Here is a 115343-nt window from a genome sequence, read left to right on the forward strand (position 1 = left end):
TGATTGACTTTTTTGCACAAGCACTGCTGGCTAATTCTAATAATTATCTGTCTCGGCCATCACTGCTTCCTAAATATTAGACCTGAATCCTTACTAGAAAACAAAGATTTAGTTTAAGGTTTAATCTGATTGCTGCTCTCTATAATTATGAGCTTTGTCTCCCCAAAATCAAATTTTCCTGAGCGACTTTTGCAAGAGGTCTACTGAAGACAAAGCTAAGTTTACAGGTTTTTTGGTCTTAACCGAACCGTATTGGGCGACTATGTATCTCACTTTCTGCCCTGCTAGCAACTCTCAACAGGTGATACTAGCAGTTGACTTGAAAAAGCGCTCATAGTAACGTTCTTGCATGAATGGAGCGTCATAGAAAGCGGAAAAGTGTTATTTTTTGTTTACTGCATTAAATGCTTACCATGAAAATTTAATATATATGTAATGCATCCATCCACTTCCTTGCGTCAAGGTGGTGAAGTTTCAGCCGGAATTGCAGGGATATTGTTTGGAGAAGAGCGATGAAGGTGCGTACTGTTTCTGTACTCTATGCGACCGCGGCTTTGTTGATTTTTCCCGCTCCTGCTCGGTCTGCGATCGAAAAGGTTGTTGGAGGTGGTAGTGTTCATCAGGGTGAAACACGCCGTATTACTGTGATCGGAGATGGGATCGATTTTGCGACTTCGGTCGCTTCCTCGGATGCGCGGATTGGTGTCAGGCTTCTCAGTAAGAAAGGACTTGGACAGGGCAGAGCAAAAGGGCAAATTGTACTGGAAGTTGCTGTGCCTCTCAATGCCCCTAAAGATCAGAACTTTAACCTGACGGTTAAAATCGCCCCAAACCTTTATTACTCTAAGGGAGGTTCTGAAACGGTTCGGCTGAATGTGCAGGAATATCCCAACAGTTCATGGAGACCTTTCTTTCATTTTGCTCCCTCATGGGGATGGATGAATGATCCGAACGGTCTTGTCTATGTAAACGGGACGTACCATCTCTACTATCAGGCAATTCCGTTCTCTCGGGATCTTAATGGCCAAATTAACTGGGGACATGCAGTTAGCACCGATCTGGTTCACTGGTCTGGGCGCAGAGACGCGATGTTCAGTCCGTCAATGGATCTCCTTCCCAGTAGCGACGATCAAAATCAAGTCTGGTCTCCTTTCTCGGGGTCTGCGGTGACTGTAAGTGGTGAGGCAGCAAGACAGTTCCCCTGCGACTGCTCAAACCTTTGTGTTGCTTCTATATTCACCAAGAACACTTCTATTATCTCACTCCAGGATCAGTGGCTTGCGGCTAGCTGCAATGGGGGCGAGTCCTTTAAAGCACCGGAGAGTGTGTTGCCTAACTTGACACCTCCTAAGCCAGATTTTCGAGATCCGAAGGTATTCCCCTATAAGGGGCGCTGGATTATGGTGTTAGCGGTTGGAAATAAAGCCGAGCTTTATGAGTCTGCGAATCTGAGACAATGGAACCTCCTATCCTCTATCCCGCTCTACAGCAGCCTCACCACTTTAGGTCCTTTCGTCGAAACCCCAGATTTGTTTGAGTTACCGATCAGCAATTCGGGGACGAACCAGACCAAGTGGATACTGACCTACAGCGAAGGTTTCCTTCCGCCCGTGGCCTGCCAGGGTCTTCGAGACAGTACCGGTATGCCGCTCACTGACCCCAAACTCAAAAAGGACTGTGAAAAGTCCCGAAAATTTACCTCACGTAGCTTCTATATCGTCGGCGAATTTGATGGGAAGCAGTTCAAGCAGGAGTCACAGCCTCGACCTATAGATTTTGGCTCAGATTTTTATGCGCCTCAAACCTGGTCTGGCACTCCAGGACGACGCATCCTGGCTGGCTGGCAAAATAATTGGCATTACGCCCACCAAACTCCAACAACGCCGTGGCGAGGACAATTGAGCATTCCGCGAGACTTGGGGTTGATGAGAGATTCTGGCACCTATTGGCTGACTCAAACTCCGGTTCAAGAACTAGCGCTTCTGAGAAATTCTGCGCTTGGGCGTGTGACTCGGTTGCGGGATAAACCCTTGACTAACAAGACGCCAGAGGAGCTGAAGAATTTTCGTTCCACTGCATTCGATGCTGACCTAGCAATTGATGTTGCTGGTTTGCCCAAAGTCAACTCCCAAATCAAGATTCATCTGCGATCGGGTAATACAGGGCAAGGAATGGTGTTGGCATGGCGACGTACTGGTGCCGACAAGGGAGAGTTATCACTAACGCGCTCTGCTTCTGAAGCCGGTGGATCGACTTCAGAATTAAAACAACAAGAGTCTGGGTTTATCGGTAAATGGTTGTCTATCTCTCTTCCTTTTGCAGCATCTACAATTGAGCGACTCGTATCAAACTTCAGGAATGCCCAACCCAATGAAAGCTCGCAGATCACTCAAATGCCTGTTGTGACACGTGACACCAATAATAACCTCTTAAAACTTCGGATTCTCGTGGATCGAAGTTCGGTAGAAGTGTTTGCGGGCGATGGACGCGTAGTGTTAAGCAGTTTATTCTTTCCTAATTCAGCCAATAAAGAGTTCAAGCTGTATGCAACAGGGGGAAATGCAAAGATAGTGAGCTTGGTTATATACCCGTTCAGTGATGACTGATGATTTCAGATAACGACTGCAAACTAATCAACCATCAGTGTGTAGACGCTTCCTCGGCTTGTCGCCAGACATCGCCTTATTGATGTTCTAGGCGACTATATATCTCACTCCCTGCCCTGCTGTCAACTCTCAACAGGTGATGCTAGCAGTTGACTTGAAAAAGCGATTTAGCGATTTAATGAAGTAGTCGTAGTTTGATTAATGCGTTCTGCCTTGGTTTTCAATGTTTGGTTCATCGCTTCAAACCCTTGACGAACGTCGATATTTAATCGACGAGCCAGCAGAGGTACTAGTAAGCCCTGGAAAGATGCTTGCTGAATGAAGCGGACGCGTAGGCGTAGCCCGTCGTAGACATCGCTTCCTAGCGGTTCAATAATAAAACTGTGTTCACCGTAAAATAACCCTGGTATCAAAAAGTGCCCTAACCAGCGCAATTTACGATTAGGTTCTACCGTAATCACAGTAGGTCGAAAGCTCATAATATCTGTACCCGGAGGCTGAAAGTGAACGGTTAGCTGTGCCCCTTCACTCAGCGAACCACTAATTTGACGAATAAATAGATTCCAATGTGGAAAACTGGCAAAATCAGTGAGTAAGTTCCATACCTGCTTCTCCGATGCCTGAATTTCGATTTCAGTGTAGATTTTCATGGGTATGAGTTGATAAAAAAACCAGCATTAAAACGGTTATTCCTGCTAAAAATAACCCCATATATTCTAGTCCTAGTAATCGACTAACCCAAAAATTACGGGTGAAGGCAGGCAGATAAAGGAGGGGGAGCAGGGGGAGAAAATAACTTGATTTTCCTACCATAAAATAAACCCTGCAAAGTCTCTTTGGTGGACTACGAGGAAACTAGATTGTTTCTTGTAAAGCATAATGAATACTATTCGTAGAAAACTCAAGTTTGAACAGCAAAATTCTGGCGGTTGGTAGACAGTTGTGAAAGAACTACTGACGTTGAACAACCAGGACGGAACATGGAGCGTGATGAAAGACGTGATTGCTCACACTTCCTGCTAAAAGTTCGGCAAATCCTTTAAGTCCTCTACGACCAAGCACAATCAAATCTGCTCCCCAACTCCGGGCTAAATGACAGATGTTAGTCCCAGGCTCTCCTGTTTGATAACTGTATTCTGCCATAATGCCTAGTATTTTCGCTTTCTGATAGTACAACTGGAGTAAACTTTGTGCCTGTTGTGTTTCTATTTCCAGGTCTACTAAGTTCACAGTGAGTTGACTAGAAGCTGCTAGCTCAATGCTGTAACCAATCATTAACTGAGCAGCATCTCTTTGGGCTAACTCCAGTGCTTTTATAAACACTGTTGCAGTCGCAGGTGAATCATCGACCGCCACCAAAATCTTCTTAAAGCTCATATCCAGCTCCAATAATCAATTACTTCATTCACATTTGTTGTCTTTTAGCTTGAAGGACAAATGTGATTTAAAAGTGAAATTAAGTCGGATAAACGATTTATTCACTTTTCGTTCACATTCATCAGCAATCCTGGAAAAGAAGCAGACAAACGAAACTAACCCAACTGAGGTTTAAAACGAATACCCGAACTAATACGGTTCATGCTCACACTATCAAACTATAGTTTTTTACTATTTGGAGATTAATAAAGCTTCGTTTTAAACTTACTGATTTTGATAGGAGATGTTGTGATGAATTTCAATCCAGTTAAAAATGCAATCGGTATCATTTCTAGCCGTCAGGCTGCAACACAGGTGCTTGATGAACTCAGAGCGATTGACTTTCCCATGCATAAAATTTCTGTGTTCACTTTAGACTCTGAAGACGAAAAGTTGCACGAGGATGCTAATGCGGGTAAACATCCCATAACTCCGATCGAAGGTGCTAAAGCAGGCGCAATTACAGGAGGAACAACCGGGGGCTTCCTGGCACTAACAGCCGGACTTGGCGTATTAGTTATTCCCGGTTTTGGGCCAGCATTAGCGGTTGAATCTGTGGTGAGTACAATGCTGGCGGGTGGAGCGAGTGCGATTTTTGGCAGTGTTTATGGTGCATTTCAAGGTTGGTTTGCTCCCGAAAGGCAACCTAGACTCTGTGAGCCAACCACCTGCCAAGAAAAATTTTTGGTGAAGGTTGAGGGAACAACAGATGAAATCTGGCAAGCAGAATCGATTCTCAGTTATTGGGGTGTGCAGGAATGGCATATTTATGAATTTAACAAAAGATTCTCGTAAGAACACCAATTTGAAAAAAGAAAAGTACAGATTCAAACAGAGAAATCCATATAAATCTGATGAATCTTAATTACGAATTACGAATTAGTTTTTGGAGACTGAGATGACAGCAGATACGATCGCTACAAATACTTTTGCCCAGACAACAAAAGATTTACTCAACTATGAATGGCATACTCTGGGTGAACAAAAGGTTGTGCAAACCTTAGCCAGCCATCCGGAAGCAGGTTTGACCCATGAAGAAGCTAGCAAACGACACCAGCAGATGGGTGCAAATCAACTGACTGGTAAAGGTGGAAAAAGTCCTTGGCTACGATTTTTAGAGCAATTTAATCAACCACTACTATATATTTTGCTGACGGCGGGAGTGGTGACGCTGCTGCTGCGAGATTGGATAGATGCGGGAGTAATTTTTGGTGTCACCCTAATTAACGTCATCATTGGCTACATTCAAGAATCTAAAGCAGAAGGTGCGATCGCTGCTCTATCCAAAGCCGTCACTACCGAAGCAACTGTGATTCGCAATGGTCAAAAAACTCGTTTGGCTTCTACTGAACTTGTTCTGGGTGATTTGGTATTGCTGGCATCTGGGGATAAAGTACCTGCCGATCTGCGGCTATTAAGTGTGCGTGGGTTGCAAGTTGACGAGTCTGCCTTAACAGGCGAATCCGTTCCGGTTGAGAAAGCAACGGCATCGCTGGCTGTCGAAACACCGTTAGCCGAACGAAGCAATATGGTGTACGCAGGAAGTTTCGTCAGTTTTGGACAGGCAGAAGGGATTGTAGTGGCGATCGCAGATGCCACTGAAACCGGTCGCATCTCGCAGTTAATTGAAAGCAGCACAAATTTGAAAACACCGCTGACACGAAATATTGACAAGTTTAGCAAAAGCTTGTTGTATGTCATTTTAGGTTTGGCTGCCCTGACATTTGCAGTCGGATTAGGACAGGGCGAATCTTGGATTGATGTTTTTAAAGCGAGTGTAGCTTTGGTAGTCAGCGCGATTCCAGAAGGATTGCCTGCAATTGTCACCGTCACTTTAGCGATCGGAGTTTCCCGGATGGCACGACGTAAGGCGATTATTCGCAAGCTACCCGCAGTGGAAACTTTGGGAAGTACCACTGTTATTTGCTCTGACAAAACTGGGACGTTAACTGAAAATCAGATGACGGTTCAAAAGATTTATGCAGGTGGGCAACATTACACCGTTAGCGGTATTGGTTATGCCCCAGACGGTGAAATCCTGATGAATCAACAGCCTGTTGATTTCAATGCAGATGGACATGTTGCTCTTTGGGAATCCCTGGAAGCAGGATTGCTCTGCAATGATTCTCACATCGAATGGGGAGATGGACAGTGGGACTTAGTAGGAACCCCAACCGAGGGAGCATTAATTCCGGCTGCCAATAAAGCGGGATTGATGCAAGCGAATCTAGAGCAAGAATTGCGTAGAATAGACACCATTCCCTTTGAGTCTCAATTCCAGTACATGGCGACTTTGCATGAATTAGATGCAAAGCGATCGCTGAATGTGATTTATCTCAAAGGTTCTGTAGAGGCAATTCTCCAACGATGCGATCGCATGTTCGATGCTCAAGGACAACTCGCTCGTCTCAATCCTGCCGCAGTGGAACAGGAAGTTGCTGATATGGCAAACCAAGGGTTACGAGTGCTAGCCTTTGCCAGCAAAGAAGTTGCCACTAAGCGATCCTTGGATCGTAATGATATTGATCGAGGACTGGTATTTCTAGGACTTCAGGGCATAATCGATCCGCCCCGTGAGGAAGCGATCGCCGCAGTAAAAGCCTGTCAATCTGCCGGGATTCAGGTGAAGATGATCACTGGGGATCATGCACTTACAGCAGCTGCGATCGCCCGCCAAATGGGAATTTGCTCCACTGAAGAACAGGTTTTCACCGGACAGCAATTAGCTCAGATGGATGAAAAAGAATTCACCCAAGCGGCTGAACAAGGTATGGTATTTGCGCGAGTTGCGCCAGAACAAAAATTGCATCTAGTGAAAGCGTTGCAGTCTCAGGGTGAAATTGTTGCCATGACTGGAGATGGTGTCAATGATGCTCCCGCTCTCAAACAAGCAGATATTGGTGTAGCGATGGGCATAGCCGGGGCAGAGGTTGCCAAAGAATCGGCGGATATGCTTCTAACTGACGATAACTTTGCCTCAATAGAAGCGGCTGTGGAGGAAGGACGTGGTGTTTACCGCAACTTGCGAAAAGCGATCGCCTTCTTGCTGCCGATCAACGTGGGAGAATCCATGACAATTTTGATTGCCATTCTCCTGGCCACCGTGCTTCCCATCTTACCAATCCAAATTCTCTGGCTCAACATGGTCAGTTCAATAGCATTGATTGCTCCCCTTGCCTTTGAGCCAAAATCTGGACAGGTGATGCAACAACCACCGCGCAACCCCAGAGAAAGGCTTTTATCGGGTGGGTTACTCCAACGCATCATAGCGATTTCCGTCTTCAATTGGCTGGTAATTTTTGGGATGTTTCAATGGATACTTCAAACTACAGGCAATGAACCATTGGCGCGAACGATGGCAATTAATGGGTTGGTTGCAGCAGAAGTCTTTTACCTGTTAAGTATTAGCCAGTTTTTACCATCTCTATTCGTGAGAATCCAAGGTAAACGCACACCTGTAGCCTATGCACCTGCGATCGGAATTGTGGCTGTGGTGATTTTACAATGTCTGTTCAGTCAGTGGAGCATGATGAATCAAGTGTTTGACACCACACCTTTAACATTTATCCAAGCTCTCATTTGCATGGGTGTAGGTTTGCCAGTGGTGTTCATCGCTCTCATCTTGCAGCGTTTCGATCCGCTCAACTAGGGATATAGGACTTTTTTAGTAGTTTCATGCAATGCCAGATGATTACGTTAGAGCTACACCCAAATTAATTAAAAACTCCATCGGTACATTTTGCTGGGTATGATATTTAATCTGCAAGCATTTACCTAGTAATAACCAGCTATGACCCAGAACTACCGCATTACTCTACTCCCCGGCGATGGCATTGGCCCTGAAATTATGGCAGTGGCGGTAGATGTGCTAAAAGTCGTAGGGAAGCAATTTGATCTGAAGTTTGAATTCCAAGAAGCCCTCATCGGTGGTGCAGCAATTGATGCCACAGGGGAACCCCTACCATCTGCCACTCTCGATACTTGCCGTAACAGTGATGCTGTGTTACTTGCTGCGATTGGTGGTTACAAGTGGGATTCCCTGCCATCCAATTTACGCCCAGAAGCAGGTTTGTTAGGACTACGTGCCGGGTTAGGATTATTTGCCAATTTGCGCCCAGCGAAAATTTTGCCCCAGCTAATCGACGCTTCGACCTTGAAACGCGAAATTGTAGAAGGCGTGGATATTATGGTGGTGCGTGAACTCACTGGTGGGATTTACTTCGGTAAACCTAAAGGTATTTTTGCTACAGAAACCGGTGAAAAACGTGGTGTAAATACAATGGTTTACACCGAATCGGAAATTGAACGTATTGGGCGGGTGGCGTTTGAAGCGGCAAAAAAACGTGGTGGGAAACTTTGTTCGGTGGATAAGGCGAACGTATTAGAAGTATCTCAACTGTGGCGCGATCGCATCACCCAACTTTCCCAAGAATATCCAGATATCGAACTCTCTCATTTATATGTAGATAATGCTGCTATGCAGTTAGTACGCGCTCCCAAGCAGTTCGACACTATCGTTACAGGCAATTTGTTTGGTGATATTCTCTCTGATGCTGCTGCCATGCTCACAGGTAGTATAGGGATGTTACCCTCAGCTAGTTTGGGCGCTTCTGGGGCTGGTGTATTTGAACCCGTTCATGGTTCCGCCCCAGATATTGCCGGACTTGATAAGGCAAATCCTCTAGCACAGGTTTTGAGTGCGGCGATGATGTTACGCTACGGTTTAGACCAACCAGAAGCGGCAGATCGTATCGAACAAGCCGTATTGCAAGTTTTAGAGCAGGGCGATCGCACAGGGGATATAATTTCTCCAGGCAAAAATCTCCTGGGTTGCCGCGCTATGGGAGACTCACTCATCAAAGCTATCGAACAAAAATAATTTTATAGAGCAACTTGGGCAATTTGGCAACCTTTGCTATAAGTTTCGGGTAGACTAAAGGGAAATCTAGCAATCAAATAACAGTCGATAGTGTACGCATTACGACAAGGTCAAGTAAATTTTACCGCCCCAAAGAACCAATCGCCTTTGATTGATCCTGCTGTAATCAGAGCTGCTGGGCAGATATACTATATTCACTGTGAAGTTCATCCCGAAATAGCTGGGCAACCTTCCGGTGTAGCAATTAATCGTGTGACTCATCGAGGTAAGGTTATTTTTACTAACCAACCAGTCCTTTTACCTCAAGAGTGTTTTGTGCCCTTAAGTCAAATTGAATCGCACATGTATTAGTCATTGCTCATTAGTCATTGGTCATTGGTCATTTGTTATTAGTTATTGACAAAGGACAAATGACAAAGCACAAATGACACAGGACAAATGACAAAGGACAAATGACTGTATGGACATTTTGTTCGCCATCCCGGCGAGTGTAATGGTCTTTGCTTTAGGTGCATCTATTGGTAGTTTTCTCAATGTTATTGTTTATCGCCTACCTGCTGGGTTGTCAATTCTTTGGCCGCCTTCTCGTTGTCCTAAATGCTTAAACCAGCTAAAAGCTTACGACAATGTACCAGTGTTCGGCTGGATTTCCTTAAGAGGGCGGTGTCGATATTGCAAAAGCAAAATTTCTGTCCGTTATCCCGTGGTAGAAGGGGTAACGGGCATAATTTTTTTACTAATTTTTTTGGTCTTTCAAGTTTCGACTTTAACAATAGGCTATTGGGCTTTTTGCAGTTGGTTATTGGCGCTATCACTCATCGACTTAGATACAATGACCCTACCCAATCCACTTACTCAGTCGGGTTTAGTGGTGGGGATTTTGTTTCAAATGGTAGTTGGTTTTCTACCAGAGGGTAGTTTTGTGGCATTGGTAAATCACCTGATAATGGCGATAGTTGGTGCAGTATTAGGCTTATGGCTGTTTGATGCGATCGCCCTATTGAGTTCAATTGCCTTTGGTAAAACTGCAATGGGTGCAGGTGACGCCAAGTTAGCAGCCATGATGGGAGTCTGGTTAGGCTGGAAATATTTGCTCTTGGCTAGTTTTATTGCCTGTGCGCTGGGAGCATTAATTGGTATCGGTGTTTTGATTATGCAGCGATCGCGACAAAAATTAGGACAAAAGATACCTTTTGGCCCTTTTCTGGCTTTAGGATCTGTGATTACCCTGTTTAGCGGCGAAGCCATTTTGTCTAGCTACCTGCGGTTATTTTTTCCAGCCTCTTGAATTGGAGTAGCGAGCAGGCAAGACAAGGGGACAAGGAGGACAAGTCTCTCCCTTGTCTCTTCTCCATTCCCAATGCACAATGCCCAGTGCCCTATACCCATACCCAATGCCCTTTCATAAGAAATATTTATAATTCGTGACTGTAACCAACATTACCCCATCTACCTTTCACATTTTGATAATATTCAGCTTGTGACTTGTATTACCCTCTTAACGACGATTAACCGTTGGCAAGCGCAACTAGTACAACAGATGCTGATTGTTCAGAACCTAGCAATACGAATAATTGATTTGGGTGGGAGGGGGAGAGCATCTTATTTGGAGGTTGGTATTCTCATGGTTTTGTCACTACGTCCATATAATTAAGTCTGCTGAAAAAAAGAGCAAGAGACTTGTATTGGTATAAGTATTTTCGTTAAGCTGGCAACCAAAGACGAAAATTAAGGTCTGAATTGCTTAAAAACGTAGTTTAACGATGTAGCCATTAGTCTTAATAAAGAAAAATGACTAATGACTAAGGACAACCCAATACGGTTTGACATGTTTTCGACCTCATACCCACTTAAAATAAAATAAAAAATGGCTAACAACGAAGAATCACGCGGTTTAAAGTCTCTATTTGATTGGTTTGCAAATCGACGAAAATCAGGATCTACCAGCCTCGAACGCCAAGAGCGTGAAATTGCTGATGGTCTATGGAATAAATGTTCTAAGTGTGGTGTATTGACATACACAAAAGACCTGAAAGCCAATCAGATGGTTTGTGTAGAATGTGGTCATCACAATCGGGTAGACAGTGATGAGCGCATCCGTCAATTGATAGATAACAATACCTGGAAACCGCTGGACGAGCATTTGCGTCCAACCGATCCGCTGGAATTTCGCGATCGCAAACTCTACAGTGATCGCTTGCGGGAAACACAAGATAAAATTGGCTTAATAGACGCGGTTAGAACTGGTTTAGGTCAAATCAATGGTTTGCCCATTGCCCTTGGAGTTATGGACTTCCGCTTCATGGGTGGTAGTATGGGTTCGGTCGTGGGAGAAAGACTCACCCGGATGATTGAGCAAGCCACTCAACGACGCTATCCTGTAGTTATCATCTGTACCTCCGGTGGCGCGAGAATGCAAGAAGGTATGCTCTCTTTGATGCAGATGGCAAAAATCTCCGCAGCCTTACAGCGCCATAAAGACGCCCGACTATTATATATTCCTGTTTTGACCAATCCGACAACGGGCGGTGTTACCGCTAGTTTTGCAATGTTGGGCGATATAATTTTGGCAGAACCCAAAGCAACCATTGGTTTTGCTGGTCGGCGAGTGATTGAGCAAACCCTGCGGGAAAAACTACCCGAAAATTTCCAGACTGCTGAAGATTTGCTCCAGCACGGTTTTGTTGATGATATCGTACCCCGTACCCAATTAAAGAACACCCTAGTCCAGCTGATTGCCCTACACCAGCCTGTATTAACAACACCTCACATGGTGTTGTGGGAAACAATGTCCTTGACTTCTACCGCCGCAGAATAAAGCATTGGGCATTGGGCATTGGGCATTGGGCATTGGGCATTGGGCATTGGGCATTGGGCATTGGGCATTGGGCAGAGGGGAAAACTCTTCTCCCTGCTCCCCTGCTTCTTTCCCACTCCCTGTCCCTCTCATCCTCTGCCTGGCTCTTGGAGAAACATGAGTGGAACAAGGGCTACTAGTCGGAATAGACTAGAGAGGACAAACAAGCTTAGTAAACCTCCAGACTGGGCAAATTGGACGATGAAACTGCCTATAGTTGTGCCCAAAGCACCACTTACTCCAGCAACGGCAGCTGCGATCGCAAAATAGATAGACTGATTTTTAGTTGGTGCGATCGCGAATTGTATATTGTTGTTGCACAAGTCAATTGCCGCCCAAGTCCCTCCAGTCAAGATGTGTAACAGTGGCAACCACAGCCAGATGTCAAGGCGATTAACACTAATCCCTAGCCACAGCAATGGTGTAGCTGCAACCAAAATCCCAATACAGATGAGGATGGGACGATTGCCTATCTTGTCTGCTAATTTTCCCCACAAGATAAGCATCAGCAAAGTCGCCCCCGCCTGAAGGCTGTTGTAGATAGTCACATAGCTCACATCCAAATCCAGCGTGTCGAGCATATAGAGGTTAAAAAAAGGACTGCTGAGGTTAACAGCAAGCGTCCAAAAGCTGAAATACAGCAGAAATACCAAAAAGTTAGAGTTTTTCCAGATGCTGTTAGTTGACTGGTCTTGTGGTGGATGAATTGATTGAAGCACTTCAGAAGATTCATCTTTTGCAACCTCTGATTGAATCTCACTTGTTTGTGATGACTTGCCATAATAAGTGTTTTGCGATTGCGGATTCATATCCACCTGGAAAGACTGACACCCCAATCCCACAATCCCAAAGACAATGCTTATCAGTAGAACTATCCCATAACCTTGTAAAGTTCCCCCATACCAATGTGATACAACTAGACCAGCCATTGGTACGCAAACCAAATTAGTTAGACTAGCAGCACTATTGCGTGTCCCAAAATACCTGCCTCGTAATCGCCGGGGAACTATCATTGCCACCCAACTTAGCCACGATGCAGTTCCTAGTCCTCCCAAAAGATTGCTGAATAGAACAATCAAGAGTGTCAATATGACTAACTGGTGAGCATCAATCACTCCCAAGCTGGCACTTACAATACCAATTACTAAAATCAGCCATAGCAGCCGACCAATTCCGTGTGTCCGAAGCGAATATTGAAAGCGGCTGGTGCTACGTTCAGACAAGTAAGCACCCAACGGCTGAATGAGATTGACCAACATGGGAATAGAAGACAGCATCCCAAATACCACTGAACTAGCACCCAACTCCACTAATAAATTGCTGAGTAAAATCCCGCCAGTTCCAAGAGAGTAAACCGATGCTAAGACAGAATCCGCAGTAGAGGCTTTCAAACTAGTGCGAATAGTATCCTTGGAAATTCGAGAGTTTGAAGAGATTGCTGTTGGTGGTGAGGCAATTTGGGTAAATTCCAGAGTCAATGGCACAGTTGTTTCAATCTGAACAGAATCCATAAACATAGATTATGGGTGAAGTATCCTCGGATAAATCAGGTTGCACAGGAACTCAGTATGCTTTAATTAGCATTGCTGATAATTTTTCGTTATTTTAGCTTGCAATTTTCAACCAAAATTTCAAATAAGTAAAATATCATTCCTTAATAACACAAGGTATAAGCCAGGAAAGAGAATATTATTTGTTTGTGAACAATAAAGGATTATTTAATTTTTTGGCATTGGTGATGGCGATCGCGATCGCTATTATTGCTTGTCATAGCCTACAATTGCCAAGCAAGCCGTTAGCATCTACCGCAGTCACCATCAAACTTAGTGGTTGGGGAGGCTCTCCTGTTGAGCAAAAACTCTTGAGACAAGTACTGCAAGACTTTGAGGCACAACATCCAACTATTAAGGTCAAATATGAGGTAATTTCCGACCAATACATGGATGTAATCAAAACTCGTTTAGTTGGGGAAGCTGCGCCCGATGTTTTTTATCTAGATGCGCTGGAAGCTCCTTTCTTAATGAGTCAAAATGTCCTAGAACCGTTAGAAAGTTACATTACCCCCGAATTTGACCTAACGGATTTTGAAGATACCCTACTCGACAGTTTCAAATACCAAAATCAGATTTACGGTCTTCCCAAAGACTATTCCACCCTTGCCCTGTTTTATAACAAAAAAGCCTTCGCCGCCGCCGGCTTGAGTAATCCGCCAGCGACTTGGGATGAATTACGTAACTACTCGCAACAATTGACAGGCAAACTTAACAAATATGGCTTTGGGGAAATTCCAGAATTAGCGCGTCAAGCTTATAAAATTAAAGCCTTTGGTGGACAACTTGTTGATCAAAATGGTTATGCTACTTTTGCCAGTGAGTCAGGTTTACAGGGTTTAGAGTTGGTAATAAACCAGTACCAAAAAGACCGCTCATCTGCCCAAAAATCTGATGTGGGGACAAACTCAGGTAGTGAAATGTTTGGTCAGAGTAAAGTGGCAATGGTGATTGAAGGTAACTGGGCAATTCCCTATTTAACTGAAACCTTTCCCCAAGTAGAGTTTGCTACTGCACCAGTACCTATGATTAATGATAAAAAAGGCACAATGGTGTTTACAGTTGCCTATGTGATGAACAAGCAAGCACAGCACAAAGCCGAAGCTTGGGAGTTGATTTCCTATCTCACTGGTAAAGAAGGGATGCAGAAGTGGACAGGAAAAGGATTTGCTTTACCAACACGTAAATCAGTTGCAAAGAATTTGGGCTACGACCAAGACCCATTGCGATCGCCATTAGTGGCGGGAGTCGATTATGCTACACCGTGGCAGGTAGGTAAGTATCCAGGGGCGATCGTGAATAATTTTGATAACCAGTTTGTCAGCGCCTTATTGGGACAACAACCATTAAAGCAAGCGATGCTAAAGGCACAGAATCAAGCTAATCAGCAAATTAGGGCGATGGAGTAACTGAAGGGTATTTACTGCCAACTATACTTAAATACTAGTTATCAAGTTTGAGAGCGCAATTTATTTATAAATAAACCAACTATTATCTTTATAATTATAATAAGTCAATTTAAACTGATTCATGGCAGCAACGTATTGAGATAGCATCAGTACTACATCACTATTCTGAGGAACATCATCCTCATCAATTAAATCAAGATAGTCAAAAGATGCCTCTGATGCGAGTATTTTACGACAGCTTTGTAGAAGTCGGTTAACAATTTTCATTTTACTCTTATTGAGTACAGCCTCTGGCTTTTTCTTGCTCAGTTCTTGGAACTCTGATTACATAGCACGTAATAAAGGAATTATGATTTCGTACAGATCAATATTTTCACTACTTGTCTGCTTTTGAGATTTTGGATTCATAAATATTTCATTTACTTCTTAATCGTTTTGGGCAAATTGTTCTAATATAATAAACTTTGCCTAATTCATCTCCAGTTTCATCTCTTTCAGCATCTACTAACCAATGCCAGTATCCACTCTGCATCTTTACATTATCTGCACGCAGCTTTTCAAAACATTGTAAATATTGTGAAATAATTAACACTACATCCCTGTATTGTGGTATATCATCTGTATCAAACTCTGAAAATTCTTCAAAAGGTCGATAGTTTTGACTAAGTAATTCATTTGAGTTATTAAGCAATTTATTAATAAAGTTGAGTTTAAATTCATTTACGGCATCATTGGGAGATTTCTTAGACAATACAGAAAGTTCGTCATAAATACTCTGAAGTTGTACTGATAGTTTTTCAAATTTGTCAACATCTTTACGGTTCATATATTCTTGCTTTCATGAAGGACAAGCTCGACGAAATTCCACATACTTTTTTTTGAGAACATCAATTGGTGAGCGCTGTTTACTCTCAAAAACATTAACCATTAACGAGATATCCTCATCTGTAAGCGTAATGATACATCGCCTTTGTCCAGACCATAAATCAATAGTATTGCTGAACATTGCTTTTGAGAGAGGGTTTCTTGTCACGATAACACCAAACTTACCAAGACCAGAATCAAGATATCTATTAAGTTGGTTAATGTGTTCACGCTCGATTGACTTGACGTTCTTTAACTCAAAAACAAGCTGTCTATTGCCATAGTCTTGATGAATCTCTTGAAGAAAACCAATTGACCTATTATTGTAAAAAATGAGGTCTCGAATAAGTCTTCCAGATTCTGTACGACTTTGTTCTGCTGCAAACTCAAGGTCTGGATACAAAAGCGATGCAAGAAGTTGACAGATATAATTTTCGTATTTAATGTCTGCTTCATTCGTCTTTCCTGTTGGTAGCTTTTGTATTTCACCTAATTTCCGTTTAGCGGACAAGACGGGAATCTGTTTAAAGAGCGGATCGTTTTTACAGTCGTCCTGAGTTCGCTCTTTTACCTTGATATATTCCTGAACAATGCCATAATTCTCTCTATTGAAGTTTAGAACCTTAACACGTTCTTCTGGTTCACCAGGATTAAAGATTTCATCACGAGGACAGTAATCCTTAAAGTAGTCTTCAAAGTTGATCCAAGGAGAAAATTTTAGCCATCTTTTAGGAACAAATATTAAAGGCTCTTTAGTTTTAGGATTCACAGGTAATGTAATTTCCTGATCTACGACAAATGAGTTTTTACGGTAATCATAAATTCCAGGAACAAGAGCTTTCTCAATTGGTATTCCTAGTTGTTCGCATTGTTGCATTGTAAAATCTATCAAAAATGATTTAATAAAGTTACAACAAATATCACTGATCCGATCTTTCGCAATTCCATCTACATAAAACTGGATTTCTTCAAAGTGAACAAATCCGTATTTTCCATATTCAGGAATTTTCTGAAATAGAGAGATAATTTCATCTGCTTTATTACGGCTAATTTTTATACCTTTTCGGTTTTTTGACAGTCCAAGTCCAATCTCTTGGCATTCAGATGCAAAAATGAGGATGTCACGAGCCTGATCTATTTTGCCTTTCTGAACAAGAAAGTTTAGGTTATTAAAGGAATTAATTATAGAGGTATGAAGTGATTGGTCTTGTTGTGAGGGAGACTTCCATAAAAGAAAAGGGTCAACGTAAAGGGGAATATCTTCATCTAGAAATGCTATGGCAAAATCTAGCTGTGCTTGGGTTGCTGAAATACCGTGGTAATCAATTATTCTTGGGTGGATGATCCCCATTTGCTATTTTTGTCTACGTATAGTCGACTATTATAATGTCAAATAATTTTTGTGCCATGTCTAATACTTCTGCCCTCGAAGGCTTTATCTCGTTTCATGGTCATCAGGTATGGTATCGCGTTGTCAAACCAGACCAAGAACGATTCTAAAAAGCTACCGCTGCTGTGTCTTCACGGAGGACCAGGAGTCCCCCACGACTACTTAGAACCTTTGGAAGCGATCGCCACAACCGGACGCAGGGTGATTTTTTACGATCAATTAGGGTGTGGTAATAGCGATCGCCCCACAGACCCCAACTTATATTCCATAGATTTATTCAAAGAAGAACTCTTCGCCGTCCGCAGTGCCTTAAATTTAGACCAAATTCATCTTTTTGGGCAATCATGGGGCGGTTGTTTAGCCTTGGAACATGCTCTTTCTCAACCGACTGGGTTAGTCAGTCTCGTTCTAGGTAACACGCCTTCTAGCATTCGACAATTTGTCACTGAAGCTTATAGCCTGATGAATGAGCTACCAATCGAAGTACAAGAGGTCATTCGTAAACACGAAGCCGATAGTACTACTCAAGACCCCGAATACAAACAGGCAATGGAAGTATTCAATCATTCTTTTCTTTGCCGACTAGACCCTTGGCCCAGCAGCTTAACTAGAGCCTACAGTAAAGTTGGTACAGAGTTTCGGGGTACAGGCAAAATCATCGACTGGAATATTGAAGACCGCCTCGGTGAAATTATCGTACCTACACTGCTGCTATCAGGTCGTTACGATGAGGTTACGCCTACTTGTGTTGAAACAGTTCACCAGGGTATTTCTGGCTCTGAGTGGGTACTGTTTGAAAACAGTTCACATATGCCTCATCTCGAAGAGACGGAACGATTCTTGCAAGTCTTGAGCGAATTTTTGAATCGTGTCGAAACAGCCCTGTAAAGGTGAGATTGTAAGTTGAGTCTCATATTCCTTGAACCTAAGTCTTCATTTATTCTCGAATTCTCGAAGTTCCGAGTTCTGAGCACGAAGTTCCGATATTGTAAACATTCAAGCATCCATAATAAGAATTAAAGCGTTTATGAATACTTTAATGTTTGCCACTAATGTTGTTGTCTAGCAGTTCTCTTTCGCTTTGTAAACGAACCAACGCCTAATCCACCAAACGCTACTACTGCCCCCATGATGGTTGTTGGTTCTGGAACTTCTTGGGGAACTTCGATAGAGCCGCTGACTAGAGCCAGACCATTCAAGGTAGTAGTTGATCCTAAATTAACAATGTCCTCTTCGGAGAACAATAGTGTGCTTATACCATTTTTGAATATGCCCTTACCACCAGTAATATTCACGATGCCAGAACCTTTCGCTGTCAGATTATCAAAATTAACTGAAGCACTGGCATCACTAGTTCCAAATAACTTGTTATCACCGTCGCCAAACACGATGTAGCCTAATGGGAAACCTTGGACACCAAATACTTCTGGATTATTGTTAAAAGTGAGATTTCCCTTGTCATCAATCACGGAGTATGTCAAACCTTTGTATAATCCTAAATCATAGGGAGCATCATCACTCAAACCAACCTCAAATACCTGCGAAACGTTGCCTGAAATAGGCGTAATATTGACTGTTGTCCGATAATTACCAATAAATGGATAAATGGTCTTTGCTGTTGCTCTGCTTACATTTTAGCAAAGACTAACTGAGGTCAAAACTAGTGGAACAATCCACATTCTGAGTGAATGAAGCATCATTTAAAATCTCCATTTTTAAAAAGTACCTATTTTCATAGGGAGTTTACAATACCTAAGAAGCAGTTACAATGAATAATCCTTTGATAAAATTGGCATTTTTTTATCAGATGATATAGAGAAACCTCCTCTAAAGATAAAAATTCCACTCCGGTGCATAGCCCAAAAAGATAACAAGAGCTAAGTTAAGCAATTTTTTCAACAATTTTCTAACCTTTTCCCTAAGCAGAATAATCTTTTCCTTACAAAATGAGGATTGAATGCTTTTGTGACAGGAGTACGATAAATAATCATGCACGACCCATCGCTACAGTCGGGTTAGTGCAGGATTAAGCGGAGGTTCAGTAGTGTTTGAAATCAACAGGCGGCGGAGTAACTCCAGATGGAACATCACCGAAGACTTGGCTGGGTATATGTTCATGATGCCCACCATTCTAGTTTTGGGAACTTTTGTAGTCTTACCTATTCTCTACGCCGTTTTTCTTTCCTTGCAAAAAGTTCAACTTCTTGGCGGTATTGAGTACGAGTTCATCGGGTTTCGGAATTTCACGCGATTAGCTGAAGATGAAAGAGTTTGGATTGCTTTGAGAAACACAGCCGAATATGTAGCTATTGTTGTGCCAACTCAAACTATCCTGGCTTTAATTCTGGCAGTAACTCTGAATTCTACGATTCACGGTAAAAACTGGTGGCGCATCCTCTATTTTTTGCCGACAGTCACTTCTTCAGCAGTGCTGACACTTATCTTTATGTGGATTTATAACACTGATGGGCTACTAAACGATTTTCTCGCCTTTGTGGGGCTACCTACTTATAACTGGTTGGGCGATCCAGCAGTTGCGCTCAAAGGAATTATGATCATGAACATTTGGTCAACCGCGCCGTTTTTTATGGTGATTTATCTGGCGGCGTTGCAAGATATACCCCAAACACTTTACGAGGCCGCGGAACTTGATGGCGCAAATGGATGGCAGCAATTTATCCACATTACTCTTCCCTTGCTTAAGCCTGTAACCTTCTTTGTGGCGACAGTGGGGGTAATTGGCACTTTTCAACTTTTTGACCAGTCTTACATCTTCTCTGGCGGTACTGGCGGGCCAAACAACGCTACCTTAACTGTGGTGCTGTTGATTTATCAAGCTGTATTTCGGAATTTACAAATGGGATATGCAGCTGCGATCGCATTTTTGTTAACAGCAGTGATCATTGCCATCACTTTGATTCAGCGGCGACTTTTCGGAGGCGAACGAATTTGACTAACACCTCTGGCTTATCCTGGCTCAAAGCCCTGTTGTACATCTTGCTGACACTTTATGCCATCATTACCCTAATTCCCTTTCTCTGGGCACTTTCAGCATCATTTAAGCCACTAACAGAGATTGTCAGTGGTGAACCCAACTTTCTCCCCAAGAATTTTACTCTCGATAACTACAGGCAAATCTTTCTCCAAGAACCGCTATTTTGGCGCTGGTTGTTCAACAGTGTAGCGATCGCCGTCAGCGTTACGCTTTTAAACTTGTTGTTAAATTCAATGGCTGGTTATGCCTTGGCAAGACTGCGCTTTGTGGGCAAGCACTTTTGGTTCTTCCTAATTTTGGCAGTACTAGCAGTACCGACGCAAATCACCCTGATTCCCACATTTTTGATTTTGAAAGCGATCGGCTGGCTGAATTCTTATCAAGGTATGATTGTACCTAGCATGGTTAATGCCACTTTTATCTTCATGATGCGGCAATTTCTCGTTAATTTTCCTAAAGAACTACAAGAAGCAGCGCAACTAGATGGCTTAAATACCTTTGGAATTTTTCGACATATTGTCTTACCTTTGGCAAAACCAGCACTAGCAGCACAGGCAGTTTTTGTGTTCATGGGGAGTTGGAATAATTTTTTACTGCCTATAGTTATCCTATTTGACCCAGAAATGTTTACCCTTCCTTTGGGGCTGAATACCTTCAAAGGTCAATACATCAGCTATTGGAATTACATTATGGCGGCTTCTATGGTCTTTACCCTGCCAGCTTTAGGCATTTATGCCTTTTTTAATCGTTACTTTATTCAAAGCGTCACCTTTACCGGGGGAAAAGGTTAATAGGTATTGGGGCATTGGGCATTGGGCGTTAATTATTCTCCTTTGCTCTCTCTGTTCCCCATGCTCGATTCCTTAGACCCCAGAACCCATTCCCCATGCCCTATGCCCCATGCCCCATTCCCTAAACAGTATTTTGGGCAACAAATTGCACTCCTAACGTGATATTGGTATTACAGCGACTCAATCTCTATCTATCAGTAAACAAGCATTATGGGTTTTGCAGACCTATCGATCGCAGAGATAGCAGCCGACTACAGCATTCCTGTAGAACAAGTGTTTTCTCTGTGCAACCAACTGGGAATCGCCTACAAACACCAAAAGACCCGTTTGGCGTTAGAAGATGCAAAGGCAATTATTTCCCAAATATCCTCTGAAATACGCCCCGAAGGTACTAACGACTTGGTGGGTGATCACTAAGTCCCCTGAAGGGTTATCTCAGAACTTTAGCTAATAACTGATAGCTAATGATAAAAAACAATGAGTCATTAGCAATTAGCAGCTTGGAGATTGAGAATCGCGTTCTTAGCTGTGTTGAGCGTCAAAATTTTTAAGGGGAAACATGTTTATAAGACTAATTGGCGTTGTTGTGGCTACTGTTTTACTCTCGTTTCAGTTGATTGTCGGTAGCGCGACAGCAGTGGAACTAGACGAAGCTACCCGAACAGTGCCATTAAATGCTCAGGATGATACCGTTGTACTCAGCCTTAAACAAGTCAAAGAAGGCAAACGCTTATTTAATTACGCTTGCGCCCAATGTCATGCTGGTGGAGTTACCAAGACAAACCAAAATGTGGGACTCACTCCAGAGGACTTGGCCCTAGCAACACCTAACCGTAACAACATTGAAGGTTTAGTAGATTACCTGAAAAATCCCACTACTTACGACGGGGAAGAAGAGATTTCCGAAATACACCCCAGTCTCAAAAGCGCAGATATTTTCACAGCAGTGCGAAATCTGACGGATGATGACTTGGAGGCGATTGCCGGTCATATTCTCTTACAACCCAAAATCGTTGGTACTAAGTGGGGAGGCGGAAAAATCTATTACTAAATCCCGGAACTGAGTCATTGGGAATAGGGCATTGGGCATTGGAAATAGGGCATTGGGAAGAATTTAGTCCCCATTCCCCATTCCCCATTCCCCATTCCCCATTCCATATTTCCTATTCCCCATTTACTGCTGATTGGACGGCTTTTTGCAATAAATTACTCTCCATTCTTAAAAAAAAAATAGATATATGACAGATTGTCATACTTTGGCGTTGATTTTATTTAAAATGAGAAAGGGAAAAAAATTGTTTGTTAGGAGAGAGCTATGAAATTAATTTCGGCAAGCTGGCGACGCCTTAGTTTAGCTGTGTTGACAATCCTTTTAGTTGTTAGCAGCTTTGCTGTTTTTACTCCCAGTGCTTCAGCTGAAACCTACAAGGTGAAATTGGGTAGCGATAAAGGAATGCTGGCATTTGAACCTAAAAAGTTGACAATTAAACCAGGTGACACTATTGAATGGGTAAACAATAAAGTTCCTCCCCATAATGTTGTGTTTGATGCTGCCAAAAACCCCACTAAGAGCGCCGATTTAGCTAAATCTCTGTCTCACAAGAAGTTGCTCATGAGTCCTGGTCAAAAGGAAACAACCACCTTTGCAGCAGACGCACCTGCTGGTGACTACACCTTCTACTGTGAACCTCACCGTGGTGCTGGCATGGTTGGTACAATTACTGTCCAAGGCTAGAAACACTATCGTTTCACACAAGAGATTACTCAGTGAAATTAGCTCATAGCAACACGCCACACTCCTAGAGTGACGCACAAAATACACAAATGGCGGTAACTAGTCCTATCCTTACCTAAGACGCTAAACAATTTGTAGCGATAAAGGAGTGAACTCGTTACCGCCAATTTTGATCAAATTTGACTTAATTAGGGATTAATCGCGTTTATACTCTTGCTGGAGGCTTGTTGCGAGGAAATTTTGTTGAGAATACTTTTATTAATTCTACTGTCGGCGATCGCCCTATTCAAATTTACATTCATTAGTCCAGCACTAGCTGCCGAAACATCCAACGGTGCTAAAATTTTCGAGGCTAACTGCGCTTCTTGCCATATAGGTGGCGGTAACATCCTTATCAGCCAGAAAACCTTGAAAAAGGAAGCATTGTCAAAGTACCTAGAAAATTACAATCAAGACTCAATCCAGGCGATTATCCACCAAGTGCAAAATGGTAAAAATGCCATGCCTGCTTTTAAAAGCAAGTTAAGTTCTGAGGAGATTTTAGAGGTAGCTGATTACGTTTTTCAAAATGCAGAACAAGGCTGGTAAAGTAGCTATACCGTCTAGTTTTTGTGGGGTGGGCGGTTTTACCTATCTTTAGTTACTGGCGAGCTAGACGCTCACCCCACAAAATAGGAGAATTTATTTATTGGAAATCCCTCAGTGCATTTCCTTCTTAGAACCTTTTAACGAACTTCTAAGTTAAATATTATGGATGACGAAGTAGCGATCGCTAATTCGTCAACTACTAAAAAGAATATTTTAAACCCAAAACCATGATGTAGAGACGCAATTTATCGCGTCTTGAAAAACCAATTATCTACACCAATAACCCTTAACCCAAGCGGATTGTATTTTAAACAGGACTTATGCAAACAATAGTCGAAAAGAATGATTTTCAGGTAAGGACAATAACCTGCGGGTACTCCAGTTGAAAACTTGTAGAGTAGCCGCTTCTTTATCAGACGCTGCGAATGCGTCTAGATAAATTACCCCTACCTGAATCCAAAATAATCAGCGGGTGATTATTTTTCTGGATTAGACTTTTGTCTGTTTTCCTTGACTTCGCGCAACCGTTCTACTAATTTTTTATCCGATTCGGCAGCGGATGTAGACTGGCCCTGATTGATTTTCGGCAACAATAACGGTTCAGAAGTAGTCGCTGCCGATGAAGGCGTAGGCTGCTTATTTTTAATTTGCAGTTCAGATAATGGTTTGGGAGTAGCTGCTGGTGCAGTTAATGGTTTAAAAGTAGTTGCTGGTGAGGACGTCGGTGGGTTATTTCTGATTTGTAAATTAGGTAATGGTTTAAAAGTAGTTGCTGGTGAGGGGGTAATCTGATTGTTATTGATTCCCGGTGCAGATAATGACGAGGGCTTTTGCTCTTGATTAATTCCAGTAAGATTGCTCGTACTGTTTTGGAAACGTAAATTGAATGGATAGGAACTAATCTGTTTATCTCCCTTAGGGGATTGCTTGTTGAAGTATTGCCTTGCTTTTAATTGCAATTCCGGGGAAATTAACTTGTCTTGAAATTTTATATCTAAGACCTTACCATCAGGATCTACAACCAATACACCCAAAACAGCACCTTCAAGATTTGACTTATTCGTGGATAATGTTTGGCGGATGACTGGTTTTTGTTCAGCGTTGGGGTATTGTTGCTGGACTTCCTTTCTCAGGTTGGCGTAGGAGTCTAGCTGTGCAATTGCCTGTTGAGTTCCCTTAGTCGATAAATCGGGTGTTTGTAGCGTGCTTCCCCTAGTTCCAATTAAAGTACCCCCATTCGTTGGAGCTTGTTTTAGAGAATTTATCAGCGGGTTTTGAGCAATGGCAGACGACGCATTCGGAATTGGTTGCGTCATTGCCTGAATTGGCACAGAAGTCGTATTTCCCTGTGCTGTTTCAACGGGTGTACTGTCAGATAAGATTGAAGGCTGGGCATTCCGCAGAAGATCAGCAGGTATTTGCTGCGACTGCAATTCTGGCAACCTATTTACAGCTAGCGGCTTAGGTGGCTCGTATTTGGCGACGCTCTCATTCACATTCACCCGAGGAACTGCTCGAGAGAATCTGGCGCTGGTATTAAATTTAGAACTATCAAATTTAGACGCGTCAAACCGCAGATTATCACTAGGAATCATCCGCAAAGACTGCCTTGTAGGCAAGGAAGAGACTCGATAGTTATTTGATGATGCCGGTAGCGGAGGTAATACCAGCTGACCGGATGGTGATGGCGCTAATGGGGTTAATCCAGTTTGGGCGCTAAAGTTCGGAGCAGCAAGAGGGGCAACTGGAGGTAATTGTTGTAAACCAATTTGGGGTGTGCTTTGCGGCAAACGGCTTTGGTCTGCTTGGCTCAATTCCAAAAGTCCGACTGTTTTGGATGATGCTGTTTCTTTGGGCTTGTTAGACTCCATCGGCATCAATGGTACGATCATCGCGATCGCACCGTGGATACCAAGGGAGGCTATAGCTGCTATCCCAATTGGCTGGCTTAAAATTTCTGGTATATTTTTCAGCAGGGAGACGTAAGACATAGCTGTTATCGTTCACTCACTCAGTTGCAGTTTACTAGCGATTTTCTCTTTCCGACATTGCAATATCTTGTAAGAGATGCTGTTCCTCATAAGGAAATAATAACTTCCTCAGTTGGCAATCAAAACGCCAAAATTGCCATTTATTTATTTAAGTTTTTAATTAATCTAATGACGCTGTATCATATCTTCAAAATTCGAGCTTGCTAAAGAGATATTTGAAAAATTACTACTTTTGATTTTCTCTTGTTATGACGCACACAATTAAAATTAATATCTGGGAGTTTTATAAAGTTTAAGTAAACGCACAAGTTTGAATACATCAAAACATCTGCCAAAGTTGCCTTGTTTTTTCTACTGTTTTTCAGTCAACTACACTTTTGTAACAGATGACACACGTGCTTATCTAGGATTGACCCTTATTTGAAAATACTACCACATCAGTAGCTCCTCAAACTGTTGTAAATTGTACAATTTTATTGACATCCTACCCCTAAATCCCACCAAAGCTATTGGTTTTTTCTCAAAGGAGTGAGTCAGACGATCGCAATTCTAATTCCTGAATATGACTACTTCTTCGTCAAAAAAGTTCAAACCCTCAATCTTGCATCCAAAATTTAAAATGCCGTTACCGACAGTTATTTTGCCTGGATATCTAGAAAGTGCGATCGCTTATCGCCAACTAGAACAATCCCTACAAAACTTAGATTTTCCCACAGTTACAGTTCCACTGCGGCGGCGTGACTGGCTCCCCACTTTGGGAGTAAGACCCGTAACACTGATTCTGCAACAACTCGATCGCACGATCAAGCATATATTACATCAACATAATGCTACTCAAATTAACTTAATTGGTCACTCAGCCGGAGGTTGGATATCCCGCATTTACATGGGAGAAAAGCCCTATTTAGCACGCGGTAATGTCAAACCATTTCTCTGGGAAGGGCATCCCTTGGTTGCTACTTTCATCACCTTGGGTACACCCCATATTAGCCAAGAACGCTGGACACGCTCCAATCTAGATTTTGTCACCAATAACTACCCAGGAGCTTTTTACAAAAACGTTCGTTACGTTTGTGTGGCTGGCAAAACTATCTTTGGGAAAAGGCGGCCTGGTAGTTGGTTAGCTTACAGTAGTTACCAATTAACTTGTGGTAAGGGTAACACTTGGGGAGATGGCATTACACCCATTGAAGCTGCTCATTTGGAGGGAGCGGAAAATCTAGTAATTGAAGGTGTCAAGCATTCTCCCAGAAGTCCTGGAATTTGGTATGGCTCACCAGAACCCTTAAAAGCTTGGGTGCAATATTTGATTTAAAAAACTTTATTTTTATCTAATAAATGTAATATTTATTAATATTTATTAGCTAAAATCGTAATAAGAATAAATATTTAGTTAAGAACAGGAGGGGTGAGCCATGCAAAGCACCCAGTTCGATAAGATTTTGCGACGAATAGCAACGATATTATCAGTCGTGATTTTGACTCTGTGTTTAATTTATATCTCTACCGGAGTTTTGCTGTCTTTTTACTATGAACCAACAGCAGGCGGAGCTTATAACTCATTGAAGATGATTAATACACAACTGCCATACGGCTGGTTGTTTTGGAGAGCGCATGATATTGCTGGTAATGCGGTAATTGCGATCGCTCTCATTCAAATTGTGGTGATGTTTTTAGGTCGGCAATTTCGCAAGAGTTGGCTGGCTGCTTGGATTAGTGTGATTTTGTTAACCCTAAGTGCGATTGGGCTGGATTGGACAGCGATGATTTTAGATTGGACTCAGGAAGGGTACTGGCGTTTTAGCATTGAGCTAGGAACCATTGAAGCCATTCCTTTCATTGGTGGGCAACTGCGCGAAATCCTGACTGGTGGTGGAGCCATTAACACAATTACCGTCGAACACCTTTACACAATACACAGTTATCTGATTTCGGTAGCGACGCTAATTCTCGCCATAGTACATTTGTCTGCTTTACTCTGGCAGGAATGGCAAATGTATCAAGAAGCGCCAAAACTAGAAAGCGAATTTATTCCTTCCCAAGGCTAATAAAGAGTCAAAAAACAGGAAAAGGGGCAGTTCTTGCAGGGTGCAGTGGGGAAAACCCCATAAATAAATTTAGGGGCTTGATTTTGGACGGATTATTTCTTGTGGCTATGCATCTCGAAATAAATATTTAACATTAAGCATAAATAAATTTATTTGTTCTGGAACCCTCTATTGCTGGGAAATTACAACATCTTCTCCCCTGCCCCCTCTGCCCCATCCCCCTCATCCCCCAGAAGCCTCACTAGTAGAAAGTTGAGATAATTGGGCGAAGGATAGGTCTTCAACCTCTGGTAACTTTTCTAGAGAGAGGGGAGTGGATTGGGTGGCACCAGATAAGCGTTTTAAAAGGCTAGGTCTGGGGTCATGCAGCAGATAAATAATCCGATCGCCAATTTCCCAATCTTGGTTAGCTGGCACTACCTGTAAGCGTTCTGCTCGTTCTACCAATAGCGGTATCAACACCCCAGTCCGAATCTTTTCTTGGATGCGATCGCATTGAGTCGAAAACTCCAAGTCATCTAGCGTAGTTGTCCCCAACTTCACTCGCCCATCATTCAAATATTCATTCCAAGTTTTAATCGCTAAGTCTGGAATAAAAGCTTGATTAACTTTATTACTAGCCGAGGTAGTCGCTTGCGGATCGCGGGGAAAAACAGCTAAGACGCGCGGGGGTTTAAACTCCTCAGCTGCTCGTTGAGCCAAAACAAAATTCACCTCCCCATTACTTGTCATAGCCAAAAAAGTACCCATAGAGGCAAGTCCTGCCTCTTCCAAAACGGCAGCATCCAGCGCACTGCTGGCAATAACCCGGAGATTTTGCGCCTCGGCTTGCACAAGACATTCGGGGTCAGTATCAATCATCACCACGTTTTCTCCCCGTTCTTGAAAGAAACGAGCAATCAAAAGACTCAAGGGATTACAACCCACAATCACTGCCCCAGTTACATCCTTGGAGGTGATTTGCAGCCATTTAGCAACCCAGCCAGCTGTTAGCCCTTGGCAAACAACAGTCATGATAATTGTCAGGAAAACTAAAGCTTTGATCGAATCACCGCCGTTAATGCCGCGCTGTGTCAACGAAATCGCAAAAAAAGAAGCTACAGAGGCAGCAACAATTCCTCTCGGAGCAACCCAGCTTAAAAATAGTTTCTGTCGCCAGTTTAGGTCACTGTTCCAGGTACACAAGAGGATATTAATCGGGCGAACGACAAACATTAGTACCAAAACGGTGAATAAACTACCCCAACCCAAAGCAAATACACTCGCAATGGATAGGTCAGCAGCTAATAAGATAAATAGCACCGAGACACTGAGAATTGTTAGCTGTCCCTTAAAGCTGCGTAAAAGACGTTCTTCCGGGACTGAGGAGTTAGCAAAGACTGCTCCTGCAACTACTGTTGTCATTACTCCCGATTCACTGCGGATCATCTGCGATAAGGTAAACAAGCTCCAAAGTATCGCCAACACCACTAAGTTTTTTAGCTCAAATGACAGAAAACTGGCGCGTTTAAAAATCAAACTCATCAGATAACCGCCAGCACCACCAATTGCTGCTCCAACACCCAAGCGTATAAGTAAACCGACGATCGCATTGATCGGGCCAGCATCGCCGTTCAAAATCGTATCAAGGACAACGAAGGCGAGGATAGCCCCTACAGGGTCAATTAAAACCCCTTCTCCCTCCAAAAGTGTTGCCACTTGTCGATCTACATTGATTTGTTTGAGCAATGGCCCAACGACGGTTGGGCCTGTCACCACGACTATGGAAGCATAGAGAAAAGCTATGTTCCAGGGAAATTCACCCAGCCAGTGAGCAGCCATACTCCCGCCAAGCAGGGTGATTAACGTTCCTTGAGTGACCAGCAATTGTAGGCTGACTGAAACTCTACCTAACTCACGCAGATCCAAGTTAAGTCCGCCTTCAAACAAAATGATTGCCGTTGCTAAGGCGACTATAACTTCCAGTCCAGTGCCTAGCACGTGGGGATGCAATAGCCCTATGCCATCGGAGCCAAACAAAATGCCCAACAGCAATAACAAGACGATGCTGGGTACACGAAGGTATGCAGCCAGCACTTGGGCGCTAATGCCTGCAAAGACAGCGATCGCCATCTGTATGGTGATTTCAAAAGATGCTTCCATGTTGTAGATTTTGAGCGATTTATTTCAAAATCTCTTATAAAAAACCGTAGATATTAACTCTACAAAGTACAACATCATACCCTTTGTTCCTTACTGTCTTCAGCGTTTTTTAGATATATGTATGTGTATACCCCGATAATTCCCAGCGCCCAATGCTGACGCCCCCTGCGGCTCACCACAGAAGCATCTAAGGACTTTTTTATCTGTCTCCATATCTTTGTATCCTCTTCAAGCTTTTGTTTCCATCCAGTTTAGCTGCCAGAAACTTTTTTTGGCAAAACCTGTTGACAACGGTAAGGAAATTGGTTAACTTATAAAAGGTCTGAGTCCGATGCCCCCATCGTCTAGAGGCCTAGGACACCTCCCTTTCACGGAGGTAACGGGGATTCGAATTCCCCTGGGGGTACTTAAAAACAATAAAAAGCAAAAGCTTTTTTGTTTGAAATCTAGCAATAAAAGCCATCATCCGGGAATGCACCTGAATGATGGTTTAATTGTTGTTATGCATACGGTTCTTTGCTGGCTAGTTCTTCTACACGTTGGTGAATAGCCAAAAGATTTAACCGCAAATCTTTGCTCAGGCGATTTTCAATAATTCCTACTGGCATAGTGAGTTTAGGCCAAACTTGAATTGTGTAGGACAGATTTGTTCCTAGATACTCACCGAAAGAATAAGGCTCTAAGCACCAACTACCAGAAAAGCCTTTAAAATCCCCCTCTACCATGCAGAAATTAATTGCTTTAGGGAAGCATTCTTCCAAATCTAGAACTACCCGCGCACAAAAGTTGAAATTCAGTAAGCGTTGGGAGCCTACTTGCTCCAGTCGAATTCCACCATTGGGATGCTCGATTAGACAACTCTTGGCGAGGTTGGGGATGAAGTCAGGTAAGGCTTCGTAATTTGTCAGAACCTTCCAGATTTGCTCCACTGGGTGGGGAATTTGGACTTTAGCACTGATTTGCCGCTGTCGCTCTGCTATTTTCTCAATTTGAACTTCTACCTTAGCAGGCAAATCCCTTTCTAGGTTGGTGTCATCAGCAAAAGACTGCAAATCAGGGTTCTCTGTTGTGTTCTGTTTTTTAGTCACTTTCAGAATTATGGTTTGCTTTCGTCAGAAAATTGGGGCAGAGTCAAGGTAAAGCAAATTTCGCTCTGTTCAGAATCCGAAATTGGGAGACTTTCAACAGCGATCGCTCCATTCAGATGCTGCACTAAAGACTTGACTAAAGCAAGTCCCAAGCCAGTCCCTGGAGTCCAACGCCCTTTTCCACGACGGAACTTATCAAAGATGTAGGTCGCTTCTTCTTCAGAGATGGCACGTCCTGTATTCGTCACCTTCATGATAACTTGATCGATTTGTTGATCGACTCGGTGAGCAGCTTCAAGGCGAACTATTGTATCAGACTCTGAGTATTTACAGGCATTAGTTAATAATTCTTGCAGGATGCGGTCAAAGCTCTCCAGTTCAGTTTGCAGTTTGAGCGATTCCTTCGGCAAATTTACAGAAATCTTTAATCCTTTTTCGCCAAGTTTTTTCTCAAAAGATGCTGCTATATCCTGAATTCTAGTATTTAAATCTATAGATTCTAATTGCGGGGCTTCGTGAGGCGACTCTAGCTTTTGGAGGGTCAACAAGTCATTAATCAAGTTAATTTCCTTTGAACATTCCTGCTCAAGAATATCCAGATATCTACCCTGACGCTCTGGCGCTATTCCTGGCAAACGCAAGTTTTTTATTGACATCAGCATATTTGTCAAAGGGTAGCGTAGGCGATCGCTCATGTTACTCAAAAATTCATCTTTGAGTTCATTAAGTTTTCGCAGCTGCTCGACATACTGCCGTGTTCTTTCATGCAATTTTGCCTGGAGTTCCAGACTACTCTGGAGTTTTGCCGTCCGCTCATCTACCAAAGTTTGCACTTGGCGCAATGTCTGTGACTGAATTATGGCGTTACTCAATTGAGCGCAAACCATTTCCACAAGATTTAATTCTGCTGGTTGCCAATTGCGAATCACAGCTTGCTGTAGCACCAAGAATCCTAAAATTTTACCTTGACTCTCCAAGGGCACTAAAAGTACCGCAGGCAATTCTTCTATTGCAAATAATGGAGCAGCTGTCAAGGTCTCGTTTTGGTCTGTATAGTCATCGAAGATTACTGGTTTTCCAGAATCCATGAAGGCATGCTGGCATAAACCACAGTCAGAAACCAAGAAAGACTGAGCTAAAATATCTAGTTTACTAGTGCCGGAATTTTGTGTTTCTCTAGCCCATTGGGCGATCACACTAGCTTTCGCTTTGGGAATTTGTTTTTTAACTTGAGTCCTAAATAGTGGATCTGTATATTTAAGTAATACGAGCAAACCCCGATCTGCCTGTAGAGATTCGGCAGTCGAGGCGATAACTAACTGGAGCATTTGATTTAGCTCCAAGTTGCTACGACTCAATATGGTTAATTGCTTGATCAAGCTTTGATGTTGCTTGCTTTTTTGCAGGGACTGCTCTTGATGAGTAATTTGTTGAGCTTGTGCCACTCCAGAAAAAGCGATCGCGCAAGCCGACTCCACTTCTTTGAGCAATTGTTTTTCTGATTCACTCCATTCATAAGGTTGGAATTTAATCAGATTAATCACTCCATTATTATTGCCACCAAACCGAGTGGGAATTGCCAAAACCGCTTTTATCGGTAGTGGTAAATATTGACACCCAATTACCAGACTATTCTGAATGATCGAAATGTCTTCAATAGTCAATGGTTGGGCAGCACATTGCAGCACTGGCGAGTGCATAAGCAACTGTTCCATCGAAAACATTTCTTCTGGGTGTGGCAACCCTAGATATTCATCAGCACACCAATTAGTAGTAGTTGCTTCCTCGGATGAAACATCCGCCACTGAAACCAAGCAGCAGCAATCTACTTGAAAAGCAACTCCTAGCAATTGGGCAATCTCTTGCAGCATCAAAGCCGTAGCCGAGCTACTAGCAATGATTTGGTTAATTTTTTGTACCAATTCGTGGGCAGGTTCTTCCTGATGCTGCATCAGCTTGACTTGGTAAGGTTGTAGTCGATCTATGTCATCTATGTAATGTGGCGGCGATGATAAAGGCTTTTTCATTTTTGGCACGCCCTCGGATAATAACCCCATTGTTCTTGCACCCAACCTCTTGGCATATTCTTCACTGTTAGTTGTGTTGCTACACCCTGATAATTGACAAATTTTTTGTGAATACTTTCTCTCACCTGTTATAGCCCTTTTCTATCTCAGATGGCCAAATTTCCACTGCATCAAGCAAATTGCTACATTGGTACATAAGTAATAGAATACTTAAGATATCCTATAAATGCTTAAGTTAACTTACTTTTTAATTGCTCTATCTTGAAATAATTCACTAACTTTATCTTGTCTGTAAGTATACACAAACCGTAATTTCTCTGGAATTACAGCAAAATTTCCCTTTTGAGCGCGTAAAATTACGTAACTTACTTTATAAATTTTTATTACATTTATTGAAAAAATTAGTAGGTTTAACAAGCTACTCCTTAATCTCCGTAACTCTCAGTAAAATATCAATAAAAGTAAAGGAGGAGGTTGCTCTTGCGGTGTAGGCTTCTCTCCTCTACGATAGGCTGCGCCAACGAGTCAGACCTACACTGATAGCGTAACTGTGGTAGCGAGTTCGTGAGCGTCTTGCTCTCAACCTGTGGCAGAAATTTGGAGTAGAGCTTAAATTTAAATAAATTCTTGCTCATCAGAGGTTACGGCAGTTCTGGCTAAATTTTGAATGCAGCCCAGTTATTAGTAAAAATAACTAGGCTGCATTCGTCTGAATATAAAACTAAACCACATCTATTTTCAGAACTATATTTTTTAAAGTAGTAAGAGCATTTTGTACTCCCTGCTGGTAGTGGCGGGCTTTTCGGCCCGCCCTACTCCAGGTTTCAAAATGGACGAAGTTTATCCAGCCAAGCTCTCGACACTCAGAGGAACCATATCGCCATTCCTCGTTAGTCCTAACAACATCGGTTGTTGGGGTTGAATTAGTTGACCTGTAAGTACACAGCGTTCTTCTTGCTGAGCTGTGGCAGCTATGCTAGCTCGAATGTCGGATCGCGAAAATCGAGGCTTCCACTCACCTGATTTTTGCTGGACATAATTCCAAAGGATATCTCGGATCAGAGCTTGATATCCCTGATTCCCAGCTATTTCTTTGAGCTTATCTTTGAGTTCCCGCTCTAGGCGAATGCTGGTAACTTCCATATCGGTGGTTGGGGTGCGAGCGATCGTATGCATCAGTTTTTCTCCTTAGAGGTATAGACAGGATAGTAATACAAGTGTAGTATGTTTAAAGGAATGTTCAATAGGTGAAATTTTCTGTGAAATCCATTTACCCCATCTCTACTTCAATTTTGTGCGCTACCAATTGCCGAACCAATTGGGAATCAGCTGCTATGGAAGTGGAGTATTTATTTATGGGCGATGGTAGCCGAAATCATGGGCAAATCACAGAAGGTAATGATGATTATAAGTATGTAGCCATTAGTGTACTAATTGCAAAACCACAACTAGATCAAAAAAGCGGGGGGTACAGGCAAAGGAATCCTGTACCGATATGAGACCAGAAAATTTTCCGGTCAATTCTAACCCCCGCTTCACCGAAAACTTGAAGCGGGGGTTTTTTTATAAGGAGTTAAGCTGTGACGATATCTTCCATGCGCGGCGCGAACGCAATGCAAGTGTTAGAGCAATCTGTGGTGGTGTTTTCTCAAAATTACTTGCCACTATGTCGGGTCAATATCAAGCGGGCGATTGTGCTGTTAGTAACCAACAAGGCGCAACCGCTGGGTTTTACCACAGAAAGCGGATGGCAAGTTCATTCACCCAGTTTGGTAATTGATGTGCCAAAACATATTCGTTTGACAATCACTTCTAATGAGCGGATGTGGAAAGTTCCGCCAGTCAATCGGCGGGAAGTATTGCGACGAGATCATCACAGTTGCCAATATTGCGGCAGCGGCAAACATCTAACGCTAGATCATGTGATGCCGCGTTCTAAAGGCGGTTCTCACACTTGGGATAACGTAGTCGCAGCTTGTGAAAGATGTAACTCCCGTAAAGGCGATCGCACCCTGTTTGAAGCTGGTATGCAACTGCGTACCAAACCAAAAGCGCCGATCCACCCCGCGGTTTCTTTTGCTGAACAGTTTTGGATAGATATGCAAGCAAACCTGGAATAACAGGAGAGCATAAGGAATGCTGAAATTAACTTACACTGAAAGCAGTTTTGATTTGGAATGTGTCACTCTGTCGCTAGAAGAATGGGTAGCGCAACGAGTGATTTTAGCCCTGCGAGTTGGGCAAGGTTTGTGCATTGAACCCACTACCGCTTCCTTTTTGCTTCCTGTTGATTTGCCAGGAGTAGAAGTACTTAGGGCTGAGGTAAAAAGAGATGACAGAGAAATCATTGCCCTCTGTGCGTGTGATGCCGAATATATGGAAGTCACCCTACGGGGTTCTTGGCTATCAATTAGTTCTAAGGATTCTGTCGGTGTGTTTGTCACTACTATGAGCGATCGCGCTGAGTTCTTTTTGCACAAACTTTGGCAGGAAGCTCAATCTTGTCCTTCTGTGATGAGTGAATAAACGAAATAGTTGGGTGAGGAGAATTTCTCACCCTTTATTGCGCCATTTTTAGTAGTTCAGGAATTGTCACAAATCGGTAGCCTTGCTGTTTGAGTCCGCTGATGATTTGTGGCAAAGCTTCTATAGTTCTGTGGCGATCGCCACCACCATCATGCATTAAAACAATAGAACCAGGTTTCGCGCCTTTCAGGACATTATTTACAAATGCCTGTGGTTTGGCATGAGGATCGGTATCAGCGGAAGTTAGTGACCACATAATGACAGCATCTTTCTGGCTTTTGGCGTAAGCGGCTAGTCCGTTATTTAAAAAGCCTCCAGGAGGACGAAATAGAGCAGTTTTGACTCCTGTAGTTTTGTATATCAGATCGGCTGTGCAATCAATTTCACTCTTGGCTGTGGCTTCATCCATTCGCCGATACCAATGATGCCAAGTATGGTTGCCAATGGCGTGTCCTTCAGCTACTTCACGCTTGGCTAGGTCAGGATTTGCTTGTAAAGCTTGTCCTACCCAAAAGAATGTCGCCTTAACATCATTTTGCTCCAGGATATCCAACATTTCTAGGGTTGTCTTTGGCCAAGGTCCATCATCAATGCTGAGAGCAATAACCTTTTCGTTGTTGCTGGGTTGCACCTTATAAACAGTTTTTCCCTGAAATTTATCTGGGACTGTAAAGGTAGGGTTTTCTACTTTGGCTGATGGCGGTAATTGGGCATTAATTTGGCCTTTTCCTGGATCTGGAACTTGTGCAGTATGGATTTTGCTTATTGGCTGGTTCAACCCCGATTGTGGGGAGATGCCTGGAGCAATACTACAAGCTGTAATACTAAAGGCGATCGTGACAATACTAATTATCTGTTGTCGCTTGAGGTAGTTGTCTGTCACTTCAGGCTTTTAAAGATCCACCCAATCATAAGCTGTAGTTTAACTTTTCAAAGGGTTTAGCAAGCTCAAATATAAGTGTAGAAGCTTTTCTAGACAATTTCAAAAAATTTTTCTGAAACCCCTTGACACCTTTTGTAGTATTTTGTAGTATATTTGTAGTGAGACGAAAGACAAAGCTTCTCAAGAGTCAAATTTATGTTCTACATACAACTAAAGGACAGGCGTTGGAATAAACCAGAGTCCCCAGCCAACAAAGCTGCTTTTACTTGCAAACCATCGGCAGTAGAGGCAACAAACGAAAAAAGTTCTAAGTTTGCACTCATTAAAACCACTGAATACATCCGTAATACACAACAGGCTTGCTACCTAGAACTTCGGTTGTTTTCCTAACAGTTTCTAACAGTAAAAAGTAAATTTTCTGAACCTTGAAAACTAAATAATAAATGGGCAAGTTCACCAACAAAATCTGTGCCTAAAAACCTAAAAGTTTAGGCACAGATTCAAAAAAATCGGGGTGTAGCTCAATTGGCTAGAGCGTTCCGTTGTCTGCGGAAATGTTGCGGGTTCAAGTCCCGTCACCCTGGTTGTAGTCCTGTAGGCGAATAGTTTAAGCCGTCAGCCTCTCAAGCTGAAGATTGCGAGTGCGAAGCTCGTCGGGACTCCCAAATGGCTGAGTAGCCAAGTGGTCGAAGGCGTCGGTCTGCAAAACCGACATCGTGAGTTCAAATCTCACCTCAGCCTTTGGTGCGATCGCAGTGTAGCTTAACCAGCAAAGCCCCAGGTTCATACCCTGGTATATGCGGGTGCAAATCCCGCCACTGCCACCAAATGCAGGGATGGTGTAACGGTAACACCTCGTGACTCCAAATCCGATGTTCTAGGTTCAAATCCTAGTCCCTGTGTCAGACAATTTTAGATTTTTTAGATTAATAAATTTAATCTAAAATCTAAAATTCGGTCAATTATGCCCTCGTGGACGAATGGTTAAGTCAGTGCTCTTTCAAAGCACAGATGCGAGTTCAATTCTCGTCGAGGGAATAATTATGGGTCGGTGGCCGAGTCTGGTTGAAGGCGACAGTCTGTAAAACTGTTCTTTTTTGCACGCAGGTTCAAATCCTGCTCGACCCATTATGGAGAGGTGGCTGAGTGGCTAAAAGCGTCCTCCTGCTAAGAGGAAACGGGTAGTTAATACCCGTCGCAGGTTCAAATCCTGTTCTCTCCGTTTTGAGAGTGTGGTGTAACTGGATAACATCTCAGTTTACGAAACTGAGGACTTGAGGGTTCAAATCCCTCCGCTCTCGTTACATAATCTCTTCTTTTATCCCCCGGTAGCTCAGTTGGTAGTTAGCGCCTGTTTGAAAAACAGGAGGTCGTCGGTTCGATTCCGACCTGGGGGGCTTCGTTGCCTCATAGCTCAATGGTAGAGCAAGCGGCTGTTAACCGCGCGGTTGTAGGTTCGAGTCCTACTGAGGCAGCCATTCATTGCCGGGTGGACGAATTGGTAAGTCGCATCGCTCTGAACGATGAGGTTGCAGGTTCAAACCCTGCCCTGGCAATAAAGCCCTGTGGTGTAATTGGCAACATAGCGCCCTTTGAAGGCGAAGATTCCAGGTACCCTTCGGGAAGCAAGCTACGAGTCCTGGTGGGGCTGTCAAACTTTGCTCTTGTAGCCCAACTGGAAGAGGCTGCCGTCTCAAAAACGGTAAGTTGTGGGTTCAATTCCCACCAAGAGTACCAAAACTTGCTCCTGTAGCCCAATTGGAAGAGGTAGCAGACTTAAAATCTGTTTCGTTGTGGGTTCGACTCCCACCAGGAGTACCAATACCAATTCGTAATTAAGAAAGTCTGATTTCATCTGGGTTTCCTGGTTTGAATTTGTTGCCGGATTTTAGAGAATTGGTACAAGCTCTCGTGGCGGAATGGAAGACGCACGCTTACCGAGGATCTAGTTTTTTGCAGGTTCAAATCCTGTCGGGAGTACCAAAATATCTGGGTGTGGCGCAGATGGGAGCGCAGGAGTTTTGGGAACTCCAGGTCGCAGGTACCCTGCGGGAAGCCGCTAGGGCGTCTACAATCCCTGCCACTCAGACTTTGCCCTTGTAGCCCAACAGGAAGAGGCGCTTCGCTTAGAACGAAGAGGTTGCTGGTTCAAATCCAGTCAGGGGTATTGGTGATTATGCGGGGATGGAGCAACGGTGGCTCGTGGGCCTGCATAACCTGAACATCGGCAGGTTTAACTCCTGCCCCCGTCACCAAAATTAGTGCTGGTGTAGCTCAATTGGCAGAGCAACTGATTTGTAATCAGTAGGTTGCAGGTTCAATTCCTGTTACCAGCTTGATGCGGGTGTGATGTAACGGTAGCTTGAGACGTTTCCACCGTCTTCGTGTGAGTACCCTTCCCTTCGGGACGCTCCGCGAACGGGAAGCAAGCTACAAATCTCGCCATCCGCTCTGAACTTGCGGGTGTGATGTAATCGGTAGCATCTGAGTGCGCCATACTCAGTGCGTGGGTTCAAGTCCTTCCACTCGCTTGCGTAGTCTTGTAGCTTCAACAGTAGAGCAAGTGCTTTACAAGCAAGAGGTTGCAGGTTCAAATCCTGCCAGGACTACCAAATATTGGGAGTGTAGCTCAATGGAATAGAGCTTCGAGCTTCTACCTCGAAAGTTGTGGGTTCGAGTCCTACCACTCCCGCCTATGGGTCTGTAGCTTAATTGGTAAAGCATCTAACTGGCTGTTAGAAGGTTGTCGGTTCGATTCCGACCAGTATCCACCAAATATGGGGTCATAGCTCAAATGGATAGAGCGCCTGCCTTGCAAGCAGGAGGTTATGGGTTCAATTCCCATTGATTCCACTGATGGTGTCTGAAGCCAAAGTGGTCGAGGCGCTGGTTTGTGGAACCAGTCATAGCGGGTTCAAGTCCCGTCAGACACCCCTGAATGGAAGATGCCGCTGAATGGACGGCAACTGGTCTTGAAAACCAGGGTATGGGCAACTGTAGGGGTTCGATTCCTCCATCTTCCACTTATCCACTTGAAGCCGAAAAGCGAGGCGCTGTGCTGATAACACAGAAATAGGAGGGGCAGTACCTCCCTGGTGGATTTATATCTAGTGTTGGTGTTAACAACGTTTGCGATGTAAGTATACGATCGCACTTGCTCATTTCTTTTTCAATATTAACTAGGGTGGTTGGCATATCGGCTGTGCAGCGGGCTTTTAACTCGCAGAAATAGGTTCGACCCCTATACCACCCACTAAACAATTAAAAATTTTAAATTTAAAATTTAAAATTAAGAAATGCAATCTTAGCTAGACTTTTGGCAATTGCTAATATACAACTTGAATGCACGTTGGGTTATGAATAGCAACTAGCGATCGCTAGTTGAGCATGTTGCAATAATACATCTTTATCCAAAGTATGTATGGGATATTGCGGTGTTACTGCCAGTAGTTTCTCAATTCTTTCTCTAGCTGCCTCCACTACTGCTTCATCTAAGCTACCGTTACTGAGCGAATCAGCAAAATCTTCAGCAATCCGATAAGTTCTTTCAATAGATGATGAATTAATATTACGCGACACAAGAAACAGGTCGCAGCCTGCATTAAATGACCGCGCCACAGTACCAGCTTTCATAAACATATCTGAGATAGCTTTCATATCCAAATCATCAGATACAACCACTCCCTCAAAGCCAAGTTCCTCTCTAAGTATGGTTTTGAGGATAGTCTGGGAAAGCGTTCCTGGCACATCAGGATCTATCTTGGGAAATAAGATATGGACAGTCATCATCAAAGGAATCTGTACTTCGATTAAAGCTCTGAAGGGTATAAGTTCTCGAAGTCGCAGGTCTTCTAGAGTAAAATTCAGTATTGGTAGCTCAATGTGAGAGTCCTTGCTGGTGTCTCCATGTCCGGGAAAGTGTTTGGCGCATCCCAAAATTCCTGAATCTCGAAGTCCAAAGTAATAGTCACGCGCACCTTGAGTAGCAGTTTCGGAAGTGTTACCAAAGGCGCGAGGCCCAATCACGGGGTTGTCGGGATGGGAAAAAATATCGGCTACTGGTGCCCAAGATAAATTGATTCCCAATGATTTTAGTTCTACAGCTGTGGCTTTTGCTACTTCATAAGCGTGTGATCGCAGCAATAAGGCATGAGGAAAGCGGGTAATTGGCGGTGGTGTACGAATTACACGACCTCCTTCATGATCGAGAGTCATGAACATAGAATCACGTTCAGTATATTCTCGTATCTGTTTGTTTAAATCCTTGAAGCTTTCCAGCCAAACCTGATATGGGGTGCCATCCAAAAAGTTCTTGACGAAAAATATCACCCCAATCGGTTTCAATTCATTGAGTGCGCGTTTATCGTCATCACTTAATGTAGTTCCGGAAATACCTAAAATCAGGTGATGTCCAAAGCGCTTTAGCTCCTGCGATACACCCATAATCTTTTACCTATAAGTTGTGCGGTAAACAACTGGGTTGTTCAACCTAGAGGACATAGACTTTTATCCTACACCCTTATGGGAAGCGGAAAGTTTTCCAAGTAGTCTTTAAGCAATACTCCAGATATTTCCTCAGAGCAAATACACGAATTAGCAAATAAATCAACTACTTTAAGACCACATTTGTGATTACCCTATTTTCAGTCAAAGGAAATACTTTTGTTTGCCTAAATTTCTTCTATGTAAAGATAAATGAAATGCTCGCTCAAACCTATTGCCAACAATGGTACTAACAATTTGTTCGGGTAGGTGCGCTTAGGTAAAATTCCCTTTGGCAAAAGTTTTTTGGGGAAGCGATCGCACAAGAACTGCCAAATGTAACGGATTGCAACGTATAATGAGAACGATAAAACGGTTAAGAAATATTGAAGAGCAGTAGGGTTACATGCGAGTAGCGATCGCGGGAGCGGGACTAGCAGGACTTTCCTGCGCGAAATATCTTACAGACGCAGGTCACACACCCATTGTCTTGGAACGTCGAGACGTTCTAGGCGGTAAAGTGGCCGCGTGGAAAGATGCTGATGGAGACTGGTACGAAACAGGTTTGCACATCTTCTTTGGTGCATATCCAAATATGTTGCAGTTATTCAAAGAACTGGATATTGAAGATCGATTGCAGTGGAAAGAACACACAATGATCTTCAACCAGCCGGATGCACCAGGTACTTATAGTCGCTTTGATTTCCCAGATTTGCCGGCACCGATTAATGGTATAGTGGCAATTCTGCGAAACAACGACATGCTGACATGGCCAGAAAAAATCCGCTTTGGCATCGGGTTATTGCCGGTCATGATTCAGGGGCAAAAGTACGTTGAAGAAATGGACAAATATTCCTGGACAGATTGGCTACGTAAACACAACATTCCAGAACGGGTCAATAAAGAAGTTTTTATTGCCATGGCCAAGTCGCTGAACTTCATCGACCCAGATGAAATTTCAGCAACCATTCTTTTAACAGCCCTCAATCGTTTCCTCCAGGAAAAAAACGGCTCAAAAATGGCCTTTCTGGATGGTTCGCCAACAGAACGATTGTGTCAACCCATAGTAGATTACATCACCGAACGCGGTGGAGAAGTCCGCTTGAATGCCCCTTTAAAAGAGATTTTGCTAAACGCCGATGGTAGCGTCAAAGGATACTTGATTCGGGGGTTGAATGGGGATGAAGATGAAGTTTTCACGGCGGATTTGTATGTATCTGCTATGCCGGTTGACCCTCTAAAGGTAATCTTGCCAGCACCTTGGAAGCAAATAGAGTTTTTTCAAAAGCTAGAAGGGTTGGAAGGCGTGCCTGTGATTAACGTGCATTTGTGGTTTGATCGTAAACTTACGCAAATTGATCACTTGCTATTCTCGCGATCGCCCCTCCTAAGCGTTTATGCTGATATGAGCAATACCTGCCGTGAATACGCCAACCCCGAACGCTCGATGCTGGAATTAGTTCTAGCCCCGGCAAAAGATTGGATTGCCAAATCTGATGAGGAGATTGTGGCTGCAACTATTGCCGAGTTAGAAAAACTCTTCCCCGACCACTTTGGGGGAGACAATCCAGCAACATTGCTGAAATCTCATGTGGTGAAAACGCCCCGTTCAGTTTACAAAGCGACCCCTGGTCGTCAACAGTACCGTCCCTCGCAAACAACCCCCATTAGTAACTTCTATCTCAGCGGGGATTACACCATGCAACGCTACTTAGCAAGTATGGAAGGTGCCGTACTTTCTGGTAAGCTGACAGCGCAGGCGATTTCTGAGGCCCTCCCGGTAGCAAATTCCTCAAACCTGCAAACGCTCACCCGACCGCCCGCAACGAATGCTGCAACTGCCTGATTCCCCGCCGCGCATGAAAACGCTGGTCTCTGTAGACGAGTCATACAAACTTTGTCGGCATCTCACAGCAAAGTATGCCAAGACTTTTTACCTGGGTACTTTGCTTATGAGTCCGGTAAAACGTCAATCTATTTGGTCAATTTACGCTTGGTGTCGCCGTACAGATGAATTGGTGGATGGCCCCGCATCTGCTATTACCACGCCAGAAACCCTAGACCTATGGGAACAGCAGCTGGAATCGATTTTTGCGGGACGCCCATTAGAAAATTACGATGTAGCTTTAGTTGATACCCTCCAGCGCTTTCCGATGGACATTCAACCATTTCGGGATATGATTGCCGGTCAGCGCATGGACTTATATCGCAGTCGTTATGAAACCTTTGAGGAGTTATACCTCTACTGTTACCGTGTTGCTGGCACTGTTGGCTTAATGTCAACATCAGTTATGGGTGTGGATAACACCATATATGCAGCACCGTGGCGGCAAAACATCCAACCTTATGTTCCCACAGAAGAAGCGATCGCTCTGGGAATTGCCAATCAACTCACCAACATCCTGCGGGATGTGGGAGAAGATGCCAAACGGGGACGAATCTACATTCCCCTTGAGGACTTGGCAAAATTCAATTATACCGAGCAAGACTTCTTCAATGGTGTGGTAGACGAGCGTTGGCGGGCTTTGATGCGCTTTCAAATTGACCGCGCCCGCCAATTCTATACCATATCCGATCGGGGAATTACTTATTTAGCAGCAGATGCTCGTTGGCCCGTATGGGCAGCATCAATGTTGTACGGTCAAATTTTGGAGGTGATTGAACGCAACGATTACGATGTATTCAGTCAGCGGGCTTTCGTTCCCCAGTGGAAAAAGTTACGCACCTTGCCCATAGCTTGGATGCGATCACAAGTCCTTTAAAAAATTAGTCATTTGTCCCTAGTCCTTAATCCTCAGTGTTTTATAAATAACCAATGACAAATGACAAATGACCAATGACTATTGACTCTTACCAACAAGTCTGCTAACATCGATATTTGTGAGTCAGGAGAGGTGGCTGAGTGGTCGAAAGCGGCAGATTGCTAATCTGTTGTACGGCAGGCAACTCCGTACCGAGGGTTCGAATCCCTCCCTCTCCGTTTTTCAGCCTTTAATACACGGAGTATATTCTGTGTACAAAAAGAAATACTAATATCGGGGTAAATACTTCTACTCCCAAAGATGGATGATATGATTTATCCTTTGGAGCCTTGATAAGATCCAGCTAAGTTATAAATCTAGTTTGGATCTTCTTTTTAGGCTGCTAAATATTTTGAGGAGTGAGAGTAATTTATGAAAAAAATTAGCACCGCCTTAGCCTTCAGTATAGCTACCCTAGCAACTGGATTTCTGGTTGGGGCTTGTGGTGATAACACTACCCCCAACGGTACAGCTAACAACGGAAGTACTGCTACCCCAGCGGCAAACTCAACTACTACAAGCAGTGCTAAAGGACTAAAAATTGGTTCACTGCTACCAACAACAGGTGACTTGGCTTCTGTAGGACAGCAGATGCTAGGTTCCGTCCCTTTACTGGTCGATACAGTCAACGCTTGCGGTGGGGTGAATGGCGAACCTGTTACCTTGGTGCAAGTAGACGACCAAACCGACCCAAGAGCTGGAGCTGCCGGTATGACCAAACTAGCAACTTTAGATAAAGTAGCAGGTGTAGTTGGTTCCTTTGCCAGTAGCGTTTCTAGTGCAGCAGTCTCCATTGCCACACCAAATAAAGTCATGCTGGTTTCCCCTGGTAGTACAAGTCCTGTATTTACCGAAAAGGCTCAAAAAGGCGACTATAAAGGCTTTTGGGCACGTACAGCTCCCCCCGATACATACCAAGCACTAGCTTTAGCCCAACTTGCCAGAAAAAAAGGTTTCAAGCGAGTTTCTACAGTTGTGATTAATAATGACTATGGCGTAGGGTTTGAAAAAGCATTCGTGCAAACTTTTGAAAAATTGGGTGGAACCATAGTTAATAAAGATAAGCCTGTCCGTTACGACCCGAAAGCCCAAACATTTGATACAGAAGCGGCTGCTGCTTTTGCTGGTAAGCCAGATGCAGTCCTGGCTGTACTCTATGCGGAAACTGGTAGTCTGTTCTTGAAAGCCGCCTATCAGCAAGGTGTGGCGAAGGGAGTACAGATTCTGCTGACAGATGGGGTAAAATCACCGACTTTTCCCGAACAAGTTGGCAAAGGCGGTGATGGTAAATATATTTTAACAGGAGCGATCGGTACAGTACCGGGTTCCGATGGTAAAGCATTAGAAGCTTTCAACAAGCTGTGGAAGGATAAAAAGGGTGGGGCGCCAGGGGAATACGCTCCTCAAACTTGGGATGCAGCTGCTTTATTGACATTGGCGGCGCAAGCTGCTAAAGAAAATACAGGCGTTGGTATAGCCAGCAAAATTCGGGAAGTTGCTGATGGGCCTGGCACAGAAGTTACTGATGTCTGCGAGGGACTGAAGTTACTTAAAGATGGTAAAAAGATTAACTACCAAGGGGCTAGCGGCAACGTAGATGTCGATGCTAATGGCGATGTCGTTGGTGTATACGATGTTTGGACAGTAGGAGATGATGGCACAATCAAAGTGATTGACAAAGTTACTCCTAAATAAAAACTAAGGAGTTATGAGTTATGAATTTAATCTTAATAACTCCTAACTCCTAATTCTTAAAGCCCACTGAAGTTGTAACCAACTCCTAACAATAAGCCCACATCAGTTTGATCGAAAAATCCGGCATTTATAGCAGCCGTTGCTGTAAATTGAGAAGTTAAAGGCACATCAATGCCAGCAGATGCCAAAAAGGCAAATTGCGAATCATCACCAGTTTTATAAGCTGCACCCAATCCGATGTAAGGTGCGATCGCTAATGGTTCGCTAAAAGCATCTGCTGATTTGAAGGTAAAATCATAGGTGATTGGAAGTAAAATTGTGGTGTTATCCCCAAGTACTGCTGAGGGTCGCACTGATATAGAATTTGTCAGTCCGATTTTGCTAACTACCGCAAAGTTACCGTCGCCCAAAGACGTGTTACCACCACTCAAACCAATATTAGCAGCGATCCCAAGATAGCTACTACCACCACTTGTAGTTCTACCTAAATCAATATCCGATTGCGCCACTTTGGTAGCAGATGGTTGAGCAGTGGCTTTAGAAGTCGGTTGTACAAATTCAGAGGTAAGCGTCGCAGATGAAGTTGCCACTGTGCCTGGAACGGGTGTCGGTGTTACACTGGCGTTTTCTTGTATCACAGTGTTGGGCAACTGCTCTACCTTAGTTAAATTTGTGACTGTAAAAGTCTTAGTTATTTCTGTAGAAAGATTTTGGCTTTCAGTGTCTATTTCTGGATTAAACTCGTTGGGAGACGCTACGGTTGCGGAAGGTTCAGTTAATGGCTGACTACTCACCTTGTCTACTGTCTGGGCGCTTGCAGATAAACCGCTACTCAGGAATGCAAGAGCAGCTAAACTTGGCAACCAAAAAACACCTTTACGAAGAAAAATAGTATTCACATTCACTCCTAAAACAATGTTGCCACGAGAAATAAAGGTTTTTGTTGATTTAGTCAACAAGTTCGGGCAATACTCAAAATTTAACATCAAAAAATCGGTTTGACATCAAGCACTTTACTTGATTTCTCTAGTTAATATTTACTAGCAAAAAACTAAATACTATGGCAATCTTGAATTATTCGTGAGAAACAAGACCCCCTGACAACTTTTACGAATTTGGGAATCTGTGGGTTGCAATTTTCACGAATTAAATAGAATTGCTATATATTTATTTTGAATATCCTGAATTTGACAGATGACAAATAGTCTCTTTGCCTAAAATTAAGATAGTGTATTTTAAGGAGGCGATCGCAATTGCGACCTCTCTGATGAAGGGAAGAAGTTTTTTAGCATAGCTGCCTTACCACCAAAGGCAGTTAGATTGTGAAGTGATATTACAAAGCTTGCAAAAATATTTAGAAATTGCCTACAAGACAAACATAGTTCTAACGTAGAACCTATTAGGAGAGACTTGAGGCAAATGTGATGAGCGAAAATAATATTCAAAAGTATCGGTTTGTCTGTACCCTGACTTTCGGTGATATCTACGGTCAAATAATTGTTTGGTTGATTACAATTACCCTAAGTTTGGCATCAGCTTTGGCGCTAATGGGTGCCAAACGGCCCGTGTACGCTTTAGCAACAGCGGGTCTGGTCGTTTTGCTATCGCTACCTTTCTTGTTGTTTGCGTTTGTCACTACCTTGTTAAATCATGTTGAAGTTAGTCCTGTAGGACCAGAAACCAAAATGGAACCCATACCAGGTAATGTGTCTCAGCAACAACCTGTACAAGCAACTAGCTAAAGAGTTAGGAGTTATGAGTTATGAGTTATGAGTCACTCTATCTGTGCCATAACTCTTCGTTTTAACTTTTCACTCCTAATTTCAAAATTTGTCATAACGTCCCTGTCTAAAAACAGGGAATTTTTTTGTAGAGATGCGACTGTTATAACTCACTAGCTGATTAATCACGTCTCTACAATAGAACAGCAGTGGTTTGCAATCAGGGGGCTAATTATGCTGGAACACGATGTGATTATTGTCGGGGGTGGATTGGCGGGATGTCGCGCTGCTGTAGAAATCGCCCGCACTGACCCTAGTTTAAATATTGCTGTGGTTGCCAAAACCCACCCAATTCGTTCTCACTCGGTTGCGGCTCAAGGTGGTATGGCTGCATCGCTGAAAAATGTTGATTCCGAAGATAGTTGGGAAGCACATGCTTTTGATACTGTCAAGGGTTCTGATTACTTGGCAGACCAAGATGCTGTAGCAATTCTCGCCCAAGAAGCGCCAGATGTGGTGATTGACTTGGAACATCTCGGCGTTTTGTTCTCTCGCTTACCCGATGGACGCATTGCCCAAAGGGCTTTTGGCGGACATTCCCACAACCGCACTTGTTACGCTGCTGATAAGACCGGTCACGCGATTTTGCACGAATTGGTTAACAATTTGCGGCGTTATGGGGTGCAAGTTTACGAAGAGTGGTACGTGATGCGTCTTATTTTAGAAGAAAATGAGGCGAAGGGTGTGGTAATGTTCCATCTTTTGGATGGACGTATTGAGGTGGTACGCGCTAAGGCGGTGATGTTTGCCACCGGGGGTTATGGTCGCGTTTATAACACCACCTCTAATGATTACGCTTCTTCAGGTGATGGTTTGGCAATGACTGCGATCGCAGGTTTGCCCCTGGAAGATATGGAATTTGTCCAATTTCATCCCACTGGTTTATATCCGGTAGGGGTGCTGATTTCGGAAGCAGTGCGGGGTGAAGGGGCGTATCTGATTAATAGTGAAGGCGATCGCTTTATGGCTAACTATGCACCCAGTCGTATGGAACTGGCTCCTCGTGATATTACCTCACGAGCGATCGCTTACGAAATTCGCGCCGGACGTGGTATTCATCTTGATGGCAGTGCTGGCGGCCCCTTTGTCTATCTGGATCTACGCCATCTGGGCAAAGAAAAAATTATGAGTCGCGTTCCCTTCTGCTGGGAAGAAGCCCATCGCCTAGTAGGTGTTGACGCGGTAACTCAACCGATGCCAGTCCGCCCGACAAATCACTATTGTATGGGTGGTATCCCAGTTAACATCGATGGTCAAGTCCGTAGTAGTGGCGATGGTTTAGTTGATGGTTTCTTTGCTGCGGGTGAAACATCTTGTGTTTCCGTACATGGTGCAAATCGCTTGGGGAGTAATTCACTGCTGGAATGCGTGGTTTATGGTAAGAGAACTGGGGCTGCGATCGCCAAATTTGTGCAAAAACGTAAGTTACCCTCTGCAGATGAGCAACGGTATCTAACAGAAGCCCAGCAACAAATTCAAGCTTTGTTAGAACAACCAGGACAGTACCGTATTAACAAAGTCCGTGAAGCTTTTCAGGATTGTATGACTGAGTACTGTGGTGTTTTCCGCACTGAGGCATTAATGACTGAAGGTTTGCAAAAACTAGAAGAAATACAACAAAAATACCCTCAAATTTATTTAGATGACAAAGGTAGTTGCTGGAATACAGAACTTGTGGAAGCCTTAGAATTGCGAAGTTTGATGGTAGTAGGGCAGACCATTTTGGCATCAGCCCTAAATCGCCAAGAAAGTCGTGGCGCTCATTTTCGCGAAGATTATTCCCAGCGAGATGATGCTAACTTTCTCAAACACACAATGGCTTACTATTCACCAGCCGGAATTGAGATTCAATATCGACCGGTGGCGATTACTATGTTTGAACCAAAAGAACGGAAGTATTAAACTTTAGCTAAGGGTGAAATAAAGAATTTCATCCTTTATAACTTTATTATTTTCAGTCAATTTGACAGAGTGTTTGACAATCGTACAAAGAACATGTACTTTGGAGCATTCCACAAAAGTTGACTTTTGATAACAGGTTATGCAATATGGGAAACGATCTAAAGCTTTCTAATAATCGCAAAAATGCAATTGCTACTTCTATACATCAAACAGTTCAAGCATTTTCCGATAGACTTCCTTGTAAAGTTAATGGTCTGTGCCTATACTATGCAGGTCTTGGTATGGACGTTTGTACATTTGTATATCAGAAGGTAAGTAAAGATGAAACTCTTTATTACTCGCTTCAAGGAGGCAGTATTTCTGTAAGAGTAGCATCTGATCCTGAAGACGCAAACAGAGGGGTAAATTTTGGGGCAATCAATCCATCTTTTAATACTGGAAGTTACCATTGTTGGATTGTTGGTTTGTGTAGAGAAAACCAAGTAGTCACCCCTTTTGAGTTTATCGATTTCACTAGTAAGCATTACAAATCAAATTCTCTAGAGCAAGGACATAACTGGGAAAGGACTGATATTGGTGATTATCTATGGCTAGACCAAGATGATATGGAGAAGTATGGAGTCTCAGTTAATTGTAATGAAAATATAACTCAACAAGCTATAAAAGCGTGGTCAAATATTAGCTTTAATCATGCAATGCTTTGTCAGGCAATAAAAAACTATAAATCAATAATTGGAAGTTGCGTCTAACCTAACTTTGAGTCTATAATTTTCTAATTATTATATGTGGGTGGCTGGTGTCTATGCCTTCCAAAGGTCGTGGGTATTACGGTTTTTCTAGAGGTACTTAAGGATGTTTCAACAGTGCAGGATTGGGCCTTGTTCTTCATGAACATTAAGGAGGATCTTATGATTGCACCTGTTGTCTATGTGATAGTCGGTTCATGCGGAGTAGCGTTACTGCGGAGATCGAACGGCGATTTACTCTAAAGTGTACTGTGAGCATCGTGATGTCTGAAAGAGGTTCTTTACCTTCTTACCCTGAGTGGCGCTATGGGGGTTCAATTCCCCCACTCCGCATTCTTGTAGTCTACAGAGTCGGTAGATTAACTCAAGCAACAGCGAAATCTAACCTTATCAGCCTTGGTATTTGTGTCGCACTGCACCCTTTCTGATAAGCTACGGTTGGTGTGTTTCCAGGAATTTTTTACTTGCCAGCACAGAAACAATCGGATACAGCGATATTCCTTTGCCAGTTACTTTCTAATCTGTACCAGTCCATCCAAGTTTTCCGCTACGACCAAAAGTTGAAAACGCTTTATATTCAAGCTGGTTTAAACGATGAGATTGCAGTCATAATTGATCAAGATGGGAATTGGAAATTTGTTCTATGATGCAGAACCTCAACCAAATGACCAATACTGAATTAAAACAGTATATTTCAAAACATAGAAATGAGGAAGAAGCGTTTCGGGCTGCATTGCAAGTTTTGATGAGTCGTTGTGACTCTGCTACACAACACCCTTATCCTTTCGATCTTGACAATCCTGAGAAAGAGGTAGAAGCCCTTTTAAAAGAGAAAATCAATCGAGCTAAGTGATTTCTATGGCTTATAGTTTAAATTGAGGCTTAGTACAGCTTTGCGTAAGTTTGTAGCGAATTAGACAAAGAAAAATTATTGAAGTTAGGGTGAGCAACAGAAACTATCCTTAAGCATTCAAGATATAAATTGTATCAGCAAAAAAGCTACAGAGTTCTACGATCGCACCTACAGAATGTCGGATTTAGCAGTAAGTGCGAAGAGATTTTCTGTATGCCGTAAAATTCTTACTATAAAAACAAAATTTTTATTTAAAATATGAGCGATTCACAAACTTGGTATCTTGTCAAGCGTTCTGCTGGAAACTGTGAAATTATCCCCAGCGACCAAGTTGGCGACGATAATTTAGAAATTATAGAACAGTGGGGACCTTTTAATTCGCAAGAAGAAGCGATCGCTCGGCGTGTTGGACTGATTAGGGCTGGAAAGTGCCAACCAGTTTAAGTTAGGAGTTAGAAGTTGACAGTGACGGTCTTTATTCCTAACTCCTCACGATTCACTCTTAACTTTATTCCTAACTCTTCATTTTTCTGCTGTAGGTGTACCCTTAACAGCAATTTTTTTACCTATCACTTCCACCGCTTTAGCAAATTGAGGGTCTGCTAGGGTAGCGAGTTTGTCACGTTCATGGAGCCACAATTCCTCCATCTGCTTTTTGGTCAAATCCACCTTCACATCTGGCGAAATGCCTTTGTGATTGATATCTGTACCATTGGGCGTGTAGTAATGAGCAATTGTCACCGCTAATCCGGAACCATCTTCCAGGGGACGCACCGATTGCACTAGTCCCTTACCAAAGGTTTGAGTACCGACCAAAGTAGCACGCTTATTATCCTGCAAAGCCCCTGAGAGGATTTCACTAGCACTAGCTGAACCTTTATCTACCAATACCACCAATGGTTTAGTTGTTAAAGCTTTTCCGTTTGCCTCTTCTTTTTCTGCCTCTCCTTGGCGTTCAACGGTGGAGACAATCTTACCTTTATCTATCCACATCCGGGCAATATCCACACTGGAGAAAAGTAAGCCGCCTGGATTACCACGCAGATCGAGAATATATCCAGCTACCTTTTTGCTTTCTAAATCTTTGATGGCAATTTGCATTTCTTTACCAGCATTGGCGCTGAACTGGTTCAAGCGGATGTAACCAAGATTTCCTGCTGGGGTTTTCTTTTCAGAAAACTTAACTGGATGGATTTCAATTCGCGCCCGTGTAATGTCAAACTGTTTTGTCTTACCGTCGCGCCCAATTGTCAAGCTGACTTGCGATCCTGCTTCACCCCTAATCAAGGATACTGCCTGATTAGTATCCATACCCTTAGTATCTTTGCCGTCAATTTTGAGGATGATATCTTTTGCCAAAACACCAGCTTTAAAGGCTGGTGTATCTTCGATTGGCGCAATTACAACCAATTGCTTGGTTTTTTCATCCTGACTAATCGTGATCCCAATCCCGATTAATTCTCCAGAGGTATCGACCTGCATATTCTTGAATTCCGATGGGTCCATAAACCGGGTGTAGGGGTCTTCTAGCTTTTTCAGCATTTCCCGAATGGACTTATACGCATCCTGCGGATTACTGTAGGACTTGCTCAAGTATTCCTTACGAACAGCCTGCCAATCTACCTGATTAAAAGTACCGTCTACATATTGGCGCTGAACAATTTGCCAAACTTCATCTACTAATTCTTTAGGACTTGCTTTAAATAAAGCCTGACCTCGCGAGTGAATGCCAAGGCTAGTAACAGCGATCGTGGAGAGTGTAACTGCCGTAGCACCCAAAACAAGCCTACTTTTTGTAATCACCATAATGACAGCTGCGTCAGAGGGAAAATTTATAGTCAGTATGCTCAATCTAACACAGGCTACCACTGTACAGACCGAGTATGTATTCTTAATTTAAACAAAATACTTGACAATCAGGCGACCTTGGTGGTTAAAACATACAAAGTTTTTGGGAATGGGGCATTGGGCATTGGGCATTGGGCATGGGGCATTGAGCATTGGTTATTCTCCTTGTCTCCATCATCTTCCCTTGCTTCCTCTGCCCTTCTGCTCCTCTGCTCCTCTGCTCCCTTTATGGATCTACCCAGCGTTCATCTGCCTTAATGAGGGTAATTAATTCCTCTACACCTTTATCTTCAGGGACTTTTTTAATTTCTTCTCGACCACGATACAAAGAAATATAACCAGGTGTTTTGCCAACGTAGCCATAGTCAGCATCTGCCATTTCTCCGGGACCATTGACAATACAACCCATAACCGCAATGTCTAGTCCAGTTAAGTGTTTAGTGGCTTCCCGAACTTTGTGCAGCACTTCCTCTAGGTTAAATAAAGTGCGTCCACAGGAAGGACAAGCGACGTATTCCACCATCGTTTTTCGCAATCCCAAAGCTTGGAGAATGCTGTAGCAGACGGGAATTTCTTTTTCTGGTGCTTCTGTAAGGGAGACACGAATTGTATCGCCAATGCCATCAGCAAGTAAGGTAGCAATACCAGCCGTAGATTTAATTCGCCCGTATTCGCCATCACCGGCTTCCGTAACCCCTAAATGTAACGGGTAGTCCATACCCAGTTCATCCATGCGCTTGGCGATGAGGCGATAGGCGGCTACCATCACCGGGACTCGTGAGGCTTTCATGGAAATTACCAAGTTGCGGAAATCCAAAGATTCACAAATGCGGATGAATTCTATAGCAGATTCCACCATTCCTTCGGGGGTGTCACCGTAAGTAAATAGCATTCTCTCTGCGAGGGAACCGTGATTTACCCCAATTCGCATCGATTTACCTTGATCACGCAAAGAAACTACTAGAGGTTCTAAGGTTTCGCGGATTTTATCACCAATTTCGTCAAATTCGGTTTTAGTATATTCAGTTCGATTGATGTTTGGCTTTTCAAACACATACAAGCCCGGATTAATCCGTACTTTCTCTATATGCTTGGCTACTTCCACGGCGATCTTCAGCCCGTTGTGATGGACATCAGCCACAACTGGCACGTCTTGGTAAGTTTTTATTAATTTTTGTTTAATTTCCCCTAAAGCTTTAGCATGAGCCATACTCGGCACTGTGACGCGGACAATTTCGCAGCCAATTTCGTGCAGACGACGAATAGCAGCTACGGAACCATCAATATCAAGAGTGTCTTCGTTAATCATTGACTGCACCACAACGGGGTAGCCCCCGCCAACGGTGACATTACCAACCTTTACAGGGCGGGTTTTACGCCGCTTGATAGTTGTATCAGAGGTGGCTTGAGGTAATGTGATGCTTGAAGTGTCTACTGTGGGCAGAGTTTGCATAACCTGATTAGGTAAATTTTCTGTAGCTCAAATATCAGATTTAATAAATCTCTGTTTCCCAGATTGCCACAGCTAGCGCTTTTTTGGACGATTAGGTAGAAAAAAAATGGAAAATAATACAGGCAAAGAAATCAAGAGCAATTGAGGAGTTTTACTCATTTGTAAAGATATATTACTGAAAATCTTTTTAAGTGAGTAGCTTGAGTAGCGATCGCGCAGGGTTCAGCAGGAAAACTTAAGGAAGCGATCGCTTTATCGCTGAGTTATAAATACTACCAATACCATCGTAATTCTATGACCTAACCTGCAATAATTTAACTATAAATTATCATTCTTTATACTACCATCAGGCATGATTGTATTGTAAAAAATAGCACCCTCAAGGTTTGTATCTTTCAAGTCTGCTTGTTCAAGATTGGCGTAACTGAGATTAGCTTGCTGTAAATTAGCGTTTTTTAAAGAAGTATTCTTCAAGTTAGCATTGCTTAGATTAGCACCAATTAGATTAGCATTATTAAGATTGCGACCTCTCAAGTTTATATTGCTTAGGTCAAAGTTCTGTAGGTCAAAACCTCTTAGATTACATTGAGACTTTGATAAATCTGCACCAGCACCAATGTAGGTTGCTTTAGTTAAATCAATTTCAAGTGAAAAAATTGTCTTTGAACTGTAAATAGCCCTAGACAATTTCGCACTATTCAAGTTTGCACCAGTCAAGTTAGCACCAATGATATTGGCATATTCTAAGTTGGCATAACTCAGGTTTGCATGACTCAAATCAGCACCACTCAAGTCTTGGTATTCCAGCCATGCTTTAGTTAAGTTGGCATTGCTCAAATTGACGCCAGGAGCAATGAAGTATGCTTGAGAAAGTTGTTCAATATCAGCAGGTAAATCTGGATCTGTATAGAGAGCATTTTTTAGGATAGTACCACTAAGATTTGCTCCAACTAAAAGAGTACCAATTAAGTTTGCATAACTTAAGTCAGCATTTGTGAGGTCAACACTACTTAAATCCATACCCCTCAGATCGGCATACTGTAAATTGGCACTACTCAAATTGACATTTTTTAATTCAAAATAATAATTATGACTTAGGTCAATACGGCTTAAATTAGCTCGACTCAAGTTGGAGTTTATCAACTCACCATCCGCTAGCGTAGCCTGTCTTAGATCGGCATCACTCAGGTTAACATTGCTCCCACCATTTATCTCTGATGCTCCTTGTAAGTTGGCACGACTTAAATTAGTATTGCTCAGTTCGGCACCATCTAATTCAGCACCATACAAATTAGCATTACTCAGATTGGCATAGCTTAGATTGGTATAACTTAGATCGGCTTGATGCAAATTAGTGCTTTGAAGGTTAGCATCACTAAGGTTAGCATGACTGATATTAGCTCTACTTAGATTTGCACTGCTCAAGTCAATTCCATAGAGATTAGCACGACTAAGGTCAACTCCTGAAAAGTCTCTTTCACCTGCGTCATAGCGTCTCAGTAATTCATCTCGATTCATAAGAGCGATCGCTAAATTTATGTTTTTATAATACAAACATACTATGAAATAAGGAATATTCGGAGCGATCGCCCTTACCACAAGCTAAATTAGACTTATCACCAAATTCTTTGACGCTTATGCTAGAAAAAACATCTACATTCCAGAAAGCCATAGAAGCAGTAGAAGCATTAGATCCAGAAGCTCAGGCTATTCTTCTAGATATTATCCAAAAGCGCCTCAAACAACAGCGACGGGATGACTTATTAAAAGAAGTTGCGCAAGCAGAGAGTGATTATGCTCAAGGTAATGTCCGGCGTGGTTCAGTTGCAGATTTGATGGCGGAGTTAGACGAGTGAAAAATTTGGTTTGGAGTCCTACTTTTATTCGTGCTTTTAAGCGTCTAGTCAAGAAAAATCCTGAGTTACGTTCTCAAATTGAACAAGTATTACAACAAATAGCTGAAGACCCATTTCAAGTCAGTTTACGTAGTCACAAGCTAAAAGGTGATTCATCGGGTAGATATTCATGTTCAATTGATTATCAAAATCGAATTTTATTTAAATTTGTTACAAATCCTGATTCAGGAGAAGAAATTTTGTTGCTAACTTTAGGTTCTCACGATGACGTTTACTGAATTCACCATTATTTTTAACTAAGGCAAGCCTAACAATTAGAAAATAAGTGCAGATTTTAGATGAACACCCAAATAATAACCCAACTACCCATTCCCCCACATTTTAATCCCGATAAAGTCGGCGAAGTCTGGCGCGTATCTTACCAAGAACGTGCTGCTGAAGCTGAAATCTGGGCAAAACAACACGATATCAACCCAGCATCTTTAGATAAAACTCGTATTTGCCTACTGTTAATTGATGTCCAAAACACCTTCTGCATCCCCGGCTTTGAATTATTTGTAGGTGGAAAATCCGGGAATGCGGCGGTGGATGATAACGTCAGATTATCTGAGTTTATCTATCGAAACTTGGGAATAATCACGAAAATTGTACCAACTTTAGATACTCACACAGCAACGCAAATCTTCCATCCGATTTTTTGGGTGAACACTGCCGGAGAACATCCGACTCCAGCAGCAACTAGCATCACACCAGCAGATATTAAACAAGGTATCTGGAAAGTTAACCCAGCAGTTGCGAACAGTGTTACTAATGGGGATTATGAATTATTAGAAAAACACGCTTACCATTATCTTAAAAAACTCAGTCAAGACGGTAAATATCCCCTGACTGTTTGGCCTTATCATTCTATGTTGGGCGGTATTGGTCATGCTCTAGTTTCATCGGTAGAGGAAGCTATATTTTTCTACGGCATTGCACGTCAGAGTCAAACGCAATTTGAAATTAAAGGTGAAAATCCTTTAACAGAAAACTATTCCATCTTACGTCCAGAGGTGTTAGAAGATTTTGAACAACGTCCACTTGCTCAAAAGAATACGCAGCTGATTAAACAACTTTTAGAATATGATGCAGTAATTATTGGTGGTCAAGCTAAAAGTCACTGTGTCGCTTGGACAATTGACGATTTATTAACAGAAATTAAACAGGTAGATGCTACCCTGGCGAAAAAAATCTATCTGCTAGAAGATTGCACTTCCCCCGTTGTTGTCCCCGATATTGTGGACTATACAGAACAGGCAGATGCAGCATTTACAAAGTTTGCAGAAGCAGGAATGCACATCGTAAAATCTAGCGAAAATATAGCATCCTTTTTTTAACGCAAAGGATCGCAAAGGTTCCGCAGAGGAACACAGAGATTTACTCCGCGATCCTACCCTGCGGGAAGGCGAAGCGCCTATGCGTTTCTCTTTGCGTCCCTCTGCGTTTAAAAACATACTCATTTCTTCAAATAACCCTTAGGATCTTCCGCTACCCAACCCAGAGATGAGCTAGAACGCACTTCAAAATGGAGATGCGGTTGAGTGGATGTTGGTTTTCCACTAGTGCCTACTGTTCCTAATAAGTCTCCTTTTTTCACTTGTTGACCGACAGTAACTTTGATACTGTCAAGCTGGGCGTAGCGGCTTTGAAGTCCGCCACTGTGGTTAATAATGACCAACTTGCCATAAGAACCTTGATTGCTGGCAAAGGCTACAGTTCCAGGTGCGATCGCTTGCACATTAGTACCAACTGGTGCTAATAAGTCAACACCACTATGGAAGAAAACTTCACTTGTCGCCGGATTTATTTGCCAGCCGTAAGCTAATCCTACAGTTGCCACTTGTGCTAAGGGATATCCAGACAAAGATGCACGGTTTGGTGTACCTGCATCAGTAGGTAAAGGGGACTTAGTTACAACACCATTAGGCGACCAATTTACCCCCGGAACAAACACGATTCTGGGGTTTTGTTGACAGCCATTCACCTCAAAAAGGCTATCAGCACGAACTTTGTATTGTGCCGCCACTTGTCGCCAAGTTTGACCGCGAGGCACTTCGACTACAATCCCATTGTAGGGAGGAATTTGAAGCACACTACCAACGGCGGCAGCTGCACCGTTCTGCAAAGTTGGATTCATGCCGATAATAGTTGTCGGAATGAGATTGTAGCGCTGCGCTATGCTCTCCAAAGTTTCGCCACGAACAACTTTATGGCGTTGGAAGCGAGATAGGGCTGGAGTTGAGCAACCACCCACAGCAGCATTAACACTGTTTGAGTATGGCAGTATGCTTACTAGGCCCAAGGCGCTAACTAAGCTACAGAGAAACAGTTGACGAAAGGGTAGAGTCATGTATACAGGTCAAGAGCGCATTAACTTTAGATTTTAGATGGGAAAAGTGGGGAGTGGGGAGATGAGGAGCAGGGGAGCAGAAGGGAAGTTGGAGTAAGTCTTCCCCTCCGCCTCTTCTCTTGTGCCCAATGCCCAATACCCAATTCTTCGTAAATTGATCTGTCCACTTGCCGTTCGCTTGACTACACTTAGAAATTAGCAACTGCATTGCTGTTCTTGAGCAAAACAATTATGAAGTTATCCTTAAAGCAACTGGCGGTTTATGTGTTTTTACTGGTAATTGGCGGTGGTGCAGGTTTGTTTGGCAGTCGCTATCTCCTGCCACAAAATCGCTCGTTCCAACAGTTAAAAAATGTAACAATGGCTTCGCCTCCAGAATCCATAGTTCCGAATTCTCCTAACGGAGCTATTGGGCCTACTGGTGGCGATAACGTGAATTTTATTGCGACAGCAGTGCAAAAAGTTGGCCCGGCTGTAGTACGAATTAATGCCACTCGCAAAGTAGCCAATCCCATCTCTGACGCCTTGAAAAATCCCCTCTTGCGGCGATTCTTTGGAGAGGATGACCAACCAATTCCTCAAGAACGCATTGAACGCGGTACAGGATCGGGATTTATTTTGAGCGAAGATGGGGAATTACTTACCAACGCTCATGTAGTGGCAGATACAGATACAGTACAAGTTACCCTTAAGGATGGTCGGAGTCTAGAGGGGAAGGTGGTAGGAGTTGATCCTGTGACAGATGTGGCGGTGGTAAAAATAAAAGCGAATGATTTGCCGACAGTAAAACTGGGCAATTCGCAAAACCTGATCCCAGGACAATGGGCGATCGCTATTGGCAATCCTCTAGGTTTAGATAATACTGTTACTATCGGCATCATCAGCGCTACCGATCGCACTAGCACTCAAGTTGGTGTCCCAGATAAGCGAGTCAGTTTTATCCAAACTGATGCCGCAATTAACCCTGGTAATTCTGGTGGCCCCTTATTAAACGCCCAAGGGGAAGTGATTGGTATTAACACTGCCATTCGCGCTGATGCTCAAGGACTTGGTTTCGCTATCCCCATTGAAACCGCCGCCCGCATCGCTAATGAACTTTTTACTAAAGGGCGTGTGGAACATCCTTTCTTGGGTATTGAAATGGCGGACCTTTCTCCCATCAGAAAACAGCAGATTAATCAAGAAAATCAACTCAACATTCAGCAGGATGCTGGAATTGTGATTAAAGGAGTCACAGATGATTCCCCAGCCAAGCGTGGAGGACTGCTTCCTGGAGACGTGATTCAAAAAGTTAACGGTAAACCAGTCAAAACTTCAGCCCAAGTTCAGAGGCTGGTAGAGTCTAGCAAAGTTGGAGACATAATAGCGATCGAAGTCAACCGCAGCGGTAAAGCTCAAACCTTCAAAGTCCAATCAGGAGTTTATCCTGAAAAGAAGTAGTCAAAATAATTCGTAATTCCTAGAGAGCGTCATTCCGAATTACGAATTAGTAATTAATTATTTGGTCAATAGTTCCAGAATGTTTGACTACTGACTATTAATTATTGGCCATTAGACAAATGCTCTAACTGCATTCTTTGTTCCATCTGGCGCAGAAAATACCCTGTCATCATGGCTGATGCTAGAAGCCCAGCTAAGTTCTCCCGATCTGTTGTGATTTGCACGTTGAAATTTTCTGCGGGGAGCATTCCCACTAGCCCTTGGACATTTTGCGAGATGATTTGTTTAATTTCGGGACTGGCGGACTGAGCAACCCTAGCTAAAACATCAGGAGACTGATGCTGTAGATATTTGAGTAACTGATTAGGGTATTCCTCAGAGTGGTCGGAAAGAAGTTGATTAGGGTGTTCCTCAGAGTTGTCGTTCAAAAAGTCAGGATTAAACACCATTGGCAGTTTTATTTAGCTTAATTGCTAACTCTACTCTAAACCATAGTACAAGGCTAGCGCATTCACCACGAGTATAAGTCAAAAGGAAGGAAGTGGGATTAGGGGAGAGATGACAGATGACAGGTTATAGGGAATAATCTGCACGCTGTAACCTTTACCCTATTGCCTTCTTTACTCCCCACTCGCCACTGCCTTTAGTTCTAGTTCTAGTTCTAATTGTTCTTCTTTTTGACTGGTAGAAAGTATTTGCGGGAGTTGTTCGATTTGAAAATACTGATGGAATTTTGGGGTTACTTGGAGTGAGTAGGAGCGAGAATCGCTGTCTCGGCGCTTGCGGATGAAACCAAGTTCGACGAGTTCTGGAACGTGTTGATATACTCCCGAACCGCGCAGGTTAATCAGGTCGCTCTGAAGTATGGGACTATTAAGAGCGATCGCGGCCAAAGTCCGCAATGCACCTACACCCAATTCTACTGGTATCATCGTTTGCACCAAATCATGAAAGTCAGACCGTAGTTGCAAACTGTAACCATCTGGGGTTTCTATTACCTCTAGGGCGCTATCTCGGTGGGCATAGTTGTCCATGAGTTCAATTATGCCTTCTTTGACAGTAGCGCGATCGCACGCGGCATACTCGGCGATTTCGCCGAGCGACAAGGGTTTACCCTTTAAATAGAGAATTGCTTCTATCTTCGTCGCTGTGGCTGTAATCATTTAGTCATTAATCGTTAGTCATTGGTTATTAGTCATTGGTCATTAGTACATGACAACTAACAATCAACAAGTGTGTGGCATTATATCGTAAATTGTCAAAGTATTTTTTTAAACTTTCAAATTTGGCATTGGGATTAGGGTGAGGTAACAAGTGATAGGGAATAATCTATACCCTATAATCTGTACCCTATTCCCTTCTTCACTCCCCCGCTCCCTCAAAAGCCTCTACTTGTGAGAATAAATTCTGCGATCGCTAAATCTTGTGGAGTGGTCACTTTTAAATTTGTCTCCTCTCCCTCGACAATTCGGACTTCGATGCCGCACTTTTCAAATAAGGCGGCGTCGTCTGTTACTTCCCAACCTTGACGGACTCCTTCAGCATGGCACTGTTTCAACAACTTGACATCAAATCCTTGGGGAGTTTGTGCCGCCCATAGTTGTCGTCGGTCGGGTGTCTCTTGAATTATGCCTTGTTCATCAACAACTTTGATGGTGTCTTTGACGGGTATACCAGCAATTAAACCGGAACAGTGGCGAATGGCCTCGGCACAAGAGTTAAATAAATCTGGTGTGGCCAGGCATCTAGCACCATCGTGAATCAACACTTGTTCTGCGGCTATTGGCAGAGATTGTAAGCCATTGTAAACAGATTCTTGGCGGGTGGAGCCACCTTGAATCAATTCCACTGGTTTAGTCAGCTTTAGATCGGCGATAATTGCTTTGAATTCTGGCCAATCGGTAGACTGAGAAATAATCCCGATCCAACTGATTGTACTGGCGGCTTCTGCGGCTAATAAAGTCCAAGCAATAATTGGTTGCGATCGCACGACTAGCAGGAGTTTATTGCGGTTACTCCCCATTCTTTTTCCTATTCCCGCAGCTGGAATTAGTAAATACACAGAATTCCTCTATCTTTAAGCTATATATTTTCCCCTAAAATAGGGAGCGAGTAAGCGTCAATAAATATTATGCGAGTAGTAGCCCTTGTACCTGGCGGAATTGGCGACCAAATTCTCTTCTTTCCGACTCTAGATGACCTGAAGCGCCATTACCCTAACGCTCAGATAGATGTCGTTGTTGAACCCCGGTCAAAGGCTGCCTACCGAGTGAGCAAGTCAGTTCACGAGGTACTGAACTTTGATTTTAAAGACCGTAACAGTCTGGCAGATTGGGGTAATTTAGTAGGCACAATTCGCGATCGCGAATACGATGTTGCCATTGCTGTTAAGCAAAATTGGTTGGTGGGTCTTTTACTCTGGTTGACAGGAATTCCTATACGTATTGGCTACCAAGGCAAAGGATCGGGTTTTCTTACCCATACTGTGCCGTTCAAACCATCCCAATATGCGGCAGCAGTCTACCACGACTTGCTGCAACCGTTGGAAATAAATAGCCCTGTCCCAGAGTTAGCAGTAAATGTGCCAAAACCAGATATTGAGTGGGCACAAAAGGAACAAAAACGTTTAGGGGTTCATGAAACAGGCTATATCTTGATTCATGGCGGTTCTGGCCAGTTATTACAGGCTAAAGAACTAGATAAAATCTACCCTGTCGAGAATTGGCAGCAAATTATTCAAGCCTTCCAACAAAAGCAGCCCGATCTGCCTGTGGTGGTTATTAAGGGACTTGATGATGAGCTGTTGGTGCGATCGCTTCTGGAGTCTTCTCCAGATATCAAGGTGACGGCCCCAGATGATATTGGTAAGTTAACTGCCATAATTGCCGGGGCAAATTTGATGTTATCTACTGATAGCGCGCCACTACAACTGAGTGTTGCAGTCCAAACCTATACCATCGCCATCTTTGGCCCCAGCGATCCAGCTAAGTTGTTGCCGAAAAACGATAAATTCCTGGCTATTGAATCCCTTACAGGAAAAACAGCGGATATTTCACCAAACGCAGTTTTAGAAAAAATTTGGGGTGGCTAAACCAGTAGTTTTTTGAAGAATTCAGAATTCAGAAGTCAGAATTCAGAACAAGAAAGTGGTAGATTCACACCCGCTACTACGAAAGTTGACCACAAAATCTATGATTTTGTGGGGGTGCAATAAATGCCGTTTATTTAGCGTTCGACTGAACGCTCATGCTGAAGTCCGCGTTTTAGTTCAGAATTCATACTGAATTCTGGCTCCTGACTCCTGAATTCTTTCTTGTTAAAATATCCCAAAAAAAGCATCATCTAATTCATAACCCAGCATTTGGGCCATGGACTTGAGCCGCGAAAGGCTGGGGATATCTTGCTGTTTGAGCCAATCGCCTAAAATAAAGATTTTATGCATCAAAAATATCTCTAAGGCTTCAGGATTGTACTGAATACCTTCTTGGGAACTAAACTGGTGTGGTACAAGCATGGCGGCATAACGAACAAATTCTCCAGCTTTCCAATCTAGTAAAAATGGCAACCAGGGGTATTTGGCATCTAGGCGCACAAACCACAGCCGCACCTCTGGAATTTCTGAGAGTTCCCGTGGATCGCCAGGTTCGAGATTGTAATTGATATCAAAGCGTAGCTGCTGTTCATGGGATATAACCCCATCTTGCAGCAGTTTTTCAATCACCGTTGACGCAGGCGACAGATCCAGATTGTTAACAAAGTCATTATTGAGTGCGATCGCAATTGTCATTGATTCAGCAGCCACTTTCTTGATGCTCAACTGTAGGATCGAGAATATACAGTAGCAGCTTTCAGGGATTGACGCTACATTGACTTTTAATAGCACAAAGTTTTCTTCACAAATCAATTAGTATTTACTGATACTTTTTTGCTGATAATTTCGTCAACCTATACAAGGTTTAGACACAAGTCTTACCTGCTCAAATTTATTTGATACTTTTACTTAATTTTCGCTGGTTATAACAAATATACATCCAGTTATTAGCCTTGATATGAGCCACTGGCTATCGCTATTCACTTCACCGATTTTTACTAAAATTAAATGTTACTTTTATCATTGCTATAATTACTCGCATCTAATTAAAGAATTACCACACGATTAATATGGTACGCCATTAGAATTAGCTACTTGGGTAAGGCAATGCCTGCCCCAAGGTGGACATTTACAGCAATTTTAAGTTAAAGTTGTAATGAGTTTGTTTTAGATTAAGGTCTGACAAAATAGCCGTCAACAAGCAAAAAAAATCATTATCACCACCTGTCACTTTCACAGCATCAAAAGCCAAAACAGAAGTACAGGTGAGACAGCGGTGTGCAATATCATTGCATATATTAAATAACCAATAAACGTTTAGAGGGGAAAATTCCCCCAACAGTTAACAAGCTGTAATATGCAAAAACAAACAATTACTACAAGACCAATTCGTTCCTTAGAAGATGCACTTGAGCGCTGTCAAATCCTGGGTATGCGCGTCAGTCGTCAGCGTCGCTTTATTCTGGAATTACTTTGGCAAGCAAATGAACATCTTGCTGCAAGAGAGATTTACGATCGCTTAAACCAACAAGGCAAAGAGATCGGTCATACCTCTGTTTATCAAAATTTAGAAGCATTATCCAGTCAAGGCATCATTGAGTGTATTGAACGCTGTGATGGGCGTTTGTACGGCAATATCAGTGACTCTCACAGTCATATAAACTGTGTGGATACAAATCAAATTCTTGATGTTCACGTGGAACTACCAGAAGATTTGATCCGCAAAATTGAAGAAGAAACAGGAGTGCGGATTACTGAGTACAGTATTAACTTTTTTGGCTACCGCAATCCGCAGGAGGGCTAGGGGAGCAGGGGAGCAGGGGAGAAGTTGCAGTAAGTTTTTCCCTTCTGCCGCCCCTTTGCACCTTTGCCTCTTGTACCCAATGCCCAACTTACTATTCCCCAATCGAATTCTTGCCAAAAACTGTCTCATCATCGGCATCATCATCATCTGAATCTACTGATAAAATTGCGCCTTCACAGCTTTCAATTAGTCCGATCGCAGGGGTCTTGTTCCAATTAATGTTTATGTTTGGTGGGATTTTCACGGTGTTTAAGAAGGGCTGCTGCGATCGCAAATTGTTCAGTTTTTGAAATAACTCTTTAGAGAACAAGGCTCCATTATCCGCGGCCAATTTTTTGTCAGTCGCAGCAAGAATGGCGTCAAATAAGCAGGCGTTGGTGAGATCGGCAGAATTAAGATTTGTCCCGATCAGGTTTGCCTGTTGCAGGTTTGCGCCTGTGAGGTTTGCCTGTTGTAGGTTTGCGCCTGCGAGGTTGGCGTTTTGTAAGTTCGCGCCTGCGAGGTTCGCCTGTTGCAAATTGGCTCCAGCCAAATTCGCCCCTGTTAACTCCGCATTAGATAAATTTGTTTGCTCAAGATTTACCCCAGTTAACATCACTTGCAATAAAGAGGCTCCCGATAAATTGAGTCCAGACAGAGACTTGATTCGGGTTACGAAGGCACTTTTATGCAAAACCGTTGTTCTAGCAATTAGCACACTCAGCACTTCTGGGTTGAATTCTGTCAAATTGACTGGATTCCCACAAGGCCAAAAAGGAACTTTTGTTTCTCGGTAGCAAGCACAAAGCAATAAAAATACATTCAGTCCCACCGCAGCATTCACCTGTTCAACATTCACAAGGTTTTGCAGTGCATGAAAATTAGTCAAAGCTTTGTGGGCTATCCCCTCATCTAACCAACGTCCTTGACAGTAAGCACGCCAGAAAGATAAAAGACGTTGAAACAAAACTTCAAACGAAAATTTGTGCTTTTGCTGGCGGCGTAATCCGGCGATCGCTAATTCTTCAATTTCCTGGCTAATTATCCCGTAACCTAGTAAATTATAAATATTCTGGGCTACGCTACTGGGAGAATCAAGTACAAAAGTGGGCGTAGCATAAGCCTCATCTTGGTACTGAATCAGAAATTTAAGTTCAGCAGCAATAGCATCTGCACAAAGAGATTCTCCTAACTTGAGATGCGAAAACTCAATTAAACTACTTTTCGCTGCGCTTTCACCTGAGCTTTCTACATCCCAAATTTTAAAATAAAACGCTGGTAAACTATTAAATTCACCAGCTAGACTAATTTGATGACGTTGCGAGTGTAAAATTTTGAGAGCGATCGCTTGCATCTGCTCAAGTAAATCTTGGGGATGACGACCGGCGAGTAAATTAGCGATCACTTCTGGAGTCCGGTGGATATGAGCTGATCCTGAACGCAGTAGCATTGTCTTGACCCCACCAATTAGCGGATAACCCAACAACCATCGACTCAGGCGATGATGAATTTCCCATAGCAAAAAAGACTTTTGGGTATTAGCAGCTAACTGCAATAGTTCATCATCTAGCAATCCCTCGCGGTGCAAGATGCCCAACAAATGCAGCATTAGGGGTTGACGGACAAGGGCAGATAATTCTCTTAACTTTGATTGGCTGGCAAATAACCCTGCCTGTTTGAGAAATGTAAAGAAATTTTGAGTAATGGGTAATGATTGCACTTTTGCCCACTGTTGAAACCATTGTTTGAGTTCGTCCACATCCAACGGCTGAATAATAATTCGCCTCAACAATAGCGGTAGTTCTGAGACGATTTCTGGTAACGTCGTTGAGCGACTTGTCAACACAATTTTGTGGCGGTGCTGAGATTGAAAGTTCAGTAATTGCTGAATAAAAATTGCTTGTGCCCTGATACCCTGAGCAGAATGGGGCAATTCATCCAAACCATCCAGCAGCAACAGACAAGGGAGATTTTCTTGCTCTAACCAAGTTGAAAGATTAACACCAAAGGCAGAATTTAGAGTTTCGATTAAAGTTTTACCGTATTTTACATCTCGCAACCTAATTAGTATAGGCATCCAAGTAGGGTATAATTCCTGTGCTACCTGTGCTGCCCAAAGTTGGCAAAAACTAGTTTTTCCATAACCAGGTTCTGACTCAATAACAGCGATCGTTTCTAAATCAGTTAGCTGTTGCTGTGCCCATGTTTTTAAATCAACTGGTTTAATAGTTTTTTTATCCTGCTCAGAAATATTTTCTTCTATTGGCAAGCCTTTTTGTGGCACATAGATATCCTTAAGAGCAAAGGATTCCATTAGCAAAGGGATACTGAGGTTTTTAATCAAACTTGCACGGTAATGTTCTCGGTGTAAATCAATTTTTTCACTGACTATAGAACCAACTTCTGGGGTGATAAAACCGGGAGATAATGAAATCCCCAAACGGAAAAATTTTTGCAGCTGGGCTAAAGGTGCAGCATTCTCGGTGACGACTACCAATATGTCACCAGGAAGTGAGTTGATTAAACGCTGTGTTAGAAGTTTCGCTTCCGCTTCCTCTGCACCATTGGCAACTAACCAAGCTATAGCAGCATTATTTATTTGTTGCACCAGTAATGAATCTGCAACTGAAGACAGTGCTTGTTCAGCTTGAGTATCAGTCAATTTACCTGGGCTGAGAGTTTTCAGCAATCCTTGTAGTTGCGAATCTTCGAGGATGAATTTACCAACGTCCTCTTTAAGGATGTGTGCTTGTAAGGGTATAATTGCCCGGTCTAACCACGGTTTTTGTAAGTTTGCTTCCTGCTCTAGAATTGCTTGCAAAGCCTGGAGATAGGCAATTTGAAATGCTAGCCACGTTCCTTCGTTACGTTTTAACGGTTTTTTTTGGCTGAGGCTACGCAACAGTTTTTCTGTCAACTGGGAAATGACACTGATTTCTTCCCAAACAATACTTAAGGGCAGTTCTAAAACCTCTACCAAGGTACAGATATCAAAAGGTATAAGGCTTTTGAGTTCCATATCCTGAACAATACGGTAGGCAATACCTGCCAATTGCCCCCCAGAAAACCCTCTGATTTGATTGATTGCGATATGGCGTTCTGCCAACCAGTGCCGAATACTCAGGTTCATTTAATCACACAGTGAAGGCTGTTTATGGCAATTATGATCGATTTATCAGTTTGCGAAAACAGGTGACAATGGGGAAGACAAAGTTTTGTATCAAAGTTGTTTTCTGATTGGTAAAAAACAGTGCTGATCTAATTGAGTGGATTATGAGCGATCGCCCTCTAAAATTATTGTTAATCGACCAAGACCCGATTTTTCGTCTGGGATTACGGGTAGCTCTAGAAGCGATTCCTAACTTAGAAGCGATCGCAGTTGTAGAAACTGATACCATTGCCTTGCAGATTTTAGCAGAAATTGCTGAAAAAGACCCTAACCAGGTAAATTTGGTAGTTTTAGAATTCGGTAATGGTCGCTCTACCATCAGTCAACAGCTAGGCTTACAATTCTGTCGGCAACTCAGAGCCTTATATCCCAACCTACCAATCTTGCTTCTCAGTTCTCTTCAAGAACAAGGACTGCTATTGGCGGCGAAATTTATTGGTGTAAATGGCTACTGCCTCAAAGGTACACCACTTCCTGAGTTAGTCGCCGCCATGCAAGAAGTTGCAGATGGTGGTTCTTACTGGTTTCGTGATCTGGAAGCAATCATAACTCCTAATTCTCCTAGTACAGACGCAATTAATCGCGTCTCTCTCCACTCCGCACTCCCTTTCTCTAAACTGCGAAATAATTTACGTTTGTCAGGAATCACTAACATTGACGCCACCCTAGCCGCAGTAACAGCACAATTACAAGTTCCCGGACTACCAGTACTAGATCGAGCAATTCTAGCTGGACAGCGGCGAGAACTGCTAGCAGCTCGTTGGTTGCTAAATCGATTGGTTTCACCACAAGAAAGGCGAGAGGAACAGATTCCGGTTGCTGATGAGCCGCCTTTGACTTCTTCATTAAGCAGTGCCATTCAACAAAGGCAAACTGCATCACCTTTACTTAGTCCGGGAACCCTACAATCTGCCTTATTTACATCTTGTATTACAAAACTTCAATTTCCTTTAAGAAATGTCACAGATATACCTTTAGAAATTGACATCTTTCGTGAAGAGAAAAAACGGGAATTACTTTATCTTATACTGCAAAAATTGGCTACACAATTGGATGAACTGCGTACTTCTCAAATAGAAATGAATCAAGTATATGAATTAAAAAATACCTTGATACGTGATTTATGGCAAGCAGCGATTACAGATTTTTTTGGAAAGTTTACTCGGATAAAAATAGTTAATCTAAATATAGAAATCGTTAATTTATTGTTGCAAAATACAGAGGTTGTGCAAAGAGATATTCTCAATAGAATACCACTAGTTTGTGAACTGTATTCTTATTTCTTATTTCAAACAGAATTGAATATTGATAATATCTCCTATCCAGTAGTGACTGCTGAAGCGAAATCTCAAGCATTAATGATTTTAGAGAACTTGTTGATTCAAGTAGCGAATGGAGTAGTACAACCACTGTTAAATTATTTAGCAGATGTAGAAGAGATTAAGCAAAAATTTTATGGACGCCAATTGATTTCTACAAGAGAGATTGAAAGGTTTAGAAATGATTTGTCGTGGAAATATAGATTAAAAAATTATATAAATGAGCCAAAAGCTGTTTTTGAAAGTCGCTATGAACTATTTGTAATTGCGCCTCGTGGGATTGCCAATACTTCAGTTTATGCTCCTCGGAATCAGGAGTTAGTAAAACTTTCTAATATTCCTTTAGTAGTGACATTGCTCCTAGAATTTAGTGATGCGATCGCACCTCGTTTAAAATCACTATTAGCTGTTTTCGGTAGCGGTATAGTTTTTATCCTTACCCAAATAGTTGGTCGGGGTTTAGGTTTAATCGGTCGTGGTATTCTTCAAGGTATTGGTAGCGTTTCGTCAGTAGAAAAAAACTTTAGACGAAATAGCGATCGACCTAAGTGAACCAACGCAGCAGAGGAGCAGCTTTCTATAAGTCTTTCTCCAATGACAAATGACAAATGACAAATGACAAATGACAAATGACAAATGACAAATGACAAATGACAAATGATTTTATCGGGCTAGCAATTTCTTATGTTTACGCTACCAGTCTGCTTGTGATTGGCGAGGGATTGCGTAAGCTGTTTGCTGTGAAGGCAGATTTGACTCGCAAAGTAATCCATGTTGGTGCAGGGATGTGGGCTTTCGGTGTCCTGCTACTGTTTAGAAACTGGGAAATCGGAATTATACCTTTTGCTACCTTTATCGGACTGAACTACCTGTTTTACCGCTACCGAATTATCGGCGCAATGGATACCCAAGATAGCTCACCTGGTACGGTTTATTTCGCGATCTCAGTGACCCTGCTGTTCGGGCTACTGTGGCGACCAGAGGGGCCAGTTGATAGCGCTCCAATTGCTGTAGCAGGGATAATGGCGATGACCTGGGGTGATGCACTAGCAGCATTAATCGGTAAACGTTTTGGGCAGCATAAATACCAAGTGGGAAGTTCTGTACGTTCCTGGGAAGGTTCAGCAGCAATGTTTGTAGCAAGTACAGTAGTGATTTTCTTGGTGCTATTACTGCTACCTGGTTCGTTGCTGAGTCCTTTAGCAAAGCCTTTAAGTTTAGGATGGGCATTGTTGACGGCGGTGGTAACTGCTACTTTCGCAACCCTAGCAGAGGCAGTTTCGCCTCACGGCACAGATAACCTCAGCGTACCTCTAACAGCGGCGGGAGTAGTTTGGATTTTCATGCAGGGTTTTTAAGGCATTCCCAATTACCTCGTTCCCAGTCTACGACTAGAATTTCAGCCACTCATAATTTAGATTCTCAATCAAAACGGCTATTTCACTGCGATGTCTGCGGCTGATTGTGACGCTCAACGGCTCACTAGCACTGTGCTATCGGTATCGCACTATTAAATCGGTGATTTATACCCCTATTTTTTAGCACCTAACTTTGGACTACTGCTCCTTGATACTACTATTTTAAAGTTGGCAGTGTTTGGAAACACAATATATCTGTGATCAAGAACACACACTTGCTGATTGAGACAACTATATGATCTTCCCCACATGGACTACAGCAAGAATACATCTTGCAACTTGATGTCCATCTTCTTTCTGTTAACTTCAGCGATACACCGTTATGCTTCATTTTCTGATTGAGCAGGAATTGTCAAAGCATACCTGAAAGGATTTCCCACAATTGAAGAAGGCAGAAGCCTGTAAGTATCAATCAAAACTTTAGTTGTGGGTGATTGCCCACTACTAGAACAAAATTGTGTCGAGATATGTAACACCAGACACAAAGCATCCTTGCTTCAATCTCATGCTTTTAAGCGTGGGATTAAAGCAAAGATGCCTTCAGACCTCGTACCTTCTGGCTTCTGAATGCATTTTTCATCAAAAAACAACTCTAGCAACATAGGTACAATCAATATGAACTTTAAACAATTTGGTGTATTGCTGTCTGTATCTACAATTCTTGGAATCAACGTGATTGCGACCAAGGCTTTGGCTGAAGAGCCTAGTATTACTTTTGGAGATGCACTTGGGTCTGGCGGATGTAGTGTTGCCGATCAGCTTCCTGGAGAGGATGGTAGAAGTTTATCGATCGTCTTGGATAACTTTAGTGCATTCAATGGTCAGCGTAAAAAGTGTATTTTACGTGTTCAAACTTTTATTCCAAGTGGTTTCATCGTCCAAGAAGTACAAGTACTGTACCAAGGAACTACTGATCTTAATAGAGGGAGTAAAGGTACCAGCTTAAACAGAACTTATAGCTTTAGTGGTGGTGCTCTTGGTCAAGCCGTAGCTCCCCCTAAAACTACCAAGTTTACATCTAGTAAGGCATTTGCGGAGCAAGATGAGATTACTGTTCTAGCTGCTACAGGTTTATGTAGTGGTGGTGGGCAAGGACTATTAGGTATTAATCTGATTGCACAATCCTCATCAGGAAGTTCTATTTTCGTTGATACAGCCGATATAAATGCTGGGGATGTGATAATTTCTTTTGACCTAAAGCGTTGCTAGTCCTTGGTTTTAGCGATTCTGCGGATAGATGGTGATACACCGCACCAAATTCCAAATTTAGTGGTCTTCAATGAGTGGTGAGTCTAAATCCCCCACTCATTGAAGCTACCGAATGTATTCTTCTTTTAGATTATAAATTTCTGTTGATGGAGAGGAAGTTATGTTGAGATTAAGTGATGCACGTAATTTTTTCATATTAATGTGCTTGTTTTTTTTCTATTGTTATGATGCCAATTCATCTAGCACTGCTGCTCCAATAAACAACCAGCCACGATTTTCGGTTAATAAGGGATGTAATATAAGTTTCGATCCGCAAATAAGTCAGTTTACGCTTCGCGCTCCTATAACTGTAAAGGCACAATCGTCAAGGGCTAGATGTATCATTAGAATTGATACCTCTAATACTCAAAAGCAATTTAGGCTCGTGCCTTTAGCTTTAAAAGGTGTAGTAAAGAAAGCACCAGCACGAGTAGCTATCACATCATTTTTACTTGGCGATAAAGCAACACCATATCAAATAACATATGGAAGTGCTACGAATTTTGATTTGACCAAGAAAATACTTCCAACTAACTATACAACTACAGGAAAAAGTGTTTTAGGCATTAATTTAGTATTAACAACAACCGGAGGAGAATTAGAGTTGACAGAGCTAAAGTTTGCACTTCAACAAAAATAATAAGAGGATGTTTTAAAAGTCCCGAAAGGTATAATTTTGCTATTCAGCACGGGGTTAAGTGCGACGAAAAATTAAGGTTTTAGCCATGTACTGAGATGCTTGTCTGTGCTAACTATCAGAGCAAAAGACCCTTTTAAAACATCCTCTAAGCTCAATTTTGAGGGATGCTCCCCAATTCTGATGACGTTGCGTTTGCAATCAAGGTGCTGTCAATATTGGCAAAGGCAGTAATAATATCAGCACCTTCTTTAAGTTATTATAGTGACAACTCCGTGCGTAAATGCTAATTCCAATTGCGGCAAAAATGGAAGAAGCCTTCTAAAAACTCTTGCAAAGGAATGTTGGTATTTAACTTTTGTTTACTCCACTCTCTTGCAGTTCGTTCCAGAATTTCTGAAAAACTGGGATAGGCAGGAGATAAATTTGCTAGATGTTTGACTTTAATTTTTTGTGATATTGCCAAGGCAATCAAATTAATTAATTCGCCAGCTTCTGCCCCCAATATCGAAGCTCCCAAAATTTCGCCGTTGTATAGCACAATTAATTTACACATACCAGTGGTTTCATCCCGAAGTTGGGCTGATGCCACTGTTTTAAAATATTGTCGCAAAACTAAAATTTCATCTCGGCTAAATAGGCGTTTTGCCTGTGCTTCTGTCAAACCCACTTGCGCCAGCATTGGCACAGAAAACATCGCCCAAGGAATGGAGCGATAATCTGCTCGTAACCTGGAGAAAAATAGTGCATTGTTCAACGCAATTTTTGCTTCATAATTAGCGATATTGGCAAAGTCGTAACCACCAATTACATCACCACAGGCGTAAATACGGTGGTTAGTGGTTTGCAGTTTATTATTCACCACTAAGCTACGTCGATGCCATTTCACGCCTACTGCTGCCAGATTTAGGGATTCAAAATTCGGCTGTTGTCCAGTCGCCACTAAAATTTCATCAGTTTCAATGGCCTTATCTCCTGCTTGAATCCACTTTTTATTTTCAATTACCCTCACCTGAGTTACTGGTTTTTCGGTGAGTACGCGCACACCTTCGACTTCTAACTGCGCCTGAAGCAATGTGGCTATCTCAGGGTCTAGATATGGAAGAACATAAGGATGCTTGACTACCAGCGTCACACTGCAACCAAACCTTGCTAAAGTTTGAGCGATTTCAATGCTTTGGGGAATTCCACCGATAATTACCCAATTTTTGGGTAATGTAGCTCCCTGTAAGGATTGCCAAATATTAGAAAGGGTTAGATAGCCAGTGGCTTGCAATCCTTCAATCTCAGGAATTTCTGGACGCGAACCACTGGCCAGCAAATAAGTACGAGCGCGTAGTAGGCGATTGTTAACGGTAAAAGCCAATTGGGGTGAAGATTGAAATTGACCACTGCCAACGATCACATCGACTCCCTGCGCGGCTAGGATGGCTGGGGAATACTGTTCTTGGAGATTTGAGGTGACGCATTGAGCATACAGCATCGCTTCTTGCCATGCCATAGATATGTGGCATTTTTCTGAGGTATCAGTGTATGTGGCATGAATACCAAAACCAGCGGCATCCTTCAACTTCTGCGCTAGTTTACCAATTTCGGTAAGAGCATGGTGATGAGTAAACCCGTAGTCTACTTTGGGTTGTACCAAGGCAACTGTAGCGCGTAGTTGGGTTGCAGCAAGGGCAGCATAGTATCCAGCAAGACTGCCACCAATAATTACAACATCGTAGTCAACGGTCACGTGAATTTAATTAGAGTTAGGAGTTAGGAGTTAGGAATTAAGAGTTAGGAATTAGCAGTTAAGAATTAAAACCTTTTTTAACTTATAAGTCCTAACTTATAATTTATAACTCCTAACTCTCTTTTAGCGCTGTTAGTAAGCGTTGGTTATCGGACTTTTCACGTACAGCAACCCGGAAAAAGCGATCGCCTAGTTCTTTAAAACTAAGGCAATCGCGGATTAAAATCTGGTGATACTTGAGTAATTGTTGCTGTAACTGGGAAGTAGATTCTTGGGACTCAACCAGTAAAAAGTTAGCAGCACTTGCTTGGGGTTGCAATCCTGGGATTTCATTTAAACCCTGAAACAGTTGGTTTCGTGCAGGTGGTAGCCATGCCCAAGTTTGCTGCTGAAACTCCGTATCCTGGAGTGCCGCAATTGCTGCCGCTGCCGCTAGCGTGTTTACGGGCCAAGGATCGCGCCATAGCTGCCATTTAGCTAGGCAGTCAGGATGTGCGATCGCATATCCCAATCGTAGTCCTGGGAGACTGTAAAATTTGGTCAGCGATCGCAACACTACTAAATTTGGATATTTTTGCACCATCGAAATCAGGCTTTGTTCCTCATTAGGCGGCACAAAATCCATAAATGCTTCATCCACCACAACCAAAGCAAATTGCTCCAGGTAGGGCAAAATAGACTCCCGCGAAAATAACTTTCCGGTTGGGTTGTGGGGGTTATTCAGCAATAGTCCTTTGTCCTTTGTCCTTTGTCCTTTGTCAATGACCAATACTTCTCTACCAGAGGCTGCGCCAACGCCAAAGCTCAGTACAAGTGACCAATGACCAATGACAGATGACAAAGGACACTCCAGCACTTTAGCGTTGTACGCTGCCAAGGTTCGGTAGTAGTCGCCAAAGGCTGGAGTGATTAAAATTGTTGCGGCTAATTGAGCTAATTCCCTACCGATTAAAGTGAGTAATTCTGCGGAGCCGTTACCCGGCAGAATCCACTCAGGCGGCAATTGATGGAAGTGACTGAGAGCTAGTCTCAGTTCACTATAGTTTGGGTCTGGATAGTGCTTAAGATTACCAATTTGGGACTTAATAGCAGCGATCGCGCTATTTGGAGGTCCCAACGGGCTGATGCTAGCAGAAAAATCCAGAATAGCATCAGGGGGACAGCCAGCCAGTGCTGCTGCCCAGGCTAAATTTCCCCCGTGTGCAGGTTGCCGCATTAAAAAAGGGTTCCCGAAGACAGAACCTATGCTTTTGGGGGTGCTACCTTTTCTCTAAACAGTTTTCCTGCGGAGAAGGCAGGAACCCTCGTCGCTGGAATTTCCATTTTTTCATTTGTTTTCGGGTTGCGACCTTCACGGGCTTTACGTTCCCGTGATTCAAATGAGCCAAATCCCACCAATGTCACCTTATCACCAGAGGAAACCGCTTCAATAATCGTTTCCAAAGCGGCAGTTAAGACTGCATCCGCTTGTTTTTTGGTAACACTAGCCTTTTCAGCTACGGCATCAACTAATTCACCTTTGTTCATGTCAAACTCCTGAAGGTTTACTTGAGATTTCAGTACGGATGCACATTAATACATCCGTACTGAAATCTTTGTTTGCGGAAATACAAAAATCATCCTTTGGGAGTATTTTTATTCAAAACGCCTGTACATCCCATCGGCTCGACTTTTCAATGAATCATTCTAAGGCGTTGTAGCCTGATGTGGATAGATGAAACCATTAATTTATATAGATTTCAGGATTTTTTGTAATTTTAGGGTACTTGTTTCCCTAAAAACCACCCCAAAAGTAGGAAAAAATACCTAGTAAATCCCGCAATTGCAAAGAAAACAGGGGAGTGGGGAGGTGGAAAATGGTCAACGTTTGTTAGCATTCATTACTGATGTTGAAGAGTTATTGCTGAGATTAACCAATTTTCATGGAAATTGAAGGCTCAGGTTCCCGATTTCTCTAAAAAGTCGGGGATTTTGCTCACTTTTCATCTGATGTGGAAAATCTAATCCGAAATTTAACCCCATAGCAAGCTTCTTTAGTAGGAAAGAGGTAAAAATTAAAGTTTCTCCCCTACAAGGCAATCCATTAGTCACATCTTTCTTAACATTTGTGGTAGCGATCGCTGCAACAACTTCTTCTGGTGCATCCGTTACACCTTTAACTGTCTCCATGTACTTTAGGATTATTTATTTTTTGCAAGTCCCTTATAAGAAAAATGCCAGAGTGAGTCAATCCTTAGCAGAAATTTTTTGTTGCACCCAAGCCCGAAAAGCACGAGTAGTAGCAATTTCCCCATTCTTCTTCGCTTCTTGGATAAATTGAGGAATCTCCTTCACTGACACAGGCGTAAAAGTAGGGCTGGTTTCGACTTCTGAGTATTGCCCACTTGCAAGTGTGTAAACTCGCAATACACTGCCGTTATAACGCCAAAACTCTGGGACTCCCATTGCAGCATAAAGCCTCAGCTTGTCTATTGCAGACCTGGAATATTCCACTTCCAGCACCAGGTCAGGCGGGGGGTCGGTGGTGAGGTCAATATTTTCTTTATCTCGAACTCAATGCTTCATTTTGGATGTAGTAGCTACTATCTGGCTCGGCTCCCCGCTGCAAATCATCCCGCGTTAAAGTTAATGAGCCAGCGCGTCTAATTTCCCAGTCCAACTCTTCGCACAGTACGCCAACAAAAACCTCTATTAAGCGATTTGAGTTTTCGTGCGGCATCTGTGGGGTCATAATTTCTACGCTTCCATTGTCATAAGCCAGGCGGAAGTTACGATCTGAACCCATTTCAGGCAGCATGGTTTTAAAAGTTTGCCAGCTGATGTTGTGCAGTAAAACCCTATTTTCTGCCGATGTTGTTATTGCCACCATAGTTCAGTTCTTTGCAACAAACCTTTTGCCAGTACTGTACCCCTTAATATTACTGTTAAGGCAGAATGTGAATGGAGCCAAGGTAAGGAAGCGGTATGATCGAAACGACTACTAAGGGCGATAAATTATGACTCAAGCCATACCCAAACTAGTAACCTTTGAAGATTTTGCAGCGTGGCGACCCGAAGGCGGAAGATACGAATTACATGATGGCGTGATTGTTGAAATGGCACAACCACTGGGAGACCATGAAGATGTTGTTGGTTTTTTAGTAAGAAAACTAACAGTAGAATTTGACCGATTAAATTTACCTTATACAATCCCCAAAACTGCGCTGGTAAAACCAACTAAATCGGAATCTGGCTACTCCCCAGATGTGCTATTACTCAATCGCCCTAATTTGATAAATGAGCCGCTATGGAAAAAAGAATCGACTGTAAGCCTTGCAGCATCAATTCCTTTAGTAGTTGAGGTAGTTAGTACCAACTGGGATGATGACTACTACACAAAACAGGGTAAGTATGAGGGTATTGGAATTCCTGAATACTGGGTTGTAGATTATCTTGGTCTAGGCGCTAAAAAGTTCACTGGCAATCCCAAACAGCCTACTATATCTATTTATCAATTAATCGATGGTGAATACCAAGTTACTCAATTTAGGGGCAGCGCTAACATAGTCTCGCCTACTTTCCCGGAATTGAATTTAACCGCCGAACAGATTTTTCAAGCTGGAGGTCTACCAACGTAGCCACAACCTTACTTGCTGTTTTATAAGTATGTGATAAATAAAGTCTATAGACCGAACCTTTTACCAAATTCGTTGTATATCGAGTACAAAACCAGGTAAGATATTTTCCCCGGAAATAGTTTGAGGAAATTTTAAAACTTCCACATCTTGTCCTGGACGATAAATTTCTACTTCCTGTTTATTTCGGTTGATTAACCAACCTAGACGACAACCATTTTCGATATACTCTTGCATCTTCTTCTGAGTTTTTTTCAAGCTGTCATTAGGCGAAAGTATCTCGATCACAAAATCAGGATATAGGGGAATAAATTTTTCTTTTTGTTCTTTAGTCAAAGCATCCCAACGAGATTTTTCCACCCAAGAAACATCTGGAGAACGGTCAGCCCCTGAAGGTAAAGTAAATCCAGTTGATGAATCAAAAACTTCGCCTAATTGATTTTGGTCGTTCCAGAACCATATTTGAGCGTTAATAGTAGAATTACTTTTTCCTGTTTCTCCTCCCGTAGGTGGCATTATAATCAACTCTCCTTGGGCGTTGCGTTCTAATTTTAAATCGGGGTTTTCTTCACATAATTGATAAAACTGCTCTCTTGTCAGTTTAATTACAGAATTGAGGTTTAATGTAAGTGCTGTCATAAGAGTATTTCCCGTTTTTGTTAGCTGACTGGCTACAAATCTATATCCATTTTGTTCTACTATTTTTATTCTTCTCTACCTTGTAGCTCACCTCTGCGACTGGCGAATTATTTTTCGATTTCATCTTGCTCTAATGAATGTTTACTAGAAGCAACAATCTTAGTACGAATTTGCTGCAAACGTTCTCCCAAAGGGATTTTATTTGCAGAGTTTTTCAAACCAAGAAATTCAACAAAATCTAAAACTTATTTTTGTTGTTATTGTGGAAGAGAACGCCATTTTGTTAATAACTCTTGTTGTAAACTCATTAGTATTTACCCACTACTATTACTTCTATTGTAATTGGGTAGTTTTATTCTAGAATGACATTTAAACTTAATCCTACTCGTAAACAAGAAGATCCCCGACTTCTTAAAGAAGTCGGGGATCTGAGCCTTTGGCAGAGGTGACTTACCTGCTAATCATTTTTATTACCTACCAGGAACCTTCAACCCACGACGCTCAAGGATTTGCCGCACTTCTGGGCTGGGGTTGTAGTTATAGCCGTAGGAGGAGTTCTCAGAGTCGTCCATGATTTGAGGTGTAAGCAATACAATCACCTCATTGCGCTGATTATTTCTGTTTGTACTTCTAAACAGCGAACCAATAAGTGGAAGATCACCCAAAATAGGAATCTTGGTGATAGTTGTCCGGTCTGTGTCTTGAATGATGCCTGAAAGAATAAGTGTTTGACCATCTCGTAGGCGAATTGTACCAGAATTTAGCGATCGCTCAGACACCAAAAATATTTGTTGGACATTACCTCCTCCCAAATTTAGATTAGCTGACGATTGGGGTGCTTTAACAACGGGAGCCACTGATAGGGATACAAAACCATTGTCATCAATCCGATCTACTTTGACAGCTAGGGTTAAACCCACGTCTGTTTTCTCAGCTGTAATTGTTTGTGTAGCGAGATTATCAGCACTACTTATTGTGCTCGTAATGTTACCTAGCACCTCCTGGGTCAGCTTGACATTAGCCGTTTGACCTTCTTGCACAATTAAGGTGGGGTCAGTCAAAATCTTGGCGTTGCCATTTGTAACCTGAGCCTGCAAACTAGCGAGTAACCGTTTGGGGAACTGGTATAAACTTGGTAAGGCTAATCCGTCGGATGTAATACCTGCTGTTTGAGGATTAGAGTTTGCTCCAGCAGTACCTGATGTTAAGTTAGTCGGGTCAATAAAAACATTTGCGCTACTAAGTGGATTAGTGGTTATAGGTGTACTAGTCACACTGCTTCTCGCTTCAGCATTTGTAGCTGGTCTAGAACCGCCGAAATTAAAAGTCGCTGCACCACCTTCACTGTTAAAGAAGTTGTTGCCGATCCCAAAAGAAAAGCTGGTGTTGTAATCCTGGGTGTTTAAGAGGTTAACATCAATAATCTTGACGTTGACTACCACTTGACGACGGCGAATATCAAGCTGAGTTAGTTGAGCCATTGCAATTTCAATGAGTCTAGGAGGGCCAATTAAGGTAAGGGAATTGGTGCGCTCATCTCCTAATGCCTGTAAACCTCTCAGTAATGGGCTAGAGTCTGTAAAATTAGCGCGTTGGGTTTCCAGTCTAGTTTCCGTGGTCGTCTGAGTTTGGGTGATAGGTGCAACTCCAGTACCCACGGGTACGGCACTAACACTGGTAACTTGTCGTTCGCGGCTGACGGCACTTTCTGCTCCTAAGCCAACCAAAAAATTCAGAGCGGTTCCCACCGTTACCTGATTGAGTCGCATACTACGCATAATCATGTCACGGGTCGCATTAGGTAGTTTAGCCCCGACAAAAACTGTACGACCACTGCGATTAGCTTCTAAACCACTCAAGCGCAAAACGTAGTTAAACACATCTTGCACTGGCTCGTTTTCTATATCTAAAGAAATAGTTTGAGAAACTGCTGGTGCATTAGCAGCGGTACCTTGCTCACCTCCTACGTAAGCCAAGTTCAAACCAGCAGCACGAGCAAGCAGTGACAAAACCTCACGCACTGGCGCATCTCGCAGCACTAGGCGGGGTACACGTTCCTGAGTTCCCAAGTCAACTGTGCTAGGAGAAGCATCGGTAGCGGAAATAGCAATATCTCCTACTGGTGGGGCGACGGCTCGAGGTAAGAAAGGTGGAGCCTGACTCACAGGTTGACCTGGCCCAGCAGCTTGTGCAGGTTGTCCGTCAATGGTGACTTCCGGGTTGGGAACGAGAACATTTGGCTTTTGACCAGGTTGGGCTGGACTAGTAACAGGCGGTGCTGTGGATGTTGGTGCTGATGCTGTAGTGCCTGCCGATGGGCTAAAGCTGAGTGTAATTCCATTTGGCGATCGCACCACGGGTTGACTGCCTGGTGCATTGTTGCTACCAGTTACCGTCACCCGAATGCTATTAGCATCAAGCTGACTAACCTCAACAGAGGCAATTCCTGGTGCTGGGTTATCTTGACGAAAAGTATTACCTTGTGGTAATCGTAATTGAGTGTTAATAATATCGGCGACTAAAGCCTTGCCTCTTTTTGTAGTGAAAACTTGGGGGCGCGACCCGGAAGAAGTTTTCAAAGCAACGCTAATTCCACCATTAACAGGATTTAACTGGACACCAGTAACTTGACTAATTTGTGCCCAAACTGGTTGAGCTGTCAAAAATACAAAAGCGGCAGTACCTAAAATAAAACTATTACCGTGAAGCTGTTTCACAGTTCATTCCTCACCTTATAAAACCTTGTTTACATACAATTATTGAGTAGGCGGTTAGAAACCACACGCCAATTGCTTATGGGGAAACCCCATTGGCGCTAGCCTCTCCTTTTTGGAGAAGACCGCGCTGGCTTGACTACACGAGACTTTACCCACCTACCCTGCGGGAACGCCAAGGGCGAACGTGAGTTTCAAAACCCTCAATTTTAATCCTTAGTCTGCGGGAAGGCTTTGTCTACGCTTGTATAGCCGCGAATTCTATTCGTCCTGGCTCTAATTTGACTACTTTTTTGGAGCAGCTTTAGCTGCTGCGGCTATTTCTTCTGGACTAAGTGGCATCAATACCTGTAACTGGAATGATGTATTAATCGCTGCTGGGCCTACCTGCATCGGTGTTTTATCTAATGGGGATCTTGTCTCTGCTGGAGCCAAAGTTGCTTGATAATCTTTAACTATTAACAAAGGCTGTAACCGCTCAATGTTACGAATTATCGATTGTGTTTGTTCATAAGTTGCTGTAATTTCGGCATTAATACTACTGCGTTGCAGCTTGCCGTTAACCTGTTCTCCCAGACTTCCATCGGTAATCGGTTCTGGTTTTTGGGAAATTGGCACAAATTTCTTCAGTTTGGCTCTTACTGCATTAATAGAAGTTGGAGTATTGCCAGACTCAATTAAGCGGTTCAAATCCAATAGCAATGTATCTAAGGTTTTTTCGTTAGCAAATAAACTTAAAACCTGAACTTTTTGCTGCTTTGCCTGTGCTAGTTCGTCTTTAACTTTGTCAATCTGTTTGATATTGGCTTTTTTTTGCTCAATTTGCGCTTGCAGTTCAGAGCTTTTGGCTTGCTGCTGCTGATAGCTTTCCCAAGCTGGCATCAGCAGGTTTAACAATATATAACCTGCTCCCGCTAAACCAATTACCCCCACTAAGATCCCAATAATTTTTGGTGTGAAGGCAATACCAAATACCACAGGTGAGGCTGGCGTTGCCTGGTCGAATTCCCCACCTTGTTCGGCAAAATTTAAATCGTCACTCAGCGTCATTTTGAAATGACTCCTGTTTGTTGCATATTACGAATTCGAGTTACTAACCCCACTGTGCCTTTTTTTTCCAACTCTCGAATTAATTCCGACGCCGGAACGTCGTTCATGCTCGATTGAATAGTGTATTTAACTACTTGAGGTGGCTTAATTATTACATCATTAGAAGATTGACTCGCACTTGATGTTAAGGGAGCCTCTACTAACGTTGCTGTCAGAATTCTGGTTTCTGTAGACTTCAAAAACTGAGACTGTTGTAAACTCAATAAGAAATCATTGACATCATTAAAGGAACGAGCCAATCCGTTAATTTCTAATCCTCCTGCCGGATTATTTGGTGGCTGACCTGCCACTACCGCTACAGGTGGGATTTGCTTGATGTTCTCGATTTGCACTGCCGTTGGGATGCGATCGCGCAAATCTTGCAACATTGCTGACCAAGGACGAATCTGGTCAAATACAGTTACTAAAGCTTGGGTTTCCCCTTTAACTGCGTTCGTTTCGGCTTTGATATTGTTAATATTTCCTATTTCTGTATCTAATCTCTTGCTTTCTTGGTCTAGTTGTGCAATCTGACCATCTAATTCAACAATCTTCCCTTGCAGGAACCACCAACCAACTCCTAATAAAGCTGGAAGACCTACACCTACTGCAACTCCCACATACAGTAGTGTCAAATCTCCCGTAGGAAACTTTAGGGCTATTCCTCCCTTTCTCTCTGGCTTTTTCTGGTATGCTGGGCGGTCTTTAAGAAAGTTAACATCTAGGCTGTACATTTTATTACACCTCCCGCATTCCTAGACCGAGTACAATTGCCAAGCCAGAGCGTTGTACCTGTGGATATTTATCAGTGTCCACTTCCAAAGACAAAGACCCGATTGGATCTATTTGGGTAGTTGGCAAGCTCAATCGTTGGGTAAAAAATTCATCTAGCTGTTGAAGTCCACCTCCTGGGCCAGCTAATAAAATCTGCGCTACCTCCAAATTTTCACTTTGATTCAGGTAAAAATCGATAGAACGGCGCAGTTCATCCGTTAATTCTCCCAAGACTCTCAATATGGCAGCCATGCCAGGATCGAGTTCGGTAACGCCAGTTTTACCGCCGTCTATGGGAGTTGCGGGAATAACCATTCCGTGTAACAGCTCCATATCTCGTGATGTAGGTAAGCTCATTGCCCTTGCTAAGGCAGTTTGCATTTGATAAGTCCCGATGGGGACTGTGCGCGAAAATTGCGGTACTCCGTTAACGATGATGGCTATTTCTGTACTGTCAAACTCGATATCAACTAGTACTGCTGCTTCTTGCGGCCCAAATTGTCGCAGTTGTTCGCGAATAGTCCGAATCAGAGCAAAACTGTTAATTTCTAAAACATCAATTTGTAATCCGGCCTGCTCGAATGTACTTATATAGGTATCCGTTATCTCCTTGCGGGTGGCAACTAAGAGTACGTGTACTTTTTCAATGCCATCTTCATCTACAAAGTACCCAAGTTTCTGATAATCTACATCAGCCTCTTCACGAGGATAGGGTAAATACAAACCTGCTTCATGGTTCAGCACCATTTCTCGCAGCTCTTTATCATCTAACTCTGCTGGCACTGGTATAATCCGAACGATAGAATCTCGTCCTGGTACACCAGTAGCAACGTGAGAAGTTTTGATTTTGCTCTCAGCTAGCGCTTGCTGGATTAATTGCGCCATTGCTGGAGGGTCGCTGATTTGACCATCGATAACTATTCCTTCTGGAACTGCTACCGATGTATAGATTTCTAGTTTCAAGCCTTGACCCTGCTTGCGTAGCTGAACAACATTCACCCGTTCGGGAGCAAGTTCAATGCCTACCCCTTTTTTCGATTTGCCAAACAGACTATTGAAGCTTTTTACCACAGTTGTGCCCGCTGCACTGCTAAATTGAAAATTTAAATTTGTTGCAGTAAAGGCGTTATATATTACGTCTTTACGGGTAATTTATTTAGCCTATAATCTCAACAATTTTGTCTAAGCTTTTCACACCGATCAAGCGTATAAATACTGGGAAAATGATTCAATTGCGAAAATCTAAACAACTTGTTGCCTTGGTACTGCTTGGCTTATTAACCAGTTGGATTATAAGTTGCAGCACAGGTAACGTTAATACAAGTACAAAACAAGCTACTTCACGAGTGGGAACTGTTGAGTTTTGGACAATGCAACTTCAACCTCAATTTACCGACTACTTCAAAAGGCTAATTGCGAATTTTGAATCGCAAAATCCAAGTATAAAGATTAACTGGGTCGATGTACCTTGGGCGGCAATGGAGAACAAAATATTAACAGCTGTCTCCGCAAAAACGCCACCTGATGTAGTTAACTTGAATCCGGGTTTTGCTTCCCAACTTGCCGGACGAAATGCCTGGTTAGATTTAGATGCAAAAGTCCCGAATGATGTACGTTCCTCCTATCTGCCGAATATCTGGAAAGCAAGCACGCTTAATGGCAAGAGTTTTGGGATTCCCTGGTATCTCACCACACGGTTAACCATTTATAACACTGATTTATTAAAACAGGCAGGTATCAATAAATCACCTGCAACCTACGCAGAATTGGCACAAGCAGCGCAACAAATTAAAGATAAAACTGGCAAATATGCCTTTTTTGTGACTTTCGTACCGCAAGATTCTGGTGAAGTGCTGGAATCTTTTGTGCAAATGGGAGTCACTCTAATAGATGCTGAGGGTAAAGCGGCGTTTAATTCAGCACCAGGTAAGGCAGCGTTTCAGTATTGGGTAGACTTGTATAAAAAAGGGTTGCTTCCTAAAGAGGCTTTAACCCAAGGACATCGCCACGCGATCGATTTATACCAATCTGGAGAGACAGCGTTTCTAGCTTCTGGCCCAGAGTTTCTGAAAACGATCGCTAATAATGCCCCGAAAATTGCTCAAGCTTCGGAAATAGCACCTCAACTTACTGGTGACACAGGTAAGAAGAATGTCGCGGTGATGAACATAGTTATTCCCCGCGACACTAAACAACCAGATGGCGCTGTGAAATTTGCTTTATTTGTCACCAATGACGAAAATCAGTTAGCCTTTGCTAAAGCTGCAAATGTCTTACCTTCTACAATCAAAGCATTGTCTGATAGTTACTTTAAAGATGTTCCAGCTAATGCTTCAACAATAGAAAAAGCGCGAGTTATGAGCGCTCAAGAACTGCCAAAGGCAGAAATACTGACCCCTACCTTGAAGGATTTCAACAAACTGCAAAAGGCTGTTTACGAAAACTTGCAAGCAGCAATGTTAGGCCAGAAGACTGTAGATAAAGCCGTAGAAGATGCGGCGCAAGAGTGGAACAGTACTAGGAGTTAGGAAACAAACGAAAAATAAATAGCTAAATATAAGAATTCCGGGGCGGAAAATCGATGTAAGACTTACGCTCGCATTGTCAGAACTTAGGCAAGTTGCGTAAGTCCTGTTTGAAAAAGGGTGTCTTGGACGAACTACGCTTGCACCACAAAATCTAATGCCATAAGAGTTGGCGCACCAGTTAGAGTCGCAAATAGACCACCGCTACCAAAACCAGCCGCACTGCCATTTTGGTTATAGAACAACTGCCCACTCACAGGATCATAAACAATTTTTGCCGTGCTAGTCCCTGTTGAAGAAGTAATTTCAAAATCACTGCTGTTACTAAAACTTGCTCCCGCAGTTGAAGCGATCGCACTAAAAGTAGTTTTATCTAAGATAATTTGATCACCTTGTGACCTCTTAAAGTCAGCGATGGTATCTACACCAATACCATTCAGGGCAGAAGCAGCATCAGTGTTGTAAAGGAATTTGTCAGCACCCGTACCACCTGTGAGTACGTCATTGCCAGCACCGCCAACGAGAGTATCATTGCCGAATCCACCAGTGAGAGTATCATCCCCTGACCCACCCCGCAACAGGTCATTACCACCGAAGCCATTAATAATGTCGTTACCAGCATTGCCGTCGATGATGTTGTTGCTGTCTGTGCCGACAAGAGTATCTTTACCAGCAGTTCCCGTTAGGTTAATGGTGCTGCTCTTGCCTATATTCTTCCCACCAAATACCACGTAGGCCTGCCCTCCTGAATTGGTGTCGTTGGGGAAGGCTTTTGGTGCCCCGATAATCAGGTCAGCGATGCCATCTGAGTTGACATCTCCGGCACTGCTGACAGAATTGCCTGACCCGTCCAATAAACTGATGCCATTGATAATGAAGCCGTTAGCGCCGTTAAGGTCAGAGAGGTTGAGAGTGGCGCTCCATCCTGTGCTCTTGCCAAATACCACGTAGCTTTGCCCAGATAAGTAGCCATTAGGGTCGGCACCGTCTGCCCCGATAATCAGGTCGTCGATGCCGTCGGAGTTGACATCTCCGGCACTGCTGACAGACTCGCCTGACCAGTCACTTTCATTGATGCCGTTGATCGCAAAACCGTTAGCGCCGTTAAGGTCGGAGAGGTTGAAAGTGGCGCTCCATCCTGTGCTCTTGCCAAATACCACGTAGCTCTGCCCTGACCCGAGGCCGTTAGCGCCTGCAAATCTTGCCCCGATAATCAGGTCGTCGATACCGTCGGAGTTAACATCTCCGGCACTGCTGACAGAAACGCCTGAGTTGTCACTATTATTGATACCGTTGATCGCGAAGCCGTTAGCGCCGTTGAGGTCAGAGAGATTGACAGTGGCGCTCCATCCTGTGCTCTTGCCAAATACCACGTAGCTCTGCCCCGACGCGATGCCATTGGGGTCGGCTTCCTGTGCCCCGATAATCAGGTCAGCGATGCCGTCGGAGTTGACATCTCCGGCACTGCTGACAGAAAAGCCTGAGGAGTCATCCTGATTGATGCCGTTGATCGCGAAGCCGTTAGCGCCGTTGAGGTCAGAGAGGTTGAGAGTGGCGCTCCATCCTGTCCTCTTACCAAATACCACGTAGCTTTGCCCTGAATTGGAGCCGTTGGGGTCGGCATGGTATGCTCCGATAATCAAGTCAGCGATGCCGTCGGCGTTGACATCTCCGGCACTGCTAACAGAACGGCCTAAAATGTCATATTTATTGATGCCGTTGATCGCAAAGCCGTTAGCGCCGTTGAGGTCAGAGAGGTTGAGAGTGGCGCTCCATCCTGTGCTCTTGCCAAATACCACGTAGCTCTGCCCTGACGAGTAGCCATTGGGGTTGGCTCCAAATGCCCCGATAATCAGGTCAGCGATGCCGTCGGAGTTAACATCTCCGGCACTACTGACAGAAATGCCTGAGGCGTCACCTTTATTGATGCCGTTGATCGCGAAGCCATTAGCGCCGTTGAGGTCAGAGAGGTTGAGTTGGGGGCTAAAGCCTGTGCTCTTGCCAAACACCACGTAGCTCTGCCCTGAAAGAGAGCCGTTAGGGTCGGCAAAATATGCCCCGATAATTAGGTCAGCGATGCCGTCGGAGTTGACATCTCCAGCACTACTGACAGAAACGCCTGAGCTGTCACTATTATTGATACCGTTGATCGCGAAGCCATTAGCGCCGTTGAGGTCAGAGAGATTCAATGATGAATTAACCATGATTTTCTCATGTATTGGTAGTGATTTAGGAAGTCGAGAGCCTTGGTAAATGGAATTGGCGGCTACACAAAGTTTTTTTGCTTGCGCGGACTCACAAAAAATTCCAGTTCTGAAACCTGCCTTCGTGTAGCGTCCCCTTTGTAATTCGTAATTCGTAATACTCGTATACAGGCAACAAGCAAGCTACGTAATTCGTAATTAGGAAGTTTAATCACGAATTACAAGGCTTACAATTACCAGTTGTGTAGATGTGCGTAGGCATCACCCTTACGGGGTGACAAATTCAAGCTAAGAAAAATTGTACCTCAACAGCGATGCCTGCGGCGGGCTACACCTACGCACTCATCCTCAGCAGCTAGTAGAACTACCCGCAGCTTCATTCCAAGAGTGAACATTTTTCTATGAAACTTAAATTACTTGTGTGAGTGATGATACACCAACACCTGCCTTAAGCCGCTTCTCTACGAGACGCTTTGCGAATGGATCTAGATGAATTGCCGCTACAGCTTGTAGTTTTGCCTAAATCCTGTAGGCGCATCTTCAAAAATAAATGGTATTAGTATCTCAACTTTGAACATTTGCAGCAAATACTTTAACCTTTGCAGCAAATGTTATTACATATATAAGAAAGGCTTAAGTATTTGCAAGAAATGTATAATCATTTGCTGCAATTACTTTAACCTTTGTAACAAATACTCTTATATGTATAAGAAAGGCTTAAGTATTTGCAGGAAAGGTATAATCCTTTGCTGCAATTACTTTAACCTTTGCAACAAATACTCTTATATGTATAAGAAAGGCTTAAGTATTTGCAACAATTATTGTAGTGAATTTATAGATATAGCTGTTGCTAAAAAATCGCCTACTAAATAAAGTGAACCACACACAATTATTAAATCGTCTGTGGTAGTGGTTGAGGTTGCGGTTTCGAGTGCTGTGAATAAATCTGGATGGATTTGGCGATCGCTTAATTGGGGACAGAGGCTGTAAGCTAGGTTTGATAAGTAGTCTAGGTCAGCGGAAGTTCTACCGGGCCAAGGTTCTACTGGTATTGGCACTAAATAAAGGCGATCGCCTGGTCGCAGTAAGGCGGTAAAAATATCAGTATGATCCTTATCGGCAAACATTCCCATAACCCAATTGACTGGCTCATGGTTAACTGCGTCTAAGCTATCGACATACTGGCGAAGAACTTCGGCGGCGGCGGTATTATGAGCGCCATCAAGTAATAATTTATGGTTTTTCCAGGTAGTCCATTGCATCCGCCCCGGCCATTTAGTTTTTGCCATGCCGTTAATTATGGCTTCTTCAGAAATCTGCCAACCCTGTTGTTGGAGAATTTCTAAAGCTGCTATTGCCAAAGCTGAATTTGCTAATTGAATTTGTCCCGCTAATGGCAAAGGGTATTTAATTAAGTTTGAATTTTGAATATTTTGATATTCTGCCCATCCTGTAGCGATTTGACGGGCGGGTTGAGGCGTAAAAATCGGGCATTGTAATTCTAAGGCACGCGATCGCACCACTTTGTCTGCCTCTGGTGGTAATGGCCCAACCACAACAGGACATCCAGGTTTGAGAATACCTGCTTTTTCTCTAGCAATATCAACGATGGTAGGGCCAAGTTGCTGCCAGTGTTCCCGGCTAATGGAAGTGACGATCGTAACCAGAGGTTCCAAACAGACATTGGTTGCATCTAAGCGCCCTCCTAGTCCGACTTCTACCACAGCCACATCAACTTGCTGCTGGGCAAAATATAACCAAGCAACCGCTGTAATTACTTCAAACTGAGTTGCCGATTCGTCATCAGAGCGAATAACCTCTTGGACTTTTTCTAATAATTGACTCAATTCCTCTGAGGAAATTGGCTGTTCATTCAGACAAATACGTTCCGTCCAATCAACTAAATGGGGGGAAGTGTAGCGTCCTGTACGATAACCAGCCTCAGTGAGTACGGAGGAAAGATAGGCACAAACTGAACCTTTGCCATTAGTGCCAGCAATATGAATTACCGGGACTTGGTGATGGGGATTGCCGAGATTTGCCAATAGATTGACAATGCGATCGAGTCCCAGATGGACGCCAAAGCGTTGCAGCGGTTGTATTACAGAATCGATATCCAAAGAAGGGGAGTGGGGAGTAGGGAGATGGGTGAGTAGAGGAGCAGGGGGAAATGCCCAATGCCCCATGCCCGATTAATCAATTTAGGCTTCCCGATCAAAAAAGCCTTGAATTTGTCTTAAAGCCGCAGCGCCAATATTAAACACTGCCCAGCTAGCGGCAATAACAACTGGTGCTAAAACGATCGCTATACGAAAATCGATATCCATATCTAGAACCCCTCTCTTAAGTAGAAATTAAAGTTTTGTCAACAGCTCTCATTTTTATTTTTAGCTGAAGTGGGCAATTTTTCCAAATACAAATGTAAAGAATATTTAATTTATGGGGCATTGGGCATTGGTTATTCCCCTTGTCCTTACTCCTTAAGACTTCTTAAAACCAATATCAGTACCTTTACCAGCATGAACTAAAGCTAACTTTTGGTAACGTTTAGCGTGTTCAATCAGTTCTGCGGCTTCAACATCTGTTACTTGGCGTAACACTTTACCTGGAATACCGACAACTAAGGACAAAGGCGGTACATTTTTAGTTACCACTGCGCCAGCACCAATAATGCTACCAGCGCCCACTCTTACCCCATCTAAAATCACTGCGCCAATACCAATCAAACTTCCACGCTCAATGTAAGCAGAATGTACTACAGCGCGATGCCCTACGGTAACATGATCTTCTAAAATTGTTGGAAAACCAGCGTCACCATGTAGAATTGCACCATCTTGAATATTGGTGCATTCGCCAATTTCAATTTGTTCTACATCTCCCCTCACCACTGCTCCATACCAAATGCTCACTCCTGTTGCTATATTTACCGAACCCATAACAACAGCATTGTCCGCAATGAAGGCAGCTTGAGAAAAATCAGGAGATGTCCAGTAAGAAGCGGTAGACACGATAGAATATGAATATGGTACCCAGGAACACTGGAGAAACTCTAACCTTTGAGGCTGGTTGCACAACCAGGATATCACAGCGTCAAGCCTCTACGCTGAGGAAAACACTAGTGAACAATGTTCCTGCTGCAACACCGTGTCTATGCAGCAGTGAGCAAGTAACCCAAAGTGGTTGAGCCGAAGTGTATAATCCAACCCACTAGTGCTGGTGAAGACAAAATTATGTTTGTACGCACTTCATGATGAATCCAGGTTTGCAGTACCCGATGTTTGGGCCGGAAATACAGTGTCCCCATTGTCGCCAGACTATTCCGGCGCTGACACTAACAGATACCTATTTGTGTCCGCGTCATGGCGCGTTTGAAGCTAATCCTAAAAATGGAGAGTTAATCCATTTGCAATCGGGGCGTCATTGGCGGAGGTGGAATAATGAATGGTATAGACAACATACTCATCCTGATGGTATCCGCTTTGAAATTCACGAAGCATTAGACAAGCTCTATACCCAAGGCTTTCGAGCAACACGAGTGATTATTGCTCGACGCTATCAGGAATTGATGAGTGGCTACTTAGAACGCAGTACGCCTTGGCGTTCTGGACAACCAGAAGCTACTGCTGCGCGTTTGTACGGTTTACCCGTGGAGTTTAGCCCCGATACCTCAGATGATGCCTGTTGGGAAGTGATTAATTTTGACTTGGAAAAAGAGCCTGGTGTCCCTGTACGCTACCCTTATTTCAGGTTATTTGAATAATGGTCATTGGTCATTGGTCATTGGTCATTTGACAAATGACTAATGACAACTGACAAAGGACAAATTATGCACCACGCTTCTATTCGGACTGCGAATATTCATCGAGCGATCGCTTTCTACGAACATTTAGGGTTTACAATCTCAGAACGCTTTACCACAGGCTACACCCTAGCTTGCTGGATGGAAGGATTGGGCGGCAGAATTGAACTGATCCAAATTCCCGAACCAAAACCAGCCCCAGATGCCTTTGCTGACGAACATTATGTGGGATATTATCATCTCTCGTTTGATTTAACTGAGATTACACCAGATTTACCTAGTTGGTTGACAAGTTTACAAGAACGTGTAGCGCTAGCTGCTGAGAGTCAACCCGAAGAATTACAACCGTTGCAGGTACTTTTAGAGCCGACACAACAGCAAATAGGCGATCGCATTTACGAAGTAGCTTTCATCGCCGATACCGATGGTTTACCTCTGGAATTCATTCGGGTTTTAGCAAAACTCCCGTAATTTAGCTTTTTTATTACCTTTGTTGCTAATATATTGTTTTTCTGCATTGTTACTGAAGTAACAGATTTTTTTGCCAGATTAAAGTGTAGTCACTCTCCAAAATAAGTATGTAACTTAATTTACAGATATATTTGCTAAATACATGTATGGATTTTCCAAATTTTATTCCAAATTTTATAAATATCCCTTGCCGTTATTACTTTTAAGTTTATGGCTAGTAGCTGTTTTTTTGTTGAGCGATGACCTGCTCATAGCCAACATGCAGTTATATCTAATAAAGAAAAATATCAGTCAACCTTGCTAGCAAAAAGAATAATGCCCTCAACACTGACAGAAAATGTCCGCAAGACAGTGCTGGAAAATGGTCTAACTGTCCTGACAAAGGAAGTGCATACTGCGCCAGTGGTGACGGTGCAGGTGTGGTACAAGGTTGGCTCACGCAACGAAGAACCGGGTGTGAATGGCATTGCCCACCAGTTGGAACACATGATGTTTAAAGGCACTCGCAATCGTCCAATTCAATTTGGACGTTTGTTTAGTGCTTTAGGTAGTGATTCCAATGCTTTCACCAGCTACGATCAAACTGCATATTACGGTACTGTGGAACGAAACAAGCTGAAAGCGCTTTTGGTGCTGGAAGCAGACAGAATGCAAAATTCCCAGATTGAGCCGGAGCAATTAGCGAGTGAAAAGCGGGTAGTAATTTCGGAGTTGCAGGGTTACGAAAATAGTCCAGAATATCGCCTCAACCGCGCTGTCATGCAAGCGGTGTTTCCCAATCATGCTTACGGGTTGCCTGTAGGTGGCACCAAAGCTGATGTCGAGAAATTTGAAGTTGAGCAGGTAGAAAAATATTACCGCAATTTTTACAGTCCCGATAATGCCGTCTTAGTGATTGTTGGAGATTTTCAAACTGCAAATACCCTCAAAACAATTAAAGAAGTATTTGGCAAATTACCAAAGAGGCAGGAGGCAGGAGTTATTTCTCCCTCATCTCCATCACACAGCACTCAGCACGGGCTAAACCTTAGCTATCCGCTAACAGTACTCACCACTCCCATAGTATTGCGAGAACCGGGAGCAGGGCGGCTGTTACAAGTTGTGTATCCGCTACCGGATGCAAATCAACCGGATGTTCCAGCGCTGGATGTGATGGATTACATCTTGACAGAGGGACGGAATTCTAGACTTTATCAGGCATTGGTGGAATCAGGTTTAGCTAGTGAAGTTACAGCATCCATCACCAGTTTGCGAGAATCTGGCTGGTATGAGGTGTTGGTAACGGCTGGAGCTAAACAAGATTTGAAAAAAATTGACTCAATGTTGAGTAGTGCGATCGCTAATGTAGCAGAAAAAGGTGTGACATCTGAGGAAGTAGAACGAGCTAAAACTCAACTAACAGCAGATGTAATTTTGAGTAACCGTGATATTACTTCTCAAGCAATGCGATTGGGCACTGATGAGACAACTGTTGGTGATTATCGCTACACAGATCGCTATTTGGCAGCTGTTGCTCTGGTGAAGCCGACGGATGTTGTTGCTGTCATTAACAAATACTTGACAAAAGAAGCGCGGACAGTAGGCTTTTTTGAACCAACCCAGAAGCGGATAACAGAAGTTGCTGACAAACCAGACTCAGCCCAAACTATAGAAAATTTCTCTCCTGGCGCACCTGTGCTTTTTTCTGAGGTGATGAAGTACTTACCGCCTGTGGATTTGGCTACAGATGCGATTCCCCAAGTCTTACCAGATGAATTTAAATTTACCAACGGATTGCGAATATTATTGTTACCCGATCGGAGTACTCCCACAGTTACCTTGAGCGGCTATATTCAAGCTGGGACAGAATTTGATCCAGATAATAAAGCTGGGTTGGCTGCTTTTGTGGCAGATAATTTGCTAAATGGCACGAAGAACAAGGATGTTTTAACTATTGCTAAAGTCTTAGGAGAACGAGGGGCAAGTCTAGACTTTCAAACCTACCGCGAAGGTGTGCATATCGAAGGTGATAGTTTAGCAGATGATTTGCCGATACTCCTGGAGATATTGGCAGATGTTGTTAAAAATAGTACCTTTCCAACCAAAGAGTTGGAACTGCATCGCCAACAAACCTTAACTGATTTGCAACTGGAATTAGATGAGCCATCAGAAGTAGCTAGAAGAATATTTGTTCAGTCAATTTATCCGAAAAAACATCCCTTACATACTTTTCCCACAGAGGAGAGTTTACAGCAGATTCAGCGCCAGGATGTGATTGATTTCAAAGCTAAACATTATCGTCCAGATACAACAGTGCTAGCGCTGGTGGGAGATTTTGATCTAGACAAAGTGCGATCGCTCATTCACAATAAGTTTGGAGACTGGGAAGTTAGCGGTCAAGCACCCACATTAAAATATCCCTCAGTGGCAATGCCGGAGAAAATAGTCAGTGTCAACCCAGTTTTACCAGATAAAGCCCAAGCTGTAACTTATATGGGTTACACAGGCATTAACCGTTATGATCCTCGGTTTCAGGCAGCCTTAGTATTGAACCAGATTTTGGGAGGCGATACCTTATCTAGTAGACTGGGTGCAGAAGTGCGCGATCGCCAAGGTTTGAGCTATGGAATTTATAGCTCCTTTGAAGCTGGAAAAAATGCGGGCACATTTTTGATAGAAATGCAAACTAGTCCTGAAGATAGCAGTAAAGCGATCGCTAGCACCCGCCAAATACTACAACAAATCCATCAACAAGGTGTAACTGTACTAGAAGTAGAAACAGCTAAACGTACTCTCATCAGCAATTACAACGTTTCCCTGGCAAACCCAGAGGAATTAACAGATAGAATTCTGATGAATGAGGTATACGGACTAGATAAAGTAGAATTGCACTCCTTCACCGAGCAAATCCAGAAAGTCACCCTTACCCAAGTTAACCAAGCGGCTCGTGAGTTACTCCACTCAGATCAAATCGTAGTCGTTACTGCTGGGCCATCTGTGTTAGCAGAGAAAAGCATTAGGTAGAGATGGGCACTGAGCATGGATAATATAAAGAATGGGTAAAGTGGTTTTTCCTGCTATCTATAAATTGTTCCTGCTCATCAGTATTGCCTTTTGAAAACTAGTGATGAAAATTTATCACCATTTTTACGAAATTGTAATTAAACGTCTTGCTTTCTCAACTCCTACTTGGGTACAAATATTACGGCAGAACTAGGTGATATTAGCGTTGCTTCTAGCTCTAAATTTTATTGCTAGCTACTCCAGCAATCGCGGCGAATGTGCCTGGTGATTTGCTCAAGCAACCTGCTACAGAAATTACAGTTAGCTTGGGTAATTCGGCTAACGAATTAAAATCCCTCATTTTAGACAAAACTGTACTAACTCCCATAGTGCATCGTGAAAAATAACTTAGGGCGTTTTTGATTCAAGTCCAACATATTAGGAGTATGCAAATATGTTATTCTATATACATTAGCGCCCAAAATAGAAGAATCCCTATCAGCGATTAAAATAACTTAAATTATAGATATTATTTCTCAATTAACCTAGAGAAAGCATTGATACTTCAGCATCAGAGCCACCAGTAATTATTAATTTCCTATGAACATTTTCAGTAACTTACTTTCTCAAACAACTCAGCCTGCACCTGCGAAAAAACAGCGCCGAGGAATCGAAATTAAATCGCCGCGTGAAATTGAAATCATGCGGCAATCATCGACAATTGTAGCAACTGTCCTCAAAGAAATTTCCGAGCTAGTAAAGCCAGGAATGACAACAGCTGATTTGGATGCTTATGCAGAAAAACGCATCCGCGAAATGGGTGCAACACCGAGTTTTAAAGGATATCACGGCTTTCCAGGTTCTATCTGTTCCAGCATTAACAATGAAGCAGTACATGGGATTCCTAGCCCCAAGAAAGTGATTCGCGTCGGGGATGTATTAAAAGTAGATACAGGTGCTTATTACCAAGGCTTTCATGGTGATTCTTGTATTTCAATTGCTGTGGGTGAGGTGACGCAAGAAGCTGCTAAATTAATTCGCGTAGCAGAAGAAGCTTTATATAAGGGCATTGAACAAGTAAAAGCTGGTGTATACCTGCTTGACTTAGCTGGAGCAATTGAAGATCATGTGAAATCTAACGGCTTTAGTATAGTTGAAGAATTCACTGGACACGGTGTCGGTCGTAACCTGCATGAAGAACCTTCAGTATTTAACTATCGTACCCGCGAGATGCCAAATGTTAAACTTCGGGCGGGGATGACGCTGGCAATTGAGCCAATTTTAAATGCGGGTTCCAGACACACACGAACATTATCTGATCGTTGGACAGCAGTCACTATGGATAATTCTTTATCGGCTCAGTTTGAGCATACAGTTTTAGTGACAGAGACTGGTTATGAGATTTTGACTGACCGTTCTAAAATGTAATTGTTAGTTGTAATTATCTATTGTTGAGAGGTGAAGCGTCGAAAGAGGACGATTTACCTCTTTATTTTTTAACGCATAGATTATACCAAATTGAAAAAAGAATGCGACAGATGGTAAATGTAAGAAAGGTAGTAATTTAAGGTATGTGCTAACAGGGGTAATACCAAATCCTATCTAATTTTTCACAAATGATTTAGGACTGCTGACTAGTCGCTGCATGATTAGTTTTATAAATAGAAAGCATCTCTTTAGCTTGTACAGAGACAGACGTACTTTCTGGAATAGCTTCTAATAAATTAATTGCTTGCTGCCATTTATCTTGTGCTTGCTGCCGACTTAGTTGTGAATGAGGTGAATTTTGAACAAATAAATTAGCTTCTGTTGCTAGCTTGTGGGCAGATTCTAAGTTTCCTACAGCTTCCTTTTCAATTAGCACTCTTTGACTGATAAATTTATAGTTAATTTGATAGTAAGCTAATTTCTTCTTTGCCCGGTCATAAACTGATGTTTTAGCAGGAATTTTATCTAACAAGTTTATTGCCTGATACCATTTAGTTTCTGCTTGTTGCCAGACTTGTAGAGGATGCGGCGGATTTTGAACCAGAGAAGCAGCCTCCATACCGAGTTTTTCAGCAGATTTAAAGTTGGCGATCGCACTTCCTTCTTGAGTTAAACTTAGATTTTGCTCTCTAATTTTCAAAGCACCAAAAGTTAAGATTAATAAACTTGAGGCGATAATCAAAGCTGAACGTACTGTTTTTGGTGTTGAAAACTTTGGTAATATTTCTACTTCCTGGCTACTAATTACTTCTTTACTACTTTCCTCTTCAATCTTTTTCAAGGCTTGTTTTGCCTGTAGATTTAAAGTATCACCCTGAATAATTAAAGCAGCAATTTGTTCTTGGAAAGAATCACAATCATTGAGAATATCGGTCAACTCTTTAAATTTACCTTCACTCGATATAATTAATTCGTGGTCATCATCTAACCACTCTAAAGCAAAACCAGATTTACCATAAAAAGCTGATACACCTAATAAAATCTTTAAGAAGCTGCGACTATCTTTAATAGTATCAAAAATATAATTTAATTTTTGTTTTAACTGTAATAGTTGTTTTTGATAATTGCTAGTTTTTTCAATTTGATATTGCAAAATATTAGCTTTACCCAAATCCAAGTCAATTTTTAAGCTCTCATTCAATGTTTTAAATTCATTGGATATACTTAAATTAATAATATCGGAATTTAGTTGATTTACTAATTGAATATCACTGAGAATATCAGTTGCTATTGCTTGTAAAAAATAACCCCATTCAATCCAAGCATCAATTTTTGATTGTAAATCAGTCAAGGAAATTTTAGTTTCTGAATTCCCAAATTTTTCTGCTATGGCTGGATCTACTAATCCTAGACTAGGTATAAATAAAGTAGCTTCTGTGATTATTCGAGGAAGTGTAGCGATCGCAGAATTTTTGACGTTATCAAATCTCAATTCCTGAGCGATTAATTTGTTAATATTTCGTAGCTGTTCCTGAGCATTATTAATTAGGATAATTTGCTCCATGATTTGATTAGAATCGCCAATAGTCAGTTTTAGACTCTGAATCAGTGTTGGCAATTCACTAACAAGTATTTCTAGGTTAGCCATAAATACCCCTTAGAGATTTGTCGAAAGTTTATACAAAACAATTAAAATGGCTTGAGTAAGAATATAACCACGCCTATTGCATCTGAGCATCCTAGTTGAGTCACAAATCCCAGAAGCTATAAAATGTATAGTTCCCGAAAATCCTGCTAAAGTAACAATTTCAGTTTCAAAATCCCAGATAAAGACAAAATTATCCATTCACTAACCTATGAATGAAGTTGATTTAGCATTTACCCCAGCACTAGAGTTGGCGCAGTTAATTCGTCGCCGGGAAATATCACCGCTAGAGTTGGTAGAAATATATTTAGAACGGATTGGGCAATTAAATCCCCAATTAGGAAGTTATTTTACGGTGACGGCAGAATTAGCGATCGCAGATGCCAAAGCCAAAACAGAATTATTGACAACTACCTCAGAACTACCGCCATTTTTTGGCGTACCGATTTCCATTAAAGACCTTAATGCTGTAGCAGGTGTTACCTGTACCTATGGAAATCCGGCATTACTGAACAATATCCCTAACTATGATGATGGTGTTGTAACGCGGATTAAGCAAGCTGGATTTACTATTGTTGGTAAAACAGCCACTTCCGAATTAGGTTCATTGCCATACAGCGAACCTGCGGGTTTTCCCCCAGCGCGAAATCCGTGGAATTTAGAATACACCCCTGGCGGTTCCAGTGGTGGCGCAGCAGCGGCAGTAGCAGCGGGATTGTGTGCGATCGCTCAAGGTTCTGATGGCGGTGGTTCAATTCGGGGGCCTGCGGCTTGTTGTGGTTTGGTAGGAATTAAGCCATCCAGAGGTAGGGTGAGTAAAGCACCCGTAGGCGAACGCCTCGCTGGAATTGCCGTCAACGGCCCGATCGCCCGGACTGTAGCTGATGCTGCTGCCCTTTTGGATACCATCTCTGGCTATCTCACAGGCGATCCTTACTGGTTGCCCGATCCTAAACCATCATTTCTCGCTGCAACTGGGACAAAACTTGGTGCTTTGCGAATTGCCTTTGACACTAGCATTTCTCCTTTGGGAGAAGCTGACGCGAACTGTCAGCAAGGTGTCCGGCAAACAGTCCAGTTATTAGAACAACTCGGCCATCACATTGAACAAAAATCCCCAGATTTTAGCGGTTTAGTTGAACCATTTCAAATCGTTTGGCAAGCTGGGGTAGCTGCATCAGGACTTCCTGTTGAAGCTTTACAGCCATTGAATCGCTGGCTATTTGCACGCACAGGTTCTGTTGCCCAGTACCTGCAAGCAGTTTCCCAAATGCAGGTAGTAGCACGGCAGATTGTCGCGTTTTTTGATACTGTGGATGTGCTGGTATTGCCAGTTTATCTACATTCACCTATCCGCATTGGGGAATGGGCTTCGCTGAGTCCAGAAGAGACATTCCAAAATATTATTGAGTGGGTTGCCCCTTGTCCGCCTGCAAATGCAACTGGACAACCTGCGATCGCAATTCCTGTAGGCTTTGATAGTAAGGGTTTACCCATGAGTGTGCAGCTAATTGGTAAACCTGCCGCTGAAGCGACACTCATCAGCCTAGCAGCACAATTAGAAGCGGCTAACCCTTGGATTGATCGTCGTCCAGCCTTTGCAATATAAGGCTAATCATGCAGGCATCCCTGGAACAACTTTCGCAAATTATCGTGTTTGCAGGTTTAGAAACAGCAGAGAAGATCAGTTTGCAACCTGACACTCAGGTGCAAGGCTATCGCAAAGGAGAGATTATTCTGCATGAGGGTGATATCTTACCAGCAAAACTCTACGCTGTTGTCAGTGGATTAATTCAAGTTACCAAAACAGCAAAAACGGGGAAAGAAACAATTCTCCGCGCCTTAGCTGCTGGAGAAATTTTTGCGGCTCCGGCTTTGTTGGGAAATGGAATTTCTCCGGCAACTGTCACTGCTGAATCTGATTGTGAAATCCTCACTGTAGAGCGAGATGCTTTATTAAAAGCTATTGGTCAAAATCCTGAAATCGCCTTACGAATGCTGATGGTTTTTAACAGTCGGATTCAGCAATTACATGAAACAGTCCACGGATTAGTTTCTGAAAGGGCTATTGTTCGCCTTGCGAGATTAATTCAATATTTTGCTGCCGCATCGGGAATTGAATCTACTTCCCAAGGTGAATGTTTAAAAGTCAAATTATCTTATTATCGGATGGCTCGAAGTAGCGGCATTACTTACGAAGAATGCGTGCGGTTAATTAAAAGTCTCAAGTCAGTAATTGCTTATCGCCGGGGTGGGACGATTATGATCCTTGATGTTGAGAAATTAGATGCGATTGCTTCTGGAGATATAGATTAGTAGTGGCGCACATCTGTACGCCACTACACGCAGGGGACAGCAATTCAGACTGCTACAGCGACTCTATCCTGTTCGCGTGCAGCAACAACTAAAACTAGACATAGAGCTGCGATCGCTTTTTGCCATTCCTGCCGAACTTGCACATCTTCGACACCTTCAAATATCTCTACCAAGCGGGGAATAGAAGCTTCTAAAGCCAGACGAGGTACTGGACGGTGTAACTCAACTAAATGAGTTAAACTTTTTTGATTATGGACGAAACCAATTACCCATGTTGTTGTGTGATCGGGACCATCAGGAACCCGCTTGACTCCCAACTCATTTTTTAGCCAGTTATAAAAAGGTGGTAATTCCTTAGCTAAAACTCCTCCTGCTGTGGGTAAAGTTTCCTTAAGTAAATTGGTATCTAAGCTGTTTAATTCTTGTTGCAATTCAGGTGAATTGAGAACTTTAGTTAGAGGTTGTGATAGTATTTCTTCCAACTGAGTTTCAGAGAAATTTAAATTTTGAGCAAAAGTTAAAAGTAGCGATCGCATTTTTTTAGACTCCATAATTAACTAATTTTTATCTGCGACTTTCTCAGATAGGGTGAGCAAAACTGTCAGGTTTCCTTCAGCTTTTAAACCATGAGGTGCGTTAGCAAATATAAAGACAAAAACACCAGGTTGAAGTGCAATATATTTTCTGAATAAAGTAAGTAGACCTCTGCCTTAAATTACACTGAAATAATTTATCGGTGGCTATTCGTCCACCAGGACGTAGATATTTTTTATCGGCTGCTGCTAATACTTCGTGTCCCGTAGCTGTTTGGAAATTGAGGATAGTGTTGGTCATTTGTGCGACCCTCTGAACTTGTCTTATCCTCAATTTCTCAGTAATTTATGATATTGTCTCTGAGGTAGCTCATGGAAGCAATATTAGTTCGCTTTCCACTCATGCTCAAGGATAGCGTAAAGAAAGTTGTCGTAGCATCTGCCTTTGATTAACTCTTTTTCCCGCAGATGACCTTCACGACGCATACGAATTTTTTCTAATACCTTTACAGAAGCAACATTCTCTGAAACACACCAAGACCAGATACGATGCATTCCCAGTTCTTCAAAGCCAAACTTTAAAATTGCCTGTGCTGCTTCTGTTGCATAACCTTGTCCCCAATATTGAGTATTTAGTTCATAGCCGATATTTGCTTCCCGCATTTCTCGGTCATTTACACGGATACCACAATTGCCAATCAGCCGATTTTCTTCTTTGAGGACAACAGCTAACTGAAACTTTGTTCTTGGTTGCTCTTTTTGCTGGTCGATAAACATCTGGATAAACTCGCAAACATCGTTCTGTGTGCGTTGTGTCCAGTAGTTATAATGCAAATACAAAGGATCGGATTGATAGGTAAAAACCGCCTGCCAGTCTGTCTCTACAAAGTCACGCATTAGCAAGCGGTGTGTTTCTAATATCATGTCTTTTTTTATAGGCAAGTTCTACCACATTGACGTTAGCCAGTGGAATAATTGGCGTTGCTAAATTCCGGTATGAAAATGATTTTGCGTGATTTCAAAATCTTTGTAAAAACGTTACAATGCAACGTTTTTACACCCAGATTCATACATTTACAGCACTTTGCAAGTAAATGAAGTACACCCCTCCCCAACCCTCCCCTTTCCAAGGGGAGGGTGAATTAAGTTGCCCGATCAATTTTTTGCACTTCTTCGTCAGATAGTTTCACGTTGATAGCACGTGTTGAATCTTCAATGCTGGAAACCTTGCTAGCACCAGGAATTGGCAAAATAGCAGGCGACTTGGAACGCAACCACGCTAGAACGATATTATACACCGACACGCCTTTTTCTTTAGCTAAATGAGCGATCGCAGAAATATCCTGCAAATCCTGATGGCGACGCCTACCACCAAAGGGACTCCAAGGTAAAAAGGTCAATCCTTGCTGTTCGCAATATTTTAATACGCCGTCATTTTCTGGCTGTCGTTGCCAAGGGCTGTATTGATTCTGCACCGAAACAATATCCACCACATCCCGCGCCTGCTTAATTTGTTCAACGGAAAAGTTAGAAACTCCTACAAACCGAATCAAACCAGCCTCTACTGCTTCTTTAACTGGCGCCAGGGATTCTTCAATCGTGTAATTAGTATCGGGAGAATGATATTGCCAAACATCGATGGGTTTAGCACCACCCAACCCCTCAAAACTGTCTCGAATTGTTTGGCGCAAATGTTCTGGGTTGCCGTTGCTTGTCCAGTTGCCATCAGGACGCATCAACCCGCCCTTAGTTGCTACAATCACTTGGCTAACATCACCTTTGTAACTACTAAGTGCCTTGTGAATTAGCCGCTCATTGTGGTGCTTATCTGACTCATCTTTGCAGTAAGAATCGGCAGTGTCAATAAATGTAATACCCAAATCCAAGGCACGATGAATAACTTGGATTGATTGCGATTCAGGAGGGCGATTAGCAATTGACATGGGCATACCACCCAAACCAATCGCACTCACAAAGATACCAGTTTTTCCTAGCTGTTTGGTTTCCATGCTTTTAGCTATAACTTTCTGCCCCAATTATCTATCAGTTAGTTATTTATCATAAATCCTCCCTAGTACTTAGAATTGAGGATAAGTGAATATAATTCTTTTTTGGCTAGGCGTGGGAATACCACGTTATTTGACAGACAACCGTCGGTTGCCTGTAACTTCTACCTAATAATGATTATTAATACGAGAGTTAGCATTTAATTTTCTGAAAGTTATATTCGATTGCGTCTTGGCGAATTTAACTTTTATTCAGGTTTGCCAATATTTAGATCCGTTTGCCCTGCTGTCAAAGGAGGAATATTTGCGATTATAGCGTTTTTTAAGCAACTGAGGTACACTCAAATCTTGCCAAATCTTTTTTAGCAAGGTTAGTAGCTTTGAAAACGTACCTTACCAGGTCGGAAAACGCTATAATTAGAGTAACTTATTAATATCTACGCCCGTCAAACGGACGTAAATATCATTAAGCAATTGTGCTGGCTAAATCATTTCATCTAAATTTATTAGAAAATTTAGAAATTTAATTAATAGCCCTCTATAGTATAACCAGCAGATTGAACCATCTGTTTAATTGACTCTTCAGAAGCCGCAGCATCTACAGTTACAGTTTTAGTATCAACGTTCACGTCTACTTTGGCATCAGATTCCATAGTCAGAATAGATTTAGTTATTTTCTGGGCGCACTCATCACCTTTAATATCCGGAACTTTCAATTTAATTGCCATTACTTACCTCATTACGAAAAGTGAAATTTACATTTAATAAATATAATATCGATTTTAATAGTAAGCGCACATCTTACTTAAGTTAGGGAATTGAGTATTACATAAATAGTAATAAATAATAGTTATACTTAAATCATTCTTGACAAATTATTTAGGCAGTAAAAACAAAAAAATACCAAAATATATAAAGTTATTTATGAAAATGCACTTAGTACTACTAACTTATAAAAAGCCGCTTTTTTAGTTTATTCTGAAGACTCCATTAGACATTCCCCCTGTTTTTCTAAACGTTGCTGTTCGACATAGTTGTTCTTGCAGCACTGCCCGATCGTACAAGCGTCTATGCGTAAGTCACGAAACCTTTTTATCTGTAGTTTTTAATTTATTGTATACTCTAGATACTTTTGCCCAACTTTTACGGTACATATAGATTCAAAAAACAGCTATCTTGCGGTATAGATATACTGTGGGCTTCGCAACAAAGACCTTCAATGACGCAATTGTGACAGGAGGGTTGAAGGCTGCTAATTTGATTATTGACGGTAGAGACTACTTCACGTTGCGAATGGAAACGATTGCTGAAATGTGCCAGTAGTTGAAGTGCGATCGCTAGAAGCAACGAAAAAATTAGCATTTTTCGTTTGATTTATTATCTAATCTCTACGATCAACTGTGATGCTCTAAGACTGAAGAATGCTTCTGTACAATGACGCTATGCGTAGTTTGCTTTCCCGTAGGGGTACGCTATCGGTGACACGCGACTTCAATATGCTGAAGTCATCTTGCTTATAAACACAACCTAGTTAACTACAAATACCCACTTTGTCAGTTTGTTTAATTAAGATATGTTTGGTAAATAAAATAAATAGCCTACATTATCGGCTGTTATTCCACACTTGACATAAAGCATTGTGAGTGCAAAACGTCTGCCAGAAACCATTGCCCATGTCAGAATTACCCGCCAATCCTGGCAACACGGCTTCCTTGAGGGCGAAGTGAGTGCGGGTGAGTTTGAGTGGCATTTCCAGTGGCATTTTCGCCGGGGAGAACTTGCCGTCAAGCCTTCCCAAGGTCGCGCCTTAATCAAAGAACCTCTTGGTCGATTTTTGGAGCAACAAGATTACCAGCTAGAGCCTGGAGGAGACTATGCTTTTACGATTCGGGCGGAACTTTAAAACTTAGGAGTTATTCAATTTTGGATTTTAGATTCTGGATTGAAGAAAAAAGCGTTCGACTGAGCGCTCACGCCGAAGTCTAAAATCTAAAATTGGCTGGTTGCTGATTCAGTAAGGCGATTTAAGTATCTTTCGATTAAAAGGATGGCAACAATGTCATCTATGGGTCTTGGAGGCTGTCGTAGACCCTGTGGCAATAGCTTAATTAACCCTTTGGGCGGGAACATTTGCCAATAGCGATCGCGTGCTTCTAAGGTTGTGTAGCGCTCATCCACTAAAATAATACTCAGCGGTTCTGTCAATTGCTGATATAATTTCTCTCTCCACTGTTTGGCTGTAGTTTGGTCGCCCATGACCATCAAAGAGATCGGAAACCTTTGACGCAGTGTTTCAATGGTAGCGATCGCCTCTTTTGCTAGCACGACTTGATGATAATGCAGTTGCCGATCCAGTCCCATCACCGCTAAACCACACTTATCTCGACCTGGATCAAACCCCAAGATGACTGGTTGCGTTGGTGAAAATTCACGGAAATTCATAATAAATTAAAAATTAAAAATTAGAAATGTACCCTTACAGGGATCTTGCTACACGTAGTGTCTGCTAAATAAAAAATGCAGCTACAGCAACTATTTTGGCTGCTGTTCAATATGTTTAAATCTTACTAATAACAGCGTACAAATAATTTTTTAAGTACTAAAAATAATTTTTCCGTTAACTATTGCCACTAATTTTACTCTCAATGGCCCGGCTGTATAAGTATCCTCTGCTGCGATCGCTTTGATCTCCAAGGGTTGATTATACTGTCTTAGTTGGCTGACAAAGCGCAGAAAAGTCCCCTCTACCTGGACATTTTCGACAATTCCGGCATTACGGGCACGAAATTGGGAAGCAGAAATCAGTATTTCTAGCCGCTGCTGTAACTGATAAGATGTCATGGTTTTGGAATCAGCAGTAGTCGTGGCTAGCACTGCGCCTCCCGAAAAAACCAGTTGATTCTGGGCTGTATCCGCGAAAAATTCTATCTGCTTTTCTCCCCTGACGTAATTACCAGCAGAGAAAATTCGCACGACGTATTCTTGACCATCGCCAATCTGCTTGCTTAATTGATCGACCCTATCCTGGGTCACACGCAGCAGCTCTAAATTTGCCGGATTTGCACCAGGCTCGCTTAATTCGAGGTTGGCGTTGCGATTGGCTTCTTGTAAAAGTTGTACCACTGCCTGACGAGCAGCAGTAGGTTGAGTAACACGAATTACAGCAGCGGACAGAACTTGACCACGAACTAAGGCCAGCTTACCTAAACGCAAGTCGCGGTAAGACTGATAATATTTTTCCAGCCTAGCAACTTCCTGTTCTAGTTCCTCCTGTTGTGCTTCCAATTCCTTGAGGCGCGATTCCCGTTTGGCAATCACTTGCTCTCGCGCTGCAACTTCTACATTACGTTTTTGAATTAGTTGATCCAGTTGGGAAATTTTTTGATCGCGCTGTTCTATAGCTTCTTGACGGTTAGCAAGTTCGCGATCGCGTTTTTCAATTGCTGTTTTGGCTTCGTCAATGGCTTTTTTCGCTTCTGCATACAGTCTTTGACGTTCTGTCTTCAGTAGTTCAACTGCCGCCTGTAGTGCCTTTCTCTGGTCATAAACGCTTTGCAATTCAGCTATGGCTTTTTGGTATTGAGTTACAACCCGATCTAGCTGACCTTGAGTGCGTTGGAGTTGAGTTTGGGTTTGGGCTTGTTGACTAATGGTGCGGTTCAACTGAGCTTGTGTTTGCCTCTGTTTGGCATTTGCCGCCTGCAAGGATTGATTAATTGCCTGCAAGTCCTGTTGTGCCTTTGCTTGGGCAATTCTTGCTTGGTTTAGCTCACCCTCTACCTGACTTTTCTGAGTTTCTGCGGTTTTTAGCTGTTCCCGCTTCTGTCTGAGGTCTGTTTGAATATCTTCTAACTCAAAGACTCCTTTTCGCAAGCCTTCGTCGGCAGCAAATAAAATCCCTAATGTTGATGCTGAAATTAAACCACCAGTAAAAATTGTTACTAGTACGGCGGTGTTTTTCGGACGAAGCTTAAAAAGTGAGAGGCGGGCTTTGCCAACTCGTGTGCCGATGCGATCGCCCACGGTGGCAATTACGCCTCCCAGAATCAAAATTGCTGCGATGAGGATGTATCCGGTGGTCATCTTTAGCTACCGAAATCCTTCCAGATACAGCCTACTACTTTTAAGCATTGTCTGGAAAGAAGTGGAAATTGGCAATAGCTGAAATTATTCAATTTTAGATTTACCTCTAGCTATTAGTGTCATTTTTCAAAATACAACACGCGCCGATTCCCCTTTCTCCAATTGTTTTTATGTGAACTGCCTACTTAAGGTAACAGGTTTATGCACAGTAATCTTCTTTTTGTGGATAGAAATCATCTTTTTCTCACGCAAATCTCCTAGTAGCCTAGTAACGGTAACACGAGTTGAACCAATTGCCTCTGCGATCGCTTGATGAGATAACTTCAGATCAATTGTGATCCCATCAGCACAAGGAACGCCAAAATCCCGACAAAGAATTAACAAAAAACTCACCAACCTAGAACCCATATCTCGGTGGGCAAGAGTTTCAATCATCATCTCCGTTTGTAAAATTCGCGAAGACAGACCTCGCAGCATTAACATTGATAATTCTGGATTTTCCTTGAGTGCTAGCTCCACCTGTTCAATTGGTGCCGACAGTAATTCCACAGGAGTAAATGCAACCGCATGGTAAAACCGATCCGACTTATTTCCTGTCAGCAATGACAATACACCAAAAACACTATTTTCCCGCAGCAACGCTACCGTTATTTCCTCTCCTGCCTCGTACACCCTGGAAAGTTTAACAGCACCTTTCAAAAGAAAATAAACTCGTTCGGCAGGATCGCCAGGAAAAAAGATCGTTTTATTGCGTTCAAACGTTTCCACAACTGGCGGAAACGCCCCGGTCGCCATCTGACGAAAAACATTTGCTAGGGCTTTATCTTGTGTCACGATCATCTCCCTTCCCCTACCCAATGCCGGAAAAACAAAAACTGATTACCTAAGAATACACCTGAAAAATGAATAAAGCACCGTCAACCTTTCTGTACTTTCCTATACTCAAACTAATCTCTTCATAACTCTTTGTTTATAATGATACATAATTGTTGATCCTTTCAGCTACTAATTGTTGATAAGTAGTTCCAATAGCTGTATTCAAAAGGTTTTTTGAAGAACAAATAAAGATATCTTGAGAATATCTTTATAAAAAATCAAGATTTTTCTCACAGCAAACACCCTTAGCAATATTCATTTTTGTCAATCCTGTATAAAACAAAGACAAACTAGCCTCAGATTCTAGTATGCTCCTAATGATCGATCGCATTAACAATTTCTATGCTAAATCTGACTGGAAAAAATGCCCTTGTTACAGGTATTGCCAATAACCGCTCGATCGCCTGGGGCATTGCCCAACAGCTGCACAAAGCCGGAGCAAACCTGGGTATAACCTACCTGCCGGATGAACGCGGCAAGATGGAGAAAAAAGTCGCTGAATTGGTAGAACCTCTTAACCCCAGCTTATTTCTTCCCTGTAATGTCCAAGATGACGAACAAATTAAATCTACGTTTGAGACAATCCGCGAACAGTGGGGAAAGCTAGATATTCTGATCCATTGTCTGGCCTTTGCTAGCAAAGACGATTTGAGTGGAGATTTTAGCCAAACCTCTCGTTCTGGCTTCAACACCGCCTTAGAAATCAGCACCTACTCACTAGTGCAGTTAAGTGGTGCAGCTAAATCTTTGATGACAGAGGGAGGTAGCATCGTCACCCTGACATATTTAGGTGGTGTTAGGGCAATCCCCAACTACAACGTTATGGGAATTGCCAAGGCGGGGTTAGAAATGAGTGTGCGTTACCTGGCTGCTGAACTAGGATCACAAAATATCCGCGTGAATGCCATCTCCGCAGGCCCCATCCGCACTTTGGCATCTTCAGCAGTAGGTGGGATTTTGGATATGATTCATCATGTAGAAGAAGTAGCTCCTCTACAACGCACCGTCACTCAGATAGAAGTGGGCAACGCTGCGGCTTTCTTGTCTAGTGATTTGTCCAGTGGGATTACTGGACAAATTCTATATGTAGATGCAGGATATGAAATTATGGGAATGTAAGATAATTTGGGCATGGGGCATTGGGGATTGGGCATTGGGAATTGAGTATTAGTAAATAAAATTCTTGTCCATTTTTCATTCCCCATGCCCCATGCCCTATTCCCCATGCCCAATTTCCTATGCAAATCAGCAAAATTAATTCAAACTACGATCGCTTAACCCAAACCCCTCGGATTGCCACCGTTCACCGCACGACTGGCGAAACTAATGTGCAAGTTACCATCAACCTGGATGGTAGAGGAACTTGCACAGCAGCAACAGGTATTCCGTTTTTGGATCACATGTTGCATCAAATTGCCTCCCACGGGCTGATTGATATCGATGTCCAAGCCCAGGGAGACTGGGAAATTGATGACCATCACACCAACGAAGATGTAGGCATTACTTTAGGGCAAGCTTTTAGCCAAGCACTAGGCGACAGAAAAGGCATTGTCCGCTTTGGTAATTTTCTTGCACCACTGGATGAAGCCTTAGTTCAGGTAGTGCTAGACTTTTCTGGACGGCCTCATCTCAGCTATGGCTTGCAAATCCCTACTCAGCGGGTAGGAACCTATGACACCCAACTGGTGCGAGAATTTTTTGTGGCTTTGGTAAACCATAGCCAGATGACACTGCATATTCGGCAACTGGATGGCATTAATTCCCATCACATCATTGAAGCGACATTTAAAGCTTTTGCAAGAGCAACACGGCTGGCGGTGGAAACTGATCCCCGACGTGCTGGCTTAATTCCCAGTTCTAAGGGAGTTCTATGAAAGGAGTCAAATTGGATATTGGGCATTGGGCATTGGGCATCGGGAAAACTCTACCCTTGTCTTCCTAGTCTCCAATCCCCAGTCCTCAGTTGACGATAATTGACACACAGCTTGGTGATGGTTATTATCAGCCTACCGGGTAATTTTTAATTAATACCAAGCTGATAAATAGTGATTTAACCGAGATGAAGTCTGTTGCAGATGACCTTAATTCTCAACTTAATACGACAGACACTCCGCCAGTAGTCTTAACTTCTGAGTTGCGAAAAGTCTATCGCACTGGTTTTTGGCTAAATCAAAAAGTCGTATCTCTCAAAAACTGTTCTTTAACGGTTTACAAAGGCGAAACCTTTGGGTTGCTGGGGCCTAACGGTGCTGGTAAAACTACCCTTTTAAAATTGTTGCTGGGAATTATTCATCCCACCTCTGGACGAGGATTATTGTTGGGTAAACCCATAGGCGATCGCAATGTTAAGCAACATATCGGCTATCTACCAGAAAATCCCTATTTGTATGACTATCTTACTGGCTGGGAATTTTTGCAGCTAGCTGCTGGGCTATTCCAAATTCCTCAAAGTGTCCAACGCCAACGCATTCCCCAACTGCTGGAATTAGTCGGTTTATCGCAAGCCGATGCTCGTAAAAAGCTGCTGCGTCGCTATTCCAAAGGAATGCTACAGCGTGTTGGTATGGCACAGGCATTAATTAATGAGCCAGATTTAGTTTTTCTGGATGAACCGATGTCTGGTCTTGATCCGGTGGGACGCTACCAAATGCGAGAAATTATCCTGGCGCTCAAAGCAGCTGGTAAGACGATTTTTTTCAACAGCCACATTCTGAGTGAAGTAGAACAAATTTGCGATCGCATTGCTATCCTCGCTCAAGGTAAACTAATTTGCTCTGGTTCCCTCAATGAACTCTTAGGTGGAAACAACACATATCATGTCAAAGGTCAAGGTGGTGACTGGGAAATTCTCAAAAAATGGATACCCACTCTCATATTTGAGCCTGATGGTTCCTGGCACGGTACACTACAAGATGATTACTATGATTTTCTTGCCAGTCTTCGTCTCATGGAAGGTAAAATTATCGCCATGAACTTGTCACGTCACTCTCTAGAAGAATTTTTTATTCAACAAATCCAAAGAAAAAACAACTCATTGAATTAATCTTATTGCCAAATAATAAATTGTCGACTGGCTTGAAGAACAAAACCCAAATTCTGCCTTTTTAAGTTCTCTTTGCCCAACACAATCCACAAAAAATAAAATTCCGACATTTTTTCAAGGTTATTTGTATTTATTTAATGAACTTGTTCCTAATTTTAGTAGTCCCTTACGACTCATCGCAGATTTTAAATATCATCAGATTAACTTTGACAAGAAAACTTTATTCGTGACTACTTGATTATTGGCTAACAGACAATTTCTTGTAGAAACTGGGTTTAGTTGCGTAAATCCTATATTTTTTGATATTGCTCTATTCAAGCAACATTAACTTTAAGCTAACTTCACTAAAAATTTAAGTTCAATAAACAAACTTCCTCCGGAAAATCACACTTTTCTAGGAAAATAAGAGTGTCGGGGAACTTGAATATTTAGGTATAGTCAAAATAAAAATGTTTAGACAGTACTTTATTGATTGTAGTTTCAGAGTCTCAGGTAAATATGCTTAACAAAAGTTTGTCTAAATTCATAATTCAGCCAGCTGTAGGTATGGCTTTGTTAACTGCTGTCAATGCCGCTGTATCATCTGCCAGTCTAGCTCAGGGACAACCATTACCACCAACTACACAACCACCAATCACACAAACACAATTAGATACTAATTATTCATTGGGAGGCGGCGATCTCATCCGTGTAAATGTATTTGAAGTACCTGAATATACAGGTGAATACCAAATTCCCCCAGGTGGAGCAATCAACCTACCTTTAATTGGCAGTGTGTCAGTACTAGGGCTAACAACTGAACAAGCTTCTGACGAAATAGCTAGAAGATATGCTCGCTTCCTCAAACGTCCCTTGATCTCAGTCAATCTGTTATCGCCTCGTCCCATCAATATTTTTGTTGCTGGAGAGGTGACACGTCCTGGAGCTTATACTCTAAGCTTGAGCGGAGGTGCCGGGAACAATCCAGGCGTACAATACCCAACTGTATTAGCCGCATTAACAACAGCGCAGGGGGTGACTTTAGCTGCGGATGTGACTCAAGTTCAATTACGGCGTAAAATAGGACGTTCTTCAGAGCAAGCCGTCACCGTCAATTTGAAGGAACTCATTCAAACAGGCAGGCTATCACAGGATATTACCTTGCGGGATGGAGACACCATAGTTGTGCCAACAGCAACCAACTTTAACGTAGCAGAATCCCGCAATATATTTGCAGCTAACTTTGCCGCCAGTCAAACCACACCCCGCACAGTAACAATTATTGGTGAAGTTAACCGTCCTGGTTCGTATCTTGTCACCCCAGGCAATACAGATAACCAGGGGGGCGCAACCGCTAATAGTGGCAGTGCCACTCCCACTGGTCTACCAAATGTAACGCGGGTAATTCAGTTAGCTGGCGGAATTACAGCACAGGCTGATGTTCGTAATCTCAAGCTACGCCGACCTACAAGAACTGGCTCAGAACAAGCTATAGATATTAATCTTTGGCAACTATTGCAGAGTGGTGACGCCAATCAAGACATCATCGTGCAAGACGGAGATACGATTGTTATTCCGACAGCAACTGAAATCATCCCGGCAGAAGCTACTCAATTAGCTACCACTACTTTGTCTCCTACACGCATTCAAGTTGGTGTGGTAGGCGAAGTTAAAAGACCAGGGTTAACAGACGTTCAGCCGAATAGCTCTTTAAATCAAGCTATACTCGCTGCTGGCGGATTTAATGATGCCAGAGCTAGTAGCAGTGCTGTTGATTTGATTCGCCTCAACCCTAATGGTTCTGTCACTAAGCGGATAGTAAAAGTGGATTTCTCCGCTGGGATTAATGAGCAAACTAATCCTATACTCCGTAATAATGATGTTGTGCTAGTGAACCGATCTGGTTCCGCTAAGACTGGCGATACCATAAACACTATAACTGGACCTTTAGGTATTATCCTTAATCTTCTGAACATTTTCGGACTCTAGTTTAAGAGATAGATGCAAATTGGGGGCGTTGGCCAACCCTCTTCGTCCCTAAAATTGCACTATCCTTTAATCAACAGCAAGTTACACATAACAAACGCTCCACGAGGCATCGCTTCTTCCAAATTGCGTTTTCTAAGGGCTGTCATACTGGTTAGGACAAGTCTGCTATAAATACTCTGACAGCTGCTCTGTTCTGATTTGCCAATGTTCTAAGCTATCTGACCACTTCTATATATACGTCATTATAATAATTTTAAGTAATATTACTTATAGAGAAATACTGTAAACTTTATAACTCTCACTGTAAATTCTTAATGTGCGTTGATCGGCTTTTGCAATCTTTACTGTAGGTACTCGGATTTCTTATGATAATGAGAATATTTTAGAAAGCAGATTCTGTAAGTACTAGTCCATAACTTATTTTTAGTTATTTAGTGATTCTGATTATCATAAGAATTATTTAAGTAAATTAACTAATTGATGACAGATATACTATTTTAACCACAGATACCGCGTATACACAGTAGAATGATGTCGAATTGGAAATGACGCCATTTGTACGGTTGCTTGGTGTTCATGAATAGGGTAACTCTGGATACTGATATTTTTTATTCAGTGATTTTATCAGATGTTTGCGATTTTTTGGAACACAAGCTCAAAAGGTGGTTCAGCCATATTTACGCGAAAATGCGCAGGTTTAAACCTATAAAACCGTGTATAAACTTACAAGTGGCAGTGATACGACCGTGTCCACTACTGGGTTATTAACTAAGGCTAGAGTTACTGACCGTTAACGATTGAATTTTTGCAACATACCCTATTTTTTCCCTATGATGATTCATGGTTTCGGTTTTCTCAGTTTGAGCGCATCTCTTGTACTTCCCTGGGTATTGACAGGTCTGGTTCAAGGACAGAGAATAACAGAGTCTTTATTTAAAGATGTTTCGCAGTCATCCACTGTTCAGGAAATACCACTACCTAACCGCAAGCTGATCAGTCGTATTTCAACTGCGACAACATACTATGTTAGTAATAACGGAAACGACAGAAATAGCGGGCTTTCTACCTCATCCGCTTTTAGAACACTTCAAAGGGCAGCAAACCTTACTAATCCTGGCGATACAGTACTTATTATGAACGGGGAATATAAGAATAGACCCAAAGATGGGGCTGTACTAAGTATTAAACGTTCTGGAACTGCAAATGCATGGATTAAATATAAAGCATATCCTGGGCATTTTCCAGAAATTCAGCACAATACATGGAATGGTATCTCGATTTCAAATGGAGCTTCATATATCGAGATTAACGGGCTGGAGGTCATAGGGAACAATGCTAATATCACGCGTGAATATGCCTTAAGTCAAAAGCATAACACATCAAATCAGTTTACTAACGGAAATTGCATAAGCGTTGAAGGAGGAGACAAAGGTCGTTCTCATCACATAAATATTCTGAACAACAAAGTGCATGATTGTGGAGGAGCAGGTATCTCAGCAATTCAAGCTGATTATGTAAAAGTGGATAATAACACTGTTTTCAATAACTCTTGGTACACAGTTCATGGTTGCAGTGGTATTTCCATGCTTAATAATTGGAGTTCTGACAACAACAAGGGATACAAGATATTTGTTACCAATAACAAGAGCTACAACAATCGAATGTACGTTCCTTGGATTGAAGCCGGAAGGATTACAGACGGTAATGGCATTATTGTTGATGTTTCAAAAGGATATAGAGGAAGGATTTTGGTTGCTAATAACATCACCTACAAGAATGGCGGTTCAGGTATTCATGCCCATGATAGCCAGCATATCGATATTATCAACAACACGGCATATTTGAATCAGCAAAGTCCAGAAGTTAAAAAAAAGGCAAAGGGCGAAATTTATGCGGGTTATTCGTCTGATGTCAAAATTTTCAATAACATTATGTATGCTTCTCCAGGTAATGCTGTGAATAGCAATATGAAAAATGTCAACGTCAGTTATGACTACAATGTTTATCCCAATAATTCGACGATCAAGGTTACAGGATCTCACGATATGATTGCAGATCCACAGTTTGTTAATGCCTCGGCTCGTGACTTTAGATTGAAATCAACAAGTCCGGCAATTAATAGTGGTTTAAAGTGGAAAAGTTTGACAACGGATTTTCTAGGCAATCCTCGTGTCTCCGGTTATGCACCCGATAGAGGAGCATACGAGAATCGGTAATAGTTAAAAGTATGGCATTGGGTTGTATGATAAGGTTCTGATTTATACAGAATTTTTATCTACAACCCAATTGGAGACGGGCCAAGAAGAGCCACAAGGTAAAACAAGACCCAATAGCACGACCACATAAACAAGAAGAATAGAGATGCTGAAATTTTGTGCGGCTACCGGAGATATTTGGATGAATAAGGTTTTGTGCATAGAGCGAACGGAGTTACACATGTTACTTCCGAGGCTAGCAAAAACCCTAATGAATTCAATTAAACTGGAGTGGCAACACCTAAAGAAATCGGACTACCATCCTAAAAATTATCTATAGCTTCTAATATAGCGTTTCCTATACTGATGAAGATATACCTTATCAGATATAGGAGCGCTATATAATTCTAAGTCCGGTTAATTGCTTATTATTTAAAACTTATTGCGTGTTTGCGTCAGTATTTATTAATAAATATTTATCCGAACTTGATGTAACTCCTAAAATAATTTTTTGGAAGCTTTATTTCTTCGCCAGTCCCTTAAACTCTTTTGTCAACTCTCTTGGTTTAAAATATTCGTGAGAATGATATTTATAACTACTAGATTCATTTTTATCAATGACTCCATTGACTACTAAACCTAGAACGTTGTAATTGGATCTCTCTAATATCTCTTGAGCAGCATTAGCACTGTTGGAATCAATTACTCCGGGTCGGGCTACTAACAAAATACCATCAGTCATTTGGCTTAAAGTCAAAGCATCGGCTGCCAAAAGTAGTGGAGGGGCATCAATAATTACAAAGTCATATTTATACTGAGATGAGAAATTCTCAATGAGTGATGCCATCCGTTTTGAGTCAAGCAAAGCAAGTGGGTTAGGAGGTCTAACTCCAGCAGTTAAAATATCTAGGTTGTCCATTACCTTAGATACGGCAATGTCAAATTCAGCCTGACCTACAAGAACCTCACTCAAACCAACTTCATTGGTTAGTTGCCAGAGATGAT

Annotated in this window: 100 protein-coding genes, 28 tRNA genes and 3 pseudogenes (1 of these 131 running past the window's edge); 83 read left to right on the forward strand and 48 right to left on the reverse strand. The window is 42.6% G+C overall.

Annotated elements, in window-relative coordinates:
* Nucleotides 1-512 precede the first annotated feature (512 nt).
* Nucleotides 513-2606, forward strand: coding sequence for a glycoside hydrolase family 32 protein (locus V7L12_RS11665; RefSeq protein ID WP_335084442.1), 2094 nt, complete (start codon nucleotides 513-515; stop codon nucleotides 2604-2606).
* Between the two features lie 167 nt (nucleotides 2607-2773).
* Here the strand turns inward: V7L12_RS11665 and V7L12_RS11670 are convergent, their stop codons facing one another.
* A complete protein-coding gene (locus tag V7L12_RS11670; RefSeq protein ID WP_335084443.1) occupies nucleotides 2774-3256 on the reverse strand; it encodes an SRPBCC domain-containing protein in 483 nt (160 codons plus the stop codon).
* 301 nt (nucleotides 3257-3557) lie between these two features.
* Nucleotides 3558-3983 carry a universal stress protein gene (locus tag V7L12_RS11675; protein ID WP_335084444.1) on the reverse strand — a complete coding sequence of 142 codons (426 nt, stop codon included), beginning with the start codon at nucleotides 3981-3983 and terminating at the stop codon, nucleotides 3558-3560.
* A 291-nt stretch (nucleotides 3984-4274) separates the two neighbouring features.
* Here V7L12_RS11675 and V7L12_RS11680 point away from each other — a divergent pair, with 291 nt between their 5' ends.
* The 6 genes from V7L12_RS11680 to accD all read left to right on the forward strand — a co-directional run bounded on the left by V7L12_RS11680 (nucleotide 4275) and on the right by accD (nucleotide 11719).
* A complete protein-coding gene (locus V7L12_RS11680) occupies nucleotides 4275-4817 on the forward strand; it encodes a hypothetical protein (RefSeq protein ID WP_335084445.1) in 543 nt (180 codons plus the stop codon).
* A gap of 103 nt (nucleotides 4818-4920) precedes the next feature.
* Nucleotides 4921-7671, forward strand: coding sequence for a cation-translocating P-type ATPase (locus V7L12_RS11685; protein WP_335084446.1), 2751 nt, complete (start codon nucleotides 4921-4923; stop codon nucleotides 7669-7671).
* 141 nt (nucleotides 7672-7812) lie between these two features.
* Complete coding sequence (gene leuB / locus V7L12_RS11690; protein ID WP_335084447.1) at nucleotides 7813-8901, forward strand: 3-isopropylmalate dehydrogenase; 1089 nt, start codon at nucleotides 7813-7815, stop codon at nucleotides 8899-8901.
* Nucleotides 8902-8991: 90 nt separating this feature from the next.
* Nucleotides 8992-9252 carry a hypothetical protein gene (locus V7L12_RS11695; protein ID WP_100899964.1) on the forward strand — a complete coding sequence of 87 codons (261 nt, stop codon included), beginning with the start codon at nucleotides 8992-8994 and terminating at the stop codon, nucleotides 9250-9252.
* A 109-nt stretch (nucleotides 9253-9361) separates the two neighbouring features.
* Nucleotides 9362-10189 carry a prepilin peptidase gene (locus V7L12_RS11700; RefSeq protein WP_335084448.1) on the forward strand — a complete coding sequence of 276 codons (828 nt, stop codon included), beginning with the start codon at nucleotides 9362-9364 and terminating at the stop codon, nucleotides 10187-10189.
* Nucleotides 10190-10768: 579 nt separating this feature from the next.
* The gene (gene accD, locus V7L12_RS11705) at nucleotides 10769-11719 is read left to right on the forward strand and encodes an acetyl-CoA carboxylase, carboxyltransferase subunit beta (RefSeq protein ID WP_335084449.1); all 951 of its coding nucleotides are present in this window, start codon (nucleotides 10769-10771) and stop codon (nucleotides 11717-11719) included.
* Between the two features lie 128 nt (nucleotides 11720-11847).
* Here accD and V7L12_RS11710 read toward each other — a convergent pair whose 3' ends face one another.
* Nucleotides 11848-13269 carry an MFS transporter gene (locus tag V7L12_RS11710; protein ID WP_335084450.1) on the reverse strand — a complete coding sequence of 474 codons (1422 nt, stop codon included), beginning with the start codon at nucleotides 13267-13269 and terminating at the stop codon, nucleotides 11848-11850.
* A gap of 227 nt (nucleotides 13270-13496) precedes the next feature.
* Between V7L12_RS11710 and V7L12_RS11715 the strand changes: the two genes are divergently transcribed.
* Nucleotides 13497-14717: an ABC transporter substrate-binding protein gene (locus V7L12_RS11715; protein ID WP_335084523.1), complete on the forward strand. Its 1221-nt coding sequence runs from the start codon at nucleotides 13497-13499 to the stop codon at nucleotides 14715-14717.
* A gap of 415 nt (nucleotides 14718-15132) precedes the next feature.
* Here V7L12_RS11715 and V7L12_RS11720 read toward each other — a convergent pair whose 3' ends face one another.
* Nucleotides 15133-15543 carry a hypothetical protein gene (locus tag V7L12_RS11720; RefSeq protein WP_335084451.1) on the reverse strand — a complete coding sequence of 137 codons (411 nt, stop codon included), beginning with the start codon at nucleotides 15541-15543 and terminating at the stop codon, nucleotides 15133-15135.
* 12 nt (nucleotides 15544-15555) lie between these two features.
* Nucleotides 15556-16932 (reverse strand): hypothetical protein, encoded by a 1377-nt coding sequence (locus V7L12_RS11725; RefSeq protein ID WP_335084452.1) that lies wholly within the window; start codon nucleotides 16930-16932, stop codon nucleotides 15556-15558.
* 120 nt (nucleotides 16933-17052) lie between these two features.
* On the opposite strand from V7L12_RS11725, the gene V7L12_RS11730 reads away from it, so the two are divergent.
* The gene (locus tag V7L12_RS11730; protein WP_335084453.1) at nucleotides 17053-17859 is read left to right on the forward strand and encodes a proline iminopeptidase-family hydrolase; all 807 of its coding nucleotides are present in this window, start codon (nucleotides 17053-17055) and stop codon (nucleotides 17857-17859) included.
* A 161-nt stretch (nucleotides 17860-18020) separates the two neighbouring features.
* Here V7L12_RS11730 and V7L12_RS11735 read toward each other — a convergent pair whose 3' ends face one another.
* Nucleotides 18021-18494: a hypothetical protein gene (locus tag V7L12_RS11735; protein WP_335084454.1), complete on the reverse strand. Its 474-nt coding sequence runs from the start codon at nucleotides 18492-18494 to the stop codon at nucleotides 18021-18023.
* Nucleotides 18495-19015: 521 nt separating this feature from the next.
* Between V7L12_RS11735 and V7L12_RS11740 the strand changes: the two genes are divergently transcribed.
* The 6 genes from V7L12_RS11740 (at nucleotide 19016) to petJ (ending at nucleotide 23080) form a co-directional block, all read left to right on the forward strand.
* On the forward strand, nucleotides 19016-19924 hold the full coding sequence (locus V7L12_RS11740; protein WP_335084455.1) for a carbohydrate ABC transporter permease: 909 nt from the start codon (nucleotides 19016-19018) through the stop codon (nucleotides 19922-19924).
* The gene (locus tag V7L12_RS11745; RefSeq protein ID WP_335084456.1) at nucleotides 19921-20757 is read left to right on the forward strand and encodes a carbohydrate ABC transporter permease; all 837 of its coding nucleotides are present in this window, start codon (nucleotides 19921-19923) and stop codon (nucleotides 20755-20757) included. Before V7L12_RS11740 ends, V7L12_RS11745 begins: the two co-directional genes overlap by 4 nt.
* A 210-nt stretch (nucleotides 20758-20967) precedes the next feature.
* Entirely contained in the window at nucleotides 20968-21174 is a 207-nt protein-coding gene (locus V7L12_RS11750; RefSeq protein ID WP_335084457.1) for a hypothetical protein, read from the forward strand.
* A gap of 142 nt (nucleotides 21175-21316) precedes the next feature.
* Complete coding sequence (gene psbV / locus V7L12_RS11755; RefSeq protein ID WP_334821808.1) at nucleotides 21317-21808, forward strand: photosystem II cytochrome c-550; 492 nt, start codon at nucleotides 21317-21319, stop codon at nucleotides 21806-21808.
* 264 nt (nucleotides 21809-22072) lie between these two features.
* Nucleotides 22073-22492 (forward strand): plastocyanin, encoded by a 420-nt coding sequence (petE, locus tag V7L12_RS11760; RefSeq protein WP_292785238.1) that lies wholly within the window; start codon nucleotides 22073-22075, stop codon nucleotides 22490-22492.
* A gap of 243 nt (nucleotides 22493-22735) precedes the next feature.
* Nucleotides 22736-23080 carry a cytochrome c6 PetJ gene (gene petJ, locus V7L12_RS11765; protein ID WP_334981142.1) on the forward strand — a complete coding sequence of 115 codons (345 nt, stop codon included), beginning with the start codon at nucleotides 22736-22738 and terminating at the stop codon, nucleotides 23078-23080.
* Nucleotides 23081-23556: 476 nt separating this feature from the next.
* On the opposite strand, the gene V7L12_RS11770 is transcribed toward petJ, so the two are convergent.
* Complete coding sequence (locus tag V7L12_RS11770; RefSeq protein ID WP_335084458.1) at nucleotides 23557-25071, reverse strand: hypothetical protein; 1515 nt, start codon at nucleotides 25069-25071, stop codon at nucleotides 23557-23559.
* 619 nt (nucleotides 25072-25690) lie between these two features.
* Between V7L12_RS11770 and V7L12_RS11775 the strand changes: the two genes are divergently transcribed.
* Both V7L12_RS11775 and V7L12_RS11780 read left to right on the forward strand, forming a co-directional pair.
* On the forward strand, nucleotides 25691-26386 hold the full coding sequence (locus tag V7L12_RS11775) for an esterase/lipase family protein (RefSeq protein ID WP_335084459.1): 696 nt from the start codon (nucleotides 25691-25693) through the stop codon (nucleotides 26384-26386).
* 100 nt (nucleotides 26387-26486) lie between these two features.
* Nucleotides 26487-27119: a cytochrome b N-terminal domain-containing protein gene (locus V7L12_RS11780; RefSeq protein WP_335084460.1), complete on the forward strand. Its 633-nt coding sequence runs from the start codon at nucleotides 26487-26489 to the stop codon at nucleotides 27117-27119.
* Between the two features lie 222 nt (nucleotides 27120-27341).
* Here the strand turns inward: V7L12_RS11780 and V7L12_RS11785 are convergent, their stop codons facing one another.
* Complete coding sequence (locus V7L12_RS11785; protein ID WP_335084461.1) at nucleotides 27342-29261, reverse strand: cation:proton antiporter; 1920 nt, start codon at nucleotides 29259-29261, stop codon at nucleotides 27342-27344.
* 333 nt (nucleotides 29262-29594) lie between these two features.
* On the opposite strand from V7L12_RS11785, the gene V7L12_RS11790 reads away from it, so the two are divergent.
* A tRNA-Glu gene (locus tag V7L12_RS11790) sits at nucleotides 29595-29667 on the forward strand.
* A gap of 94 nt (nucleotides 29668-29761) precedes the next feature.
* On the opposite strand, the gene V7L12_RS11795 is transcribed toward V7L12_RS11790, so the two are convergent.
* The 3 genes from V7L12_RS11795 to V7L12_RS11805 form a co-directional block, all read right to left on the reverse strand.
* On the reverse strand, nucleotides 29762-30349 hold the full coding sequence (locus V7L12_RS11795) for an SRPBCC family protein (RefSeq protein ID WP_335084462.1): 588 nt from the start codon (nucleotides 30347-30349) through the stop codon (nucleotides 29762-29764).
* An 8-nt stretch (nucleotides 30350-30357) separates the two neighbouring features.
* Nucleotides 30358-32376, reverse strand: a complete 2019-nt coding sequence (locus V7L12_RS11800; protein ID WP_335084463.1) for a sensor histidine kinase — start codon at nucleotides 32374-32376, stop codon at nucleotides 30358-30360.
* Between the two features lie 840 nt (nucleotides 32377-33216).
* Nucleotides 33217-33552 carry a hypothetical protein gene (locus tag V7L12_RS11805; protein ID WP_096535028.1) on the reverse strand — a complete coding sequence of 112 codons (336 nt, stop codon included), beginning with the start codon at nucleotides 33550-33552 and terminating at the stop codon, nucleotides 33217-33219.
* A 71-nt stretch (nucleotides 33553-33623) separates the two neighbouring features.
* Between V7L12_RS11805 and V7L12_RS11810 the strand changes: the two genes are divergently transcribed.
* From V7L12_RS11810 to V7L12_RS11820, 3 genes are all read left to right on the forward strand, one after another.
* Entirely contained in the window at nucleotides 33624-33875 is a 252-nt protein-coding gene (locus tag V7L12_RS11810) for a hypothetical protein (protein ID WP_334821815.1), read from the forward strand.
* Between the two features lie 114 nt (nucleotides 33876-33989).
* The gene (locus V7L12_RS11815; RefSeq protein WP_335084524.1) at nucleotides 33990-34496 is read left to right on the forward strand and encodes an HNH endonuclease; all 507 of its coding nucleotides are present in this window, start codon (nucleotides 33990-33992) and stop codon (nucleotides 34494-34496) included.
* Nucleotides 34497-34512: 16 nt separating this feature from the next.
* Complete coding sequence (locus tag V7L12_RS11820) at nucleotides 34513-34902, forward strand: alr0857 family protein (protein ID WP_335084464.1); 390 nt, start codon at nucleotides 34513-34515, stop codon at nucleotides 34900-34902.
* Between the two features lie 34 nt (nucleotides 34903-34936).
* Here V7L12_RS11820 and V7L12_RS11825 read toward each other — a convergent pair whose 3' ends face one another.
* Nucleotides 34937-35785 carry a polysaccharide deacetylase family protein gene (locus V7L12_RS11825; RefSeq protein ID WP_335084465.1) on the reverse strand — a complete coding sequence of 283 codons (849 nt, stop codon included), beginning with the start codon at nucleotides 35783-35785 and terminating at the stop codon, nucleotides 34937-34939.
* A 195-nt stretch (nucleotides 35786-35980) separates the two neighbouring features.
* Here V7L12_RS11825 and V7L12_RS11830 point away from each other — a divergent pair, with 195 nt between their 5' ends.
* From V7L12_RS11830 to V7L12_RS11925, 20 genes are all read left to right on the forward strand, one after another.
* Nucleotides 35981-36175: a hypothetical protein gene (locus tag V7L12_RS11830; RefSeq protein ID WP_335084466.1), complete on the forward strand. Its 195-nt coding sequence runs from the start codon at nucleotides 35981-35983 to the stop codon at nucleotides 36173-36175.
* A gap of 120 nt (nucleotides 36176-36295) precedes the next feature.
* Nucleotides 36296-36369 (forward strand) — tRNA-Asp (locus tag V7L12_RS11835).
* 4 nt (nucleotides 36370-36373) lie between these two features.
* A tRNA-Glu gene (locus V7L12_RS11840) sits at nucleotides 36374-36450 on the forward strand.
* Nucleotides 36451-36453: 3 nt separating this feature from the next.
* A tRNA-Cys gene (locus V7L12_RS11845) sits at nucleotides 36454-36526 on the forward strand.
* A 10-nt stretch (nucleotides 36527-36536) separates the two neighbouring features.
* A tRNA-Met gene (locus tag V7L12_RS11850) sits at nucleotides 36537-36612 on the forward strand.
* Between the two features lie 3 nt (nucleotides 36613-36615).
* A tRNA-Trp gene (locus V7L12_RS11855) sits at nucleotides 36616-36687 on the forward strand.
* A gap of 65 nt (nucleotides 36688-36752) precedes the next feature.
* Nucleotides 36753-36823, forward strand: a tRNA-Glu gene (locus V7L12_RS11860).
* A 7-nt stretch (nucleotides 36824-36830) separates the two neighbouring features.
* Nucleotides 36831-36913, forward strand: a tRNA-Tyr gene (locus V7L12_RS11865).
* 4 nt (nucleotides 36914-36917) lie between these two features.
* Nucleotides 36918-37007, forward strand: a tRNA-Ser gene (locus V7L12_RS11870).
* Nucleotides 37008-37011: 4 nt separating this feature from the next.
* A tRNA-Arg gene (locus V7L12_RS11875) sits at nucleotides 37012-37086 on the forward strand.
* A gap of 21 nt (nucleotides 37087-37107) precedes the next feature.
* Nucleotides 37108-37182: transfer RNA gene (locus V7L12_RS11880), tRNA-Phe, on the forward strand.
* A gap of 6 nt (nucleotides 37183-37188) precedes the next feature.
* Nucleotides 37189-37263: transfer RNA gene (locus V7L12_RS11885), tRNA-Asn, on the forward strand.
* A gap of 5 nt (nucleotides 37264-37268) precedes the next feature.
* Nucleotides 37269-37341, forward strand: a tRNA-Gln gene (locus V7L12_RS11890).
* Nucleotides 37342-37344: 3 nt separating this feature from the next.
* Nucleotides 37345-37436, forward strand: a tRNA-Gln gene (locus V7L12_RS11895).
* A 9-nt stretch (nucleotides 37437-37445) separates the two neighbouring features.
* A tRNA-Leu gene (locus V7L12_RS11900) sits at nucleotides 37446-37522 on the forward strand.
* A gap of 6 nt (nucleotides 37523-37528) precedes the next feature.
* Nucleotides 37529-37606 (forward strand) — tRNA-Leu (locus V7L12_RS11905).
* Between the two features lie 84 nt (nucleotides 37607-37690).
* Nucleotides 37691-37768 (forward strand) — tRNA-OTHER (locus tag V7L12_RS11910).
* A gap of 6 nt (nucleotides 37769-37774) precedes the next feature.
* A tRNA-Pro gene (locus V7L12_RS11915) sits at nucleotides 37775-37874 on the forward strand.
* A 4-nt stretch (nucleotides 37875-37878) separates the two neighbouring features.
* Nucleotides 37879-37952 (forward strand) — tRNA-Leu (locus tag V7L12_RS11920).
* A gap of 96 nt (nucleotides 37953-38048) precedes the next feature.
* A tRNA-Thr gene (locus V7L12_RS11925) sits at nucleotides 38049-38121 on the forward strand.
* On the opposite strand, the gene V7L12_RS11930 is transcribed toward V7L12_RS11925, so the two are convergent.
* A complete protein-coding gene (locus V7L12_RS11930) occupies nucleotides 38103-38282 on the reverse strand; it encodes a hypothetical protein (RefSeq protein ID WP_334815838.1) in 180 nt (59 codons plus the stop codon). The genes V7L12_RS11925 and V7L12_RS11930 overlap by 19 nt on opposite strands.
* Before the next feature lie 39 nt (nucleotides 38283-38321).
* Between V7L12_RS11930 and V7L12_RS11935 the strand changes: the two genes are divergently transcribed.
* From V7L12_RS11935 to V7L12_RS11965, 7 genes are all read left to right on the forward strand, one after another.
* Nucleotides 38322-38397, forward strand: a tRNA-Val gene (locus V7L12_RS11935).
* 6 nt (nucleotides 38398-38403) lie between these two features.
* Nucleotides 38404-38477: transfer RNA gene (locus tag V7L12_RS11940), tRNA-Arg, on the forward strand.
* A 5-nt stretch (nucleotides 38478-38482) separates the two neighbouring features.
* Nucleotides 38483-38559 (forward strand) — tRNA-Ala (locus V7L12_RS11945).
* 5 nt (nucleotides 38560-38564) lie between these two features.
* Nucleotides 38565-38638 (forward strand) — tRNA-Ala (locus tag V7L12_RS11950).
* A 6-nt stretch (nucleotides 38639-38644) separates the two neighbouring features.
* A tRNA-His gene (locus V7L12_RS11955) sits at nucleotides 38645-38718 on the forward strand.
* Between the two features lie 7 nt (nucleotides 38719-38725).
* A tRNA-OTHER gene (locus V7L12_RS11960) sits at nucleotides 38726-38808 on the forward strand.
* A gap of 159 nt (nucleotides 38809-38967) precedes the next feature.
* Nucleotides 38968-39038 (forward strand) — tRNA-Lys (locus V7L12_RS11965).
* Between the two features lie 101 nt (nucleotides 39039-39139).
* On the opposite strand, the gene V7L12_RS11970 is transcribed toward V7L12_RS11965, so the two are convergent.
* Nucleotides 39140-40228, reverse strand: coding sequence for a glycoside hydrolase family 3 protein (locus V7L12_RS11970; RefSeq protein ID WP_335084467.1), 1089 nt, complete (start codon nucleotides 40226-40228; stop codon nucleotides 39140-39142).
* 445 nt (nucleotides 40229-40673) lie between these two features.
* Here V7L12_RS11970 and pds point away from each other — a divergent pair, with 445 nt between their 5' ends.
* From pds to V7L12_RS11990, 4 genes are all read left to right on the forward strand, one after another.
* Nucleotides 40674-42113 (forward strand): 15-cis-phytoene desaturase, encoded by a 1440-nt coding sequence (gene pds, locus V7L12_RS11975; protein ID WP_334815842.1) that lies wholly within the window; start codon nucleotides 40674-40676, stop codon nucleotides 42111-42113.
* Nucleotides 42097-43029, forward strand: coding sequence for a 15-cis-phytoene synthase CrtB (gene crtB, locus V7L12_RS11980; protein ID WP_334815844.1), 933 nt, complete (start codon nucleotides 42097-42099; stop codon nucleotides 43027-43029). Before pds ends, crtB begins: the two co-directional genes overlap by 17 nt.
* Before the next feature lie 126 nt (nucleotides 43030-43155).
* Nucleotides 43156-43247: transfer RNA gene (locus V7L12_RS11985), tRNA-Ser, on the forward strand.
* A gap of 193 nt (nucleotides 43248-43440) precedes the next feature.
* On the forward strand, nucleotides 43441-44763 hold the full coding sequence (locus V7L12_RS11990) for an ABC transporter substrate-binding protein (RefSeq protein ID WP_335084468.1): 1323 nt from the start codon (nucleotides 43441-43443) through the stop codon (nucleotides 44761-44763).
* A 56-nt stretch (nucleotides 44764-44819) separates the two neighbouring features.
* On the opposite strand, the gene V7L12_RS11995 is transcribed toward V7L12_RS11990, so the two are convergent.
* Nucleotides 44820-45662: a hypothetical protein gene (locus V7L12_RS11995; RefSeq protein ID WP_335084525.1), complete on the reverse strand. Its 843-nt coding sequence runs from the start codon at nucleotides 45660-45662 to the stop codon at nucleotides 44820-44822.
* A 525-nt stretch (nucleotides 45663-46187) separates the two neighbouring features.
* Here V7L12_RS11995 and V7L12_RS12000 point away from each other — a divergent pair.
* The 6 genes from V7L12_RS12000 to V7L12_RS12020 all read left to right on the forward strand — a co-directional run bounded on the left by V7L12_RS12000 (nucleotide 46188) and on the right by V7L12_RS12020 (nucleotide 50489).
* Nucleotides 46188-46505 (forward strand): hypothetical protein, encoded by a 318-nt coding sequence (locus V7L12_RS12000; protein WP_104908405.1) that lies wholly within the window; start codon nucleotides 46188-46190, stop codon nucleotides 46503-46505.
* A gap of 213 nt (nucleotides 46506-46718) precedes the next feature.
* Complete coding sequence (locus V7L12_RS12005) at nucleotides 46719-48446, forward strand: succinate dehydrogenase/fumarate reductase flavoprotein subunit (RefSeq protein WP_335084469.1); 1728 nt, start codon at nucleotides 46719-46721, stop codon at nucleotides 48444-48446.
* A 146-nt stretch (nucleotides 48447-48592) separates the two neighbouring features.
* Nucleotides 48593-49195: a hypothetical protein gene (locus tag V7L12_RS12010; protein WP_335084470.1), complete on the forward strand. Its 603-nt coding sequence runs from the start codon at nucleotides 48593-48595 to the stop codon at nucleotides 49193-49195.
* Between the two features lie 440 nt (nucleotides 49196-49635).
* On the forward strand, nucleotides 49636-49839 hold the full coding sequence (locus V7L12_RS33180; RefSeq protein WP_442947884.1) for a DUF6888 family protein: 204 nt from the start codon (nucleotides 49636-49638) through the stop codon (nucleotides 49837-49839).
* Nucleotides 49839-50045, forward strand: a complete 207-nt coding sequence (locus V7L12_RS12015) for a DUF6887 family protein (RefSeq protein ID WP_442947885.1) — start codon at nucleotides 49839-49841, stop codon at nucleotides 50043-50045. Before V7L12_RS33180 ends, V7L12_RS12015 begins: the two co-directional genes overlap by 1 nt.
* 258 nt (nucleotides 50046-50303) lie before the next feature.
* The gene (locus V7L12_RS12020; RefSeq protein ID WP_335084472.1) at nucleotides 50304-50489 is read left to right on the forward strand and encodes a DDE transposase family protein; all 186 of its coding nucleotides are present in this window, start codon (nucleotides 50304-50306) and stop codon (nucleotides 50487-50489) included.
* Between the two features lie 78 nt (nucleotides 50490-50567).
* Here the strand turns inward: V7L12_RS12020 and ctpC are convergent, their stop codons facing one another.
* The 3 genes from ctpC to V7L12_RS12035 all read right to left on the reverse strand — a co-directional run bounded on the left by ctpC (nucleotide 50568) and on the right by V7L12_RS12035 (nucleotide 54864).
* The gene (ctpC, locus tag V7L12_RS12025) at nucleotides 50568-51851 is read right to left on the reverse strand and encodes a carboxyl-terminal processing protease CtpC (RefSeq protein ID WP_335084473.1); all 1284 of its coding nucleotides are present in this window, start codon (nucleotides 51849-51851) and stop codon (nucleotides 50568-50570) included.
* Between the two features lie 268 nt (nucleotides 51852-52119).
* Nucleotides 52120-53346, reverse strand: a complete 1227-nt coding sequence (ispG, locus tag V7L12_RS12030) for a (E)-4-hydroxy-3-methylbut-2-enyl-diphosphate synthase (RefSeq protein ID WP_335084474.1) — start codon at nucleotides 53344-53346, stop codon at nucleotides 52120-52122.
* Between the two features lie 318 nt (nucleotides 53347-53664).
* Nucleotides 53665-54864, reverse strand: coding sequence for a pentapeptide repeat-containing protein (locus V7L12_RS12035; protein ID WP_335084475.1), 1200 nt, complete (start codon nucleotides 54862-54864; stop codon nucleotides 53665-53667).
* Nucleotides 54865-54983: 119 nt separating this feature from the next.
* On the opposite strand from V7L12_RS12035, the gene V7L12_RS12040 reads away from it, so the two are divergent.
* Genes V7L12_RS12040 through V7L12_RS12050 form a run of 3 tightly spaced genes read left to right on the forward strand, consistent with a single transcriptional unit; the run spans nucleotide 54984 to nucleotide 56578 of the window.
* A complete protein-coding gene (locus tag V7L12_RS12040) occupies nucleotides 54984-55202 on the forward strand; it encodes a hypothetical protein (protein WP_335084476.1) in 219 nt (72 codons plus the stop codon).
* Nucleotides 55199-55480 carry a type II toxin-antitoxin system RelE/ParE family toxin gene (locus V7L12_RS12045; RefSeq protein ID WP_335084477.1) on the forward strand — a complete coding sequence of 94 codons (282 nt, stop codon included), beginning with the start codon at nucleotides 55199-55201 and terminating at the stop codon, nucleotides 55478-55480. The genes V7L12_RS12040 and V7L12_RS12045 overlap by 4 nt, the downstream gene beginning before the upstream one ends.
* Before the next feature lie 60 nt (nucleotides 55481-55540).
* Nucleotides 55541-56578: an isochorismatase gene (locus V7L12_RS12050; RefSeq protein WP_335084478.1), complete on the forward strand. Its 1038-nt coding sequence runs from the start codon at nucleotides 55541-55543 to the stop codon at nucleotides 56576-56578.
* Nucleotides 56579-56697: 119 nt separating this feature from the next.
* On the opposite strand, the gene V7L12_RS12055 is transcribed toward V7L12_RS12050, so the two are convergent.
* Nucleotides 56698-57591 carry a LysM peptidoglycan-binding domain-containing M23 family metallopeptidase gene (locus V7L12_RS12055; RefSeq protein WP_335084479.1) on the reverse strand — a complete coding sequence of 298 codons (894 nt, stop codon included), beginning with the start codon at nucleotides 57589-57591 and terminating at the stop codon, nucleotides 56698-56700.
* A 231-nt stretch (nucleotides 57592-57822) separates the two neighbouring features.
* Between V7L12_RS12055 and V7L12_RS12060 the strand changes: the two genes are divergently transcribed.
* Nucleotides 57823-59031, forward strand: a complete 1209-nt coding sequence (locus tag V7L12_RS12060; protein WP_335084480.1) for an HhoA/HhoB/HtrA family serine endopeptidase — start codon at nucleotides 57823-57825, stop codon at nucleotides 59029-59031.
* 101 nt (nucleotides 59032-59132) lie between these two features.
* On the opposite strand, the gene V7L12_RS12065 is transcribed toward V7L12_RS12060, so the two are convergent.
* The 3 genes from V7L12_RS12065 to ispD form a co-directional block, all read right to left on the reverse strand.
* A complete protein-coding gene (locus V7L12_RS12065) occupies nucleotides 59133-59480 on the reverse strand; it encodes a DUF760 domain-containing protein (RefSeq protein WP_094347414.1) in 348 nt (115 codons plus the stop codon).
* Between the two features lie 171 nt (nucleotides 59481-59651).
* Nucleotides 59652-60194, reverse strand: a complete 543-nt coding sequence (gene scpB, locus V7L12_RS12070; RefSeq protein WP_094347413.1) for an SMC-Scp complex subunit ScpB — start codon at nucleotides 60192-60194, stop codon at nucleotides 59652-59654.
* A gap of 215 nt (nucleotides 60195-60409) precedes the next feature.
* Nucleotides 60410-61093: a 2-C-methyl-D-erythritol 4-phosphate cytidylyltransferase gene (ispD, locus tag V7L12_RS12075; protein ID WP_335084481.1), complete on the reverse strand. Its 684-nt coding sequence runs from the start codon at nucleotides 61091-61093 to the stop codon at nucleotides 60410-60412.
* Nucleotides 61094-61162: 69 nt separating this feature from the next.
* Here ispD and V7L12_RS12080 point away from each other — a divergent pair, with 69 nt between their 5' ends.
* Complete coding sequence (locus tag V7L12_RS12080) at nucleotides 61163-62122, forward strand: glycosyltransferase family 9 protein (RefSeq protein WP_335084482.1); 960 nt, start codon at nucleotides 61163-61165, stop codon at nucleotides 62120-62122.
* 225 nt (nucleotides 62123-62347) lie between these two features.
* On the opposite strand, the gene V7L12_RS12085 is transcribed toward V7L12_RS12080, so the two are convergent.
* Nucleotides 62348-62818, reverse strand: a complete 471-nt coding sequence (locus tag V7L12_RS12085) for a CRR6 family NdhI maturation factor (protein WP_334816010.1) — start codon at nucleotides 62816-62818, stop codon at nucleotides 62348-62350.
* Nucleotides 62819-63479: 661 nt separating this feature from the next.
* Here V7L12_RS12085 and V7L12_RS12090 point away from each other — a divergent pair.
* Nucleotides 63480-63926, forward strand: a complete 447-nt coding sequence (locus V7L12_RS12090; RefSeq protein WP_334815878.1) for a Fur family transcriptional regulator — start codon at nucleotides 63480-63482, stop codon at nucleotides 63924-63926.
* Nucleotides 63927-64017: 91 nt separating this feature from the next.
* Here V7L12_RS12090 and V7L12_RS12095 read toward each other — a convergent pair whose 3' ends face one another.
* The gene (locus tag V7L12_RS12095; RefSeq protein WP_335084483.1) at nucleotides 64018-67035 is read right to left on the reverse strand and encodes a pentapeptide repeat-containing protein; all 3018 of its coding nucleotides are present in this window, start codon (nucleotides 67033-67035) and stop codon (nucleotides 64018-64020) included.
* A 143-nt stretch (nucleotides 67036-67178) separates the two neighbouring features.
* On the opposite strand from V7L12_RS12095, the gene V7L12_RS12100 reads away from it, so the two are divergent.
* The 4 genes from V7L12_RS12100 (at nucleotide 67179) to V7L12_RS12115 (ending at nucleotide 71699) form a co-directional block, all read left to right on the forward strand.
* Complete coding sequence (locus tag V7L12_RS12100) at nucleotides 67179-68945, forward strand: DUF3685 domain-containing protein (RefSeq protein ID WP_335084526.1); 1767 nt, start codon at nucleotides 67179-67181, stop codon at nucleotides 68943-68945.
* Between the two features lie 98 nt (nucleotides 68946-69043).
* The gene (locus tag V7L12_RS12105; protein WP_335084484.1) at nucleotides 69044-69751 is read left to right on the forward strand and encodes a diacylglycerol/polyprenol kinase family protein; all 708 of its coding nucleotides are present in this window, start codon (nucleotides 69044-69046) and stop codon (nucleotides 69749-69751) included.
* A 675-nt stretch (nucleotides 69752-70426) separates the two neighbouring features.
* Complete coding sequence (locus V7L12_RS12110) at nucleotides 70427-71020, forward strand: DUF4360 domain-containing protein (protein WP_335084485.1); 594 nt, start codon at nucleotides 70427-70429, stop codon at nucleotides 71018-71020.
* Nucleotides 71021-71444: 424 nt separating this feature from the next.
* Nucleotides 71445-71699 (forward strand): hypothetical protein, encoded by a 255-nt coding sequence (locus tag V7L12_RS12115; protein WP_335084486.1) that lies wholly within the window; start codon nucleotides 71445-71447, stop codon nucleotides 71697-71699.
* A 283-nt stretch (nucleotides 71700-71982) separates the two neighbouring features.
* Here the strand turns inward: V7L12_RS12115 and V7L12_RS12120 are convergent, their stop codons facing one another.
* The 5 genes and pseudogenes from V7L12_RS12120 to V7L12_RS12140 all read right to left on the reverse strand — a co-directional run bounded on the left by V7L12_RS12120 (nucleotide 71983) and on the right by V7L12_RS12140 (nucleotide 76303).
* On the reverse strand, nucleotides 71983-73434 hold the full coding sequence (locus V7L12_RS12120; protein WP_335084487.1) for a dihydrolipoyl dehydrogenase family protein: 1452 nt from the start codon (nucleotides 73432-73434) through the stop codon (nucleotides 71983-71985).
* 112 nt (nucleotides 73435-73546) lie between these two features.
* Nucleotides 73547-74650 carry a threonine-phosphate decarboxylase CobD gene (cobD, locus tag V7L12_RS12125; RefSeq protein WP_335084488.1) on the reverse strand — a complete coding sequence of 368 codons (1104 nt, stop codon included), beginning with the start codon at nucleotides 74648-74650 and terminating at the stop codon, nucleotides 73547-73549.
* A 26-nt stretch (nucleotides 74651-74676) separates the two neighbouring features.
* Complete coding sequence (locus V7L12_RS12130) at nucleotides 74677-74961, reverse strand: HU family DNA-binding protein (protein ID WP_010998076.1); 285 nt, start codon at nucleotides 74959-74961, stop codon at nucleotides 74677-74679.
* Nucleotides 74962-75354: 393 nt separating this feature from the next.
* Complete coding sequence (locus V7L12_RS12135; protein WP_335084489.1) at nucleotides 75355-75603, reverse strand: hypothetical protein; 249 nt, start codon at nucleotides 75601-75603, stop codon at nucleotides 75355-75357.
* Nucleotides 75604-75660: 57 nt separating this feature from the next.
* Nucleotides 75661-76303: pseudogene (locus tag V7L12_RS12140) on the reverse strand (Uma2 family endonuclease).
* Between the two features lie 127 nt (nucleotides 76304-76430).
* On the opposite strand from V7L12_RS12140, the gene V7L12_RS12145 reads away from it, so the two are divergent.
* Nucleotides 76431-77051 (forward strand): Uma2 family endonuclease, encoded by a 621-nt coding sequence (locus V7L12_RS12145; RefSeq protein ID WP_335084490.1) that lies wholly within the window; start codon nucleotides 76431-76433, stop codon nucleotides 77049-77051.
* Between the two features lie 60 nt (nucleotides 77052-77111).
* Here the strand turns inward: V7L12_RS12145 and V7L12_RS12150 are convergent, their stop codons facing one another.
* From V7L12_RS12150 to pilM, 5 genes are all read right to left on the reverse strand, one after another.
* Nucleotides 77112-77687 carry a Uma2 family endonuclease gene (locus V7L12_RS12150; protein ID WP_335084491.1) on the reverse strand — a complete coding sequence of 192 codons (576 nt, stop codon included), beginning with the start codon at nucleotides 77685-77687 and terminating at the stop codon, nucleotides 77112-77114.
* A 470-nt stretch (nucleotides 77688-78157) separates the two neighbouring features.
* Nucleotides 78158-80404, reverse strand: coding sequence for an AMIN domain-containing protein (locus V7L12_RS12155; RefSeq protein WP_335084492.1), 2247 nt, complete (start codon nucleotides 80402-80404; stop codon nucleotides 78158-78160).
* Between the two features lie 282 nt (nucleotides 80405-80686).
* Nucleotides 80687-81451 (reverse strand): pilus assembly protein PilO, encoded by a 765-nt coding sequence (locus V7L12_RS12160; RefSeq protein WP_335084493.1) that lies wholly within the window; start codon nucleotides 81449-81451, stop codon nucleotides 80687-80689.
* Entirely contained in the window at nucleotides 81448-82224 is a 777-nt protein-coding gene (locus tag V7L12_RS12165) for a PilN domain-containing protein (protein ID WP_335084494.1), read from the reverse strand. The genes V7L12_RS12160 and V7L12_RS12165 overlap by 4 nt, the downstream gene beginning before the upstream one ends.
* A gap of 4 nt (nucleotides 82225-82228) precedes the next feature.
* Nucleotides 82229-83335: a type IV pilus assembly protein PilM gene (pilM, locus tag V7L12_RS12170; protein WP_289795820.1), complete on the reverse strand. Its 1107-nt coding sequence runs from the start codon at nucleotides 83333-83335 to the stop codon at nucleotides 82229-82231.
* A 152-nt stretch (nucleotides 83336-83487) separates the two neighbouring features.
* On the opposite strand from pilM, the gene V7L12_RS12175 reads away from it, so the two are divergent.
* Nucleotides 83488-84792: an ABC transporter substrate-binding protein gene (locus V7L12_RS12175; protein WP_335084495.1), complete on the forward strand. Its 1305-nt coding sequence runs from the start codon at nucleotides 83488-83490 to the stop codon at nucleotides 84790-84792.
* A 131-nt stretch (nucleotides 84793-84923) separates the two neighbouring features.
* Here V7L12_RS12175 and V7L12_RS12180 read toward each other — a convergent pair whose 3' ends face one another.
* From V7L12_RS12180 to V7L12_RS12195, 4 genes are all read right to left on the reverse strand, one after another.
* Nucleotides 84924-86993, reverse strand: coding sequence for a hypothetical protein (locus V7L12_RS12180; RefSeq protein WP_335084496.1), 2070 nt, complete (start codon nucleotides 86991-86993; stop codon nucleotides 84924-84926).
* Nucleotides 86994-87811: 818 nt separating this feature from the next.
* Nucleotides 87812-89113 (reverse strand): bifunctional folylpolyglutamate synthase/dihydrofolate synthase, encoded by a 1302-nt coding sequence (locus V7L12_RS12185; RefSeq protein WP_335084527.1) that lies wholly within the window; start codon nucleotides 89111-89113, stop codon nucleotides 87812-87814.
* Nucleotides 89114-89194: 81 nt separating this feature from the next.
* Nucleotides 89195-89320: a photosystem II protein Y gene (locus V7L12_RS12190; RefSeq protein ID WP_334815914.1), complete on the reverse strand. Its 126-nt coding sequence runs from the start codon at nucleotides 89318-89320 to the stop codon at nucleotides 89195-89197.
* A 153-nt stretch (nucleotides 89321-89473) separates the two neighbouring features.
* A complete protein-coding gene (locus V7L12_RS12195; RefSeq protein WP_335084497.1) occupies nucleotides 89474-90001 on the reverse strand; it encodes a gamma carbonic anhydrase family protein in 528 nt (175 codons plus the stop codon).
* A gap of 242 nt (nucleotides 90002-90243) precedes the next feature.
* On the opposite strand from V7L12_RS12195, the gene V7L12_RS12200 reads away from it, so the two are divergent.
* From V7L12_RS12200 to map, 5 genes and pseudogenes are all read left to right on the forward strand, one after another.
* Complete coding sequence (locus tag V7L12_RS12200) at nucleotides 90244-90753, forward strand: TIGR02652 family protein (protein WP_442939936.1); 510 nt, start codon at nucleotides 90244-90246, stop codon at nucleotides 90751-90753.
* 66 nt (nucleotides 90754-90819) lie between these two features.
* Entirely contained in the window at nucleotides 90820-91263 is a 444-nt protein-coding gene (locus V7L12_RS12205) for a VOC family protein (RefSeq protein ID WP_335084528.1), read from the forward strand.
* Between the two features lie 142 nt (nucleotides 91264-91405).
* Nucleotides 91406-94266: pseudogene (locus V7L12_RS12210) on the forward strand (M16 family metallopeptidase).
* Between the two features lie 193 nt (nucleotides 94267-94459).
* A pseudogene (locus tag V7L12_RS33185) lies at nucleotides 94460-94598 on the forward strand (copper-binding protein); the annotation flags it as partial.
* 247 nt (nucleotides 94599-94845) lie between these two features.
* Nucleotides 94846-95673: a type I methionyl aminopeptidase gene (gene map, locus V7L12_RS12220; protein WP_334815924.1), complete on the forward strand. Its 828-nt coding sequence runs from the start codon at nucleotides 94846-94848 to the stop codon at nucleotides 95671-95673.
* Nucleotides 95674-95866: 193 nt separating this feature from the next.
* Here map and V7L12_RS12225 read toward each other — a convergent pair whose 3' ends face one another.
* Entirely contained in the window at nucleotides 95867-97321 is a 1455-nt protein-coding gene (locus V7L12_RS12225; protein ID WP_335084498.1) for a hypothetical protein, read from the reverse strand.
* Nucleotides 97322-97529: 208 nt separating this feature from the next.
* Between V7L12_RS12225 and V7L12_RS12230 the strand changes: the two genes are divergently transcribed.
* Both V7L12_RS12230 and V7L12_RS12235 read left to right on the forward strand, forming a co-directional pair.
* On the forward strand, nucleotides 97530-98927 hold the full coding sequence (locus tag V7L12_RS12230; RefSeq protein ID WP_335084499.1) for an amidase: 1398 nt from the start codon (nucleotides 97530-97532) through the stop codon (nucleotides 98925-98927).
* Between the two features lie 8 nt (nucleotides 98928-98935).
* Nucleotides 98936-99634, forward strand: coding sequence for a Crp/Fnr family transcriptional regulator (locus V7L12_RS12235; protein WP_335084500.1), 699 nt, complete (start codon nucleotides 98936-98938; stop codon nucleotides 99632-99634).
* 44 nt (nucleotides 99635-99678) lie between these two features.
* Here V7L12_RS12235 and V7L12_RS12240 read toward each other — a convergent pair whose 3' ends face one another.
* From V7L12_RS12240 to V7L12_RS12260, 5 genes are all read right to left on the reverse strand, one after another.
* Nucleotides 99679-100170 carry a hypothetical protein gene (locus V7L12_RS12240; RefSeq protein ID WP_335084529.1) on the reverse strand — a complete coding sequence of 164 codons (492 nt, stop codon included), beginning with the start codon at nucleotides 100168-100170 and terminating at the stop codon, nucleotides 99679-99681.
* A 100-nt stretch (nucleotides 100171-100270) separates the two neighbouring features.
* Entirely contained in the window at nucleotides 100271-100468 is a 198-nt protein-coding gene (locus V7L12_RS12245; protein WP_335084501.1) for a hypothetical protein, read from the reverse strand.
* An 83-nt stretch (nucleotides 100469-100551) separates the two neighbouring features.
* Nucleotides 100552-101091: a GNAT family N-acetyltransferase gene (locus V7L12_RS12250; protein ID WP_335084502.1), complete on the reverse strand. Its 540-nt coding sequence runs from the start codon at nucleotides 101089-101091 to the stop codon at nucleotides 100552-100554.
* Nucleotides 101092-101309: 218 nt separating this feature from the next.
* A complete protein-coding gene (locus tag V7L12_RS12255) occupies nucleotides 101310-102176 on the reverse strand; it encodes an aldo/keto reductase (protein WP_335084503.1) in 867 nt (288 codons plus the stop codon).
* Nucleotides 102177-102700: 524 nt separating this feature from the next.
* Entirely contained in the window at nucleotides 102701-102901 is a 201-nt protein-coding gene (locus V7L12_RS12260) for a heavy-metal-associated domain-containing protein (protein WP_335084504.1), read from the reverse strand.
* Nucleotides 102902-103812: 911 nt separating this feature from the next.
* Between V7L12_RS12260 and V7L12_RS12265 the strand changes: the two genes are divergently transcribed.
* On the forward strand, nucleotides 103813-104076 hold the full coding sequence (locus tag V7L12_RS12265) for a DUF3146 family protein (RefSeq protein ID WP_069070640.1): 264 nt from the start codon (nucleotides 103813-103815) through the stop codon (nucleotides 104074-104076).
* Between the two features lie 86 nt (nucleotides 104077-104162).
* Here V7L12_RS12265 and V7L12_RS12270 read toward each other — a convergent pair whose 3' ends face one another.
* The 3 genes from V7L12_RS12270 to ntcA form a co-directional block, all read right to left on the reverse strand.
* Nucleotides 104163-104615 (reverse strand): pre-16S rRNA-processing nuclease YqgF, encoded by a 453-nt coding sequence (locus tag V7L12_RS12270; RefSeq protein WP_335084505.1) that lies wholly within the window; start codon nucleotides 104613-104615, stop codon nucleotides 104163-104165.
* 150 nt (nucleotides 104616-104765) lie between these two features.
* Nucleotides 104766-106256, reverse strand: coding sequence for a DUF3084 domain-containing protein (locus V7L12_RS12275; RefSeq protein WP_335084506.1), 1491 nt, complete (start codon nucleotides 106254-106256; stop codon nucleotides 104766-104768).
* A gap of 168 nt (nucleotides 106257-106424) precedes the next feature.
* A complete protein-coding gene (ntcA, locus tag V7L12_RS12280) occupies nucleotides 106425-107096 on the reverse strand; it encodes a global nitrogen regulator NtcA (RefSeq protein ID WP_094347373.1) in 672 nt (223 codons plus the stop codon).
* A gap of 378 nt (nucleotides 107097-107474) precedes the next feature.
* On the opposite strand from ntcA, the gene fabI reads away from it, so the two are divergent.
* From fabI to V7L12_RS12305, 5 genes are all read left to right on the forward strand, one after another.
* Nucleotides 107475-108251 (forward strand): enoyl-ACP reductase FabI, encoded by a 777-nt coding sequence (gene fabI, locus V7L12_RS12285; RefSeq protein ID WP_335084507.1) that lies wholly within the window; start codon nucleotides 107475-107477, stop codon nucleotides 108249-108251.
* Nucleotides 108252-108370: 119 nt separating this feature from the next.
* A complete protein-coding gene (hisB, locus tag V7L12_RS12290) occupies nucleotides 108371-109006 on the forward strand; it encodes an imidazoleglycerol-phosphate dehydratase HisB (protein WP_335084508.1) in 636 nt (211 codons plus the stop codon).
* A gap of 185 nt (nucleotides 109007-109191) precedes the next feature.
* Nucleotides 109192-110175, forward strand: coding sequence for an ABC transporter ATP-binding protein (locus tag V7L12_RS12295; RefSeq protein ID WP_335084509.1), 984 nt, complete (start codon nucleotides 109192-109194; stop codon nucleotides 110173-110175).
* A 498-nt stretch (nucleotides 110176-110673) separates the two neighbouring features.
* On the forward strand, nucleotides 110674-112143 hold the full coding sequence (locus V7L12_RS12300) for an SLBB domain-containing protein (RefSeq protein WP_335084510.1): 1470 nt from the start codon (nucleotides 110674-110676) through the stop codon (nucleotides 112141-112143).
* Between the two features lie 830 nt (nucleotides 112144-112973).
* Entirely contained in the window at nucleotides 112974-114359 is a 1386-nt protein-coding gene (locus V7L12_RS12305) for a choice-of-anchor Q domain-containing protein (protein WP_335084511.1), read from the forward strand.
* A 499-nt stretch (nucleotides 114360-114858) separates the two neighbouring features.
* Here V7L12_RS12305 and V7L12_RS12310 read toward each other — a convergent pair whose 3' ends face one another.
* Nucleotides 114859-115343, reverse strand: partial view of a GumC family protein gene (locus V7L12_RS12310; protein WP_335084512.1) — the 3' portion only. 1744 nt of this gene lie beyond the right edge of the window; only the last 485 of its 2229 coding nucleotides appear in the window; its start codon lies off the right edge, out of view; its stop codon occupies nucleotides 114859-114861.

This window comes from Nostoc sp. (genome assembly GCF_036918245.1).
Classification (GTDB): domain Bacteria; phylum Cyanobacteriota; class Cyanobacteriia; order Cyanobacteriales; family Nostocaceae; genus Nostoc.

Coding starts and splice junctions, on each gene's coding strand:
- V7L12_RS11665 (WP_335084442.1), top strand. CDS start 513: ATGAAGGTGCGTACTGTTTCTGTACTCTATGCGACCGCGGCTTTGTTG.
- V7L12_RS11670 (WP_335084443.1), bottom strand. CDS start 3,256: ATGAAAATCTACACTGAAATCGAAATTCAGGCATCGGAGAAGCAGGTA.
- V7L12_RS11675 (WP_335084444.1), bottom strand. CDS start 3,983: ATGAGCTTTAAGAAGATTTTGGTGGCGGTCGATGATTCACCTGCGACT.
- V7L12_RS11680 (WP_335084445.1), top strand. CDS start 4,275: ATGAATTTCAATCCAGTTAAAAATGCAATCGGTATCATTTCTAGCCGT.
- V7L12_RS11685 (WP_335084446.1), top strand. CDS start 4,921: ATGACAGCAGATACGATCGCTACAAATACTTTTGCCCAGACAACAAAA.
- leuB (WP_335084447.1), top strand. CDS start 7,813: ATGACCCAGAACTACCGCATTACTCTACTCCCCGGCGATGGCATTGGC.
- V7L12_RS11700 (WP_335084448.1), top strand. CDS start 9,362: ATGGACATTTTGTTCGCCATCCCGGCGAGTGTAATGGTCTTTGCTTTA.
- accD (WP_335084449.1), top strand. CDS start 10,769: ATGGCTAACAACGAAGAATCACGCGGTTTAAAGTCTCTATTTGATTGG.
- V7L12_RS11710 (WP_335084450.1), bottom strand. CDS start 13,269: ATGGATTCTGTTCAGATTGAAACAACTGTGCCATTGACTCTGGAATTT.
- V7L12_RS11715 (WP_335084523.1), top strand. CDS start 13,497: ATGGCGATCGCGATCGCTATTATTGCTTGTCATAGCCTACAATTGCCA.
- V7L12_RS11720 (WP_335084451.1), bottom strand. CDS start 15,543: ATGAACCGTAAAGATGTTGACAAATTTGAAAAACTATCAGTACAACTT.
- V7L12_RS11725 (WP_335084452.1), bottom strand. CDS start 16,932: ATGGGGATCATCCACCCAAGAATAATTGATTACCACGGTATTTCAGCA.
- V7L12_RS11750 (WP_335084457.1), top strand. CDS start 20,968: ATGGGTTTTGCAGACCTATCGATCGCAGAGATAGCAGCCGACTACAGC.
- psbV (WP_334821808.1), top strand. CDS start 21,317: ATGTTTATAAGACTAATTGGCGTTGTTGTGGCTACTGTTTTACTCTCG.
- petE (WP_292785238.1), top strand. CDS start 22,073: ATGAAATTAATTTCGGCAAGCTGGCGACGCCTTAGTTTAGCTGTGTTG.
- V7L12_RS11770 (WP_335084458.1), bottom strand. CDS start 25,071: ATGTCTTACGTCTCCCTGCTGAAAAATATACCAGAAATTTTAAGCCAG.
- V7L12_RS11775 (WP_335084459.1), top strand. CDS start 25,691: ATGCCGTTACCGACAGTTATTTTGCCTGGATATCTAGAAAGTGCGATC.
- V7L12_RS11780 (WP_335084460.1), top strand. CDS start 26,487: ATGCAAAGCACCCAGTTCGATAAGATTTTGCGACGAATAGCAACGATA.
- V7L12_RS11785 (WP_335084461.1), bottom strand. CDS start 29,261: ATGGAAGCATCTTTTGAAATCACCATACAGATGGCGATCGCTGTCTTT.
- V7L12_RS11800 (WP_335084463.1), bottom strand. CDS start 32,376: ATGAAAAAGCCTTTATCATCGCCGCCACATTACATAGATGACATAGAT.
- V7L12_RS11805 (WP_096535028.1), bottom strand. CDS start 33,552: ATGCATACGATCGCTCGCACCCCAACCACCGATATGGAAGTTACCAGC.
- V7L12_RS11815 (WP_335084524.1), top strand. CDS start 33,990: ATGCAAGTGTTAGAGCAATCTGTGGTGGTGTTTTCTCAAAATTACTTG.
- V7L12_RS11820 (WP_335084464.1), top strand. CDS start 34,513: ATGCTGAAATTAACTTACACTGAAAGCAGTTTTGATTTGGAATGTGTC.
- V7L12_RS11830 (WP_335084466.1), top strand. CDS start 35,981: ATGTTCTACATACAACTAAAGGACAGGCGTTGGAATAAACCAGAGTCC.
- V7L12_RS11930 (WP_334815838.1), bottom strand. CDS start 38,282: ATGGCGCACTCAGATGCTACCGATTACATCACACCCGCAAGTTCAGAG.
- V7L12_RS11970 (WP_335084467.1), bottom strand. CDS start 40,228: ATGGGTGTATCGCAGGAGCTAAAGCGCTTTGGACATCACCTGATTTTA.
- pds (WP_334815842.1), top strand. CDS start 40,674: ATGCGAGTAGCGATCGCGGGAGCGGGACTAGCAGGACTTTCCTGCGCG.
- crtB (WP_334815844.1), top strand. CDS start 42,097: ATGCTGCAACTGCCTGATTCCCCGCCGCGCATGAAAACGCTGGTCTCT.
- V7L12_RS11990 (WP_335084468.1), top strand. CDS start 43,441: ATGAAAAAAATTAGCACCGCCTTAGCCTTCAGTATAGCTACCCTAGCA.
- V7L12_RS12000 (WP_104908405.1), top strand. CDS start 46,188: ATGAGCGAAAATAATATTCAAAAGTATCGGTTTGTCTGTACCCTGACT.
- V7L12_RS12005 (WP_335084469.1), top strand. CDS start 46,719: ATGCTGGAACACGATGTGATTATTGTCGGGGGTGGATTGGCGGGATGT.
- V7L12_RS12010 (WP_335084470.1), top strand. CDS start 48,593: ATGGGAAACGATCTAAAGCTTTCTAATAATCGCAAAAATGCAATTGCT.
- V7L12_RS12015 (WP_442947885.1), top strand. CDS start 49,839: ATGCAGAACCTCAACCAAATGACCAATACTGAATTAAAACAGTATATT.
- V7L12_RS12020 (WP_335084472.1), top strand. CDS start 50,304: ATGAGCGATTCACAAACTTGGTATCTTGTCAAGCGTTCTGCTGGAAAC.
- ctpC (WP_335084473.1), bottom strand. CDS start 51,851: ATGGTGATTACAAAAAGTAGGCTTGTTTTGGGTGCTACGGCAGTTACA.
- ispG (WP_335084474.1), bottom strand. CDS start 53,346: ATGCAAACTCTGCCCACAGTAGACACTTCAAGCATCACATTACCTCAA.
- V7L12_RS12035 (WP_335084475.1), bottom strand. CDS start 54,864: ATGAATCGAGATGAATTACTGAGACGCTATGACGCAGGTGAAAGAGAC.
- V7L12_RS12040 (WP_335084476.1), top strand. CDS start 54,984: ATGCTAGAAAAAACATCTACATTCCAGAAAGCCATAGAAGCAGTAGAA.
- V7L12_RS12050 (WP_335084478.1), top strand. CDS start 55,541: ATGAACACCCAAATAATAACCCAACTACCCATTCCCCCACATTTTAAT.
- V7L12_RS12055 (WP_335084479.1), bottom strand. CDS start 57,591: ATGACTCTACCCTTTCGTCAACTGTTTCTCTGTAGCTTAGTTAGCGCC.
- V7L12_RS12060 (WP_335084480.1), top strand. CDS start 57,823: ATGAAGTTATCCTTAAAGCAACTGGCGGTTTATGTGTTTTTACTGGTA.
- V7L12_RS12065 (WP_094347414.1), bottom strand. CDS start 59,480: ATGGTGTTTAATCCTGACTTTTTGAACGACAACTCTGAGGAACACCCT.
- scpB (WP_094347413.1), bottom strand. CDS start 60,194: ATGATTACAGCCACAGCGACGAAGATAGAAGCAATTCTCTATTTAAAG.
- V7L12_RS12080 (WP_335084482.1), top strand. CDS start 61,163: ATGCGAGTAGTAGCCCTTGTACCTGGCGGAATTGGCGACCAAATTCTC.
- V7L12_RS12085 (WP_334816010.1), bottom strand. CDS start 62,818: ATGACAATTGCGATCGCACTCAATAATGACTTTGTTAACAATCTGGAT.
- V7L12_RS12090 (WP_334815878.1), top strand. CDS start 63,480: ATGCAAAAACAAACAATTACTACAAGACCAATTCGTTCCTTAGAAGAT.
- V7L12_RS12095 (WP_335084483.1), bottom strand. CDS start 67,035: ATGAACCTGAGTATTCGGCACTGGTTGGCAGAACGCCATATCGCAATC.
- V7L12_RS12100 (WP_335084526.1), top strand. CDS start 67,179: ATGAGCGATCGCCCTCTAAAATTATTGTTAATCGACCAAGACCCGATT.
- V7L12_RS12105 (WP_335084484.1), top strand. CDS start 69,044: ATGACAAATGATTTTATCGGGCTAGCAATTTCTTATGTTTACGCTACC.
- V7L12_RS12110 (WP_335084485.1), top strand. CDS start 70,427: ATGAACTTTAAACAATTTGGTGTATTGCTGTCTGTATCTACAATTCTT.
- cobD (WP_335084488.1), bottom strand. CDS start 74,650: ATGCGGCAACCTGCACACGGGGGAAATTTAGCCTGGGCAGCAGCACTG.
- V7L12_RS12130 (WP_010998076.1), bottom strand. CDS start 74,961: ATGAACAAAGGTGAATTAGTTGATGCCGTAGCTGAAAAGGCTAGTGTT.
- V7L12_RS12135 (WP_335084489.1), bottom strand. CDS start 75,603: ATGGAGACAGTTAAAGGTGTAACGGATGCACCAGAAGAAGTTGTTGCA.
- V7L12_RS12145 (WP_335084490.1), top strand. CDS start 76,431: ATGACTCAAGCCATACCCAAACTAGTAACCTTTGAAGATTTTGCAGCG.
- V7L12_RS12150 (WP_335084491.1), bottom strand. CDS start 77,687: ATGACAGCACTTACATTAAACCTCAATTCTGTAATTAAACTGACAAGA.
- V7L12_RS12160 (WP_335084493.1), bottom strand. CDS start 81,451: ATGACGCTGAGTGACGATTTAAATTTTGCCGAACAAGGTGGGGAATTC.
- V7L12_RS12165 (WP_335084494.1), bottom strand. CDS start 82,224: ATGTACAGCCTAGATGTTAACTTTCTTAAAGACCGCCCAGCATACCAG.
- V7L12_RS12175 (WP_335084495.1), top strand. CDS start 83,488: ATGATTCAATTGCGAAAATCTAAACAACTTGTTGCCTTGGTACTGCTT.
- V7L12_RS12180 (WP_335084496.1), bottom strand. CDS start 86,993: ATGGTTAATTCATCATTGAATCTCTCTGACCTCAACGGCGCTAATGGC.
- V7L12_RS12190 (WP_334815914.1), bottom strand. CDS start 89,320: ATGGATATCGATTTTCGTATAGCGATCGTTTTAGCACCAGTTGTTATT.
- V7L12_RS12200 (WP_442939936.1), top strand. CDS start 90,244: ATGAATCCAGGTTTGCAGTACCCGATGTTTGGGCCGGAAATACAGTGT.
- V7L12_RS12205 (WP_335084528.1), top strand. CDS start 90,820: ATGCACCACGCTTCTATTCGGACTGCGAATATTCATCGAGCGATCGCT.
- map (WP_334815924.1), top strand. CDS start 94,846: ATGAACATTTTCAGTAACTTACTTTCTCAAACAACTCAGCCTGCACCT.
- V7L12_RS12225 (WP_335084498.1), bottom strand. CDS start 97,321: ATGGCTAACCTAGAAATACTTGTTAGTGAATTGCCAACACTGATTCAG.
- V7L12_RS12230 (WP_335084499.1), top strand. CDS start 97,530: ATGAATGAAGTTGATTTAGCATTTACCCCAGCACTAGAGTTGGCGCAG.
- V7L12_RS12235 (WP_335084500.1), top strand. CDS start 98,936: ATGCAGGCATCCCTGGAACAACTTTCGCAAATTATCGTGTTTGCAGGT.
- V7L12_RS12240 (WP_335084529.1), bottom strand. CDS start 100,170: ATGCGATCGCTACTTTTAACTTTTGCTCAAAATTTAAATTTCTCTGAA.
- V7L12_RS12245 (WP_335084501.1), bottom strand. CDS start 100,468: ATGACCAACACTATCCTCAATTTCCAAACAGCTACGGGACACGAAGTA.
- V7L12_RS12250 (WP_335084502.1), bottom strand. CDS start 101,091: ATGATATTAGAAACACACCGCTTGCTAATGCGTGACTTTGTAGAGACA.
- V7L12_RS12255 (WP_335084503.1), bottom strand. CDS start 102,176: ATGGAAACCAAACAGCTAGGAAAAACTGGTATCTTTGTGAGTGCGATT.
- V7L12_RS12260 (WP_335084504.1), bottom strand. CDS start 102,901: ATGGCAATTAAATTGAAAGTTCCGGATATTAAAGGTGATGAGTGCGCC.
- V7L12_RS12270 (WP_335084505.1), bottom strand. CDS start 104,615: ATGAATTTCCGTGAATTTTCACCAACGCAACCAGTCATCTTGGGGTTT.
- V7L12_RS12275 (WP_335084506.1), bottom strand. CDS start 106,256: ATGACCACCGGATACATCCTCATCGCAGCAATTTTGATTCTGGGAGGC.
- ntcA (WP_094347373.1), bottom strand. CDS start 107,096: ATGATCGTGACACAAGATAAAGCCCTAGCAAATGTTTTTCGTCAGATG.
- fabI (WP_335084507.1), top strand. CDS start 107,475: ATGCTAAATCTGACTGGAAAAAATGCCCTTGTTACAGGTATTGCCAAT.
- hisB (WP_335084508.1), top strand. CDS start 108,371: ATGCAAATCAGCAAAATTAATTCAAACTACGATCGCTTAACCCAAACC.
- V7L12_RS12295 (WP_335084509.1), top strand. CDS start 109,192: ATGAAGTCTGTTGCAGATGACCTTAATTCTCAACTTAATACGACAGAC.
- V7L12_RS12300 (WP_335084510.1), top strand. CDS start 110,674: ATGCTTAACAAAAGTTTGTCTAAATTCATAATTCAGCCAGCTGTAGGT.
- V7L12_RS12305 (WP_335084511.1), top strand. CDS start 112,974: ATGATGATTCATGGTTTCGGTTTTCTCAGTTTGAGCGCATCTCTTGTA.